Annotated in this window: 94 protein-coding genes, 1 pseudogene and 1 CRISPR repeat array (1 of these 96 cut by a window edge); of the genes and pseudogenes, 49 read left to right on the forward strand and 46 right to left on the reverse strand. The window is 71.8% G+C overall.

Annotation, left to right across the window (positions count from 1 at the left end; translation table 11 throughout):
• Position 1 precedes the first annotated feature (1 nt).
• Positions 2 to 805 carry a hypothetical protein gene (locus HNR16_RS16615; protein WP_158038954.1) on the forward strand — a complete coding sequence of 268 codons (804 nt, stop codon included), beginning with the start codon at positions 2 to 4 and terminating at the stop codon, positions 803 to 805.
• 138 nt (positions 806 to 943) lie between these two features.
• Here the strand turns inward: HNR16_RS16615 and HNR16_RS16620 are convergent, their stop codons facing one another.
• The 4 genes from HNR16_RS16620 to purD are packed head-to-tail and all read right to left on the reverse strand — an operon-like array spanning position 944 to position 4528.
• A complete protein-coding gene (locus HNR16_RS16620) occupies positions 944 to 1300 on the reverse strand; it encodes a DUF2200 domain-containing protein (protein ID WP_158038955.1) in 357 nt (118 codons plus the stop codon).
• Entirely contained in the window at positions 1297 to 2331 is a 1035-nt protein-coding gene (locus tag HNR16_RS16625; protein WP_158038956.1) for a hypothetical protein, read from the reverse strand. The genes HNR16_RS16620 and HNR16_RS16625 overlap by 4 nt, the downstream gene beginning before the upstream one ends.
• A gap of 20 nt (positions 2332 to 2351) precedes the next feature.
• Positions 2352 to 3242 (reverse strand): phosphoribosylaminoimidazolesuccinocarboxamide synthase, encoded by an 891-nt coding sequence (locus HNR16_RS16630; RefSeq protein ID WP_158038957.1) that lies wholly within the window; start codon positions 3240 to 3242, stop codon positions 2352 to 2354.
• Positions 3239 to 4528 (reverse strand): phosphoribosylamine--glycine ligase, encoded by a 1290-nt coding sequence (gene purD / locus HNR16_RS16635; RefSeq protein WP_158038958.1) that lies wholly within the window; start codon positions 4526 to 4528, stop codon positions 3239 to 3241. The genes HNR16_RS16630 and purD overlap by 4 nt, the downstream gene beginning before the upstream one ends.
• Before the next feature lie 60 nt (positions 4529 to 4588).
• On the opposite strand from purD, the gene HNR16_RS16640 reads away from it, so the two are divergent.
• The 4 genes from HNR16_RS16640 to HNR16_RS16655 all read left to right on the forward strand — a co-directional run bounded on the left by HNR16_RS16640 (position 4589) and on the right by HNR16_RS16655 (position 7525).
• A complete protein-coding gene (locus tag HNR16_RS16640) occupies positions 4589 to 4954 on the forward strand; it encodes a sterol carrier family protein (RefSeq protein WP_158038959.1) in 366 nt (121 codons plus the stop codon).
• Between the two features lie 65 nt (positions 4955 to 5019).
• Positions 5020 to 5607, forward strand: coding sequence for a hypothetical protein (locus tag HNR16_RS16645; RefSeq protein ID WP_158038960.1), 588 nt, complete (start codon positions 5020 to 5022; stop codon positions 5605 to 5607).
• 7 nt (positions 5608 to 5614) lie between these two features.
• Positions 5615 to 6796 carry a MalY/PatB family protein gene (locus tag HNR16_RS16650; RefSeq protein ID WP_158038961.1) on the forward strand — a complete coding sequence of 394 codons (1182 nt, stop codon included), beginning with the start codon at positions 5615 to 5617 and terminating at the stop codon, positions 6794 to 6796.
• A 138-nt stretch (positions 6797 to 6934) separates the two neighbouring features.
• A complete protein-coding gene (locus HNR16_RS16655; protein WP_158038962.1) occupies positions 6935 to 7525 on the forward strand; it encodes a peptidase M23 in 591 nt (196 codons plus the stop codon).
• Positions 7526 to 7531: 6 nt separating this feature from the next.
• Here HNR16_RS16655 and HNR16_RS16660 read toward each other — a convergent pair whose 3' ends face one another.
• Complete coding sequence (locus HNR16_RS16660; protein WP_158038963.1) at positions 7532 to 9046, reverse strand: sensor histidine kinase; 1515 nt, start codon at positions 9044 to 9046, stop codon at positions 7532 to 7534.
• Positions 9043 to 9177, reverse strand: coding sequence for a winged helix-turn-helix domain-containing protein (locus HNR16_RS16665; protein ID WP_158038964.1), 135 nt, complete (start codon positions 9175 to 9177; stop codon positions 9043 to 9045). Before HNR16_RS16665 ends, HNR16_RS16660 begins: the two co-directional genes overlap by 4 nt.
• Positions 9178 to 9234: 57 nt before the next feature.
• Between HNR16_RS16665 and HNR16_RS16670 the strand changes: the two genes are divergently transcribed.
• On the forward strand, positions 9235 to 9432 hold the full coding sequence (locus HNR16_RS16670; RefSeq protein WP_218868475.1) for a hypothetical protein: 198 nt from the start codon (positions 9235 to 9237) through the stop codon (positions 9430 to 9432).
• Positions 9433 to 9446: 14 nt separating this feature from the next.
• On the opposite strand, the pseudogene HNR16_RS19075 reads toward HNR16_RS16670, so the two are convergent.
• From HNR16_RS19075 to purF, 4 genes and pseudogenes are all read right to left on the reverse strand, one after another.
• Positions 9447 to 9719 (reverse strand): annotated as a pseudogene (locus HNR16_RS19075) (response regulator); the annotation flags it as partial.
• Between the two features lie 46 nt (positions 9720 to 9765).
• A complete protein-coding gene (locus HNR16_RS16680) occupies positions 9766 to 11190 on the reverse strand; it encodes an aminopeptidase P family protein (protein ID WP_158038965.1) in 1425 nt (474 codons plus the stop codon).
• Positions 11191 to 11222: 32 nt separating this feature from the next.
• Positions 11223 to 12089 carry a Cof-type HAD-IIB family hydrolase gene (locus HNR16_RS16685; protein WP_158038966.1) on the reverse strand — a complete coding sequence of 289 codons (867 nt, stop codon included), beginning with the start codon at positions 12087 to 12089 and terminating at the stop codon, positions 11223 to 11225.
• A 44-nt stretch (positions 12090 to 12133) separates the two neighbouring features.
• Positions 12134 to 13591 carry an amidophosphoribosyltransferase gene (purF, locus tag HNR16_RS16690; protein WP_158038967.1) on the reverse strand — a complete coding sequence of 486 codons (1458 nt, stop codon included), beginning with the start codon at positions 13589 to 13591 and terminating at the stop codon, positions 12134 to 12136.
• 185 nt (positions 13592 to 13776) lie between these two features.
• On the opposite strand from purF, the gene HNR16_RS16695 reads away from it, so the two are divergent.
• The 5 genes from HNR16_RS16695 to HNR16_RS16715 all read left to right on the forward strand — a co-directional run bounded on the left by HNR16_RS16695 (position 13777) and on the right by HNR16_RS16715 (position 18255).
• Positions 13777 to 15312, forward strand: a complete 1536-nt coding sequence (locus HNR16_RS16695) for a serine hydrolase domain-containing protein (RefSeq protein ID WP_158038968.1) — start codon at positions 13777 to 13779, stop codon at positions 15310 to 15312.
• Positions 15309 to 15695 carry a hypothetical protein gene (locus HNR16_RS16700; protein ID WP_158038969.1) on the forward strand — a complete coding sequence of 129 codons (387 nt, stop codon included), beginning with the start codon at positions 15309 to 15311 and terminating at the stop codon, positions 15693 to 15695. Before HNR16_RS16695 ends, HNR16_RS16700 begins: the two co-directional genes overlap by 4 nt.
• Positions 15696 to 15799: 104 nt before the next feature.
• Positions 15800 to 16627, forward strand: coding sequence for a tyrosine-protein phosphatase (locus HNR16_RS16705; RefSeq protein WP_158038970.1), 828 nt, complete (start codon positions 15800 to 15802; stop codon positions 16625 to 16627).
• A gap of 46 nt (positions 16628 to 16673) precedes the next feature.
• Entirely contained in the window at positions 16674 to 17801 is a 1128-nt protein-coding gene (purM, locus tag HNR16_RS16710; protein ID WP_158038971.1) for a phosphoribosylformylglycinamidine cyclo-ligase, read from the forward strand.
• Positions 17802 to 17823: 22 nt separating this feature from the next.
• A complete protein-coding gene (locus HNR16_RS16715; RefSeq protein ID WP_158038972.1) occupies positions 17824 to 18255 on the forward strand; it encodes a VOC family protein in 432 nt (143 codons plus the stop codon).
• Here HNR16_RS16715 and HNR16_RS16720 read toward each other — a convergent pair.
• A complete protein-coding gene (locus HNR16_RS16720; RefSeq protein ID WP_179558318.1) occupies positions 18210 to 20432 on the reverse strand; it encodes a DUF7832 domain-containing protein in 2223 nt (740 codons plus the stop codon). The two genes, HNR16_RS16715 and HNR16_RS16720, sit on opposite strands and share 46 nt — an antisense overlap.
• Before the next feature lie 270 nt (positions 20433 to 20702).
• Between HNR16_RS16720 and HNR16_RS16725 the strand changes: the two genes are divergently transcribed.
• A complete protein-coding gene (locus HNR16_RS16725) occupies positions 20703 to 22082 on the forward strand; it encodes an MFS transporter (protein WP_179558319.1) in 1380 nt (459 codons plus the stop codon).
• 39 nt (positions 22083 to 22121) lie between these two features.
• On the opposite strand, the gene HNR16_RS16730 is transcribed toward HNR16_RS16725, so the two are convergent.
• Both HNR16_RS16730 and xylA read right to left on the reverse strand, forming a co-directional pair.
• The gene (locus tag HNR16_RS16730; protein WP_158038975.1) at positions 22122 to 23573 is read right to left on the reverse strand and encodes an FGGY family carbohydrate kinase; all 1452 of its coding nucleotides are present in this window, start codon (positions 23571 to 23573) and stop codon (positions 22122 to 22124) included.
• Between the two features lie 14 nt (positions 23574 to 23587).
• Positions 23588 to 24778 (reverse strand): xylose isomerase, encoded by a 1191-nt coding sequence (xylA, locus tag HNR16_RS16735; protein ID WP_158038976.1) that lies wholly within the window; start codon positions 24776 to 24778, stop codon positions 23588 to 23590.
• Positions 24779 to 25056: 278 nt separating this feature from the next.
• Here xylA and chvE point away from each other — a divergent pair, with 278 nt between their 5' ends.
• The 4 genes from chvE (at position 25057) to HNR16_RS16755 (ending at position 30342) form a co-directional block, all read left to right on the forward strand.
• On the forward strand, positions 25057 to 26175 hold the full coding sequence (chvE, locus tag HNR16_RS16740) for a multiple monosaccharide ABC transporter substrate-binding protein (RefSeq protein ID WP_158038977.1): 1119 nt from the start codon (positions 25057 to 25059) through the stop codon (positions 26173 to 26175).
• 134 nt (positions 26176 to 26309) lie between these two features.
• Positions 26310 to 27845 carry a multiple monosaccharide ABC transporter ATP-binding protein gene (mmsA, locus tag HNR16_RS16745; protein WP_179558320.1) on the forward strand — a complete coding sequence of 512 codons (1536 nt, stop codon included), beginning with the start codon at positions 26310 to 26312 and terminating at the stop codon, positions 27843 to 27845.
• Positions 27842 to 29071, forward strand: a complete 1230-nt coding sequence (mmsB, locus tag HNR16_RS16750) for a multiple monosaccharide ABC transporter permease (protein WP_158038978.1) — start codon at positions 27842 to 27844, stop codon at positions 29069 to 29071. Before mmsA ends, mmsB begins: the two co-directional genes overlap by 4 nt.
• Before the next feature lie 107 nt (positions 29072 to 29178).
• Positions 29179 to 30342: an ROK family transcriptional regulator gene (locus HNR16_RS16755; protein ID WP_225737712.1), complete on the forward strand. Its 1164-nt coding sequence runs from the start codon at positions 29179 to 29181 to the stop codon at positions 30340 to 30342.
• A gap of 12 nt (positions 30343 to 30354) precedes the next feature.
• Here HNR16_RS16755 and HNR16_RS16760 read toward each other — a convergent pair whose 3' ends face one another.
• Together HNR16_RS16760 and HNR16_RS16765 are read right to left on the reverse strand one after the other, a co-directional pair.
• The gene (locus HNR16_RS16760) at positions 30355 to 30732 is read right to left on the reverse strand and encodes an SdpI family protein (RefSeq protein ID WP_158038980.1); all 378 of its coding nucleotides are present in this window, start codon (positions 30730 to 30732) and stop codon (positions 30355 to 30357) included.
• Positions 30733 to 30738: 6 nt separating this feature from the next.
• Positions 30739 to 30951, reverse strand: a complete 213-nt coding sequence (locus HNR16_RS16765) for a DUF3073 domain-containing protein (protein WP_158038981.1) — start codon at positions 30949 to 30951, stop codon at positions 30739 to 30741.
• Between the two features lie 202 nt (positions 30952 to 31153).
• On the opposite strand from HNR16_RS16765, the gene HNR16_RS16770 reads away from it, so the two are divergent.
• On the forward strand, positions 31154 to 32134 hold the full coding sequence (locus HNR16_RS16770; protein WP_158038982.1) for an NAD(P)/FAD-dependent oxidoreductase: 981 nt from the start codon (positions 31154 to 31156) through the stop codon (positions 32132 to 32134).
• A gap of 29 nt (positions 32135 to 32163) precedes the next feature.
• Here HNR16_RS16770 and HNR16_RS16775 read toward each other — a convergent pair whose 3' ends face one another.
• Together HNR16_RS16775 and HNR16_RS16780 are read right to left on the reverse strand one after the other, a co-directional pair.
• On the reverse strand, positions 32164 to 32535 hold the full coding sequence (locus HNR16_RS16775; protein WP_158038983.1) for a fluoride efflux transporter FluC: 372 nt from the start codon (positions 32533 to 32535) through the stop codon (positions 32164 to 32166).
• Positions 32535 to 33053 carry a CrcB family protein gene (locus HNR16_RS16780; protein ID WP_218868476.1) on the reverse strand — a complete coding sequence of 173 codons (519 nt, stop codon included), beginning with the start codon at positions 33051 to 33053 and terminating at the stop codon, positions 32535 to 32537. Before HNR16_RS16780 ends, HNR16_RS16775 begins: the two co-directional genes overlap by 1 nt.
• Before the next feature lie 92 nt (positions 33054 to 33145).
• On the opposite strand from HNR16_RS16780, the gene HNR16_RS16785 reads away from it, so the two are divergent.
• A complete protein-coding gene (locus HNR16_RS16785; RefSeq protein WP_158038984.1) occupies positions 33146 to 33976 on the forward strand; it encodes an aldo/keto reductase in 831 nt (276 codons plus the stop codon).
• Between the two features lie 12 nt (positions 33977 to 33988).
• A complete protein-coding gene (locus HNR16_RS16790) occupies positions 33989 to 34543 on the forward strand; it encodes a GNAT family N-acetyltransferase (RefSeq protein WP_158038985.1) in 555 nt (184 codons plus the stop codon).
• 112 nt (positions 34544 to 34655) lie between these two features.
• Here HNR16_RS16790 and HNR16_RS19080 read toward each other — a convergent pair whose 3' ends face one another.
• Both HNR16_RS19080 and HNR16_RS16800 read right to left on the reverse strand, forming a co-directional pair.
• Positions 34656 to 35504 (reverse strand): PadR family transcriptional regulator, encoded by an 849-nt coding sequence (locus tag HNR16_RS19080; protein ID WP_179558321.1) that lies wholly within the window; start codon positions 35502 to 35504, stop codon positions 34656 to 34658.
• Complete coding sequence (locus HNR16_RS16800) at positions 35501 to 36505, reverse strand: DUF4097 family beta strand repeat-containing protein (protein WP_158038986.1); 1005 nt, start codon at positions 36503 to 36505, stop codon at positions 35501 to 35503. The genes HNR16_RS19080 and HNR16_RS16800 overlap by 4 nt, the downstream gene beginning before the upstream one ends.
• Positions 36506 to 36695: 190 nt before the next feature.
• Between HNR16_RS16800 and HNR16_RS16805 the strand changes: the two genes are divergently transcribed.
• Positions 36696 to 40664: an efflux RND transporter permease subunit gene (locus HNR16_RS16805; RefSeq protein WP_158038987.1), complete on the forward strand. Its 3969-nt coding sequence runs from the start codon at positions 36696 to 36698 to the stop codon at positions 40662 to 40664.
• Between the two features lie 16 nt (positions 40665 to 40680).
• Here HNR16_RS16805 and HNR16_RS16810 read toward each other — a convergent pair whose 3' ends face one another.
• Complete coding sequence (locus tag HNR16_RS16810) at positions 40681 to 41943, reverse strand: glycosyltransferase family 2 protein (RefSeq protein ID WP_179558322.1); 1263 nt, start codon at positions 41941 to 41943, stop codon at positions 40681 to 40683.
• A gap of 241 nt (positions 41944 to 42184) precedes the next feature.
• Here HNR16_RS16810 and HNR16_RS16815 point away from each other — a divergent pair, with 241 nt between their 5' ends.
• The 5 genes from HNR16_RS16815 to HNR16_RS16835 all read left to right on the forward strand — a co-directional run bounded on the left by HNR16_RS16815 (position 42185) and on the right by HNR16_RS16835 (position 48669).
• Complete coding sequence (locus HNR16_RS16815; RefSeq protein ID WP_158038989.1) at positions 42185 to 43504, forward strand: nucleotide sugar dehydrogenase; 1320 nt, start codon at positions 42185 to 42187, stop codon at positions 43502 to 43504.
• A 32-nt stretch (positions 43505 to 43536) separates the two neighbouring features.
• Entirely contained in the window at positions 43537 to 44535 is a 999-nt protein-coding gene (locus tag HNR16_RS16820) for a GDP-mannose 4,6-dehydratase (protein ID WP_158038990.1), read from the forward strand.
• Positions 44532 to 46190 (forward strand): polysaccharide deacetylase family protein, encoded by a 1659-nt coding sequence (locus tag HNR16_RS16825; protein WP_158038991.1) that lies wholly within the window; start codon positions 44532 to 44534, stop codon positions 46188 to 46190. The genes HNR16_RS16820 and HNR16_RS16825 overlap by 4 nt, the downstream gene beginning before the upstream one ends.
• Positions 46191 to 46371: 181 nt before the next feature.
• The gene (locus HNR16_RS16830) at positions 46372 to 47019 is read left to right on the forward strand and encodes a hypothetical protein (RefSeq protein ID WP_158038992.1); all 648 of its coding nucleotides are present in this window, start codon (positions 46372 to 46374) and stop codon (positions 47017 to 47019) included.
• 102 nt (positions 47020 to 47121) lie between these two features.
• Positions 47122 to 48669 carry a DEAD/DEAH box helicase gene (locus HNR16_RS16835; protein ID WP_158038993.1) on the forward strand — a complete coding sequence of 516 codons (1548 nt, stop codon included), beginning with the start codon at positions 47122 to 47124 and terminating at the stop codon, positions 48667 to 48669.
• A 126-nt stretch (positions 48670 to 48795) separates the two neighbouring features.
• On the opposite strand, the gene HNR16_RS16840 is transcribed toward HNR16_RS16835, so the two are convergent.
• From HNR16_RS16840 to HNR16_RS16855, 4 genes are all read right to left on the reverse strand, one after another.
• The gene (locus HNR16_RS16840; protein ID WP_158038994.1) at positions 48796 to 49446 is read right to left on the reverse strand and encodes a metallophosphoesterase family protein; all 651 of its coding nucleotides are present in this window, start codon (positions 49444 to 49446) and stop codon (positions 48796 to 48798) included.
• A 155-nt stretch (positions 49447 to 49601) separates the two neighbouring features.
• Complete coding sequence (locus HNR16_RS16845; protein ID WP_225737713.1) at positions 49602 to 50513, reverse strand: energy-coupling factor transporter transmembrane component T; 912 nt, start codon at positions 50511 to 50513, stop codon at positions 49602 to 49604.
• On the reverse strand, positions 50510 to 52459 hold the full coding sequence (locus HNR16_RS16850) for an ABC transporter ATP-binding protein (RefSeq protein ID WP_158038995.1): 1950 nt from the start codon (positions 52457 to 52459) through the stop codon (positions 50510 to 50512). The genes HNR16_RS16845 and HNR16_RS16850 overlap by 4 nt, the downstream gene beginning before the upstream one ends.
• Positions 52456 to 53013: an ECF transporter S component gene (locus HNR16_RS16855; protein WP_158038996.1), complete on the reverse strand. Its 558-nt coding sequence runs from the start codon at positions 53011 to 53013 to the stop codon at positions 52456 to 52458. The genes HNR16_RS16850 and HNR16_RS16855 overlap by 4 nt, the downstream gene beginning before the upstream one ends.
• A gap of 220 nt (positions 53014 to 53233) precedes the next feature.
• Between HNR16_RS16855 and HNR16_RS16860 the strand changes: the two genes are divergently transcribed.
• On the forward strand, positions 53234 to 54790 hold the full coding sequence (locus tag HNR16_RS16860; RefSeq protein ID WP_158038997.1) for a sensor histidine kinase: 1557 nt from the start codon (positions 53234 to 53236) through the stop codon (positions 54788 to 54790).
• 33 nt (positions 54791 to 54823) lie between these two features.
• Positions 54824 to 55561, forward strand: coding sequence for a response regulator (locus HNR16_RS16865; protein WP_158038998.1), 738 nt, complete (start codon positions 54824 to 54826; stop codon positions 55559 to 55561).
• 326 nt (positions 55562 to 55887) lie between these two features.
• Here HNR16_RS16865 and HNR16_RS16870 read toward each other — a convergent pair whose 3' ends face one another.
• The 6 genes from HNR16_RS16870 to HNR16_RS16895 all read right to left on the reverse strand — a co-directional run bounded on the left by HNR16_RS16870 (position 55888) and on the right by HNR16_RS16895 (position 61781).
• Positions 55888 to 56754, reverse strand: coding sequence for an MBL fold metallo-hydrolase (locus HNR16_RS16870; protein ID WP_158038999.1), 867 nt, complete (start codon positions 56752 to 56754; stop codon positions 55888 to 55890).
• Positions 56751 to 57785: an ABC transporter ATP-binding protein gene (locus HNR16_RS16875; protein WP_158039000.1), complete on the reverse strand. Its 1035-nt coding sequence runs from the start codon at positions 57783 to 57785 to the stop codon at positions 56751 to 56753. Before HNR16_RS16875 ends, HNR16_RS16870 begins: the two co-directional genes overlap by 4 nt.
• Positions 57782 to 58558: an ABC transporter permease gene (locus HNR16_RS16880; protein WP_158039001.1), complete on the reverse strand. Its 777-nt coding sequence runs from the start codon at positions 58556 to 58558 to the stop codon at positions 57782 to 57784. Before HNR16_RS16880 ends, HNR16_RS16875 begins: the two co-directional genes overlap by 4 nt.
• Complete coding sequence (locus HNR16_RS16885) at positions 58555 to 59517, reverse strand: ABC transporter permease (RefSeq protein ID WP_158039002.1); 963 nt, start codon at positions 59515 to 59517, stop codon at positions 58555 to 58557. Before HNR16_RS16885 ends, HNR16_RS16880 begins: the two co-directional genes overlap by 4 nt.
• Positions 59517 to 60581, reverse strand: a complete 1065-nt coding sequence (locus HNR16_RS16890) for an extracellular solute-binding protein (RefSeq protein WP_158039003.1) — start codon at positions 60579 to 60581, stop codon at positions 59517 to 59519. The genes HNR16_RS16885 and HNR16_RS16890 overlap by 1 nt, the downstream gene beginning before the upstream one ends.
• 177 nt (positions 60582 to 60758) lie before the next feature.
• Positions 60759 to 61781: a LacI family DNA-binding transcriptional regulator gene (locus HNR16_RS16895; protein WP_179558324.1), complete on the reverse strand. Its 1023-nt coding sequence runs from the start codon at positions 61779 to 61781 to the stop codon at positions 60759 to 60761.
• A 234-nt stretch (positions 61782 to 62015) separates the two neighbouring features.
• Between HNR16_RS16895 and HNR16_RS16900 the strand changes: the two genes are divergently transcribed.
• The 11 genes from HNR16_RS16900 (at position 62016) to HNR16_RS16950 (ending at position 83607) form a co-directional block, all read left to right on the forward strand.
• Positions 62016 to 64964 carry a CRISPR-associated endonuclease Cas3'' gene (locus HNR16_RS16900; RefSeq protein ID WP_158039005.1) on the forward strand — a complete coding sequence of 983 codons (2949 nt, stop codon included), beginning with the start codon at positions 62016 to 62018 and terminating at the stop codon, positions 64962 to 64964.
• 475 nt (positions 64965 to 65439) lie between these two features.
• Positions 65440 to 67215 carry a type I-E CRISPR-associated protein Cse1/CasA gene (gene casA / locus HNR16_RS16905; RefSeq protein ID WP_179558325.1) on the forward strand — a complete coding sequence of 592 codons (1776 nt, stop codon included), beginning with the start codon at positions 65440 to 65442 and terminating at the stop codon, positions 67213 to 67215.
• Positions 67212 to 67943: a type I-E CRISPR-associated protein Cse2/CasB gene (gene casB, locus HNR16_RS16910; protein ID WP_179558326.1), complete on the forward strand. Its 732-nt coding sequence runs from the start codon at positions 67212 to 67214 to the stop codon at positions 67941 to 67943. The genes casA and casB overlap by 4 nt, the downstream gene beginning before the upstream one ends.
• A gap of 3 nt (positions 67944 to 67946) precedes the next feature.
• Positions 67947 to 69083, forward strand: a complete 1137-nt coding sequence (gene cas7e, locus HNR16_RS16915; protein ID WP_158039008.1) for a type I-E CRISPR-associated protein Cas7/Cse4/CasC — start codon at positions 67947 to 67949, stop codon at positions 69081 to 69083.
• Entirely contained in the window at positions 69080 to 69898 is an 819-nt protein-coding gene (cas5e, locus tag HNR16_RS16920) for a type I-E CRISPR-associated protein Cas5/CasD (protein ID WP_158039009.1), read from the forward strand. Before cas7e ends, cas5e begins: the two co-directional genes overlap by 4 nt.
• 5 nt (positions 69899 to 69903) lie before the next feature.
• A complete protein-coding gene (gene cas6e / locus HNR16_RS16925; protein WP_218868477.1) occupies positions 69904 to 70608 on the forward strand; it encodes a type I-E CRISPR-associated protein Cas6/Cse3/CasE in 705 nt (234 codons plus the stop codon).
• Positions 70609 to 70662: 54 nt separating this feature from the next.
• Positions 70663 to 71703 (forward strand): type I-E CRISPR-associated endonuclease Cas1e, encoded by a 1041-nt coding sequence (gene cas1e, locus HNR16_RS16930; RefSeq protein ID WP_158039010.1) that lies wholly within the window; start codon positions 70663 to 70665, stop codon positions 71701 to 71703.
• Positions 71704 to 71711: 8 nt separating this feature from the next.
• Entirely contained in the window at positions 71712 to 72146 is a 435-nt protein-coding gene (gene cas2e, locus HNR16_RS16935) for a type I-E CRISPR-associated endoribonuclease Cas2e (RefSeq protein ID WP_225737721.1), read from the forward strand.
• A gap of 71 nt (positions 72147 to 72217) precedes the next feature.
• A CRISPR array of direct repeats spans positions 72218 to 79265; the repeat unit is 28 nt; unit sequence GTGCTCCCCGCCCACGCGGGGATGAGCC.
• A 1537-nt stretch (positions 79266 to 80802) separates the two neighbouring features.
• The gene (locus HNR16_RS16940; RefSeq protein ID WP_158039012.1) at positions 80803 to 81327 is read left to right on the forward strand and encodes a GNAT family N-acetyltransferase; all 525 of its coding nucleotides are present in this window, start codon (positions 80803 to 80805) and stop codon (positions 81325 to 81327) included.
• A gap of 185 nt (positions 81328 to 81512) precedes the next feature.
• On the forward strand, positions 81513 to 82394 hold the full coding sequence (locus tag HNR16_RS16945; RefSeq protein ID WP_158039013.1) for an ABC transporter ATP-binding protein: 882 nt from the start codon (positions 81513 to 81515) through the stop codon (positions 82392 to 82394).
• Between the two features lies 1 nt (position 82395).
• Positions 82396 to 83607, forward strand: coding sequence for an ABC transporter permease (locus HNR16_RS16950; protein WP_225737714.1), 1212 nt, complete (start codon positions 82396 to 82398; stop codon positions 83605 to 83607).
• A gap of 80 nt (positions 83608 to 83687) precedes the next feature.
• On the opposite strand, the gene HNR16_RS16955 is transcribed toward HNR16_RS16950, so the two are convergent.
• On the reverse strand, positions 83688 to 84632 hold the full coding sequence (locus HNR16_RS16955) for an NADP-dependent oxidoreductase (RefSeq protein WP_158039014.1): 945 nt from the start codon (positions 84630 to 84632) through the stop codon (positions 83688 to 83690).
• A 294-nt stretch (positions 84633 to 84926) separates the two neighbouring features.
• On the opposite strand from HNR16_RS16955, the gene HNR16_RS16960 reads away from it, so the two are divergent.
• The 6 genes from HNR16_RS16960 (at position 84927) to HNR16_RS16985 (ending at position 92478) form a co-directional block, all read left to right on the forward strand.
• Entirely contained in the window at positions 84927 to 87215 is a 2289-nt protein-coding gene (locus tag HNR16_RS16960; protein ID WP_179558327.1) for an acyl-CoA dehydrogenase family protein, read from the forward strand.
• 110 nt (positions 87216 to 87325) lie between these two features.
• A complete protein-coding gene (locus HNR16_RS16965) occupies positions 87326 to 88114 on the forward strand; it encodes a GAF domain-containing protein (protein WP_158039016.1) in 789 nt (262 codons plus the stop codon).
• A 251-nt stretch (positions 88115 to 88365) separates the two neighbouring features.
• Complete coding sequence (gene ypfJ / locus HNR16_RS16970; RefSeq protein ID WP_158039017.1) at positions 88366 to 89256, forward strand: KPN_02809 family neutral zinc metallopeptidase; 891 nt, start codon at positions 88366 to 88368, stop codon at positions 89254 to 89256.
• Between the two features lie 189 nt (positions 89257 to 89445).
• The gene (locus HNR16_RS18930) at positions 89446 to 91401 is read left to right on the forward strand and encodes a sensor histidine kinase (RefSeq protein WP_158039018.1); all 1956 of its coding nucleotides are present in this window, start codon (positions 89446 to 89448) and stop codon (positions 91399 to 91401) included.
• Positions 91402 to 91439: 38 nt separating this feature from the next.
• On the forward strand, positions 91440 to 91733 hold the full coding sequence (locus tag HNR16_RS16980; RefSeq protein ID WP_158039019.1) for a hypothetical protein: 294 nt from the start codon (positions 91440 to 91442) through the stop codon (positions 91731 to 91733).
• Between the two features lie 88 nt (positions 91734 to 91821).
• A complete protein-coding gene (locus tag HNR16_RS16985; protein ID WP_158039020.1) occupies positions 91822 to 92478 on the forward strand; it encodes a helix-turn-helix domain-containing protein in 657 nt (218 codons plus the stop codon).
• Positions 92479 to 92544: 66 nt separating this feature from the next.
• Here the strand turns inward: HNR16_RS16985 and HNR16_RS16990 are convergent, their stop codons facing one another.
• Complete coding sequence (locus HNR16_RS16990) at positions 92545 to 94074, reverse strand: VaFE repeat-containing surface-anchored protein (protein WP_179558328.1); 1530 nt, start codon at positions 94072 to 94074, stop codon at positions 92545 to 92547.
• A gap of 274 nt (positions 94075 to 94348) precedes the next feature.
• Complete coding sequence (locus tag HNR16_RS16995; protein WP_158039022.1) at positions 94349 to 94927, reverse strand: TetR/AcrR family transcriptional regulator; 579 nt, start codon at positions 94925 to 94927, stop codon at positions 94349 to 94351.
• Between the two features lie 50 nt (positions 94928 to 94977).
• On the opposite strand from HNR16_RS16995, the gene HNR16_RS17000 reads away from it, so the two are divergent.
• Positions 94978 to 96030 carry an FAD-dependent monooxygenase gene (locus HNR16_RS17000; protein WP_158039023.1) on the forward strand — a complete coding sequence of 351 codons (1053 nt, stop codon included), beginning with the start codon at positions 94978 to 94980 and terminating at the stop codon, positions 96028 to 96030.
• 87 nt (positions 96031 to 96117) lie between these two features.
• On the opposite strand, the gene HNR16_RS17005 is transcribed toward HNR16_RS17000, so the two are convergent.
• The 3 genes from HNR16_RS17005 to HNR16_RS17015 form a co-directional block, all read right to left on the reverse strand.
• Complete coding sequence (locus HNR16_RS17005; RefSeq protein ID WP_179558329.1) at positions 96118 to 96462, reverse strand: hypothetical protein; 345 nt, start codon at positions 96460 to 96462, stop codon at positions 96118 to 96120.
• The gene (locus HNR16_RS17010) at positions 96423 to 98072 is read right to left on the reverse strand and encodes a cation:proton antiporter (RefSeq protein ID WP_179558330.1); all 1650 of its coding nucleotides are present in this window, start codon (positions 98070 to 98072) and stop codon (positions 96423 to 96425) included. Before HNR16_RS17010 ends, HNR16_RS17005 begins: the two co-directional genes overlap by 40 nt.
• Before the next feature lie 137 nt (positions 98073 to 98209).
• A complete protein-coding gene (locus HNR16_RS17015) occupies positions 98210 to 98581 on the reverse strand; it encodes a nuclear transport factor 2 family protein (RefSeq protein ID WP_158039025.1) in 372 nt (123 codons plus the stop codon).
• Between the two features lie 82 nt (positions 98582 to 98663).
• On the opposite strand from HNR16_RS17015, the gene HNR16_RS17020 reads away from it, so the two are divergent.
• Complete coding sequence (locus HNR16_RS17020) at positions 98664 to 99263, forward strand: TetR/AcrR family transcriptional regulator (protein ID WP_158039026.1); 600 nt, start codon at positions 98664 to 98666, stop codon at positions 99261 to 99263.
• A 50-nt stretch (positions 99264 to 99313) separates the two neighbouring features.
• Here HNR16_RS17020 and HNR16_RS17025 read toward each other — a convergent pair whose 3' ends face one another.
• From HNR16_RS17025 to HNR16_RS17045, 5 genes are all read right to left on the reverse strand, one after another.
• Positions 99314 to 101275, reverse strand: a complete 1962-nt coding sequence (locus HNR16_RS17025; RefSeq protein WP_158039027.1) for an ABC1 kinase family protein — start codon at positions 101273 to 101275, stop codon at positions 99314 to 99316.
• A gap of 44 nt (positions 101276 to 101319) precedes the next feature.
• Positions 101320 to 103281, reverse strand: coding sequence for a DNA helicase RecQ (recQ, locus tag HNR16_RS17030; RefSeq protein ID WP_158039028.1), 1962 nt, complete (start codon positions 103279 to 103281; stop codon positions 101320 to 101322).
• Positions 103282 to 103362: 81 nt separating this feature from the next.
• Entirely contained in the window at positions 103363 to 105270 is a 1908-nt protein-coding gene (locus HNR16_RS17035; RefSeq protein WP_158039029.1) for a hypothetical protein, read from the reverse strand.
• Between the two features lie 67 nt (positions 105271 to 105337).
• Entirely contained in the window at positions 105338 to 105985 is a 648-nt protein-coding gene (locus HNR16_RS17040) for a TetR/AcrR family transcriptional regulator (RefSeq protein ID WP_158039030.1), read from the reverse strand.
• 109 nt (positions 105986 to 106094) lie between these two features.
• Positions 106095 to 106400, reverse strand: coding sequence for a rhodanese-like domain-containing protein (locus tag HNR16_RS17045; RefSeq protein ID WP_158039031.1), 306 nt, complete (start codon positions 106398 to 106400; stop codon positions 106095 to 106097).
• A gap of 57 nt (positions 106401 to 106457) precedes the next feature.
• Here HNR16_RS17045 and HNR16_RS17050 point away from each other — a divergent pair, with 57 nt between their 5' ends.
• The gene (locus HNR16_RS17050; protein WP_158039032.1) at positions 106458 to 106733 is read left to right on the forward strand and encodes an acylphosphatase; all 276 of its coding nucleotides are present in this window, start codon (positions 106458 to 106460) and stop codon (positions 106731 to 106733) included.
• A gap of 33 nt (positions 106734 to 106766) precedes the next feature.
• On the opposite strand, the gene efeB is transcribed toward HNR16_RS17050, so the two are convergent.
• The 5 genes from efeB to HNR16_RS17075 form a co-directional block, all read right to left on the reverse strand.
• Positions 106767 to 108191, reverse strand: coding sequence for an iron uptake transporter deferrochelatase/peroxidase subunit (gene efeB, locus HNR16_RS17055; protein ID WP_225737715.1), 1425 nt, complete (start codon positions 108189 to 108191; stop codon positions 106767 to 106769).
• Positions 108192 to 108384: 193 nt separating this feature from the next.
• Positions 108385 to 109605 carry an iron uptake system protein EfeO gene (gene efeO, locus HNR16_RS17060; RefSeq protein WP_158039034.1) on the reverse strand — a complete coding sequence of 407 codons (1221 nt, stop codon included), beginning with the start codon at positions 109603 to 109605 and terminating at the stop codon, positions 108385 to 108387.
• A 43-nt stretch (positions 109606 to 109648) separates the two neighbouring features.
• Positions 109649 to 110560 carry an iron uptake transporter permease EfeU gene (gene efeU, locus HNR16_RS17065; RefSeq protein ID WP_158039035.1) on the reverse strand — a complete coding sequence of 304 codons (912 nt, stop codon included), beginning with the start codon at positions 110558 to 110560 and terminating at the stop codon, positions 109649 to 109651.
• Positions 110561 to 110727: 167 nt separating this feature from the next.
• On the reverse strand, positions 110728 to 112188 hold the full coding sequence (locus HNR16_RS17070; RefSeq protein ID WP_158039036.1) for an MFS transporter: 1461 nt from the start codon (positions 112186 to 112188) through the stop codon (positions 110728 to 110730).
• Positions 112185 to 113567 (reverse strand): M20/M25/M40 family metallo-hydrolase, encoded by a 1383-nt coding sequence (locus HNR16_RS17075; RefSeq protein ID WP_158039037.1) that lies wholly within the window; start codon positions 113565 to 113567, stop codon positions 112185 to 112187. Before HNR16_RS17075 ends, HNR16_RS17070 begins: the two co-directional genes overlap by 4 nt.
• Before the next feature lie 58 nt (positions 113568 to 113625).
• Between HNR16_RS17075 and HNR16_RS17080 the strand changes: the two genes are divergently transcribed.
• Together HNR16_RS17080 and HNR16_RS17085 are read left to right on the forward strand one after the other, a co-directional pair.
• Positions 113626 to 114921: a CynX/NimT family MFS transporter gene (locus HNR16_RS17080; RefSeq protein ID WP_179558331.1), complete on the forward strand. Its 1296-nt coding sequence runs from the start codon at positions 113626 to 113628 to the stop codon at positions 114919 to 114921.
• On the forward strand, positions 114918 to 115343 hold the 5' portion of the coding sequence (locus tag HNR16_RS17085; RefSeq protein ID WP_158039039.1) for a suppressor of fused domain protein. 498 nt of this gene lie beyond the right edge of the window; the window shows 426 of its 924 coding nt (coding positions 1-426); its start codon is at positions 114918 to 114920; the stop codon falls past the right edge of the window. The genes HNR16_RS17080 and HNR16_RS17085 overlap by 4 nt, the downstream gene beginning before the upstream one ends.

Genomic DNA, 115343 nt, shown 5'->3' on the forward strand with positions numbered 1-115343 from the left:
CATGGAAGCCTACGACTTCGTCTTCGACGCCGAAACCGACTCCGACGCCACGAACGCCGCCGCACCGAACGCCCACCGCGGCTGGACGGGGCAGCTCGGCCCGGGCGTCGGCGACGCCCACTGGCCGCGCAGCACGGTGACGGGGCTGCCGATGCTCCACGGCATCACCGTCGAGCTCCCCGAGGCCTACCGCCGTCGTGGTGAGGAGCTCGTCGCGATCTCGTTCTTCCAGGGGGACGGGCAGTTCCGCGACGAGGACGACGCGGCCGTCCCCGACGCCGAGAGCGACGATCCGTTCCTTCGGCAGCTCGCCACGTACGTCCCCCTCGACCGCGAGACGAAGCTCGAGGACATCATCGGCGGCGAGTTCGCGACGCTATGGCTCACACGCGAGGAGTTCGAGCGCGGCCCGAGCGCCCCGCCCGAGGACGTGCGTGAGCCCGACACCCACACGAACGAGGACGACGAGGGCGTCAACGCGTGGGACGTGCCGGAGTGGGCGGACGAGCCCGAGACGCGGGACTTCCATCTCGTCGTGCGCGACGACCCGAACGCGGGGCTCGCGCCCGAGTCGGACGGCTACGTCGAGCCGTTCGACAGCGGGGCACGCGACTGGCACGCGTGGGCGGCACCGCTCGTCGAGCCCATGCACCTCGGCGGCACCGCCTTTCCTGTCCAGGGCCTGCCCGAGGGGCTCTCGGCGTACTACCTCGAGGTCGACGAGCTTCCGGGCATGAACCTCGGTGGCGACGGCCGCGCGCAGATCGACCTCGAGACGGACGAATTCGACTGGGCCTGCGGCTGACCTGCGGGACGAGTCCGGTGCGCTCGACCGTACCGACGGCCGTGCGGTCCACCGGAGCACCGACACGACGACGGATCACGACAGGGAGAGCAGGCCGGTTCGCCTCGTCGCCCCTTCGGGTGGGATCTCGCCGCCCGATCAGGCCGTCGCGCTCGGGGTGCGCAGCACCTTCGCCATCGCCTTGCCGCGCGCGAGTTCGTCGACGAGCTTGTCGAGGTAGCGGATGCGCTGCATGAGCGGGTCCTCGACGTCCTCGACGCGCACGCCGCACACGACTCCGCGGATGAGCGTGGCGTTCTGGTTGAGTCGGGCGTCCGCGAAGAACTCCTCGAACGTCGATTCCGTGTCGAGATGCCGGCGCAGTTCGTCGTCGTCGAAGCCCGTCAGCCACCGGATCACCTCGTCGAGCTCCTCGCGCGTGCGGCCCTTGCGTTCGAGCTTCGCGACGTACAGCGGGTAGACGGCGGCGACGCTCGTCCCGAAGATCCTGGTCATTCCGAGGATGGTAGTGGCTCGATCTCGGCATCGCCCGGCCACCAGCGGGCGCGCAGCACGGCACGTTCGCGGTCCGCGTGCACACCGCCGCGGAGGGCGAGCCGGTAGGACAGGCCGAGTGTCGCGAACCCGAGGGCGACAGCGCACAGGCCGAGCGCCCGGACGAGCGTGTTCGGGGCCACGATCGCCGCCGTCGCCCCGGCGCCGATCAGGGCGACACCGATCGCGGCGACGTGGCGGGCGTTCCGCTCGATCGGGTGGGGCCGCTTGAGCGCCGCATCGAGTGCCTCGTCGCTCGGACGCTCGACTCCGTCCGCATGCTGCACCGAGCGTGCCTGCGCCCGCTCCCGACGGCACGCACGCTCGACATCGGACGGGCCCTGGAGCGACACGAGCAGCGCATGATCGCTCCGGCGCCGCCGCTCGAGCCGCTGCGCCGCGAGAAAACACCACACGCCGAGCGCGATGACGCCGAGCGCGAGGACGACGAGCTCGACGAGCCCGCGCGTGACCTCCTCGCGCGCGAGCTCCTCGAACAGGGCGATGCCCGTCGCCACGAGTGCGATCGCGCCGATCGGCACGACGAGCGCCGCCGCGACGATCATCGGCGTCGCCGCGTCGTCGCGCAGGCGGTGGCGGTCCATCGCACCCGGAACCGCCTCGCGGTCTCGGCGGGCGCTCGCGAGTGCCGCCGTCGTGCGCGCCGGGTTCGCGAACGAACTGCACACGGCCACGAGCAGTGCGGTCACGCCGACGAGACCGACGGCGACGGCGAGCGACACGAGCGCCGGCGTGACGGGGCCACTCGTGTCGGCGCCCGACAGCGCTTGCACGAGAAGGAGAACGGCCGGCGCCACGAACACGAGCACGCCCGCGGCGACGAGGCCCGCGGTCATGACGGTCGCACCCGCTTCGAGGGCGCGCAGCTCCGCCGGCCGACGCAACTGGGCGACGCGTGGCCCCGTGCGCGGGTCGAGGGTGGCCGCGGGCTCCGTCTCGGGGCGCTGCGGGGCCTCGTCGTGTGCGCGCATCCTCGTCGGCGGCCGGGTGGTCAGGCCCGGTCGACGCCGAGCCGGTCGAACAGCTCGCGGTAGCGGGCGACGGTGCGCTCGACGACCTCGGCCGGCAGCTCGGGTGGATCACCCGTACCGTCCCAGTTCACGCTGAGCCAGTCGCGCACGATCTGCTTGTCGAACGACGCGAGTCGCCGGGCGGTCGGGAGCGCTTGGTCGCGGTAGAGCTCGGCGTCCCAGTAGCGCGAGGAGTCGGAGGTGAGCACCTCGTCCGCGATCGTGATGTCGCCCGTCGCCCGGTCGCGGCCGAACTCGAACTTCGTGTCGGCGAGCACGACGCCGCGTTCGTCGGCGATCGCCGACGCGTCGCGGAACACGCGCAGCGACAGCTCGCGCAGGGCCGCCGCGTCGTCCGCACCGACGAGCTCGACCGTGCGCTCGAAGGAGATGTTCTCGTCGTGCTGCCCCTGCGGCGCCTTCCAGGCGGGCGTGTAGATCGGCTCGGGCAGGCGGTCGCCGTCGGCGAGGCCCGCGGGCAGCGGGATACCGCACACGGTGCCGTTCGCGACGTACTCCTTGAGGCCGGACCCCGTGAGGTACCCCCGGACGACGCACTCGATCGGGAACATGTCGAGCGCGGCCACCCGCATCGAACGGGCCGCGAGCTCGGGGTCGAGGTCATCGTCCCAGCCGGCCGGTTCGCGCAGGTGGTTCGGGACGTCGATGCGCTCGAACCACCAGCGGCTGAGGCGCGTGAGCATGGCACCCTTGCCGGGGATCGCGGGGCGCAGCACGTGGTCGAACGCGCTCACGCGATCACTCGCGGCGACGAGGAGGACGTCGGGGTCCGTCTCCGACGCGAAGACCTCGCGCACCTTCCCCGTGTAGACGTGCCGCCAGCCGGGAAGCTCGGGTGCCGCGCCGCTCATCGGCCCGCCTCGGCCTCGGCGGCGGCCCTCGCGATGTCGGTCCGGTAGACGCCACCGGGCAGCTCGATCGCCTCGAGCCCCTCGTACGCGAGCGCCCGCGCGTCGGCGAGCGTGTCGCCCGTCGCGACGACGTTGAGCACGCGCCCGCCCGTCGCGACGAGCGCGTCGCCGTCGCGCGCGGTCGCCGCGTGGAGCACGCGCACGCCGCCGTCGTGCGAGCGGTCAACGGCGGCGGTGCCCGAGATGTGGCGGCCAGTCTGCACCTGCTCCGGGTAGCCCTCGCTCGCGAGCACGAGCGTCACGGCCGCGCGCGGCGAGATGGGCAGCGGGTCGGGCGCATCACCGAGCCGCCCCGTCGCGGCGGCGAACAGCAGCTCCGAGAGCGGCGCGTCGAGCCGCGTGAGCACGGCCTGGGTCTCCGGGTCCCCGAAGCGGGCGTTGAACTCGATGACGCGGATGCCCGCGTCGGTGACGATGAGGCCGCAGTACAGGAGGCCGACGAAGGGGCTGCCGTTCGCGCGCAGCTCGTCGACGACCGGCTGCGCGACCTGCTCCAGAACGGCGCGCGAGAACGCATCCTCCGAGCCGAAGCGGGCCGTGAGGAAGGGGACGGGCGTGTAGGCACCCATGCCACCCGTGTTCGGGCCCGTGTCGCCGTCGCCGAGACGCTTGAAGTCCTGCGCGGGTGGCAGCGCGCGCACGTGTTCGCCGTCGCTCAGCACGAAGACCGACACCTCCTGGCCGTCGAGGAACTCCTCGACGAGCACGGGACCGACGGGCAACCACCGTTCGGCGTGCTGGACGGCCTCGGCGCGGTCGCTCGTGACGAGCACGCCTTTGCCGGCCGCGAGACCGTCGGCCTTCACGACGTAGGGGGTCCCGAACGCGTCGAGCGCGCGCTCGACCTCCTCGACGGTCGAGGCGAGCTGCGCGCCGCCCGTGGGCACCTGGGCGCGGCTCATGACCTCCTTCGCGAAGGTCTTGGAGCCCTCGAGCGCGGCGGCCGCGCGATCGGGACCGAAGACGGGGATACCCGCGGCACGGACGGCGTCCGCGACACCCGCGACGAGCGGCGCCTCGGGGCCGATGACGACGAGCTCGACACCCTCGTCGGCCGCGAACTCGGAGACGAGCTGGGGGTCGGCGACGTCGAGGGAGAGCACCTCGGCCTCCGCACCGATACCGGGATTGCCTGGCGCTGCCGTGATGCGGTGCGCGCCTTCGGCGGCGAGGGCGGTGACGAGTGCGTGCTCACGGGCGCCGGAGCCGAGTACGAGAATTCTCACCCCCCAAGGATACGGGGCACCCTTTCCCACGGCCGCGCGCACCGCTCATACGATGGCGGCATGGCGAAGGCGAAGATCCAGGACGCGGACGGTCTCGCGGCGCTCGACGTGTGGACGGCCGAACGGGCGGCGACGCCCCGCACGCCCCTCGCGACGGCCGTCCGCTACACGGCGCAGGCGCTCGCGGAGCGCGCGCCTGGCGCGAGCGTCGAGATGCGCGTGCCGCCGTTCGCGGCCGTGCAGTGCATCGAGGGGCCGGGGCACACGCGCGGCACGCCGCCGAACGTGATCGAGACGGACGCGCAGACGTGGCTCGAACTCGCGACGGGACGCCTCGATTGGGACGAGGCGATCGCCACCGCACGCGTCCACGCGTCCGGGACGCGCGCACACCTCGACGGGCTGCTGCCGCTCGTGCGGCGCTGAGCGGCCACCACCGCTCCCGGCCCGCGTGGACGGCGGCACCTCGCCGGTGGGGGATGATGGATGCCATGGTGCACCGCGACGACCCCTCGCTCCCGTCCGACGCCGATCCCGAAGCCACGGACGTCGTCGGCGGGACGGGCGACGGCGGCGGGACGGGCGGCACGGAGGAGCCGGGCGAAGCGGCCGAGGCAGACCTCGCGGACGAGACGGAGCCTGTGGACGACACCGACCTTGCCGACGAGACGGACCTCGGGGACGAGTCCCGCACCGCGGACGAGCCGGTGCCGATCGAACAACCCGCGGTGCTGCGCCGGCACGTCAAGATGCGCACGTTCCTGCTGCTCGGCCTGCTCGTCGGGCTCGTGCTCAGCGTCGGCCTCACGTTCGGCATCCCCGACGATCCGGCGTTCAGCCCCGCGAACCCGGAGCTGCAGTTCTCCGACCTCCAGGTGTTCGCATTCCTGCTCGTGTTCATCTGCCCGCTCACGCTCGGGCTCGGTGGGCTCATCGGGTACATCGTCGGGAACGTCGCCGGCCGCCGGAGCCGAGCGGTCGTGCTGCAGCGCGAACACGACGAGCCCGCAATCGATGAGCCCGCGATCGACGAGCCCGCCATCGACGGGCCCGAGGCGCCCGATGAGCCGCGGGCGTGATGCCCGCATGACGGACGGGAACGGCGAGGTCCGCGCGGACCCGATCGACGTGCTGCGCCGTCGGACGAGCGAGAAATGGGCGTTGCACGGCGACGACGTCCTGCCGATGTTCGTCGCCGAGACGGACTTCCCGCTCGCCCCACCGATCCGTCGCGCCCTCGAACGTGCCCTCGCGGACGGGGATACGGGCTACGTCGCCGTCGGTGACGACCGGGCGGCGAGCGCGATCTCGCGGTTCGCGCGCGATCGCTGGGGGTGGGAACCCGACCCCGAGCACATGCTCACGACGACCGACGTGGGCATCGTGATCGTCGAGGCGCTCCGCGCGCTCGTCGAACCCGGCGACGGCGTCATCATCATGCCGCCCGTGTACCCACCGTTCCCCGACTTCGTGAGGGAGGCGGGCGGTGTGCCGGTGTCGGTGCCGCTCGTCGACGACGGCACCGCGTGGTCGATCGACCTCGACGGCGTCGAGACGGCACTCGCGGCCGGCGCGCGCGCCGTGCTGCTGTGCAGCCCGCACAACCCCCTCGGCCTCGTGCACCCGCGCGGCGTGCTCGAGGCGCTCGCGGACCTCGCCGGGCGCCACGGCGCGTTCGTCGTGAGTGACGAGATCCACGCGCCGCTCGCGCACGCGGGTGTCGGGTTCACGCCGTTCCTGTCGGTGTCGGAGGCGGCACGCGAGCACGGCGTCGCGGCCCTGTCCGGCAGCAAGGCGTTCAACCTCGCGGGCCTCAAGTGCGCGTGCATCACGACCGCGTCGGAACGGACCCGGGCGCTCGTCGCGCGCCGACCCACGGAGGAACTCGTCGCACGAGCGGGACTGTTCGGGGTGATCGCGACGCAGGCGGGGTTCGACGAGTCGCGCGACTGGCTCGACGCGTCGCTCGCGACGGTCGAGGCGAACGTCGCGCTCCTCGAACGACTCCTCGCCGAACGACTTCCGGACGTGACGATGCGGCGCCCGCACGCGAGCTATCTCGCCTGGCTCGACTTCCGTCGCGCGGGCTGGGGCGACGACCCCGCCGATGCCGCGCTGCGTCAGGCACGTGTCGCGCTCGCGAACGGTCCGGCCTTCGGGGCCGAGGGGCGCGGGTTCGCGCGCCTCAATCTCGCGTGCGCGCCCGACGTGCTGGCGGCGGCCGTCGATCGACTCGCACGCGTCCGCCCCGCCTCGCCGACGCGCTGAGGCGCCCGCCTCGCCGCACCGTTCGGCAGGATGCCAGGCGCGTGCGACCGTCGTGTGACACTCCCGTGACGGTGGGCGTCGAACCTTGAGGCACGTCGGCGGGATCGGCCCGCCGCAGGTTCTCGGGAGGGTCCCACCGTGCCCAGCAGCAGTCTCGTCTCGAAGAGCGGCCTCGTCGTCGGCGCGCTCGTGCTCCTGATCGCGGGGATCGTTCTCGCGTCGGTGTTCGCGATCGGAGCACTCCGCGACCTCGGCACGAGCACCGGGGCGGGTGACACCCTCGACAACGCGACGCGCGTCGGCGTCCTCGACGGGTACGACGCCGATCAGCTCGAGAACGCCCGCACGATCATGCGCGTCGCGACGGAGTCGGGGCTCGACGAGCGCGCACAGATCGTTGGCGTCATGACGGCGATGGGCGAGAGTTCGCTGCGCAACATCGGCTACGGCGACTGGGAGTCGTCCGGGGTGCGGAATCCGGACGGCTCGGCGACCTCGAGCCTCGGTCTGTTCCAGCAGCAGGACTGGTGGGGGAGCGAGGAGGAGCGGCTCGATCCGGCGACGGCGGCGAAGCGGTTCTTCGAGGTGCTCACGGAGGTCGACGGGTGGGAGGACATGCGCCCGACGCTCGCGGCGAACGCCGTGCAGGGGAACGACGATCCGCACCACTACGAGCCCTACGAGCGAGGCGCGACCGAACTCGTGCAGGCGCTCCGCACGGTGGCCTGACGGGCGTCACGCCCCGCCCGGCGTCGCGCGCTCGCCGTCCTCGGGCCCCGTCGGTGCGGTGAGCGTCACCGGGGCGAGGAGCTCGAACGTGCATCCGGGACCGTCGTCCACGACGCGCAACCGTCCGCCGATGAGACGGGCGCTCTCCTGCGCGATCGCGAGGCCGAGCCCGGTCCCGCCCGTGGCGGAACGTGACCCGTCGACCATCGCGAATCGCTCGAAGACGCGCTCGCGCAGCTCCGGAGGGATGCCGCCGCCCTCGTCGTGCACGCGGACCGCGAACGCGTCGCCGGGTGCTCGCGCGACATCGACGCGAACGGGCGGCGCGCCGTGACGTACGGCGTTGGCCACGAGGTTCGAGACGATCGTGCGCAGGCGCTCCGCGTCCGTCCACGCCCGCAGCCCGGCGTCGCCCGACACCTCGATCGGCGTCGCCGATGCGACGAGCGAGACCGCGTCACCCACGAGCGCGGCGACCGAGACGTCCGACACCGTCACCCCCGTCACACGGGCGTCGAGTCGGGCGAGTTCGAGGAGCGACGCGACGAGGCCGCGCATGCGCTCCGTGCTGCGTCCCAGGACCGCGACGGCCGCGTCGCGTTGCGCGGGCGTCACGGGTGCAGGCGTTCCGGGCGCGCCCGGCGCGTCGGTCGCGGAATCGTCGGGGTCGAGGACGTCGAGGGCGGCCGTCATGGCCGTGAGCGGGGTGCGCAGCTCGTGCGCGGCGTCGCTCACGAAGCGGCGGGCACGCGCCTCGTCCGCCAGGAGCCGCGCGGTCGTGTGCGCCTGCCGGACCGCCCCGTCGTGCAGGGTCCGGCCGATGCCGTCGAGCTCGGCGAAGCCGCTCGGCGGCGGGGCGTCCGGCACCGTGCCGCGGGCGATCGACTGCGCCATGGTCGCGAGCGACTCGACCGGCCGCCCGATCCGGCGTGCGAGCAGGATCCCGGCCGTCCCGAGAACGAGGAGTGCGCCGAGCGTGTCGGCGACGCCCGTCCGGACGAGCGCGAGGACCTTCGCGAGCGGTTCGTCGAGCGGGTGGGCCGTCACGATCGCGATGCGCGAACCGCCGACGTCGGCCGACATGTCGCGCTCGACGGCCATGAAGAAGACCTCGTGTCCGTCGAGGTGGCCGCGTTCGAACGAGATCGCCTCCCCGTCCGCCGTGCCGCCCACGACGGGGCGGAGCGCCCCGGGGACGTCGTCGAGGGTGAGGTCCCCGACGGCGCGCCCCGTCCCCAGGTCGACGAAGGTGGCCGGGCCCGCGAACCAGCCGGTGCGGACCAGCCAGCTGTCGTCGTCCTGCTGCACGGAGAGTTCGTCGAAGGCGATGTCGGTCGTGCGGGCGAAGTCGTCGATGAGCGCGTCCTGCGCGGTCTCGTAGATCGTCGCGCGTGCGGCGAGCACGATGCCCGCGCTCGTCGCGAGCGTGACGACCGTCGCGCCGAGCAGCAACCAGGTGATCACGAACCGTGAGATCGTGCCGCCGCGTCGTCGTGTGTCGGGCGGGGAAGCGTCGGTCATCGGAGCCGGTAGCCGATGCCGCGCATCGTCTCGAGCGTCGGTGTGCCGACGCCGCTCTCGTCGAGCTTCGCGCGGAGCCGCTGGATGGTGGTGTCGACGACCCGCACGGTGTCGGGGCGTGCTCGGCCCACGCGTCGTCGATGAGCTGTCGACGCGTCCGTGGCCTGCCCTCGGCCTCGGCGAGCGCGATGAGCAGGCGGAACTCGGTCGAGCTGAGTGGCATCGTGCCCGTGGGGCCGTCCGCCTCGAACTGTTCGGCGCGGATCGTGAGGTCGCCGATCCGGGTGACGCCGGCGTCGTCGTCGGCCGGGGTGCCGGCCGTCCGCCGGACGAGCGCGCGCAGGCGCGCCTCGAGCACCGCGACGCTCACGGGCTTCACGACGTAGTCGTCGGCACCGGACTCGAGCCCGCCGACGATGTCGGTGTCGTCCTCGCGCGCACTCAGCATGAGGATCGGCATCGAGCGCCGCGATCGGATCGTGCGACACAGCGTGAACCCGTCGCCGTCGGGAAGCATGAGGTCGACGACGGCCGTGTCGAAGCGTTCCCCCTCGACGAGCGCGAGGGCCGTCCGGACGTCGGGTGCCGCGGACACCGAGTGCCCGCGCCGCTCGAGCGCGAGGCTCAGCGAGAGGCGGATCTCGGCGTCGTCGTCCACGAGGAGCACCTGCATGCGCCGGACGCTAGCACGGTGGCGCGGGGCGGGGCCGTCAGCTGGCTCAGGCGCCCTGCACCTCCGCGAGCCACGCCTCGACGCCGGCCGCGTCGATCGGGAGTGCCGACGAGAGCACCTCGTTGCCGGTCGCCGTCACGAGCACGTCGTCCTCGATGCGCACGCCGAAGCCGCGCAGCTCCTCCGGCACCGTGAGGTCGTTCACGTGGAAGTACATGCCCGGCTCGACCGCGAGCACGCAGCCCGGCACGAGCAGGTCGCGCAGGTAGGCGGCGTCGTTCACGCGCGCACAATCGTGCACGTCGAGGCCGATGTGGTGCCCCGTCCCGCTCGGCAGGTAGCGGCGATGCTGTTGGCCGTCGGGTGACATGGCCTCGTCGACCGAGACGCGCAGGATGCCCATGTCGTGCAGGCTCGTCGCGATCGACTCGTACGCCGTCGAGCGCATGTCCTCGAAGGTGCGGCCGGGGCCGACCTGCGCGAGCGCCGCGAGGTGCGCGGCGTGCACGCGGTCGTACACCTCGCGCTGGGCGGGCGTGAAGCGGCCGTCGACGGGGAAGGTGCGCGTGACATCGGCCGTGTAGAGCGTGCGCGCCTCGACGCCCGCGTCGATGAGCACGAGCGAGCCCGCGAGCACGGGGCCGTCGCAGCGCACCCAGTGCAGCGTCGGCGCGTGCGGCCCGGCACCGACGATCGTCGAGTAGCCGACGCCGTTCCCGAGGGTGCGGGCGGTGCGCTCGAACGTCGACTGCAACCAGCGCTCGCCCCCGAAGCCGATCGAGGTCGGGATCTCGGCGGCCGTGGCGCGGAAACCAGCGACGGTCGCGTCGACCGCGAAGCGGAGTTGCTCGATCTCCCACTCGTCCTTGACGCGCTTGCCGAGCGACAGCGCCTCCTCGAGCTCGACGGAGCGGAGGAAGCGGTGCTCGAGCCGTGGATCGTCGGCGCCCGCCGCGCGGGTCGTCTCGTCGAGTGCGTCGAGCGCGTCGGCGAGCTCCCCGACGGGGCGCACCTCGACCTCGAGTGCGGCGGCCCAGTCCCGCAGCGACGGGGTCGGGCCGTTCCACAGCTCGCCGCGCAGCGGATCGGCGTAGAACGCCTCGTCGCCGGGGCCGACGGGCTCGGGCAGGTAGAGCGTCGACTCGTGCACGGGCCCGGCCGCCCGCATGACGAGAACGGCGCCCGGCGCGGTGCAGCCCGTGAGCCACACGAAGTCGCTCGACGCGCGGAAGTCGTACTCCGTGTCGTTGGCGCGCACGACGGGGTGGCCCGAGGCGACGACGATCGAACGGCCGGGCAGCTCGGCACCGAGCGACGCACGGTGCCGCGCGGCGGCCGACCCGGCACCGGGCGCGACGTCCGCCGAGCGGTCGAGCGGCCCCCACCCCGTGCTCATGTACGCGCGGAACGCGTCGGTGTCGGGGAGCGGTTGGGTGCGCGGATCGCGGAAGTCGAAGGCATCGAGCGGCATGACATCCAGTTAGGCACTGCCGCGGCGGCGGGTCAACCCGGCTGGCCGGTGAGGCCGTGGCGCTCGAGCGCGTGCCGCACGCCGTCCTCGTCGATCGAGGTCGTGACCTCGTCGGCGGCCTCGCGCACGTCGAGCGGCGCGTTGCCCATCGCGACGCCGATGCCGCAGGCCGCGAACATGCCGATGTCGTTGCGCCCGTCGCCGATGCCGATCGAGCGCTCGCGGGGGATGCCGAGCCGGTCGAGGAGTTCGCGGATCGTCGTGCCCTTGTCGAGCCCGATCGGGTGCACCTCGCCGCAGTCCGGGCCGTAGCCGGGCACAGTGCCCGTCACGAGGTGGAACGCGTCGCCCAGCTCCGCACGCATGCGTGCGGTGTCGTCGGGGTCGTCGGTGAGATACACGGCCGAGGCGACGCCCTCGTCGGGCGGGCTCCCCCGGTGCACGGCGCCGCGCACCTGCGGGTGCGCCGCCGCCGCGGCGAGCGCGTCGGCGCGGGGCGTGCCGGGGTGCTCGGCGAGGATGCGCCGCACCGTGTTCTCGAGCACGCGCTCGTGGACGCCCGGGCTCGCGTAGACGCCGTCGTAGGACTGCAGCGTGAACGGCAGGCCGCGGCGTTCGAAGGTCGCGACGAGCCGGCGGGTGCGTTCGGGCGGCATCGTGTGCTCGACCACGATCTCGCCGTCGAGCTCCGCGAAACCGCCGCCCGAACTCACGACGCCGTCGAAGCCGATGTCGAGCAGCTCGGCGGGGATGCGCGACGCGGATCGTCCCGTGCACACGAACACGAGGTGCCCCTGGCGTCGGGTCGCGCGGACGGCCTCGACCGCCGAGGGGACGGGGACGCGGTCGTGGCCGACGAGTGTGCCGTCGATGTCGAGGAACACCGCCCAGCGGTCCATCGCGTGCCCCTCCCCGGTGCGGGCCGGTGCGGGCCCGCGTGTGGTCAGCTCGACTGGTTCTGCTCGAGCCAGGCGAGGTACTCGGGGGTCACGGTGCCCGTCACGTACTCGCCCGTGAAGCAGCTCAGGTCGAGCTGCGTCAGCTCGGAGCCGCGCGTGATCGCCTCCTGCAGGTCGGCGACCTCCTGGTACACGAGACGGTCGGCGCCGATGACCGACGTGATCTCCTCGATCGTGCGGCCCGACGCGACGAGCTCACCGCGCGTCGGCATGTTGATGCCGTACACGTGCGGGTACCGGACGGGCGGTGCCGCCGAGGCGAACGTGACGGAGTTCGCGCCCGCGTGACGCGCCATGTCGACGATCTCCTTCGAGGTCGTGCCGCGCACGATCGAGTCGTCGACGAGCAGGACGTTCTTGCCCTGGAACTCGGCCGAGAGCGCATTGAGCTTCTGGCGCACCGACTTCTTGCGCACCTTCTGGCCCGGCATGATGAACGTGCGGCCGACGTAGCGGTTCTTGTAGAACCCCTCGCGGTAGTCGATGCCGAGCTTCTGCGCCATCTGCATCGCCTGCGGACGCGACGAGTCGGGGATGGGCATGACGACGTCGATGTCGCCCGTCGAGACGGTGCGCTCGACCTGCGCGGCGAGCGTCTCGCCCATGCGCAGACGGGCACCGTAGACCGAGACGCCGTTCATGACGGAGTCGGGGCGGGCGAGGTAGACGTACTCGAACGAGCACGGCGAGAGGATCGGGTCGGCCGCGCACTGGCGCGAGAACATCTCGCCACCGTTCGTGACGAACACGGCCTCACCGGGCGCGACGTCGCGGACGAGCTCGTAGCCGCCCGACTCGAGCACGAGCGACTCCGAGGCGACGACCCACTCGGGGCGGCCGTTCTCGTCCTCGCGACGGCCGAGCACGAGCGGCCGGATGCCGAACGGGTCACGGAACGCGAGCAGTCCGTAGCCGGCGACGAGGGCGATCGCGGCGTACGAGCCCTCGACGCGCTCGTGCAGGCGCTCGACGGCACTGAAGAGCTGCTCGGGCGAGAGCTCGTCACCGTCGATCGAGAGCTGCAGCTCGTTCGCGAGCACGTTCAGGAGCAGCTCGGTGTCGCTCGTCGAGTTCAGGTGGCGACGGTCGATGCGGTAGAGCTCGTCGGTCAGCTCGCGCGTGTTGGTGAGGTTGCCGTTGTGCACGAGCGTGAGGCCGTACGGGGCGTTGACGTAGAACGGCTGGATCTCGTCCTCGTTCTTCGCGCTCCCGGCGGTCGCGTAGCGCACGTGACCGAGGCCGACGTTGCCGAGCAGGGAGCGCATGTCGCGCGTCCGATAGCCCTCCCGCACGTGGCCCTTGAGCTTCACGTGGTGGAACGTCTTGCCCTCGGCGGTCGAGATGCCCGTCGAATCCTGTCCGCGGTGCTGCAGGAGCAGGAGCGAGTCGTAGATCTGCTGGTTGACGGGAGTGGTCGAAACATGACCGACGATGCCGCACACGCTGGGGGACGCTCCAAATGTCGCAGGGGCCCGAAGAGGGTCGCGACGATTCTCCCACAGCCGCGGCGGTTCGATTCGCGCGCCCCGGGGCGCCCGCGGGGGACGGGGCGTGCGGGGGACAGCCCCCGCACCTGCCGCCGGGCACCCGTGTGGTGGGGGCGCCCCGTCGTTCCTAGCGTCGGAGTATGCGATCACCGACCGATCCCGTCCCCGCCGCGCTGTCCGTCGTGTTCGCGATCGTCGTGGCGGTGGTCGCGCTCCTTGTCCTCGCGTCGCCCGCGAACGGCGCATCACCCGGCGTCGCGAGCGCGGCGGATTCGGCGACGCGTGCGTCCGCGCTCGCCGACTTCCGCGAGACGCAACCGGTCCACGCGGTCGCGGCGGCCGTGTTGCGCGACGGCGACGTCTCGTTCGTCGCGGCGGGGACGGATGCCGCGGGTGCGCCGGTTTCGGAGCACACGCCGTTCCGCATCGCCTCGATGTCGAAGTCGTTCACCGCCGCGCTCGTGCTGCAACTCGTCGACGAGGGCCGACTCGAGCTCGACGCGCCGCTCACGGCGGCGGTCCCGAGCTTCGCGATGGACGACGAGCGCGCGGCGCGCGTCACGCTCCGACAGCTGCTGAGCCACACGAGCGGCATCGGCGCGGCGGGCTACCGCGAGTTCGAGGTGCCGCCGCCGTCGGGCGCGGGCGAGGTGCTCGACGAGCTGCGCACGGCGCACCTCGTCGCCGAACCGGGCACGCGGTACGAGTACGCGAACACGAACTTCGCGCTCGCGGCGGCCGCGGTCGAGCACGCCACGGGGAAGCCGTTCGCGGACGTCCTCGAGGCGCGCCTCTTCGTGCCCCTCGGCATGCTCGACTCGACGTCGACGACGGCGTGCGAGTCGGCCGTCGACGGGCTCTCGACCGGGCACGGTGTCGTGTTCGACCGGCCCGTCGCGCTCCCCGAGGTGCCGGGGCTGTGCCTCGGCTCGGGTGGCATCGTCTCGACGACGGCCGACCTCGCCCGGTGGCTCGCGTTCCAGGTCGGCGACGGCACGACGCCGGACGGGACGAGGCTGCTGCGAGCCGAATCGCTCGCCGAGATGCACCGCGCACAGTCCGCGACGGCCGACGCGAGTGGGGGCGGCTACGGGCTCGGCTGGCAGCTCGGTGAGGCCGGCGATCGCTCGACGCTCGGGCACGGCGGGGCGCTCGTCACGTGGAGTTCGCACATGACGATGCTCACCGATGCGAGCGGCCGCCCCGACGGGACGGCGGCCGTCGTGCTGACCGACACGGTGAGCGGCGCGAACGTGCTCGCGGACCGGCTCGCGGTCGAGGCGGCGGGCGGCTCCGTCGCGCCGTTCGAGCGCGATCCGCGGCTCGTCGTCGACATCGTCGCGGCGACGCTCGCGGCAGCGGTGCTGGCGATCGGGATCGCGGGCGTGCTGCGCGCCCGGTCGTGGCCGCAGCGACGACGGCACGTGGTGACGAGGACGGTGGGGCTCGTGTGGCCGCTCGCCGCGCTCGCGCTCGGCGTCGCGCTCGCACCGCTGCTGGCCACCGTCTTCTTCGGTGCGGGCATGGGCGTCCTGACGAGCTGGTGCTACACGGCGGGGATGATGCCGCTCGTCGCGATCCTCGGGGTCGCGCTCGTGCTCACGGGTGCGGGTGTCGTCGTCGCCCGCACGGTCGCGCTGCGTCGCGCCGCACGCGCATCCGGGACGATCGCATGATCGAGCAGCGGACGGCGGTGGCGAGCGGCGCCGTCTCGCACGTGATGACGTTCGTGCTGCTCGGCGGCGCGATGGTCGTGGCGGCGATCGCCTCGACGTTCGCGTGGCTCGGCGTCGCGCGGCGGGCCTGGGGCGAGGAGGTCCGGATGCCGGGCGTGGGGCGGGCGGTCGACGACGTCGCGTCACGTTCGGAGTCCGCGGTGGAGTCGTTGCGCTCGTTCTTCCTCGCGCCGCCGTTCGACCTCGTTCCCGGCCTCGTCGGCGGCCTCGCGGCGCTCGCGGTGGTGCTCGCTCTCGTCGTCGTGGGCAGGCTCACCGAGGACGCCTTCGAGGTCGGGCGGCCGACGACGAACGACCCCGTCGGCGCGCCGCGGTCGCCCTGAGCGTTCCCCTTCGGTGCCCGTCGGGGCCGGCCACTCGTCGCGTGCTCGGCCGTCACCGTGCCGCGACTGGCCGGGCGTCGATCCCGTGCGGCAGACTCGTCGGCATGGTGTCGAACCAGGAGACCGAGCGGCCGGACGACGGCGACGACGGGCGCCGTGTCGCCCTGCCGGGACTGCACAACGCCCGTGATCTCGGCGGGCTCCCCACGACGGACGGCGGCGAGACGGCGTTCGGCGGCTACATCCGCTCCGCCGACCTGCGCTTCGTGCCGATGGCGTCGCTCGAGCTGTTGCGCGACGCGGGGTTCCGCACGGTGCTCGATCTGCGCAACGACTTCGAGACGAGGCGGCGGCCGCGGGACCCGGGTGAGGCGGAGGCGAACGCCCACCGGATCCCGCCGTCACCCGAGGCCGAGCTGCCGGAGGGCGTGTTCGGGGTGCGCGAGCCGCTCGACGCGGCGCGTGACGTCGCGTTCTGGGCGCGTATCCGCGAATCGGGCGCCGACGGCTCACCGCTCTTCTTCCGGCCCGTGCTCGACGAGCAGCCCGAGCGGGTAGGCGCCGTGATGCGCGTGCTCGCCGATGCGCCGGGCGGCGTGCTGTTCCACTGCGCCGTGGGTCGCGACCGGACGGGACTCGTGTCGTTGCTGCTGCTCGCGCTCGCGGACGTCGAGCCGGAGGCGATCGCGGACGACTACGGACGGACGGCCGAGGAGCTCGTCGAGTTCACGCGGCTCGTGGGGTACGCGTACCGGGCGCGCGCGGTCGAGGAGCGCATGGAGCGGATGGGGACGTCGATCCGCGCGGGGGTGCTCGACGCCCTCGACGGATTGGACGTTCGCCGGACGCTCGCACGGGCCGGGGTGTCCGAGGCACAGGTCGCTCGACTGCGCGCCCGTCTGCGGCCCGAGGGCGCGGCGGACGCTCGGTAGACTTCCCGTGTGCGCCGCCCCCGGCGCGCGGGGCGGAAGGGCACACGTGGCAGCGAACGACGAGCACGCCGATCTCTATGCGCGGGCGGGGGTCGACACCCGGGCGGGTGATCTGGCCGTCGAGCTCATGAAGCAGCAGGTGCAGGCGACCCACGGGCCCGAGGTGCTCGGTGGTGTGGGTGGCTTCGCGGGCCTCTACGACGTGTCGCGCCTCACGGGGTTCCGGCGGCCGCTGCTCGCGACGTCGACCGACGGGGTCGGCACGAAGGTCGCGATCGCGCAGGCGATCGACAAGCACGACACGATCGGCCAGGACCTCGTGGCGATGGTCGTCGACGACATCGTCGTGGTCGGCGCCGAGCCGCTGTTCATGACGGACTACATCGCGTGCGGCCGGGTCGTGCCCGAGCGCGTCGCGGCGATCGTGTCGGGCATCGCGCGGGCGTGCGAGGCGACGGGCACGGCGCTCACGGGCGGCGAGACGGCCGAGCACCCCGGGCTGCTCGGGCCGGACGACTACGACGTCGCGGGTGCGGCGACGGGCGTCGTCGAAGCGGATCGCGTGCTGGGGCCGGAGCGCGTGCGCGACGGCGACGCGGTGATCGCGATGGCGTCGTCGGGGCTGCACTCGAACGGCTTCTCGCTCGTGCGGCGCATCCTCGCCGACCGCGGGATCGGCTTCACGGATCGCTCCGACGAGTTCGGTGGCCTCGTGGGCGAGGTGTTGCTCGAACCGACGAGGCTCTACACGGGCCCGCTCGTGCGGCTCCTGCAGGACGGGTCGGCGGCATCGGTCGCGGGGGCGATCCACGCGTTCAGCCACGTGACGGGTGGAGGTATCGCGGCCAATCTGGCGCGCGTGCTGCCGAAGGGCTCGTGGGTCGAGCTCGATCGGGGCGTGTGGTCGCCGCCGGACGTGTTCCGCGTGCTCACGTCGCTCGCGTCGTCGTCGCTCGAGGCGACGGAGGCGACCTGGAACCTCGGGATCGGGATGTTCGCGATCGTCGACGGTGCGTCGGCGGACGCGGTCGTGGCGGCGCTCGACGCGGCCGGGCTGCCGTCGTGGGTGGCCGGAACGGTGTCGACGAGCGAGCGCTCGTTCGAGGGCTTCGAGCAGGGCGCGAAGGGCGTCGACGGCGGCGCGGTGCGCCTCGTCGGCTCGTACGCGTCGTAGGGACGACGAACGGGCTGCGCCGATGACGGGCCTGCATCATGTCGAGCTGTGGGTGCCGGAGCTCGCGGCGGTCGAGGCCGAGTGGGCGTGGCTGTTCGAGCGGGTCGGGTTCGCGGACGGACGCGCGTGGCCGGGTGGTCGCACATGGACGGCCGGTGGCGTCGAGATCGTCCTGACCGAGTCCCCGACGATGCACGACGCGGGGCACGACCGGCGGCGGTCGGGTGTGAACCATCTCGCGTTCCGCGCGGGGACGGCCGCGACGGTCGACGCGACCATGGCCGGGGCGGCGTCGGCGGGGTGGCGGCCGCTGTACCAGGATCGCTACCCGTTCGCGGGCGGTCCGCAGCACTATGCGGGGTGGCTCGAGAACGCGTCGGGGTTCAAGGTCGAGCTCGTCGCGGACGATCAGGTGAGGAACTCGGGTCGCCCCGCGGCGACCCACTGCTCGTAGCGTGCGGTGATGCGTGGGGCGACGCGGTCGTAGCTCGCCCACGTGTCGGGCACCCGGTACGGGTTGGTGACGCGTGGCCCTGCGGCGTCGGTGTAGTCGTCGATGTAGGGCAGGCTGTCGTCGTCGCCCTCGTAGTAGGCGTGGGTGAACGCGTTTCCCTCGTCGGTGAGGTCGGAGCCGAGGAACTTCTCGTCCATCATCCTGATGAGGAACCTGCCCGGCGTCATGGCGCGCGTGCGCTTCGAGAGCAGGTGGATGGCGTCCCCCAGATCCGCGACGGCCCGGTCGCTCGCGTGGCCGTTGAGCAGACACCAGGCGACGAACATGCCGATGTGTGTCGAGGCGGCCCGTTTGGGCAGCAACTTGGGGAAGTCGCGCCCGTAGTGCCAGCTCGCATCGTCGTACTTGGCCACCATGGGGCCAATGTAGTCGACCGGCCCCGGGTCAATCGGGGCCCGACGACCACGGTGGTGGGTCGTCCTCGTGCGGTGGAGACGGTGAGCCGCGTCCGGAGGGGCCCGCGCTCTCGTGCGGGCCGTGCCGCGCCGTCGGCCGACTCGTCGACCGCGGCGTGGTGAATCGCTCGCTCGGGATGGCCGTGCGCCACGGTGCAGGTCGGACATGATCGGGAACGGGCCGAGGCCCGTTGGGGGCGGGTTCGGGGATCGGCGTCGCGGCGAAGATCGGGCCCGTGGGGTCGGGGATGTCGGTGTAGCGGCGGCCGTGGGGCGAGGTCCATTCGATGACACCGCCGGGGCGGTGGGTCGCCTGCCACTCCGACCGGTGCTTGAGCACGTGGTGCGCTCGGCAGAGGTGGGCGAGATTGTCGTGTGCGGTGGCGCCGCCGTGCTGCCAGTCGTGGGTGTGGTCGAGGTCGCAGTGGAGTGCCGCCGTGAGACACCCGGGGAACCGGCAGTGTGCTCGCGGGTGCGCAGGTGCTCGCGGAGTGCTGCGCCCGGGTCGTGGCGGTCGCTGCCGACCGGAATGCCCGTCATGGGGTGGGTGAGGATGCGGGTGAACGTCGGAGCGTCGGCGAGCAGCGTCGCGGCCTGCTCGATCGGGATGGGGGAGCGGCCGCCGAGGAGTGCCGGATCGTCGGTACGGCCGAGCAACGTGAGGGCGGGTACGGTGACCGCGACACGGCCCCGGATCGCGTGGATCCCCGAGAGGCCCGAGCCGCGCGTCGCCGTGTGTTCGCCGGGAGGTGCCTCGTCGTCGTGCGTTGCCCCGTTCGGACCAGCGCCGTTCGGACAGGCCCCGCCCGGACCGGCGTCGCTTCCGGTGGCGATGGTGCTCCGAGTGGAGTCGATGCCGTGCCGGGCGTCGGCGTCGGGCGCGACGCCGGTGAGCAGGAGCTCGCTCAGCACGTCGGCGCGAAGGTGGTCCAGTCGACGTGGGTCGGCGGGGTGGCGCAGGAGCTTCGCGTACCGGGTGAGTCGGTCGTGGATACCGGTGCCGAGCACGAGCGGGAGGCGTGCAGAGAGGATGCACATCGCGTCCTCGTCCTCCGTGATCCAGACCCGGCGTGCGTCACGGGCACGACGGTGGCGGTCGGCCAGCGGCTCGCGCAGATACCGCTCCGCCTCGCGACGCGCGGCGCGGTCGAGCCTGCCCGGAGTCGTCTCGCGCGCGATCGGCACGAGCGTGTGTTCGTAGGCCGCGCGGTCGTCGTCGTGGGCGATGCGCTCGCCGCGGTCACGGATGATCGCGGCGTGACGCGCGCTGATGAGGCCATCGCACAGCGCATGCAGCGTAGCGGGGAAGCGGTTGCGCAGCGCGTTCGATTCGGTCATCCGCCCACTCATCGCCTGTGTCGTCGTGCACGTGGCGACGGCCGCTTCGCTCGCGGCCTCGAGCACCGCGATTCTGATGCGCTCGGGATCACCGAGGTCGGGCAGTGTGTCGTCGCTGTCGCTGCGGACACCGACGGCAGCGCCATCGTCGTGGACGCCGACCTCACCTCGGCCACGTGCCACGGCGGTCGCGTAGAGGAACTCTTCGGTGCGGGCGCGGCCCCCTGCGACGGCGGCAGAAAGTGCGTCGAGGGCTCGCAGTAGCTCGACGGCCTCGTGCTGTGCGTCGCGGGGCTCGCCGCCCGCGCGGACGGACGCCTCGGCTGCTGCGAGCGCCGCCGTGCCCGCGCTGGCGACCTGTCCCGTGAGCAGGCGAACGCGCACGACGCCCCGCCCGGCGCACCGTGCGCGGGGCGGTTCGGGCTCGTGGCCAGGGGCCGGAGCGGCGTTCGCGTTCATGGTGCTACTTCATCACCACCCCCGGACATCCCGGCCGTCGGCTGCGTGTGCCGGATGCCGAGCTCCGACGTCGTCCAGGTTTCACCCCGAGACCGTGCGTGACGCCGCGCGGCCCCGCCGCCGGTGCCGCGTCGCACCGAGGAGCACGCTGGGAGCCGTTGCCGGCGGGTCGCCGGCGACGGAGAGGACCACCACGTGCACCCGAGCCGTGCCGCGCTCCTCGCCTGTCTCGGCGCCGGCTTCGCGACCCTCCTCGACGCCTCGGTCATCGCGTTCACGGCGCCCGCCGTGCGCGATTCCCTCGGCCTCGACACGGGGCAGGTGCAGTGGTTCCTCGCCTCGTTCTCGCTCACGTTCGGGCTCGGCCTCGCGCCCGCCGGCCGGCTCGGGGACGCCTACGGTCGCCGCACGCTCTTCACGATCGGTCTGCTCGTCTTCGTCACGGGCGCGATCGTCTCGGGGCTCGCGTTCGACGGTGCCGTCCTCGTCGGTGGCCGCCTGCTGCAGGGCTTCGGGGCGGGCGTCATCAGCGCCCAGGTACTCGGCGTCATGCAGGACGTCTTCACGGGGCAGGACCGCCTGCGCGCCCTCGCCGCCTACACTTCGGCCGGGGCGGCCGCCGGGATCGTCGGCCCGCTGCTCGCGGGTGGCCTGTTCGCGCTCCTCGATCCCGCGCTCGCGTGGCGCCTCGTGCTGCTCGCCCCCGCACCCTTCGCGGTCGTCACGATCGTCCTCGCCCTGCGCGGCCTGCCGCGCGACGGCGGCCGCCGCGCCCGCGTCTCGCTCGACCTGCCCGGCATCGCCCTGCTCGGCGCCCTCGTCGTGGTCGTCACGATCCCCGTCATCGATCCCGGTATCCCGCCCGCCGGGGCCGTCGCGATCGTCGTCGCGAGTGTTCTGCTCCTCGTCGCGCTCGTCGTGTGGGAGCGCGCGACGACCGCGCGCGGCAGGCTCGCGCTGTTCGCGCCAGCGCTCATCCGCTCGCGCGGATTCGTGCTCGGCAACGTCGCGGCGCTCCTCTGGTTCGGGAGCGTCCTCGCGACCGGGACCGTCACCGCCGTCCACTTTCTCGACTCGCACGGGATCGGTGCGCTCACCGTGGCGCTCGCCCTCGTCCCGGCCGCCGCGGGCCGCATCGTCGCCTCGCAGCAGGGCGCGCGGCTCTTCGCGCGTTCCGGCCCGATCGTCGTGCCGATCGGTCTGGCCGTGCACGCGACGTGCATCGCGACGATGTGGCTCGCGACGTTCCTCGTCGACGGCGTCGCGCTGTTCGTCACCGTCTGCCTCGTGCAGATCCCCGCCGGTATGGCGAGCGGCATCGTCGAGCCCGCGCTGCGCGCCGTGACGCTCGGACACGCGCCGCCCGGGTTCAACGGCGTCGCCGCCTCGTTCCTCCAGCTGACCCAGCGATTGTCGGCGACGTTCTTCGTCGCACTCACGACCGGCATCCTGCTGGCGGGCGCGGCGTCACCGACCGCCGCGCTCGGCTGGGCGCTCCTCGTGTGCGCACTCGCGGCCGCGTGCGCGGCGCTCACCGCGACCGACCGCTCCGTCCGCGGGGCACCCGGCCGCTGAGCGCCGCCGGCGGGGAACCGGGCGTCGGACGGGACCGCGTCAGCGGGCCGCGATGCGTGCCGCCTCGGCTCGGTACCGTTCGCGCAGACCGTGATCGTCCGCCGGGTCGAGGTGCGCGACCGTCTCGACGGGCCAGTCGGGCCGCACGCGCGTGAGCGTCCACACGGCCTGCCGCGCCGCACCGTCGGCGACGTACTCGCCCGGTGCGGGCACGTCGACGGGCACGTCGAACACGTGCGGCACGACCGCCTGCACGCCGGGCGAGACCGCGGCCCCGCCGATGAGCAGCACGCGCCGCACGGTCACGCCGAGCGCGCGGTGCGCATCGAGCGCCTCCGCGAGATTGCACAGCACGCCCTCGACGCTCGCCCGAGCGAGCCCGGCACGAGTGAGCGTCGCGCGCGTGATGCCCGCGAGCACGCCCGTCGCCTCAGGCAGGTCCGGCGTCCGCTCCCCGTCGAAGTACGGGACGAGCACGAGCCCGCCGCCCCGCTCGCCCTCGTGCGGTACCGCCGCGCCCTCGGCGACGAGCGCGCCGAACGCGTCGTGGTCGACGCCCAGCAGGGCCGCGGTCGCGTCGAGCACGCGGGCCGCGTTGAGCGTCGCCGAGAGGGGGAGGAACGCCCCCGTCGCGTCGGCGAAGCCCGCGACGAGACCCGTCGCGTCCGCCGTGGGCGCCGCGGCGATCGAGAAGACCGTGCCCGACGTGCCGATCGACACGACGACATCGCCCTCGCGCGCATCGAGCCCCAGCGCCGCACCGGCGTTGTCGCCCGCGCCCGCGCCGACGATGACGCCGCGCGGCACACCGGGCAGCACGCCCTCGACGGTCTCGCCCGCGCGTTCGTTCGGCTGCAGGACGTGCGGCAACACGACCTCGTGGCCGAGCGCGGCGACGAGCAGCTCGCGATCCCAGTCGCCCGTCCGCGGCGACCAGTAGCCCGTCCCCGAGGCATCGGACCGATCGGTCGTGAGCGCCACGAGGTCGGGGCCGAGCGGACTCTCGTCGGCCGGCCCGTAGCCCAGCAGGCGCCAGGTCAGCCAATCGTGCGGCAGCGCGACCGCGGCGACGCGCGCGGCCGACTCGGGTTCGTGGTCACGCAACCAGCGCAGCTTCGTCGACGTGAACGACGCGACCGGCACGGCGCCCACGCGCGCCGCGAGATACGCAGCACCGAACTCCGCGATCAGGTCGCGCGCCGCGCCGGCCGAGCGCGTGTCGTTCCAGAGGAGCGCGTCGCGGATGACGCGCCCCTCGGCGTCGAGCGCGACGAGCCCGTGCTGCTGGCCCGCGATCGACACCGCGGCGACGTCGTCGAGGCCGCCCGCGTCCGCGACCGCCGCGGCGAGCGCCCGCCACCACGCCTCGGGCGGCACCTCGGTGCCCTCGGGGTGCGTGGCGCGACCCGAGCGCACGAGGGCGCCCGTCTCCGCGTCACGCACCACGAGCTTGCAGCTCTGGGTCGACGAATCGAAACCTGCGACGAGCATGGCGGTCCGAGCGGTCAGCGGGCGCCGAGCAGGTGCTCGGTCGCGAGCTGCTGCAGGCGGACGAAGCCGAAGCCGTTGCCGTCGAAGTAGGCGTCGGCGTCGAAGTCCTCGAACGCCGAACGGTCGGCGAGGATGCCCTCGTACCCCTCGCCCTCACCGAGGGTGGGCTGCGCGAGCTCGTTCACGCGCGCCGCCTCGAGGGCCTCCTGCACCTCGGGGTCGGCGCGGAACGCGGCCGCCCGCTCCTTCAGCAACAGGTAGTTGCGCATGTTCGCCGCGGCCGACGCCCACACGCCGTCCTCCGACTCCGTGCGGCTCGGCTTGTAGTCGAAGTGTCGCGGGCCGTCGTACGTGGGGCCGCCCTGCGGGCCGCCGTTCTCGAGCAGGTCGACGAGCGCGAACGCGTTGTAGAGATCACCGTGCCCGAACACGAGGTCCTGGTCGTACTTGATCCCGCGCTGCCCGTTGAGGTCGATGTGGAAGAGCTTGCCCTGGTAGAGCGCCTGCGCGATGCCCGCGGCGAAGTTGAGGCCCGCCATCTGCTCGTGGCCGACCTCGGGGTTGATGCCCACGAGCTCGGGGCGCTCGAGCGTCTCGATGAACGCGAGCGCGTGCCCCGCCGTCGGCAGGAGGATGTCACCGCGCGGTTCGTTCGGCTTCGGCTCGATCGCGAAGCGGATGTCGTACCCCTTGTCGACGACGTAGTCGCCGAGCAGGTTCACGGCCTCGCGGTAGCGCTCGAGCGCCTGGCGGATGTCCTTCGCCGAGTCGTACTCGGCGCCCTCGCGGCCACCCCACATGACGAACGTCGTCGCGCCGAGCTCGGCGGCGAGGTCGATGTTGCGCAGCACCTTGCGCAGCGCGAAGCGGCGCACCGCGCGGTCGTTCGAGGTGAAGCCGCCGTCCTTGAAGACGGGGGCCGAGAAGAGGTTCGTCGTCACCATCGGCACGACGAGGCCCGTCGCGGCCAGCGCGTCGCGCAGCTTCACGATCTGCGCCTCGCGCGTCGCGTCGTCCGAACCGAAGGCGAAGAGGTCGTCGTCGTGGAACGTCAGGCCGTAGGCGCCGAGTTCCGCGAGTTTCTCGACGACGTGGGTGACGTCGAGGGGCGCCCGGGTGGGGCCGCCGAAGGGGTCTGTGCCGTTGTAGCCGACGGTCCAGAGACCGAACGAGAACTTGTCGGCGGGGGTGGGCTCGATGGCCATGGTGCTCCGATCACGCATCAACACTGATAAGTCCAACTATGCAACAAAGGGGGCCCGGAGCACCACCCGTCCCGGCCGGGCGTGCTTCCGCGCGTGTGGGTCGCGCCATCCGACCCACGGTGGTGTCCGGCGTCGTTTGATAACGAAACGGTCGCGCTGGACACGGCGGCCCCGGGACGGTATATGTTTGGCAACGCAACTTAGGGACCCTGATCGAGCCGGCCGAGTCCGCGCCCCGGGATCTTTGAGGCGAACATTTCAGAGAGGAAATGACGTTCATGTCGCTAATGAAGAAGCTGCTCGGGCTCGGCGTCGTCGCTGGCCTGGCGCTCGGACTCACGGCCTGCGATGCGCCGACCGAACCGAACACCGGTGGAGCGGGCGAAGCTCAGGACATCACGAACGTGGGCATCTCCATGCCCACCCGCGAGCTGGAGCGCTGGATCAACGACGGCGCCCAGCTCCAGAAGCTGCTGCAGGACGCCGGCTACACGGCCGAGCTGCAGTACGCCGAGAACGACCCCGACACGCAGATCAGCCAGATCCAGAACCTCATCGCGGGCGGCAGCCAGGTGCTCGTCGTCGCGGCGATCGACGGTTCGGTGCTCGCGCCCGTCCTGCAGGACGCGAAGGACAAGGGCATCACGGTCATCGCCTACGACCGCCTCATCAACGACACCCCGAACGTCGACTACTACGCGACGTTCGACAACCAGAAGGTCGGCACGCTGCAGGGCGAGTACATCGTCGACCAGCTCGACCTCGAGAACCAGGCCGGCCCGTTCTACCTCGAGCCGTTCGCCGGGAGCCCCGACGACAACAACGCGAAGTTCTTCTTCTCCGGCGCGTGGGACGTCCTGAAGCCCTACGTCGACGAGGGCAAGCTCGTCGTCGCATCCGGCAAGGCCCCCAAGAGCAACGACGACTGGGCGTCCATCGGCATCCAGGACTGGGAGTCCTCCGGCGCCCAGTCCGAGATGGAGAACCGCCTCGCGACGTTCTACACCGACAAGAAGGTCGACGTCGTCCTCTCCCCGAACGACAGCCTCGCGCAGGGCATCGCCGAGGCGCTCGCCTCGAGCGGCTACACCCCCGGTCCCGACTACCCGCTCCTGACGGGCCAGGACGCCGACAAGGCGAGCGTCATCAACATCCTCGCGGGCAAGCAGTCCATGACGGTGTGGAAGGACACGCGACTCCTCGGCCAGCAGGTGTTCAACATGATCGAGGCGCTCAAGAGCGGCGCCCAGGTCGAGGTGAACGACACCGAGAGCTACGACAACGGCGTGAAGGTCGTGCCCTCCTACCTCCTCCCGCCCGAGGTCGTCGTGAAGGACACCGTCCAGGAGAAGCTCATCGACTCCGGCTTCCTCAAGGCGAGCGACGTCGGTCTCTGATCCGAACCGACCGAGGGCCCGGGTCGCGTCGCAGCGACGCGGACCGGGCCCTCGGCCGTGCGGCGGGACGCCGTGACGCTCGACGTCCCGCCACACACCGGCACAGGAACGAACTGAGGAACGGGAACGACAACGTGAACGACACCATCCTGACGATGCGCGACATCGTCAAGGAGTTCAGCGGCGTCCGCGCACTGGACGGCGTGAACATCGAGGTCCGCCGCGGCGAGGTGCACGGCATCTGCGGCGAGAACGGCGCCGGAAAATCGACGCTCATGAAGGTGCTCTCGGGCGTGTACCCCTACGGGAGCTACGAGGGCACGATCGAGTTCGACGGACACGAGGTCCGCTACCGCACGATCAACGACAGCGAGGCCGACGGCATCGTCATCATCCACCAGGAGCTCGCGCTCAGCCCATACCTCTCGATCGCCGAGAACATCTTCCTCGGCAACGAGGTGCAGCGCTTCGGGGTCATCGACTGGGACGAGACGAACCGGCGCGCGGCCGAACTGCTCGCGCGCGTCGGGCTCAGCGAGAACCCGGCGACGATCATCCAGCACATCGGGGTCGGCAAGCAGCAGCTCGTCGAGATCGCGAAGGCGCTCTCGAAGGACGTGAAGCTGCTCATCCTCGACGAGCCGACCGCGGCGCTCAACGACGAGGACTCGGCGCACCTCCTCGGCCTCATCGAGCAACTGCGCGAGCAGGGCATCACCTGCATCATCATCTCCCACAAGCTCAAGGAGATCCGTCGCATCGCGGATCGCGTGACCGTCATCCGGGACGGCTCGACGATCGAGACGCTCGACCTCGCGGACGGCGAGGTGGGCGAGGGACGCATCATCCGCGCCATGGTCGGCCGCGAGCTGAGCGCCATGTTCCCCGACCGCACCCCCGACATCGGCGACGTGAAGCTGCGCGTCGAGAACTGGACGGTGCACCACCCCGTCGATCCGGACCGGCTCGTCGTCGACGACGTCACGTTCGAGGTCCGAGCCGGCGAGATCGTCGGGTTCGCGGGCCTCATGGGTGCCGGCCGGACCGAGCTCGCGATGAGCATCTTCGGGCACAGCTACGGCACCGGCATCCGCGGCGAGGTGTACAAGGACGGCGAGCGCATCTCGACGCGCACCATCACGGAGGCGATCGCGAACGGCCTCGCGTACACGACCGAGGACCGCAAGCACTTCGGCCTCAACCTCATCGGCGACATCCAGGTCAACATCTCGGCCGCCGCGGCGCGCCGGCTCGCGCGCCTCGGCATCATCGACGGTCTGCGCGAGAACCAGGTCGCCGAGGGCTACCGCACGTCGATGAACATCAAGACGCCGAGCGTCGCGACGCTCACGGGCAAGCTCTCCGGCGGCAACCAACAGAAGGTCGTGCTCAGCAAATGGCTGCAGACCGGCCCCGACGTGCTCATCCTCGACGAGCCGACGCGCGGGATCGACGTCGGCGCGAAGTTCGAGATCTACGGGCTCATCAACGAACTCGTCGCGCAGGGCAAGGCGGTCATCGTCATCTCGTCCGAGATGCCGGAGCTGCTCGGCCTCGCCGACCGCATCTACACCCTCTCGGAGGGGCGTCTCACGGGTGAGGTCGCCCGCGAGGACGCGAACCAGGAAGTGCTCATGCGTCTCATGACGATGGGGAAGGACGAATCATGACCACCACGACGCCGGCGACCATCGAGAAGGACGGCGGGACGCCGCCATCGGGTGCCCCGAAGCGACGACTGCGGCTCGCCGTCGACGTGCGCCAGTACGGCATCTTCGGCGCGCTCGTCCTCATTGTCGTTCTGTTCCAGATCCTCACGGACGGCAAGCTGCTGCTGCCCGCGAACATCAACAACCTCATCCAGCAGAACGCGTACGTGCTCATCCTCGCGGTGGGCATGATCATCGTCATCATCGCGGGACACATCGACCTGTCGGTCGGTTCCGTCGTCGCCGTCGTCGGCGCGCTGACGGCGATCGCGATCGTGCACTGGGGGCTCCCGTGGTGGGCGGCCGTCTTCATCGGGCTCCTCGCGGGCGCCGTCATCGGCATCTGGCAGGGATTCTGGATCGCGTACGTCGGGATACCCGCGTTCATCGTCACGCTCGCGGGCATGCTCCTGTTCCGCGGTCTCACCCTCGTGCTCCTCACGGGCGGAACGATCAACGCCCTGCCGGGCGAGTTCGTCGCGATCGGCAAGGGGGCGCTGCCGCAGTGGTTCGGGACGGTGCTCGGCGGACACGACCCGATCACGCTGCTCGTCGCACTCGTCGTGGTGGGTGCGACGATCGGATCGACGATCCGCACCCGGAAGCGCCGTCAGACGCTCGGGCTCCCCGTCGAGCCGAGGGGGTCGATGATCGCGAAGCTCGTGATCCTCGCCGTCGGCGTGCTCGGGTTCGCGTGGATCCTGTCGGCCAACTCGGGGCTGCCGATCATCCTCATCATCCTCGCCGTGCTCATCATGCTGTTCACGTTCGTGCTCAAGAAGACCGTCTTCGGCCGCCACGTGTACGCGATCGGCGGCAACCGCTTCGCGGCCGAGATGAGCGGCGTGCCCGTGCAGCGCGTCAACTTCCTCATCTTCGTGAACATGGGGGTGCTCGCGGCACTCGCCGGCATCGTCACGACCGCTCGGGCCGGCGGCGCGGTCGCCTCCGCGGGCAACATGTACGAGCTCGACGCGATCGCCGCGGCCTTCATCGGCGGCGCGGCGGTGACCGGCGGAATCGGTACCGTTGTCGGGGCCGTCGTCGGCGCCATGATCATGGGTGTCCTCAACATGGGGCTCTCGATCCTGTCGGTGGACTCGGCGTGGCAGCAGGTCATCAAGGGTCTCGTGCTGCTGCTCGCCGTCGCGATCGACGTCGTCGGGAAGCGGCGCGGCCGACGCTGATCGGCCGGACCCCGGAGCACATCGACCGTTGACCCGCGGCCGTCCCACGAGGACGGCCGCGGGCTGGACGCCGCACGACACGACGTGCGGCGAGGAGGGGGATCGCCGTGGCGAGCACCCGCGTGGCGCACTCGAACCTCTCGTTTCTCCTCGAACGCCTGCATCGTGAGGGGCGCGCATCGCGCGCGGAACTCACGCGCGCGACGGGCCTCAACCGCTCGACGATCTCGGCGCTCGTCGGTGAACTCGTCGCTCGGGGGCTCGTCGAGGAGGGCGACCCGCTCGCGACGAACCTCGTCGGTCGACCGAGTCCCGTGGTGGGCCCGAGCCGCAGCATCGTCGCGCTGGCCGTCGTCCCCGAGACCGATGCGGTCGAGGTCGGCATCGTGAGCTTCACGGGCGAACTCGTCCGACGGATCCGCTTCGAGACCGACACGCCACCGACGGCCAAGGAGGCCGTGAAGATCGTCGCGGCGCTCGTGGAGGGCATGCGGGACACGTTCGAGACCCTCTACCGCTGTGTCGGTATCGGCATCGCCGTACCGGGCCTCGTCCGCAAGTCCGACGGCTTCGTTCGCTGGGTGCCGCACCTCGGCTGGCGCGAGGTGCCGTTCGCCGAGCAGGTCGCCGAGGTGACGGGATTGCCCGTGCTCGCCGCGAACGACGCGAATCTCGGTGCGCTCGCGGAACACCTCTTCGGGGCCGGGCGGGGCATCGAGAACATGCTCTACATGAACGGCGGCGCGAGCGGTATCGGTGGCGGCATCATCGCGGGCGACCGGCTGCTCGAGGGGGTCGCCGGGTACGCCGGTGAGTTCGGGCACAACCTCGTCGCGACGCCGTCCCGGTACGGCGAGGGCGGCGACGACGAACTCGAGGTCGTCGTGAGCCGACGGCGACTGCTCGACGTGCTCGGCCTCCGCGGTGCGAGCAGGCAAGAGTTCGAGCAGCGCCTGCGCACGAGCGACGATCCCGCGGTGCGGGCCGAGGTGCTGCGGCAACTCGCGGTCCTGAGCGTCGGTGTCCGCAACATGGTCAACATCCTGAACCCCGAGCGCGTCGTCCTCGGTGGCTTCCTCTCGACGATCTTCGATCTCGAGCGGGAGCACTTCCTCGAGCTCCTCCGGGCCCACACGCTCGAGCCGAACTACGAGGAGGTGGAGGTCGTGCGCGCCGAGCTCGGAAGCGACCTGCTGCTCATCGGCGCCGCGGAACTCCAGTTCCAGGCCCTCATCGAGCGCGCGCAGTTCGAGACGCTCGTCGAGGCCTGAGCGGCTCGCCCCTCAGCGGGCGAGTTCGCGGCGTGCCGCGCGGTCGGCGACGATCGCGCCCGTGACGACGCTGCCGAGCGTCAGCACGATCGTGATGCCGAGCGTCACGAGATACGGCACGACCGTCCCGGAGACGACGAGCGTCACCGCACCGGCGACGGCACCGAGGCCCTGACCGATGTCGGCGACGGGCCGCGCGGCACGGTGCCCTGCGATCCACGCGGCGTCCGACGAGCGGGTCGCCGCCGTGCGGATGCCCGCGAGCCCGCCGGGCAGGATGCGCCCTGAGGCGCACAGGCGCACCGTGAGGATCACGATCGCGTTCCCGACGATCAGGAGGATCGCGACGAGGATCGCCGAACCGATCGGCGGCGATTGGAACCCGTCCACCGAGGACTAGGCGCGTCGCTGCTGGAAGTCGCCCTCGACGTCGTCACCCTGCGCGTCGGCGTCGTCGTAGTACTCGGACCACTTCGACAGCTCGTCGTCGTTCGGCTGGCGGGAGCCCGACAGCTCCCGTTCGAGTTCGCTGTAGTTCGTCTCGTGAACGGAGTACTTGAGTTCGCGAGCCACTTTGGTGTGCTTCGCCTTCTGACGGCCACGCCCCATGCGCGTAACCCCCTCATGCTCTCAAGCTGGGGGCACGCCAGTGCACCCAGTCGCCTTCTACGATCGGAAATCTGCTGGCGAGCCTATCACGACGGACACTGCGAACGATCCGGGCGTGGCGACATAGGCTGTCCCGCGAGCAGGGTCGGAGAGGGCGCGCACGGCCACTGCGGCCTCGACCGCGCGCCACCGGAGGCGCCCGGTGCCCGACGTGTTCGACGTGGTCGTCATCGGTGGTGGGCGGACCGGCCTGACCGTCGCCTATGCGCTCGGGGCCTTCGGCAAGCGGGCACTCGACGACTTCGTCGTGTTCGACGCGAGCGCGCGACCGGGTGGTTCGTGGGGCGCGTCCTGGCGCGAGCTCCGCCTCCGTGACGTCGCCGCACTCGTCGCCCCGCCCGGTCTCACGGAACTCGGCCTCGGGCGGTGGGACGAGGCGACCGACCGATCCGTGCGAGAGGTCCGGCGCGACGAGTTCGCACGCTACGAGGACGCGTTCGACCTCGGCGTCACGCGGCGGGCCCGCGCGTTGCGCGTGGAGCGCCGCCAGCGGGCCCCCGAACTCGCGGTGACCGTCGACGTGGCCGGTCGATCGCGCACGGTGCTCGCTCGAGCGGTCGTGTCGGCGACGGGGCACCGCTCGACGCCGTTCGTTCCCGCCATCGCCGGGGCGTCGGGATTCGCCGGTGTCCTCGAACACAGCGCGCACCTCGACTCGGTCGCCCCGTTCGCCGGCCGCCGCGTCCTCCTCGTCGGCGCCGGGGACGAGGCCGACGCGCTCGCGGCGTCGCTCTCGGCGGTGGGGGCCGAGCCGTTCCGCGCCGGGCTCGAGCGCGTCCCGGCCGAGCGGTCGATCGTCGGTGGCGACGCGACGGACACCGCCCACCTGCTCCGACGCCTCGAGCCGTCGGGGGCTCGGTTCGCGGACGGTCTCGTCCGGCCCTTCGACACGGTCCTCCTCGCGACCGGCCGCCGGCGCGCACTCCGCCACCTCGCGCCGCTCCGGCTGCGCGACGTGCACCGGGGCGTCGTCGAACGCGACGGTTGGAGTCGCTCCGATCCCCGCATCGGCTTCGCCGGGGTCGAACCGTCGCTCCCACCCGCGATCGCACTCGACCGCGCGCTCGAGCTCGTCGAACAGCGCGCGGATCCGCCGGTCGAACCCGGACGGCGTTCGCGCTGAGGTGTGCGCCGCGCGTCCCGGGAGGCGGGTCAGCCGATGAGGACGCCGCCGACGAACAGCCCCGCGAACGCGGCGATCACGCCGTACCCGAGGTGCCCCGCGACCGTCCCGATCGCGCGGCCGAGGCGCTTCTCGCCGACCGCCCGCACGGTATCGGTCATGAACGTGCTCCAGGTGCTCAGACCGCCACAGAATCCGGCGATCGCGACCGGCTGCCACTCCGCGGGCAGTGCGACGAACGCGACGCCCGCGATGAAGGACGCGACGACGTTGATCATGAGGATGCGCCACACGGGGGCGAGCAGCCCCTTCGTCGACGGGCCGGCGTTGTGCAGCACGTACCGGAGGAGGGCGCCGAGCCCGCCCACGATGCCCACGAGGACGACGATCACGGGGCTCATCAGGAGTCCTCCTCGCTCTCCGGATCGGTGACGCCGCGCGAGGCCGCGCCCGGGGCGATCGCGGAGCCGATGACCATGCCGATCCAGGCGAGCAGGAGGCCGCCGATCAAGCCGATGACGAGCAGCCCCCACCCCCAGGCGGTCGCGAGACCGGATGCGGCGAGTGCGAGTGCGACGTACGAGAAGGTCGTGAACGCGCCGCAGAACCCCGGCCCGACGGCGGCCTGCAGCCACGCGAGCCGACCGGGGAAGTGGGCGCCGTTCACGAGCCCGAGAACGAGGGACCCGAGCAGGTTCGCGACGAGCGTCGCCTGCAGCGCGGGGTCCGTGAAGTGCCCGGCCGCATCGCCGATCTCGCGAAGGGCGGGATCGGCACCGAGCTGGAACAGATCACCGATGCCGACGCGTGCGAGCGTGCCCACGACGCCGCCCGCGAACACCGCGAGGAGCATGACCGGCGCGAACGCCGGGGGCCTCGATGCCGCGGCCGTTCGCCCGGCGCCTCGCTCGTCGTTCACGCCCCAGATCGTACGCCCGACCCGGCTCGGGCGTGGCTCGTGTCGGGTGAACCTCTCGGGGTGAATTCGGGCGCGCTCGTTAGCGTGAGCGAATGGACCCGTTGACGACCCGGACCGTCCGACTCGAGGACGGCATGCACCTGCCCGCCGTGGGGATCACGGCCGGCGACCCCGAACGCGGCGCGAGCGCGGACGAGATCGTCGCGGCGGTGCGCGCCGGGTACCGTCTTCTCGACTCGGCCGGTGATCCGGCCGCGGAGATCGCCGTCGCCTCCGCCGTCGCGCGGCTCCTCGCCGACGGTGTCGTCCGGCGGCGCGAACTCGCCCTCACGGCCCAGTTGCCCGCGGGCGCGACGGACTACGACGCGGCGCGCGCCGCGATCGACGACTCCCTCGAACGGCTCGACACGGGCCAGATCGAGCTCTACCTCCTGCCGTGCGCGGGCGTGTCCGGCTCGGAACCGCTCGGCTCGTGGCGCGCGCTCATCGAGGCGCGCTCGGAGGGGATCATCGACTCGATCGGCCTCGCGGACGCGGCACCCGAGCTCGTCAACACGCTCATCGACGCGTTCGGCGTCGTGCCGACCGTCAATCGTCTCGCCGTCTCACCCGAGCATCCGCGCACGGCGGAGCGCGCGGGGTACGAGGCGCTCGAGATCGTCGTCGAGGCGCGGGACGCGCTCGGCGGGCCCCGGGGACTCGGGGAGCTCGCCACGCGGATCTTCGACGGGATCGCCGCCGCGCACGCGGTGACGCGCGAGCAAGCCGTCGTCGCCTGGCACCTGCAGGAGGGGCTGCTGCCGCTCGTCGCGCTGCACGGTGGGCAGGTGCCCGACGCGCTGCCCGGATCGCGCCACCCCGTGATCGGCGCAGAGGAACTGGCCGCCGTGCGCGAGGTCGCCGATCGCGGCGCGGCCGGCTGAGCGGCGCGCTCCGTGGCGACCAGGATCGTCCTCGTCGGACACGACGCCCTCACGCCGTCGCGGACGGCGGGCCTGCGGGCGCTCTTCGACGCCGAGTACCTCGACGAGTACGGCGCGTGGGACCCGGACCAGCCGTACGGCTACGCGCCCGCCGAACTGCACGTCATCGCCGTGACCGAGGGACGCATCGTCGGGCACGTCGGGACGCAGCGACGCCTCGTCGGCGTCGGTGATCGCGACGTGCTCGTCGCCGGGACGGGTGGTGTGCTCGTCGACCCCACGAGCCGCGGCGTCGGGCTCGCGACACGCCTCGTCCACGTCGCGCAGGAGGCGATGCGGACGACGGCACCGGCCGACTTCGGGCTGCTCGGCTGCCGCGAGGCGGTCGTGCCGTTCTACCTCCGTGCCGGTTGGACGCGCATCCGCGTCGCCGAACGGGGGCTCTCGCGCCTCGACGGTTCGGCGACGGAGCGGCCGGCCGGTCCGCCCGTGCTCATCGCCGCCGCGCGCTCGCCGCTCGCCGAGTGGCCCGAGGGGGACATCGACCTCCGTGGTCGGCCGTGGTGAGCGTCACGCGCACGCTCAGGGATTCGGGAGCGGCGAGACGTACGCCACGAGGGAGACGGAGCGGCCCGCACATCCGAAGGTGTGCGGGCCGCTCCGTCGGGCGTTCGCCGGCTCAGTCGCGCATCGAGAGCGCGTGGCGCACGAGCTGTCGCACGCGGTCGAGTTCGACGTCGACGAGGGTCACGATGTCGGGCGAGAGCGTGCCCTTCCGCTCGGCCGAGCGGATCTCCTGTCGGATGTCCTGCCGGAAGGTGCCCATGACGAGATCGACGCGTTGCGCGATCGTCGCGTCGGCGCCGGGTGTCGGCTTCTCGTCCGCCGTGCCCTGCGGGGGCTCGGGGGAGGGGCCGGGCTCGGGCCGGGGCTGACCGGCACCGGCCGTCGTGTCGGCGCTCGGCGTCTCGCTCTCCTGTTCCTGGCCGGTCGCGGCGCGGAACCCGGCACTCGCCGAGCCGAAGAAGTCGAAGCCCCCTCGGTGGGCGCCGGTCGCAGCCGCCCACCCGGCTCGGACCCCGTCCGTGGCGCGCTGGCCGTACTCGCTCGCTCGACCGGCGGCGGGCCCGGCGGCCTCCCGCGCGTCGCGGGCGAACTGGTCGAACTCGGCGCGCATCTGATTGCGTGCGTTCGAGAGTCCCTCCCGGACCTGCGCGGCGAGCCGCTGCACGGAGGAGTCGACGTCCCGCTCGATCGCGTCGAGTTCGTCGGCCCGGTCGACCACCTCCTGGTGCCCCGCGGGGGTGATGCGGTAGATGGTCTTCCGACCGTCGGACTCTTTCGTCACGAGCCCTTCGGCCTCGAGCTTGGCGAGACGCGGGTAGATCGTGCCGGCGCTCGGGGCGTACGTCCCGCCGAAGCGGTCCGAGAGGGCCTGGATGAGTTCGTACCCGTGACGCGGCTGCTCGTCGAGCAGGCTCAGCAGGTACAGGCGCAGGTGGCCGTGGGCGAACACGGGCGGGGTCATGCGTTGCTCCCGTCGGTGTCGGGCCGCTCGCTCGAGTCGGGGTCGGCAGCGTCGTCGGCGCCGACACCGAGCGATTCGCTCGCGTCGGCCACGCGCTTGTCGAGGCGCACGTGGAACTCGTCGGGGACGTCGCGCGGCGGCGCCGATCGGGCGGCGACGGGCGGTGAGGTGGGACGGTCGGCGGTGGCGACATCCGACGTGCGGCCGGAGCGGAGCACCGTGATCTGGCCACCGACGGTGTTGAGGTGCACGTCGGTCATGTTGCGCTCGTACTGCTCGGGCGGGGTGACGTAGGTGGAGCCCCGCAGCGGCTGGACGACGAGGTCGTCGAGCTGGGTGAGTGCCGTCACGGACGACACGCGGTAGCTCGGCTGCGCGTCGGCCGGGAGCCGGAGCGTGACGGGGCCGCTGACCGACGCGTTGCGGATGCGGTCGGGGAGCCCGGAGGTGACGTCGACGAGCGTCGACCCCGTGACGGTGTTGCCGGAGAACGAGGTGAGCGCGCCGGACACGGTGACGTCGCCCGACGCGGTCTTCGTCGTGACCGCCCCCCGGTGATCGCGGACGCTCAGCTCGCCGCCGACCGAGGCGAGCGAGACGCGCCCCGTCGTGCGATCGAGGAACTGCTCGCCACCGACCGTCCTGACGTCGATGTCGCCGTCGACACCGACCACGAGCACCTCGGCCGTGATGGCGCGGACCGCGACGTCGACGCGCGTCGGGACGAGCACGCTGATGTCGGCCGAGGGCTTGTTCCACAGCGTCTGCGCGCTGATGGTGATGTCGGTGAGCGACAACTGCGGGTGGTCGATCACGAGCGTGTCGCCGTCGATCGCCACCTTCAGGTCGCGGCCGCTCACGGATGTGACCTCGACGCGGGCCGTCGGGTCGTCGTGGCCGATGATGTTCACGGTGCCGCCCGCGAGGTCGACGCGGACCCGTCGGACGGTCTCGAGGTCGATGGTCTTGGGCCCGTCCACGAGCCACTGTTCGATCGCCATGGCTGCTCCTTCGTGCTTCGACGATTTCGCGATATATCGCGTTGTGGACACCATAGGTTCCGGTCGCGCGCGAATCAAGCTATATCGCGTTTTCCGGGCTCGCTCCGAGGTCTCGCACGGTGCCCGTCCTCCGGCCTCGTCGCCCGTGTGGCTCGACCGTCGCGAGACGCCGTTATGCGAAACTGGGGCCATGCACAGGCTCGCCGAACTCAGCTTGCGGAACCGCGCCCTGATGGCCCTCGTGACCGTGACGATCGCCGTGTTCGGCACGCTCGCGATGAACTCGCTCAAGCAGGAGCTCATCCCGACGGTCTCGCTGCCTGTCGTCTCCGTCATCACGAGCTACCCGGGGGCGTCGCCCGAGATCGTCGACGAGGACGTCTCGCAGCCGATCGAGTCGGCGATGCAGGGCCTCGAGGGGCTCGAGTCCACGACCGCGACGTCGAACGCGAACCTGTCGCAGGTGTCGGTGCAGTTCACGTACGGGACCGACACGGTCTACGCCCAGCAGCGCATCCAGCAGGCCGTCAACCGCATCGAGTCGTCGCTGCCCGAGAGCGCGTCGACGACGATCCTGTCCGGATCCATCGACGACTTCCCCATCATCCAGGTCGCCGTCACGGGCGGTGACATCGAGCAGACGACACAGCTGCTGCGCGAGCAGACGCTCGGCGACCTGACCGACATCGACGGCGTCCGCGACGCGACACTCGAGGGTGCTCCGACGCCGCGCATCGCGATCACGCCGAACCCGACCCTCGCGGCGCAACTCGGCATCACGAGCGAGACGTTCCGTGACGCGCTCAGCGCCTCGGGCGTCCTCATCCCCGTCGGCGAGCTCGCGGAGGGCGACGAGACGCTCACGGTGCAGGCCGGCACCCAGCTCACGTCCGTCGAGGACATCGAAGCGCTCCCGCTCCAGGGCGTGGTCCGCGCCGGGGCGCCCGTCACGATCGGGGAGGTCGCCACGGTCGTCGAGGACGACGAACCCATCACCTCCATCTCGCGCGTGAACGGCGAGGACGCGCTCACGATCTCGATCACGAAGCGGCCCGACGCGAACACCGTCGCCGTCTCGCAGGCCGTGCGCGAGGCCCTGCCCGGCCTCCAGTCCCAACTCGGTGCGGGGGTGACGCTCACGACCGTGTTCGACCAGGCGCCGTTCATCGAGCAGTCCATCGAGACGCTCATCATCGAGGGCCTGCTCGGACTCGCGATGGCCGTGCTCGTGATCTTCGTCTTCCTGCTGTCGTTCCGGGCCACGATCGTCACGGTCATCTCCATCCCCACCTCGCTGCTCGTGACCTTCATCGGCCTGCAGGCCGCCGACTACAGCCTGAACATCCTCACGCTCGGTGCGCTCACGATCGCGATCGGGCGCGTCGTCGACGACTCGATCGTCGTCATCGAGAACATCAAGCGCCACATGGCGCTCCATCCCGCCGCGACGAGGCGACCCGCCGAGCGCGTCGCCGTCATCGCGCGTGCCGTGCGCGAGGTCGCCGGGGCCGTGACCTCGGCCACCATCGCGACCGTCGCCGTGTACCTTCCGATCGCGTTCGTGAGCGACATCTCGGGCGAGCTGTTCCGCCCGTTCGCGCTCACGAGCACGATCGCGTTGCTCGCCTCGCTCGTCGTCTCGCTCACGATCGTGCCCGTGCTCGCGTACTGGCTGCTCCGCGGGGGCAAGCTGCGTGCGCGACGTGACCCGTCGCCCGAGCTGCTGCCCGCGGGGCCGGGGCCCCGCGACGACGCGGACGCGGCGCCGGCCGGTGTGCCCGTTCCCGCGGGGGTCGTCGTGGGCCCGCACGATGCCGCCGGGCGCGAACCCGTCGCCACCGGCACGACGACCGCGGTCGCCACGGACCGGCGTGTGCGGCCCGCGGAGGAGCGTGCGAAGGCCGATCGCGCGGTGTTCGCGCCCCTCTCGCTGCGCGACGACGAGGACACGCTGCGCGCCGCGGCCGAGTCGGCGTCGGCGCGTGAACCGGAGGCGCAGCACACGGGCGCGCACGCCGCGCCGCCCGAGGAGGCGAGCACCGCCGCGAGCGAATCGCGCACCGAGACGTCGCCGACGCCGACGACCGACACGGGGACGCACCCGTGGGTCGGTGGCCCCGTGGTGGACGGCGAACCCATCGTGACGAGCGAGGGGGTGACGCCGCCGTCACGGCGGGAGCTCCGTCGCCGCCGTGAGGCGCGTGAGGCGTCGACGGGCGTCGTGTACGTGCAGACGGGCGCCGCCCTGCCGCGCCCCGAGGTCGCGGACGGGACGGTCGACGGCCGGACCGACGCCGCGCGGGCGAATGCAGCGGAGCCGGACGCCGCGGGGTCGAGCGCCGCGGAGTCGGGCACCGTGGAGTCGAGCGCCGCGGAGTCGGGCACCGTGGAGTCGGACGAGGAGCGCCGGGCCGCGCACGTGTCCGATGCGCCGGCGCCCGTGGCGTCGGCCGCGTCGGCGCCCGCCGCCGAGCCGCCCGTGCCGGGCGCCGCGCCCGCGGCCACGCTCGACGCGACCGCCGAGACCGACGACGTGGCTGAGCCCGCGCCCGAGGACGAGCCGCGCACCTGGGTGCAGCGCGGCTACGAACCCGTCCTGCGCTGGACCGTGCGTCACCCGATCGTGACCCTCGTCGCGGCGCTCCTCGTCCTCGTGCTCACCGGTGCGCTCGCGCCGCTCATGAAGACGAACTTCCTCGGCGCGTCGGGCCAGAACACGTTCACCGTGACGCAGACCCTCGACGCCGGCGCGAGCCTCGACGCACGCGACCGCGCCGCGGGTGCCGTCGAGGACGTGCTCATGGCGACACCCGGCGTCGACATCGTGCAGTTGACGATCTCCTCCGGCGGCCCGAGCGGGAGCGCCGGGCTCGCCGCCGCGTTCACGGGCGGCGGCTCGGGCGGCGCGACCGCCATGTTCTCGATCACGCTCACGAGCGACGCCGACCCCGCCGCCACGCAGGACGCCATCCGCAGCGAACTCGACGGCCGCGACGACGTCGGGGACATCTCCATCAGCGGCGACTCGAGCGGTCTCTCGGGCGACCTCACGGTCGACGTCCGGGCGCCCACGACCGAGACGCTGCGCGACGCGACCGCACTCGTGGCGGACGCGATGCGGTCGACCGCCGGGATCGTCGAGGTCACGAGCAGCGTCGAGCAGTCCCGGCCCTACGTGCAGCTCGAGATCGACCAGGAGGCCGCGGCACGCGCCGGCCTGTCGGAGGTCGCCATCGGCGGGATCGTCGCGCAGCGCATGCAGCCGATCGACGTGGGCGACATCGCGATCGACGGCAGCACGGTCACCGTGTTCGTCCTCGGCGAGGAGCCCCCGCAGAACCTCGACGAGCTGCGCGCGCTGCCCATCCCCACCGCGACGGGAATCCAGCCGCTGTCGAACTTCGCCACGGTGGAGATCACCGACGGTCCCGTCGCGATCACGTCACAGGGCGGCACGCCGACGGCCTCCGTCACGGTCGTGCCCTCCGACGACAACCTCTCGGCGACGAACGAGGCGATCGAGGCGCAACTGGCGGGCCTCGCGCTCCCGGCGGGCGCGAGCGCGGAGCTCGGCGGCCTCAGCGCCGACCAGGCCGACGCGTTCTCGCAACTCGGGCTCGCGCTGCTCGCGGCGATCCTCATCGTCTACATCGTCATGGTCGCGACGTTCAAGAGCCTGTTGCAGCCGCTCCTGCTGCTCGTCTCGGTGCCGTTCGCGGCGACGGGTGGCGTGCTGCTCCAGCTCGCGACCGGCGTGCCGCTCGGCGTCGCGTCGCTCATCGGCGTGCTCATGCTCATCGGTGTGGTCGTGACGAACGCGATCGTGCTCGTCGATCTCGTGAACCAGTTCCGTGCGCGTGGGTACAGCGTCGACGAGGCGCTCCTCCAGGGCGGTTCCCGACGCGTCCGGCCGATCCTCATGACCTCGCTCGCGACGATCCTCGCGCTCACGCCGATGGGACTCGGCGTGACGGGACACTCCGGCTTCATCTCGCAGCCCCTCGCGATCATCGTGATCGGTGGGCTCCTGTCCTCGACGGTCCTGACGCTGCTCGTGCTGCCGGCGCTCTACCGTGCCGTCGAGGGGCCGATCGAGCGCGCCCGGCAGCGGCGCGCGGCGAAGGCCGAGGCGCAGCTGCGGGCGGCGGGCATCGACTGACGCCGTCGCCGCCCGTTCAGCGGCGCGTGGGGCTCTGCCAGCGGCCGTCCGCCCGCCCGCGGAGGCTGAGCACCGCGGCCTGCAGGCACAGGACCGCGTCGAGCCACCGGACGGCGGGCAGCAGGAGCACCCAGCGCAGGAACTGCGGCCGGTGGTCGATCGAGAACGCGACGATCGTCACGAACAGGTCGGCCGCGAAATAGCCGAGCAGCAGGCCGAGCGCGGGCACCGTCGCGGCGAACGACTCGAGCGGTGAGGGGCCGTGCACGGCCTCGAAGCCGACGACGAGCGAGAGCAGGATGAGCGCCGGCATCGCGACGATGACGAGCGACGTGAACGTGAGTTCGACGATATAGAGGGAGAGGAAGGCCCGGAATCGCAGCGGCAGGCTCGCGTGTCGCTTGAGCGTCTGCCAGAAGCCGAGGCTCCAGCGGCGGACCTGCTTCGTGTACGCGGGGAGGGAGTCCGGATCCTGCGTGTAGGCACGTGCCGCCCGAGGATCGAACGCGATCGTGCCGAGTTCCTTCGCCTGCACCTCGAACGTCATGTTGAAGTCCTCGATGACGAGCCCGGGCGCGGCGATGTCGACCTGCGAGAGGATCCGCGTGCGGTACATCGACGCGAACCCAGGCACGATGTTGACGGCGTTCGCGAACCGTGACGCCTGCCCGAACTTCATGAGGAACTGCATCACGAGGTACATGCGCTCGCGGTGCGTGACGAGCAGCTCGCCGAGCCACGACGACGGGCCCGGATCCCACGCCGTGCGCGCGGTGCCCGCGACGGCCACGACCTCGTCGCGGGCGAAGAGCGGCAGCCCCGTGTCGAGGTAGTCGGGGGACAGGACGGTGTCGGCGTCGAGCAGCATGACGACCTCGAAGCGGCTCGCGAGATCGAAGTGATCGATCGCGTACGAGAGCGCCCCCGCCTTCCCGCGGTTCGGCGTCACCTCGAGCACGTTCGCGCCGACCGCCCGGGCGATCGCCGCCGTCGCGTCGGTCGATCCGTCGGACGCGACGAACACGTTGCCGCGCGGAACGTGCTCGTGGGCCGAGCGCACGGTCCGTGCGATCCCGAGCTCCTCGTTGTGGGCGGCGACGAGGACGGCGACGTCCTCGCGCGTCGGGATCCGCGCGCGACGGCGCTCGCCGAGGCCCGAGAGTCGCCGCGGGACGCCCGTCACCCAGCGGACCACGGAACTCGTGACCCACAGGACGGAGTTCGCCGACACGAGGAGGATCAGTCCCCACACGACGAACGGGAGGACGTCGAACTGCACATCCGCAGTGTACTGACGCCCCGTGCGGCCCGTGCCATCGCACGTGCTCGCCGCGGGCCGTCGCCCCCGCTCCGCACTGTCACCCATTCGGGGGACGATCCCCAGACGTACATCTCCGGATGTACAGCACGTTCACAAGACGAACTAGTATTGCGAGCGTCGCTCGATTGCCGTGGGGGAAACGACGGCCGGCGACGTTCGTTGCCGCAGCGCCCAGACGCTGCACACTCAGGGGGGACTCATGTCCAGTACGTACACACTCACACTCGATGATGCGCCGGTCGACGGACCGGCCTGGAAGTACGACATCGCGATCGTCGGCATGGGCTACGTCGGCCTCCCGACGGCACTGGCCTTCAGCGCGGCCGGCGTCCGCGTGCTCGGCATCGACGCGAAGGCCGAGCGGCTCGACGCGATCCGCGCGGGCGACGTCGACCTCGTGCCGAGCGACCGCGCACGCCTCTACGAGACGAACCTCATGACGCCCGAGGAGCGGTGGCGGCTCTCGTCCGACGCCTCCGAGGCGTCGCAGGCCCGTGCCGTCATCGTGTGCGTCCCCACACCGATCGACGAGCACGCCGTGCCCGACCTGCGCGCGCTCCGCGGCGCGTGCGACGCGCTCGTCGACAACGCCCGGCCCGGCCAGGTGCTCATCCTCACCTCCACGTCCTACCCCGGCTGCACGCGCGACTTCCTCGTCGCGCCCCTCGCCGAGCGCGGGCTACGGGCCGGCGTCGACGTGCACGTCGCGTTCAGCCCGGAGCGCATCAACCCCGCCGACGAGACCTTCACCCACGAGGCCGTGCCGCGCGTCGTGGGCGGCAGCTCGGCGCGCTGCGCCGAGGAGGCCGCCGAGGTGCTCCGACAGTACGTCTCGACGACGCACCTCGTCCCGACCCTCGAGGCCGCCGAGATGACGAAGCTGCTCGAGAACACCTTCCGCGCCGTCAACGTCGCGTTCATCAACGAGTTCGCGAACGTCTGCCGCTCGCTCGACATCTCGGTCAACGACGTCATCGACGCGGCCGCGACGAAGCCCTTCGGCTTCATGTCCTTCCGTCCCGGCCCGGGCGTCGGTGGCCACTGCATCCCGTGCGACCCGCACTACCTGCTCTGGCAGCTCCGGTCGGACCACCTGCAGGCGCCGCTCCTCGAACAGGCCATGAACGACCTCGCGGTCCGCCCCCGGCACGTCGCCGAGCGCGTCCGGACCCTGCTCGGCGAGCTCGGTGTCCCGCCGAAGCGTGCCCGCGTCACCGTCGTGGGTGTGTCGTACAAGCCCGACGTCGCCGACGTGCGCGAGTCGACCGCCGTCGAGATCATCGAACTGCTCAACAGGGAGGGCATCGGCGTCGCCTTCGTCGACCCCTACGTGTCGTCGTTGCGACTCGCCGACGGCACCGTGCTCGAGGCCGGCGACGCCGCGACCGACGGGCACGCCGACGTGGTCCTGCTCCACACGCGACACAGCGCGATGGACCTCGGCTGGCTCGCCGGACACCCCGGGGTCCTCGACGCGAGCTTCAGCCTCGGCGCCGACATCGCCCACCAGCAGATCTGACCGCACACCCCCGGATCCAACAGAAAGACACCATGCGCATCCTCATCACCGGTGGCGCCGGATTCATCGGCAGCCACCTCGTCGACCTGCTCGTCGAGCGCGGCGACGACGTCGTCGTGCTCGACGACCTCTCGACGGGCCGGCTCGACAACCTCGCCCGGCACACGTCGGGCGAGTCGGGCCCCGGCACGTTCCGCTTCGAGGAGGGCAACGTCCTCGACCGCGCGCTCGTCGACCGCCTCATCGGCGAGTCGGAGTACGTGCTCCACCTCGCGGCAGCCGTGGGCGTCCACACGATCCTGAACGAGCCGCTGCGGAGCCTCCGCACGAACATCCACGGTACCGAGAACGTGCTCGACGCGGCGGTCGCCCATCACGCGAAGATGCTGCTCGTCTCGACGAGCGAGATCTACGGCAAGAACACCTCGGACAAGCTCGACGAGGGGGCCGACCGCATCCTCGGCTCGCCGCTCACGGCCCGCTGGACGTACGCGGCCGCGAAGGGCATCGACGAGTCGTTCGCGCAGGCCTACGGCAAGGAGCTCGGCCTCGAGGTCGCCATCGCGCGCCCCTTCAACACGGTCGGCCCGCGGCAGACCGGTCGCTACGGCATGGTCGTGCCGAACCTCGTCCGCCAGGCGCTCGCGGGCGAGCCGCTCACCGTCTACGGTGACGGCTCGCAGACCCGCTGCTTCGGCTTCGTCGGCGAGGTCGCGCCCGCCATGGTCGCGCTCGTCGAGACGCCCGCGGCACAGGGCCGCGCGGTGAACCTCGGTGGCGCTCGCGAGGTGTCGATCCTCGAGCTCGCGCGGACCGTCATCGAGGTGACCGGCAGCACGAGCGACATCACGCTCGTGCCGTACAGCGAGGCGTACGGCGAGGGCTACGAGGACATGCAGCGTCGTGTCCCCGACAACACGCTCGCGGGTGAGATCGTCGGCTACGAGCCGAAGATCCCGCTCGAGGAGATCATCGAGACCGTCGCCGAGGACCAGCGCAACCGCTCCACCATCGCCGAGACCGTGGCATGAGCGTCGCGTCCTTGTCCACGCGGGACGCGCGCACCCGACTGATCTCCGCCGGCATCGCCGTGCTCGCGCTCGTCGCGGGCGGCGTTTCCGCCACGGCGACGGCACCGGCCGCCCAGGCCACCCCACCCGCCTCCACGATCGTCTCGCTCACGTTCGACGACGGCAACGTCGACCAGCTCACGGGCGCGAGGATCTTCGACGAGCGCGGGCTCGACGCGACCTACTACGTCAACTCGGGCACGATCGGCACCGACGGCTACATGTCGAAGGCCGACCTCGACGGGCTCGTCGCCGAGGGCAACGAGATCGGCTCGCACACCGTCAACCACGTCGACCTCAGCACCGTGAGCCAGGCCGAGGCCGTCCGCCAGGCCTGCCTCGACCGCAAGAACCTCACCGACCTCGGCTTCGACGTCACGAGCTTCGCGTACCCGTTCGCGGGCTACTCCGCCGAGGCGGCCGCCGCGGTGCAGGAGTGCGGGCTCTCGAGCGCCCGCATGCTCGGTGACGTGAAGTCGAAGAACGGCTGCGATGGTTGCGTGCTCGCCGAGACCGTCCCCGCCGCCGACCCGTACGCGCTCCGCGCACCGGCACAGGTCGAGAGCGACTGGACGCTCGACGACCTCAAGACGCTCGTCACCCAGGCACAGCAGGGTGGCGGCTGGATGCCGATCACGTTCCACCGCGTGTGCGAGAAGGCGGGCTGCTCGTCGATCGGCATCACATCCGAGTTGCTCACGCAGTTCGCCGACTACCTCGCGGCCGAGGTCTCGGCCGGGCGCATCTCCGTGCAGACGGTCGGGCAGGTCGTGGGCGGCACGCCCGCGCCCGTTCGACAGAACGACTGGGACCAGGGCTCCCATGCGGGCCCCGGCAACCGCATCGACAACGCGGGCTTCGAGGACTGGACGGGCGAACAGCCCGCGTGCTGGGAAGTCGACTCGTGGGGATCGAGCACCATCGCGGCCGGCAAGAGCGATCAGGCCCTCGCGGGTGCCGCGTCGGCGAGGATCACGATGAGCGACTACGTCGACGGTTCTGCGGGCTACATGCAGCGCCACGATCTCGGCGAGTGCGCGCCCGCGGCCGAGGAGGGTGCGACGTACGACGTCGCGGCGAGCTACACCTCCGACGTCGTGTCGCAGTTCGTCGTCCACCTTCGTACGGCGACCGGCACGTGGGAGTACTGGGACTCCAGCCCCTGGTTCGACCCGAGCGACGCGGTCGCCCGAGCGGAGTGGACCACGCAGGCCGTCCCGAGCGGCTACACGGGCATCGCCGTGGGACTCAGCATCTTCTCGAACGGGACGCTGACCGTCGACGACCTGTCGCTCGCCACGACCGGCGAGACCACGACGCCCGAGCCCACGGCGACGCCGGAGCCGACGGCGACGCCGGAGCCCACCGCGACGCCGGAGCCGACGGCCACGCCGACGCCGACCGCGACGCCGGAGCCGACGGCCACGCCGACGCCGACCGCGACGCCGGAGCCGACGGCCACGCCGACGCCGACCGCGACGCCGGAGCCGACGGCCACGCCGACGCCGACCGCGACGACGCCGCCGGACCCGGGCACGCCGCCCAAGACGTGCTCCCCGAAGACGATCATCGGGAAGCTCCTCTGGTGGCTCCTCCGGATCTGCCTCCGTGGCTGATCGATCAGTCCGCGGTGAACGGATCGCCGTTCGTGGGGCCCGCGTCGCCGAGCAACTCGGCGACGCGGGCCCTCCGCGTCGAGCGTCGCGTGTCGGCCGCCCCGCCGGGCCGGTGGCACTCGTCGCCGTGGCGGTCTGCGCGGTGCTGTTGACCGGTTGTCAACCGACCGGAGGGGACGACGTGGGCGAGTACCCGTGGCACACCGACATCATCGCGACGACGTTCTGGGTCGGTGAGGTGTTCGATCCCGACGCTCCCGACGGCAGCCAGATGTTCTCCACCTACGACGAGAACTGGTACGAGAACTACGGTGGCTGCGACGGGGTCGTCGTCGACGGGACGTGCGAGACCGAGAAGCGATCGGCCGAGGACGACTACTTCCCCACCTCGATGACGCCGAAGGAGAATCCCTTCTACCTCGACGTGCCGTTCGACGACGTCAACGACCCCGCGGCGGCCGCGATGCGCGCCGACGTCGTGCCGTGGGCCTCCGAGGAGCCGTACGCCTCGATGCTCGACGATCCGAGCACGAGCATCATGAAGAACCGCTGGGTCGAGATGCGGAAGGGCGACGCGACCTGCTACGGCCAGATCCAGGACGCCGGCCCCGGCGAGTACGACGACGCCGAGTACGTGTTCGGTGAGGACGACGCGCGCCCCAAGAACACGCGCTACGGCGGTGCGGGCGCCGACATCTCGCCCGCGCTCAACTCGTGCCTCGGGTTCGAGGACCCGAACGGCTCGACCGAGTCGCTCGACTGGCGATTCGTCGACGAGGCCGACGTGCCGCCCGGCCCGTGGACGAGGATCGTCACGACCTCGCTGTGAGCGGTGCTCGGGCGCCGGGAATCCACGCGGCGCCCGGCCCCGTGAACACGTGTGCCGTAAGGTCTCTTGTGGCCGAGTCGGACGCGAGTGGTGAGGAGTCCCATGCCGAAGCGCAAGGGATCGGGCGGATTCAAGGCGCCGAAGCATTACGTCCCCCGCGACCGCTCCGGGGCACCGCAGCGCGCCGCGCGCGACGGTGGGGCACGGCGCGACGAGGAGCCGCGCGGCGACCGCGCCCGCCGCTCCGCCGCGCGCGACGCCCGCGGCCGACGCACCGGCCAGCGGAGCGACGAGCCGCGTCGGGAGTCCGTCCGTCGCGACACGCGCTCCCCCCGCGACGCCGGTCGCGGCCGCGACGACGAGCGTCGCTCCGGTGACCGGCACGCGAACGATCGCGCTCCGCAGGCGAGCCCGTTCCGGGAGGACGTCGTGCTCGCGAGGCTCGAGTCGACGCCCCTGACGCCCGAGCAGACGGCGGGGGTCACGTTCCCCGACCTCGGTGTCGGTCCGAATCTCGTCGACACGCTCGCCGACCTCGGCGCGGAGACGCCGTTCCCGATCCAGGTCGCCGCGATCCCCGACGCGATCGCGGGTCGCGACGTGCTCGGCCGGGGCCGTACCGGATCCGGCAAGACCATCGCGTTCGCCGTCGCCGTCGTCGAACGCCTCATGACCGTTCGGGCGCCGGGCGCCGAGGGCCGAAAGCGGGCGATCGGCCGCGCACCGCGCGCGCTCATCGTCGCGCCGACCCGCGAGCTCGCGCTCCAGATCGACCGCACGGTGCAGCCCCTCGCGCGCAGCGTCGGGCTCTTCACGACGCAGGTGTACGGCGGCGTCCCGCAGTCGCGGCAGGTGACCGGGCTCAAGCGTGGCGTCGACATCGTGATCGGCACGCCCGGCCGCATCGAGGATCTCGAGCGGCAGGGGCATCTCGACCTCTCGCAGGTCGTCGTGACGGTGCTCGACGAGGCCGATCAGATGACCGATCTCGGGTTCCTCGAGCCGATCCAGCGGATCCTGCGCAAGGTGAAGCCGGGCGGTCAGCGCATGCTGTTCTCGGCGACGCTCGACTCCGCGGTGCTGCGTATCGTCGACGAGTTCCTCGTCGACCCGGCCGTCCACGAGATCGCCGACGACGACGCGGCGCACAGCGGTATCGAACACCGTGTGCTCGTCGTCGACCGCGGCGATCGCGATGCGGTGCTGCAGCAGCTCGCGGGCTCCGGCGGGCGCGTGCTCGTGTTCACGCGGACGCGGCTCGGGGCCGAGAAGGTCGTCGGCGAGCTCGCCGACGGCGGCGTGAAGGCGGTCGCGCTGCACGGCGATCTCAGCCAGATCCGTCGCTCGCGCAACCTCGCGGATCTCGCGCAGGGCAAGGTCGACGTGCTCGTCGCGACCGATGTCGCGGCGCGCGGCATCCACGTCGACGACGTCCGGCTCGTGGTGCAGGCCGACATGCCCGACGAGTACAAGACGTATCTCCACCGCTCGGGCCGCACGGGGCGCGCGGGCCACCGCGGCACGGTCGTCACACTCATCCCGCCGTCGCGCCGCAAGCGCATGTCGGAGCTCCTCGAGCGCGCGGAGATCGACGCTCCCATGCTGCCGGCCCGCCCCGGCGGCCGAGAACTCGACGAGTTCATGTCCTGACCCCCTCCCGCCGCCCTCGCAATTCCGGGCGGAATCTGGGGTTCCGGGTGCCCCGGAACCCCAGATTCCGCCCGGAACTCGGGCCGACACGAGCCGGAGCACGGGTGGGGCGCGCGGGTGCGGCGGTCAGGGGGCGAGGGTCGCGAGCCAGGTGTCGATGACCGCAATCGGTACCGGGGTGAAGTTCGACGCGTCGACGCCGACGTGGAACATCTGCCCCCTCGGCCCGTGGTCCCGGTCGTGCGTGTGACCGTGCAGGAGGGGGAGTCCGTCGTCGTCCGGACGGGCGTCGACGTGACGGTCGAACTCCTGCGAGTCACCCCGATAGGGGTAGTGGCTCGCGAGCATTCGTCTGCCGTTCCGCGTGCCCGTGAGCGTCTCGGGCAGCACCTCCCAGCCGGTCGCGGCGAGCAGCTCGCGGGTGTGCTGACGGTTCGCCGTCGAGGTGCGGTAGACGGAGGAGATCGTGTCGTGGTTGCCCGGCACGAGGAGCTTGCGCCCGTTGAGTGCGGCCGTGAGCCCGATCGAAGCCTCTCGTCTGCCGAGCGCGAGGTCGCCGAGGTGCAGCACGGTGTCGCTGGGGCCGACCACGCGGTTCCAGGCGGCGATGAGGGCCCCGTTCATCTCGTCCAGCGACGCGAACGGGCGCTCCGCGAGCTCGATGATGCGCGCGTGCCCGAAGTGATGATCCGAGGTGACGAAGTCGATCCCGTCGAAGTCGATCTCGCCGGTCGTACCCGCACGAGCGTCCGCGCTCGCGCCCTCGCCGTCTCCCATGCGACTCCCCTCGCCGACAACCGGCGAGTCACGCTACCATCGCCAATTCGCTCCGGCAGCGTTCCGGGCGGAATCTGGGGTTCCGGGTGCCCCGGAACCCCGAAAACCGCCCGGAACTCGGCTTCGGGACTGCGTGTGGCCGGCCGGGGCAGGGGTCAGCCGGCGAGGGCGGCCGTGGTGATCGCGGCCGTCGCCAGTGCGCTCGCGATGACGAAGACCGTGTCGCGGGTGCGCCAGGGGACGGGGTGGCGCTCGGTGCGGGCATCGGCGAAACCGAACGCACGCGCGTCCATCGACAGGGCCACGCGCTCCGCGTGGCGGATCGAACCAGCGATGAGCGGGACGACGCTCGCGAGCCAGCGCCGCACGGCACCGACGGGCCCTCGCCCGAACGAGACGCCGCGCGCGCGGTGTGCTCGCCGTATCGTCGCGAGCTCGGCCCGGAAGCGCGGCACGAACCGGAACGAGGCGAGCGCCGCGTAGCCGATCCGGTACGGCACGCGCAGCTGCGCGATGAGCGAGCGGACGAAGTCGCCGCTCTCGGTCGTCGCACCGCCGAGGTAGGCGAGCACCGCGATCGCGACGAGGCGCAGGGCCGTCGCGAGTCCCTGCCACCAGCCGTCGACGTAGAGCACGATCGGGCCGAGGCGGGCGATCTCGGCCGACCCGGCGGTGACGTGCGATGCGGCCCACACGCCGAGTGTCACCGACAGGATCGCGGCGACGACGGCGGGCACGACGAGGATGCCGATCACGTGCCGCACGCCGCGCGGACCCCCGACGAGCAGGAGCACCTGTGCGAGCACGATCCACGTGATCGGCGCCGAGAGGCTGGTCGTGAAGAAGAGTGCGACGATCGCGATGAGCGTGCCGAGGAGCTTCGCGAGCGGGTTGAGCCGGAACAGGAACGGAGCGCGAATCTCCTCGGCGGTCGCGAGGTCGGGCCGAGCGCGTGTGGAGGCGTCGTCGGTGGCCGTGCGGTCGGGCCTGGAACGCGTGCGTGTGTCGTCGTCGGCGGTCGCGTGGTCGGGTCGGGAACGCGTGGGCGCGCCGTCGTCGGCGCTCACGCGTTCGCCCCGAGGCCCGCGAGGCCCGTCGCGTCGCGGAGCGGATGCGTCGCGGGAAGCGCGCGGAGGGCAGCGGCGAGCGGCGGGAGGCCGAGCCCTGCGCGCTCGAGCGCGTCACCCGCGAACACCTCGTCGGCCGAGGCGTGGGCGACGACGGTCCCGCGGTCGAGCACGAGCACATCGCTCGCATGATCGGCCGCGAGTTGCAGGTCGTGGGTAGCGAGCACGATCGTCGTGCCCGCGTCGGCGAGTTCGTGGAGGAGGGCGAGGAGCTCGTCGGCACGAGCGCGATCCTGCCCGAACGTCGGCTCGTCGAGCACGAGCAGCCCGGCACCGCCGACGAGCGCGGTCCCGACCGACAGCCGCCGCTTCTGGCCGCCCGACAGGAGGAACGGGTGCTGCTCGGCATGCGCGCCGAGCCCGAAGCGCTCGAGGACGCCGTCGACATCGGCCGCGACGGCGTCGATACCGCGCGTGCGCGCCTCGAGTTCGAGCTCCTCGCGCACGGTCGGCGTGAGGAACTGGTGCTCCGGATTCTGGAACACGAACCCCACGCGGCGACGCAGCGCCGACGAGGACAGCCGCGCGACGTCCGTGCCGTCGAGTCGCACGGTGCCGCGCGGCGGCGGTTCGATGCCCGAGATCGCCTCGAGCAGCGTCGACTTGCCCGCGCCGTTCGGACCGACGACCGCCGTGATCCCGCCCCGGGCGAGATCGAGTGCGGGGACGTCGAGCACCGTGCGGCGGCCGCGGCGGATGCGGAGCCCTCGAACCTCGACGAGGGGTGACTCGGCCGGGTCGCCGACAGCACGTGAGCGGGGTGACGTCGAGGCGGCACTCGGTGCGTCGCGGGGTGTCGCGGCGGCAGCGTCAGACGTGGTGGCGCGAGCGGCCTCGTGCATCGTGAGCCCGACTCCGGCTCCGACTCCTGCACCGCTGGCCGGCACCGAGTCGGATTCGGATTCGAGCACGTCGGCCCGCGCAGGCACGGTCGTGTCGGTGTCGGTGTCGGTGTCGGTGTCGGTCCCGGCTCCAGTGCCAGTGCCAGTGCCAGTGCCAGTGCCAGTGCCCGTGCCGGTGCCCGGCCCGTCGAGCGACGCGAGCGCGTCGGCCAATTCGCGGCACGACAGCGGTGCGCCGGGGACGTCCCACCCGAGGGCGCGCAGTCGGCGGGCGGCGCGGGTCGCGACGGGCAGCCAGACGCCGAGCGCGTCGAGCTCGTCCGCCCGCGCGTCGAGCACGTCACGGGGCGGACCGTCGGCGACGACCCGGCCGTCCGCGTCGAGTGCGACGAGCCGCGTCGCGATGCCGAGCGCCTCGTCGAGGTCGTGTTCGACGAGCACGAGCGAGTGCTCGCCCGTCCGGACGAGCGCACCGAGCACCTCGTAGACGCGGCGCGTGGAGGCGGGATCGAGATTCGCGGTCGGCTCGTCGAGGACGAGCAGCGGTGAGCCGAGCGCGAGCGCGGCGGCGAGCACGAGGCGTTGGCGCTCCCCACCGGACAGATGTTCGGGGCGTTCGGCCGTCCGGTCGGCGAGGCCGACCCGCTCGAGCGCCGCGGTTGCGCGGGCGAGCACCTCGTCGACCGGGAGGCCGAGGTTCTCGGGCCCGAACGCGACCTCGTCGAGGCACGTCGAGGTGACGATCTGCGAGTCCGCGTCCTGGAACATCATCGCGACGCGTGTCGCGGCCTGCGCGACGGTGAGCTCTGCGACGTCCTCGTCACCGAGCCGGACCGTGCCGTCGAGTCGCGCGTCGATCGCCTGCGGCACGAGTCCGTTCATCGCGAGCGTGAGTGTCGATTTCCCGCAGCCCGATGGGCCGAGCAAGAGGACGACCTCGCCCGGGCCGATCGACAGCGAGACGTCCGCGGGCGTCGGTGCGCTCGCGTCGCGGTGGCGGATCGAGACCCGGTCGAGGGTGAGGAGCGGCGGTTCGACCGTCACGCCTTCCGGTCCTCGGTGCGGCGCAGGTCGCGCCCGACACCGGCCCGTGCGAGCGAGCGGGAGAGCCACACGGCGAGCATCGTGAACAGGGGCGGCGAGACGGCCGTCGCGCCGATGATGACGATCTGACCGAGCAGGCTCGTCTGTTCCCCGTCGAGCAGGCGGATCGACGCGCCGCACATGATGAGGCCCGAGACGATCGAGCCGACGAGGAAGATCCACGTCCGCCAGTGCCGGTAGCGGCCGATGAGGAAGGGGATCTCCTGCAGCGCACCGATCGCGAGCGAGATGAGGAAGGCGCCGAAGAAGAGGGGCTGGAAGGGGCTCGCCGCGAGGCCCGCGAACGCGGTCGTGAGCAGCCCGACGCCACCGCGCTGGATGAGCGCCTGCGCGAGCGCGCCCGGCACGAAGTACAGCCCGATCGTGAGCCCGTAGAGGAACGGGACGAGGTTCGCGACCGTGCCGCCGACCCAGGCGTTGACGGTGAACAGCACGGCACCCGCGACCCCGATCGCGGCACAGGTCATGAGCAGTCGGGTCGAGTAGTGCTTCACAGGGGCTCCGGTCGCGGAGGCGGACGCGGAGCCGCCTCACGGCATCCATCTTAGGCTCCCCTCAGCACGCGCCGGGGCGCCGCGACGGCACATTGCGTGCCGGAGCGTGGGCGCACCGCGCCGTCGCGGGACCGCCTTCCCCGCGCGGCCCGGTGACGCCCCGGGGGAGCTCGCCCGTGCGGCCGATCCCGCGCGCGGGAGCACCCGTTACCGTGTCGGGATGAGCACGAACGAGACCCGGCCGCAGCGACGGCGCGACGCGTTCTGGAACCGGCTCACGGGCGTGGGCGACGGGGTACCGGACGACTGGGTGCGGCCTCGAGAGTGGCGGCGGCACCTGCCGTTCGACCTCCTGATCGCGGCGCTGCTGACCTCCGGCATGGTCGTCTCGGCCTACACGTACGATCTGCTCTACGTCGCGCTCGATTCGGGGCGCGACGCGTCGCCGCTGTGGGCGTCGATCGTCGTCCCGCTCCTGTTCTTCGCGGGCCTTGCGGGCCGGCACGCCGCACCGATCCTGTCGATGGTGCTCGGCAGCACGGCGTTCACGATCGGTCAGCTCGCGCTGTACAACGACAACCTCTTCACGCAGGTCGCGTGCTTCTTCCTCATCTACTCGGCCGGCGCGTGGAGCGCGCACCGCGTCGCGGTCACGGTCATCCGGCTGATCGCGCTCGTCGCCGGCACCGTGTGGGCACTCGGTTCGTACTCGTACTCGTTCTCGAGCTTCCCCGCGGCGGACCCGAACGCGGACCTCACGCCGCTCATCGTGTCGTTCACCTTCTTCACCGGCATCATCAACGTGCTCTATTTCGGTGCGGCGCTGCTGTTCGGTTCGAACGACTATCGACGCGCCGGACGTGAGGAGGTGTTGCGGCGGCAGAGCATCGCCCTCACGGAGCAGGCGAACGCGCTCCTCGAGGAGCGCCGGACCGTCGCGCAACAGGCCGTCCAGCTCGACCGCGTCGCGATCGCGCGCGAACTCCACGACGTCGTTGCCCACTACGTATCGCTCATGGGGCTGCAGGCGGCGGCGGCGCGGCGGAGCCTCGCCAAATCGCCCGACCGGGCCGAGCGTGCCCTGCTCGAGGTCGAGTCGTCGGCGCGCACCGCGATCGCGGAGCTGCAGGCGATGCTCTCGACCCTGCGGGACGACGAGCGCGATGCGGGCGGGAGCGCGACCGATGCGCCCTCGACGCGAACGATGGATCGGATCCCCGAGCTCGTCGAGGAGCTGCGTTCGGCGGGCATGGTCGTGAACGCCGAGGTCGTCGGGCGAGCCGGTGAGGTCACGCCCGTCGTCGGCACGGCCGCCTACCGCATCGTGCAGGAGGCGCTCACGAACGCCCGCAAGCACGCGGGGGCTGCCACGCTCATCGACGTCCGGCTACGTTACCTGTCGACGAGCGTCGAGGTCGAGATCACCGACACGGGCGCCTCGGGCGGGTCGGCGCCGCAGTCGGTCGGCACCGGTCGCGGCATCACGGGCATGCGCGAGCGCGTGCTCGCCGTGGGCGGGGTGATCGAGGTCGGCCCGCGGGCCGAGGGCGGGTTCCGGGTGCGCGCGCGGCTGCCGCTCGTCACGGCGGTGGGGGCGACGGGCACGGCGCCGGGAGCCGGGGGCACGGCGAAGGTCGTCGACGGGCCGACCGAGCGCGCCGCGGGCTCCGTGGATGCGGGCGACGACGCGAGCAGCGAGCCGCGTGCGACGGATGATGTGCAGGTGACACACGGTGTTCACGCGACGGAAGCCGACCCGTCGTCGACCGGCACCTAGACTGACCGACGACAGCGGGCGAGAGGGCGACACGTGAACGACGACGATCCGATCCGGGTGCTTCTGGTCGACGATCACGGGCTCGTGTTGACGGGCTTCCAGCTCATCCTCGAGGCCGAGGACAACATCGAGGTGGTCGGCCAGGCGTCCTCGGGCAGCGAGGCGATCGTGCTCGCCGACCGCCTTCGCCCGGACGTCGTCTGCATGGACGTGCAGATGCCCGGCATGGACGGCATCGAGGCGACGGCGCACATCATGACCGAGCAGGCGGCCCCGCCGCGCATCCTCATGCTGACGACGTTCCACGACGAGCAGGCGGTCCGCGCCTCGCTGCGGGCGGGTGCGAGCGGGTTCGTGCTCAAGAACTCGCCGCCCGAGACCCTCATCGAGGCGATCAACGTGCTGCACTCGGGCGATGCGCTGCTCGATCCGCAGGTGACGCGCGGCGTGATCGAGGCGATGCGGCTCGCGGGCGACGCCCCGACGGCAAGCGATGCCGTCGACACGGCACCCGCCCGGGCCGACGCCGCGGACGTGACCTCGGGCTCGGACGCCGCGCTCGACGTGCTCACGGAGCGTGAACGCGAGGTGCTGCTGCTGCTCGCCGAGGGGCTGAGCAATGCGGACATCGCGCAGCGTCTGTTCGTGTCGGACGCGACGATCAAGACGCACGTGTCGAACGTGCTCTCGAAGCTCGGGGTGCACGACCGCATCCATGCCGTCATCTACGCGTACGAGCGGGGTGTCGTCGCGCCGTCCGGTCGAGGCTGACGGGCTCGACGCCCGGCGGCGAGGCCCCGGAGGATCGCGCGCGACGACGCTCTCGCGGGTGCCGGCACCCCCGCGGGTGACGGTGCTCTCGCGGGTGCCGGCACCCCCGCGGGTGACGGTGCTCTCGCGGGTGACGTGGCCTCTCGCGGGCGACGTGGCCTCTCGCGGGTGACGGGCCTCTCGCAGGTGACGGGGCGCTCGCGGGTGACGGTGCCCCGTAGGCGACGGCGCAGCGCGGACGATCCGCGAGCGACACGGCCCATTCGGCACGGTCGGCGCGAACACCCCGGCCGCGATGGGGTCTCCCCGTCGAGGCCGAGGCGTGATCAGGCGACGCGGACGCCGGGGGCGGCGAGCACGATCGGGCCGTCGAACCGCTCGCGGGCGCGGCGCACCGACTCGGCACCGTCCTCGGGACGGGACAGGTGCGTGAGCACGAGCGTGCCGACGCCCGACTCGGCCGCGATCGTCCCCGCCTCGGCGGGCGTGAGGTGGCCGTGGCCGCGGTCCTCGGGCGCGGGCTCGTCGAGCCACGTCGCCTCGCACACGAACACGTCGGCTCCGCGTGCGGCGTCGCGGAGCCCCGGGCAATCGCCCGTGTCGGACGAGAACGTGTAGCTGCGATCGCCGACGCGGAACCGCAGTGCGGCGGAGGGCACGGCGTGCCGGGCGGCGAAGGACACGAGCTCGGCGCCCGGCAGTCGGATCGACGTCGTCCCGTCCATCGGCATGGCCTCGAGCACGAACGACTGCGATACGGGCGCGTTCATCGTCGAGAGGGTCGGGATGCCGAACAGCGCGTCGAACGCGGCCACGCTCGCGGTCGCCCCCTCGGGGACGAGCAGCGGGAGGGGCGGGAGCACCTGCGGGAACGTCCACCGGTACGCCCAGGCCATGAGGTCGAGGCTGTGGTCGGCGTGCAGGTGCGTCACGACGAACGCGCGGATCGCGTCGAGCGGATAGCGCGACGTGAAGGCGGCCATCGTGCCGGGGCCGGCGTCGACGAGCACGAGTCCCTCGTCGGTGTGGAGCACGTAGCCCGAGGCGGGGCCCGCGGCGTTCGGTGCGGTGGCGTTCGCGCCGAGCACCTCGAGGATTCCGGTTACTCCGGGCGCCTCGGGCGCCTCGGGACGCGGGGCGACTGCGGCCCGGGTGTCGTCCGGCGTGGGCGTGGCGCTGGTGTCGTCGCTCATACGAGGTGCACCGCCTCGGGGGGGAGTGCGAGGGCGACCGTGCCGCCGACCGTGACGGGCCCCTCGGCGAGCACGTCGCACTCGACGCCGTCGCCGAACGCGACCCGCAGGCGCGTCGTGTCGCCCGCGAACTCGGCCGCCGTCACGGTCGCCGCGACGGTGCCGGGCTCGTCGCCGGGAACGATCGTCAGGCTGTCGGCGCGGACGAGCAAGCGGCCGGGCGCCTGCGGTGCGAGCCGGGCGGACGGGTCGAAGCGCCAACGACCGTCGAGCGCGGTCGGCACGTCACCGTCCCACGTCACGTCGAGCAGGAGTGCACCGGCGAGGAAGTCGGCGACGAACGCGTTCTCGGGTGCGTTCCACAGCTCGGCCGGGACGGCGTGCTGCACGAGTCGACCGCGTTCGAGGGTCGCGATGCGGTCACCGAGCGCGAGGGCCTCGCCCTGGTCGTGCGTGACGATGATCGTCGTGTAGCCCGCGTCGGCGATGAGCGCCGCGAGCTCGCGGCGCAGGCCGCCGCGAAGCTGCGGGTCGAGCGCCGAGAGCGGCTCGTCCATGAGGACGAGATCGGGGTCCACGGCGAGGGCCCGGGCGAGCGCGACGCGCTGCCGCTGGCCGCCCGAGAGCGCGTCGGGCCGTCGCTGCGCGAATTCGGTGAGGCGCGTCAGTTCGAGCATCTCGTCGACGCGCTCGGCGATGTGTGCCTTCGCGGCGTGCCGGGCGCGCAGCCCGTAGGCGATGTTCTCGTTCACCGAGAGGTGGGGGAACATCGCGTAGTTCTGCGGCACGAGACCGATGTTGCGCTGGGCGGGCGAGAGGCGCGTGACGTCCCTGCCGCCGATCGTGACGCTGCCGGTCGCGACGGGCACGAGGCCCGCGATCGCGCGCAGGAGCGTCGACTTGCCGCAGCCGCTCGGGCCGATGAGCGCGAGCACCTCGCCCGCGGGCACCGACAGGGTGATGTCCTGGTTGGCCCGCGTAGAGCCGTAGTCGACCGCGATGTTCTCGATCGCGAGACCTGCTGTGGTCATTGGGATGCTCTCCGTGAGGAGCCGATGGTGCGTGACCAGGTGATGAGCCCGATCACGAGTGCGGCGCAGAGGATGAAGATGATGGTCTCGGCCGAGGCGAGCTCGAGGCGCCTCGTCTGGTAGGCGTCGAAGAGCGCGAACGGCGCCATGGGCGTCGCGGGCGGGTTGACGAAGAACGACACGTTGAACTCGCCGAACGAGAGCGCGAACGCCATGCCGCTCGCCTGGATGATCGCGACCGCGGCGGCCGGGATCGTGACGCTCCAGAGCGTGCGGAACGGGCTCGCGCCGAGGCTGCGGGCCACCTGCTCGGTCTCGAGCAGTTCGCGCGAGCCGAGCACGGGGACGAGCGCGGCGATCGTGAACGGCAGGGTGAACAGGATGTGGCCCGCCACGAGCAGCAGGCCGCTCGGCCGGAGCGCCGCGAACGTGCCGATGAGGGCGATGGAGATCGCGATGCCGGGGACGGCGAGGGGCACGTTCGCGAGGTACACGGCGATCCTGGCGAACGGCGAGGTCGTGCGGGACACCCACCAGGCGAGCGTGCCGCCGAGCACGAGGTTCGCCAGCAGCACGATGATGCCGACGAGCACGCTGCGCATGATGCTCGGCGCGAGCAGCACCCACGCCGCGGCGAGCCAGTCGAGCGTGATGCCGCCACCGTAGGCGCCCTTCGAGAAGTCCACGCTCGTCGCCGCGACGAGCGTCGCGAGGAAGGGCAGGAGGACGATGCCGAGGACGATCCAGGTCCAGATGGGGCGCTGCCGGGTCATGCTCTGCCTCCCGTCGTGACGGCGGGCGCCTCGCCCGCGGTGAGTGTGGTGGGGTCGCCCGTCGCGAGGGCCGCCCCGCCGCCCGCCGCGAGGGACGCCCCGCGGCGGGAGACGGGGGCGGATCCGCCGCGCCGCAGCCAGGCGGAGCCGAGCTGTCCGAGCGCGAGGAACACGATCGAGAGCAGGCCGAGGACGACGGCCGTGGCGGAGGCCGCGGCGACGTTGTAGCCGGCCGTGCTGAGCTGATCGACGACGTCGAGGGGCAGCAGGCGGATGCCCTGCGAGAGCGTCGCGATCGTGCCGTAGCCGCCGAACGCCGTCGCGAGGGCCGTGCCGGAGCTCTCGATGACGGCGGGCAGCAGCAGCGGCCACGTGATCGTCCGGAACACACGCCATCTCGGCGCGCCGAGCGAGCGCGCCGTCTCGGTGAGTGCCGGGTCGAGTGCCTGCGCGGCGCCCCGGAGCGGCCCGATGACGCGGGGTAGCGAGAAGTACACGTAGGCGAGGAGCACGCCGGGCAGGAGGTACGCCATGCCCGCGACCCCCGGGAACACACGGGCGAGGAGCCCGGTGTTCCCGATGAGCACGATCGCGAAGAAGCCGATGACGGTGCCCGGGAGGGCGATCGGCATCGTCACGAGGGCGTCGGCGATCGTCGAGCGCTTCCCGGCCCGCTCACGCTTCGCGAGTTCGAGCACGAACGGCACGGCGATCGCGATCGTGATGAGCACCGACATGACCGACACGAGGATCGAGTTCCCGAGCGATCGCTGCAGGGCGGGCGTCGTGAACACGCTCAGGTAGTAGTCGAACGTGAACCCGGCCTGCTCGGTGAGGCCCGTCTCGCCGATGCCGAGCGAGTTGCGCACGAGCACCGCGAGCGGTGCGACCGCGAAGACGAGCAGGAAGAGGCACGCGGGGAGTGCGGCGATCCAGCCCAGTCTGGCGTCGGGCCGCATCACTGCCCCACGCGGGACGTGAACTGCTCGACGAAGTCGGCCTGGACGGCGCCCTGCTTGAGGTAGTCGATCGTCGCGGCGCGCTCGTAGTCGGCGGCGGGCAGCATCTTGTCGGCCATGGCGGCTGGGATGTCGCCGATGACGGGGCGCATGTAGCCCTCCGCGAAGAGCGATTGCCCCTTCTCGGAGAAGTAGAAGTCGAGGAGCTTGTCGGCGTTGTCGCCGTGGGGCGCACCCGCGACCTTCGCGACGACGTAGGGGATCTGGAGGGAGCCGTCGCTCGGGATGACGACCTCGACGTTCACGCCCTCGTCGCGCAGCTGGTAGCCGTTGAAGTCGGTGTCGACGAGGATCGGGATCTCGCCCTGGCTGACCTTGGCGGTCGCGGTCTGTGCGGGCGTGACGGCGCCGTTGTCCTTGAGCTTGGAGAGGTATTCGAGGCCGTGCTCCCAGTTGTCGAGGTCACCGCCGTGGGCGAGGTTCGCCGCCGTCGCGACGGAGTAGCCGACCGCGGCCTGCGACGGGTCGAGGTAGCCGACCTTGCCCTGGTACTCGGGCTTGAGGAGGTCGTCCCAGCTCTGCGGCACGGGTGCGCCGTCGAGGTAGTCGGTGTTGACGATGAACGCGACCGTGCCGGTGTGCACGGTGTACCAGGAGCCGTCGGCCGCCTTGAGATCGGCGGGGATGTTCTCGACGCCCGCGGGCGTGCTGGGCTGGATGAGTCCGCCCTGCGAGAGCTGGTCGGCGAACGCGATGCCCGTGTAGGCGACGTCCGCGACGGGCGCGGCCTTCTCGGCCTGCAGGGCCGCGAGGGTCTGGCCCGAGTTCTTCGGGTCGTTGGGGGCCTGGATGCCGGTGTCGGCCGTGAACTCGCGCAGCACGTTGCCGAAGTTGCCCCACTGCTCGGGGGAGTTGTACGTGATGACGATGTTGTCGCCCGTGGCGCCGGTCCCGGCGCCTCCGCCCGCGACCTCGTCGGCGGCGTTCGTGTTGCCGCACGCCGCGAGCGAGAGCACGAGCGCCGCACCGAGCGCGATGGCGCCGGCCCGTCGGATTCCTGACATGGCGGTGTCCTTTCTGAGGTTCCAAGATCACCTGCGGGGAACAGACTGACGTTTGCCAAATCGATTTAGCAACGTGTCGGACGCGTCGTCGCCGAGTCTTCAGTGAGCCTCCGTCGACAGGTCGCGAAGGGTTCACGAAAACGTCACCGAAGACGTCCGTGGGGTGGGGCGGAGGGACTACGCGTGCGTGTCGGCGCTGTCGGCGCTGTGGTCGGCGACCGACGAGCCGGCGACGAGTGCGGTGGGCAGCAGGCCGTTCCGCGGTCGTCCGCCGTCGAGCAGCGTGACGAGTGCGCCGGCGGCGGCGCGACCGACCTCGCGCCGGTCGACGCCGATCGTCGTGAGCGGCGGCGCGAGGAGTTGGCTCGTGGGGATCGCGTCGTGCCCGATGACGCTCACGTCGTACCCGATGCGCAGTCCGCGCTCGCGGGCGGCGACGTACACGGCGGATGCGGTGTAGTCGGAGTTCATGAGGAACGCGCGGGGCCCGTCGGGGCGGTCGAGGAGTGCGCCGATCGTGTGTTCGATCGCGTCGAAGGTGAGCCAGCTCTCGACGAGTTCGCCCTGCATGTCCCACGCGTCGCACAGTTCGGTGAAGCGTGCGGCGCGATCGGTGTCGGCCTGCAGCGCGACGGGGGCGCCGACGAAGGCGACGCGGCGGTGCCCCAGGCGACGGAACTCACCGAGTGCCTGCTCGACCGCGAGCGGACCGTCGGGGCCGATCGTCACGAACTCGTCGTGCGGTGCCGAGTTGAGGAGCACGAGGGGTGTGCCGGGGGCGTGCTCCCGCCACCAGTCGAGTGCGGTGCCGCCGCCGATGGGTGCGATCGCGAGGCCAGAAACGCCGGATTTCGCCATGCGCTCGACGGCCGTGTGCTCCTGGGTGTGGTCGTACTCCGACTCCATGATGAGGAGCGTGGCACCGCTCTCGGCGCACACGTCGTCCATGCCGCGGATGACGTCGAGGAAGTAGCTGTTCGGCAGGTTGCGGACGACGAGCCCGAACGTGGCGGTGTTGCCGGTCCGCAGGGCGCGGGCGGTGGGGTTGGGGGAGTAGCCGAGCTCCTGCGCGATCTCCTTGACCCTCGCGGCGGTTGCCGCCGACACGCGGCCCGTGCCGTTGAGCGCCATGCTCGCCTGCGCGCTCGAGATCCCGGCCGCTCGCGCGACGTCGCGCAACGTCGGCCGCCTGTCCCTCATGGCACGCCACCCTAGCGGGCCGGGGTCCGGTGCATCGTGACGTGCCGGAGCAATGGTGACGTGCGCGAGTGCCACGTGGCATCGTCGCGAAAATGTGTGCCGCATCGTGTCGGGCGGTCCGAGTGTCCGGGGGTGGTGTGACACTTCGAGTGATCGCACGGCCGGCTGCGATCACCGCGACGAGCCCCCGCGTCGCGTCCAGGGGTCCGGTCGTGAACAGGAGCCGTTCGCATCATGTCGTCCACCCCCTCGACCACCACCACATCCGCCGCGGTGCGTGCACTCTGGGCCAAGTCACCGACGGGTGACGAGAAGCCGTTGGCGCTTCTCACGCACCTCGCGGACGCGTGTGAAGTGGCCGAGCTGTACTGGCACGAGTTCGCATCACAGCGCCTGCGCGACCGCACCGCCGCCGTGCTCGGTGGCGACGAGCGACTCGCGCTCGTCCTTGTCCGGTGGCTGGCGGCGGCACACGACACGGGCAAGGCGACACCGAGCTTCGCGGGACAGGTGCCGTCGCTGCGCGAGCACGTGGAGCGTGGCGGGTTGCCGCTCCTCGACGACCCCAAGGCGAACAGCGAGCTGAGGCACGAGCTCGCCGGGGCCGAGCTGTGGACGGAGCGTCTCCGGGCACGCGGGTGGAAGCGAGCCACCGCGAGCTCGTACACCTCGATCATCGCGGGCCATCACGGTACGTTCCCGGAGAAGCCGCGGCTCCTTTACGCAGCGAACGACCGGCACTTCACCGGGCGTGGCAAGGGTGAGTGGCGAGCGGTACAGGCGCAGGTGATGGACGCCGTCGAGCGCATCGCCGGCATCGCTGCCCGCGACTTCGAGGCCCTCGCCGGGGTCGAACTGCCGGTGCCACTCCAGCTCCAGCTCACGGGGGTCGTGATCCACGCCGATTGGATCGCGAGCGACGCGAGCAGATTCCCGCTCGGACGTCCCGATGGGCCCGGAGTCCCCGACGGGCGCGATTCGAGAACGCGTGCGGTCGAGGCGTGGCACGATCTGGCGCTGCCGGCCGCATGGCGGCTCAGCGGCACCGACGAGTCGATCGACGAGCGGTATCGTCACCGGTTCGCGTGGTCGGACGATCTCCGACCGCGTCCGGTGCAGCGCGCTGCGCTCGAACTCGCCGAGGAGGTCGCGCCGGGCCTCCTCGTCGTCGAGGCGCCGATGGGGACGGGGAAGACCGAGGCGGCGCTCGCGGTCGCCGAGGAGTGGGCCGCACGCTCCGGTGCGAGTGGCATCTACGTGGCTCTGCCGACGATGGCGACGAGCGACGCGATGCTCGATCGCGTGCTCGAGTGGGTGGGCCGTGTGCCGGGCGCGGAGCGAGCGAGCGTGTTCCTCGCTCACTCGAAACGGGCATTCAACGCGACCTTCTCGGCGTTGCCCCGGACCGCGTGGCAACGGACCCGAGGTGACAGCGACGCGTGCGACGAGCACGCCGCCGTCGCGGAGTGGCTGACGGGGAGGCGTCGCGGGATCGCGGCGAACGTCGTCGTCGGCACCGTCGATCACGTCCTGATGCTCGCGCTACGGTCGCGCTACTCGGTCCTTCGGTACGCGGCGCTCGCGGGCAAAGTCGTCGTGATCGACGAGGTGCACGCCTCCGACACCCGTATGCTCGCGTTCCTCGAACGCGCGCTCGAATGGCTTGCGGCGAGTTCCGTTCCCGTCATCCTGCTCTCGGCCACGCTTCCCGGGGAACTGCGTGAGCGACTCGTCGCCGCATACGAGGAGGGGGTCGGTGCGCGCACCCGCGCTCGTTCCGCGCGGACCGGGGCGCCGACCCGAACGACGGTTGAGCCGCGGGCGGCCATCGGGGGCACGGCAGGGGCGGCCACCACTGGGGTCGGCGGTGTGACTGACGAATGCGGGCACCCCGGCGGCGAATCCCAATCCCCGTATCCGCTCCTGACAGCCGTGGGTGGGAACGGTGGCCGACACGTCGTCGCACCCGGGTCGCGGGGAGTGCCGCGAACCTCGGTCCGGTTGGAGCCGCTCGACGACGACCTCGACCTGCTCGTTCGTGTGCTGCGCGAGCGAACTCGCGACGGCGGTTGCGTCCTCATCGTGCGGAACACCGTCGCTCGTGCGGTCTCCCTGTTCGAGGCGCTGCGGGCGGACCCGGACCTCGGACAGGACGTGACGCTCGCCCACTCACGATTCATCGGGCCGGATCGTGCGGCCAATGATGCCGGGCTCGTCGACCGCTTCGGCCCGCCCGCAGCGGGGCGCGAGCGCCCCGGCGGCGTTCGTCCGGCGATCGTCGTCGCGACACAGGTGGCCGAGATGTCACTCGATGTGGATTTCGACCTGCTCGTGAGCGACCTCGCACCCGTCGACGCGGTCCTCCAACGCATCGGGCGTCTGCACCGCCACGCTCGCGCGCACAGGCCCGCACCGCTCGTGGAAGCCAGCTGCCTCATCACCGGCGTGACCGACTGGCAGGCCTCGCCGCCCGCGCCGGATCGGGGCGGCGTCCGCGTCTACGGTGCATCGGCACAGCTCCGAGCGGTGCGCGCCTTCTCGCCATACCTCGAGCCGACTGGCCCCGCGGTGCGGCTGCCGGACGACATCGCACCGCTCGTGGCGCGCGCGCACGAAGCGGTCGCGGACGACGAGGCGGCGTGGCTGGATGCCGTCTCCGAGGCGGACCGGGAGGCGCACGCCGCTCGCGCGGAATCGCTCGCGGCCGCGGAGGGCTGGCGGATCCCGGCCCTCTCCGAGGCCCGAACGCTGGCCGGATTCAGTGCGCACGCACTCGATGATCGGAACGAGCAGATGGGCTACGCGGCCGTCAGGGACGGGGAGGAGACGTTCGAGGTGTTGCTCCTGTCGCCCGGTGACGACGAGTCGAGCCTTCGAACCCTTCCGCGTGACGGCGAACCGGGTGTGCTGGTCTCGATCACGTCGATGCCCTCCCCGAGTGACGCACTCGCGGCCGCCGCGTGCTCGGTTCGACTGCCGGCATGGGTGTGCGTCGGCGCCGGAGGTGACCGAGTGATCGAGGCGCTCGAACGGAACCACTTCCCGGCGTGGGACCAGAGCCCCCACCTTCGCGGACAACTCGTGATCCGCCTCGACGCACACGGTAGCGCCGAGGTGGCCGACTACACGGTGCGCTACGACGCCGTCCGGGGGCTCGAGGTGACGCGTGCGGAGCGATCGTGAGCAGGCGGCTCGTCCCCTCGGTCGACGCAGGAACGTCGACCGAGGGGTGTGCCCGCGGTGCCACCTGATGCCGACCGGGGTCCCGACGTGGCGGGAGCAGGTCGCAAATGACCACGAGCTACGGCTCATCGCGGCAGCGCCGCGAACACGGATCGACACGCTACCTGTCCAAGTCGAGTCGAGCACTACCGTGAGCCGGAACCCTGACAACTAACTAGCTAGGGGTAATTTGAAAATACAGTTCATGGTTGCGCCGGCGAATGAGATCATGTCAGAATCGTCTTGGCCCCGTCGCGAACCCGTTTCGCCGGGCGATGTTCCGGTGTGCGCGCTTCCCCCGCGTTCCTCTCGCTCGTCGTCTCAAGAAGGAGACCCTCGTGTTCCCAACCGCTCGACATCAGTTCGCGTCGGCTCGCGTGTGTGGCATCCCGCTCACGCGCCCTCGTCTCACGCGCGCCCCCCAGGCGGGGCAGCCGTGAGCCCCGAGGGGGTGGTGGCCGCGCCGTCACCCCGCTTCAACCTCGTCGATGAGCCGTGGATCAGTGTTCGCCTGCTCGACGGGTCTCTCGAGACCGTGTCGCTCGACGGCGTCTTCCGGCGTGCCGGGCAGATCCGCGAACTCGCCGGCGACATCGGCCTGCAGGACTTCGCGCTGTTGCGACTGCTGTTGGCCGTCGCTGAATCCGCACTTCGCGACGACACGCGCGAACCGGTCGAGCTGTGGCAAGCGCTGCGTGCGGAGCCGGGCGCGCTCGCGGCGGCGACGACCGACTATCTGACGAGGTGGCGCGAGCGTTTCGAGCTGTTCGATCCTGCTCGGCCGTTCTTCCAGGTCGCAGGCCTGTCGACGGGCAACGAACAGTTGTTCCCACTCGAACGGCTCGTCGTCGACGTGCCCAACGACGTCGACAAGCAGTTCTTCACGACGCGTGCCGGTGTGGGGCTGCGTCGGCTCGGGTTCGGTGAGGCGGCGCGGTGGCTCGTGGCCGCGCAGCAGTACGATCCATCCGGCATCAAGACCGGGGTACTCGGTGATGCTCGCGTGAAGGGCGGCCGCGGGTATCCTATCGGCACCGCGCCGGCCGCGGCGATCGGCGGGATCGCCCTCAACGGCGAGAACCTCGAGCACACCCTCCTGCTGAACCTCGTGCTCGGTGAGACCGAGAACGGCGTGCGAGTGCGTTCCGACGCCGACATCCCGGCCTGGGAGCTGGGCGTGTCACCCGGTCCGGGCATTCGGCTCGACGAGCACGGCAACCAGGCGGTTCCGGCGGGGACGGTCTCGCTCTACACCTGGACGAGTCGCCGCATGCTGCTGCAGACGGACGGTTCCGAGGTCATCGGGTGTCTCATCGCCAACGGTGACCCGTTCGACCCCACCGGGCGGATCGGTATGGAGCAGATGACCTCATGGCGACAGACCGCGGCGGACCTCAAGTCGAAAGCGCCGCCCGTGCTCCGCGCGCGTCGCCATGACGCGGAGCGGGCACTGTGGCGAGGTCTTCCCGGCGTGACGGCGCGTCCTCACGGGACCGAACTCGTCGGCTCGACGACACGTGCGAGCGTCGCAGCCGGGGTCATCCGCTGGAACGCACTGCTGCAGTACGAGGAGCTCATCGAACCCGACGAGCTCGTCGAAGTCCGCGCGTACGGCCTCAAGCTCGACGCGAACAGCGCGATCGTCCAGGACGTGTTCGAGGACCGGATCTCGCTGCGCTCGGCACTGCTCTCGCAGAAGAATCCAGAGCTCATCGCTGCCGCCGAGCAGGCCGCGCGTGACACGGAATCGGCCGTCTACGCACTCGGGCGACTCGCCCAGCGTATCGCCGACGCCGCCGGGAACCGCGACTCGGAGGTGCGTGGCCGGGCGTCGGCCGCCGGTTTCTTCGCCGTCGACGGTCCGTTCCGACAGTGGATCGTCGAGGTCGGCCCCGAAGCCGACCGCGAGGCGATCGTGCGCGAATGGCACGAGACGGCGCGCGCGATCCTCCTCCGGCTCGCACGGGACCTCGTGGAGCAGTCACCGCCCGCGGCGATCATCGGCCGCGCGACCTCCTTCGGACAAATGAGCACGCCGATCGCGGAACGTCGTTTCCGGTACGACCTCGACGCGGCGTTCCCGCTCAGCGCCGCGGCGAGCGAAGCCCGTGCCCGCCGCGAGGAACGAGCACGAACGACTCCTGCCGGTGCGGGGAAAGCGCGCCGCTCAGGGAACCGGACCACCCCAGAAGACACGGAGGTGTCGTCATGACCATCGCATCCGACAACGCGGCGGCCACGCCGGAGCGACCGGCCGTCGGCCGGTATGCCGAACGCGGCGCCGTCGCGCACGCCGTCACCTCGGCGATCGCCCACATCACGCGCGGCGGCGAGACCGCCCGTTCGCGAGCGGCACTCGCGCGGCTCCGGCAGAGCATCGGGCGCCCGATCGGCTCGGTACCGGAGACGTGGGAGTTCGTGATCGAGTTGCCCGCCGATCTCACGAAGTATCCGACGAGCGACCCGGCCGCGGGGCAGAGCGGCGCGTCAGCCGCGGAACTCGCCGTGAACTCGGCACTCGGTCTGTGGGCGCTCCACCAGCAGAGTACGAGCACACCCGCGCACGAACACGACGCCCGCTTCGGTGCCGCCGTCCGCCGACTGGAGCGAACCCTCGGCGCCGAGACCGACACGACGAGCCCCGTGCAGCGTCGCTTCACCGCACTCGTCCGGTCACGCACCGTTGCCGGCGTGCTCGTGCACGCCCGGGGGCTCGTGAGTCAGATGCGCGACGTACGAAACGGGGGTGTGTCCTTCGACTACGGACTGTTCGCCGAGGACCTGCTGCGACTGCAGAACCCCCGGACGGCGAACCGTGTGCGCCTTGACTGGGGCCGCGCCTTCCAGAACTCCGTCGCCGACTCCGTCGCCGACGAATCCGCATCACCGAACACCCCCACCAGCGACGCGTCCGTGGACGCCACCACCGAGGAGCACTGAGCCATGCCCGAGAAGACCTTCATCGACATCCACCTCATCCAGACCGTCCCATTCTCCAACCTGAACCGCGACGACACGGGGAGCCCCAAGACCGGCACGTTCGGGGGCGTCACACGAGCCCGGGTGTCGAGCCAGGCCCAGAAGCATGCGGTGCGCGACACGTTCGCGGTGCAGCTCCCCGCCGAACAGCTCGGCACCCGCTCGAAGCGGTGGCCGAAGATCGTCAGCGACCGGATCGGCGACCTCGCTCCCGAGATCGACGCGGAGGTTCGTGCCGAACTCGCGAAGGCGGTGCTCGAGGCCGTCGGATTCAAGATCCCCGCCGTGAAGGCGAAGAAGGACGAGGAGGCGCCGGAGCCGCAGACGCAGTACCTCGTGTTCCTCGGGAACCGCCAGCTCGATCGGCTCGCGCAGGCCGCGGTCGAGTCGCACCGAACGGGCGAGAAGCTCGACAAGAAGCAGCTCAAGCCGCTCGCCGACACCGACCAGGCCGTCGATATTGCGCTCTTCGGACGCATGCTCGCCGACGCGGCCGACCTCAACGTCGACGCTGCGGCACAGGTCGCGCACGCCGTGAGCGTGCACGCGGTCGACAACGAGTGGGACTTCTTCACGGCCGTCGACGACGAGGCGCCCGCCGACAACCTCGGTGCCGGCATGATGGGCACGATCGAGTTCAACTCCTCGACGCTCTACCGCTACGCCTCCGTCAACGCACGGGCGCTCGCGTCGAGTCTCGGTGACACCGCGAACGCGGCGCAGGTCGTGGGTGCGTTCGTGCGCGCGTTCGCGACGACCCTGCCCTCGGGGAAGTCGAACACGTTCGCGAACTTCACGCTGCCCGAGGCGATCGTCGTGACGGTGCGTCGCGATCAGCCCGTGAACTTCGTCGGGGCGTTCGAGACCGCGGTGGTCCCCTCCGCCGACGGCCGCTCGCGGGCCGAGGTCACGGCGACGCGGCTCGCGTCCTATGCCGCTGACGTCGAGCAGGCGTATGGAAACCCCGCCGTCGCGAGTTACGTCGTCCGCCTTGGCGAGGCGACGGCGGCGCTCGACGCGATCGGCGAGCGGACGTCGCTGCCAGAACTCGTCGCGAGCCTGGAGCGCGTCGTCGGGGAACGTCTCACGGAGCACGCATGAGCGTCCTGCTGCTGAGGTTGGCCGGTCCGCTCCAGGCATGGGGGGTGTCGAGTCGCTTCGAACGACGCGACACGAGGCACGAGCCCAGCAAGAGTGGCGTGCTCGGCCTCGTCGCGGCCGCTCAGGGGCGCCCGCGTGATGCCGAACTCGACGACCTCGGTCTGCTCCGCTTCGGTGTGCGCGTCGACCAGGAGGGGACCCTCCTGCGCGACTACCAGACCGCCCGCAATCCCGGATGGGCTAACCCGAAACTGTCGTATCGGTACTATCTTTCGGATGCCGTGTTCGTCGCCGGTCTCGAGGGGGAGCGCCAGCTTCTCGACTCGATCGCCGGAGCGATTCGGAGCCCCGAGTTCCCGCTGTATCTCGGTCGCCGCGCGTGTCCGCCGTCGAGGCCGCTCGTGCTCGATCTCGTCGACCAGGACCTCGATGCGGCCCTCTCGGATGCGCCGTGGCAGGCTGCCGATTGGTACTGCGCTCGCAGGCCGGGCACGGTGCGTCTACGTACGGTGCGTGATGCGCGGCCGGGGGAGCGGGGGATCGAATCGGTTCGCGACGTCCCCGTGAGCTTTTCGCCGGAGCGGCGCGAGTACGTGTGGCGGGATGTCGTCGAATCGTGGGTGCAGGTGCCGGGGGCCTCTACGGAGGTACCGGACTCCGACGGCTCCGGTGGCGAGCTCGTCGTCGACTCGGCCACTTCGGACGGTTCGGCCGTTGCGTCCGATCGTCCCGCGGATGTCACCGCCGCGGATATGCGGGCATCGGGTCCCCCGTCACGGCCGAGCCGTGCCGATGCGTTCGACGAGTTGATCTAGGAGGCATGATGTTCTTCACGAGGATGGCGCTCAACGGCGCACGTCGCGGTGCGGGGCGGCTGCTCGCATCCCCGCAGCTCATGCACGCGGCGGTACTGGCATCGTTTCCACCGCGACCGGAGGGCGAGGCGTCTGAGGGGCGCGTGCTCTGGCGGGTCGACGTGGACGGTCCGCACCGCTGGCTCTATGTCCTGAGCCCGGAACGGCCCGACCTGACCGCGGTCGTCGAGCAGGCGGGGTGGCCGCTCGCCGGCACGTGGGAGACGAAACCGTACGATTCGCTGCTGGACCGGGTGCGGCTCGGTGGCGAGTACCGGTTCGCGCTCGTCGCCAATCCTGTGCGGGATGTCCGCGTGGGTCAGCGTCGTTCCAAGCGGTTGCCGCACGTGACGGTCGCGCAGCAGGAACAGTGGCTTCGTGAGAAGTCCGTGCGAGCCGGTTTCGAGCTACTCGCGACCGATCGAGAGGTGCTCGACGCCGCAGGCGCGGTTCGCGTCGACCGGGTCGAGGAACTCGCCGTTTCGGAGCGACGGGATCGGGTGTTCAGGCGCGGCGACGGCAAGGTCACATTGCGGACCGCGCGCTTCGATGGGCTGCTCCGCGTGACGGATGCGGACGCGTTCCGACGGGTGCTGTGCTCGGGCATCGGCCCCGCGAAGGGATACGGATGCGGCCTGCTCACCGTGCAGCGGATCGCGGCTGACGCGTGAGACGCGAGTGGCGCTGTTCGAGGCGGCGGAGCCGACGGTGATGGGAGGACGCTGATGGGGCGTGCGCCGGGGCCTCGGCCACCGGACCTGGCGGAACTGTTGCGGGCGGAGGACCGGCTCTCGTTCCTCTACGTGGAGCACGCGATCATCAGTCGCGACGGGAATGCGGTGACGATCACGGACGCCGACGGAACGATCCATGTGCCGGCGGCCGGGCTGGGGGTGCTCCTGCTCGGTCCAGGGACGAACGTGACACACCAGGCGATGGTGACGATCGCGGAGAGCGGCTCGACCGTCGTCTGGGTGGGGGAGCGGGGCGTGCGCTACTACGCGCACGGCCGTTCGCTCACGCTGGCGTCACGTCTGATCGAGGCGCAGGCGAAGGTGTTCGCGAACCAGCGATCGCGGCTCCGGGTCGCGCGGCGCATGTACGAGATGCGGTTTCCGGGTGAGGACGTCTCCCAGGCGACCATGCAGCAGCTACGCGGACGTGAGGGCGCGCGCGTGCGCCGCATCTACCGAGAGCATTCGGTGCGAACCGGTGTGCCGTGGGTTCGGAGGGACTATCGCGTCGATGATTTCGACGCGTCCGATTCGATCAATCTCGCGCTCTCGGCCGCGAACGTGTGCCTCTACGGGGTCGTGCACGCGATCATCGTGGCGATCGGGTGCAGCCCCTCGCTCGGAATCGTGCACTCGGGTGAGGTGCGCTCGTTCGTGTACGACATCGCGGATCTCTACAAGACGGAGGTGTGCGTGCCGACCGCGTTCGACATCGTGGCGAGAGGCGACTCGGACGACCTCGAACGCGATGTCCGCAAGGCGGTTCGTGATCGCCTCGTCGACGGGGCGCTCATGCGTCGATGTGTTGGGGACATCCGGGCGTTGCTCGCGTTCGGCCTGGACTCCGATGGGTTCGACGGCGACGAGCCGGGGGACGGGGCCGATGCCGGCCTGTGGGACGGTCGCGACGGTGTCGTTTCCGGCGGAGTCAACTACTCGAGCGGTGCGTCGGCGACGTGGCCGGGCTCGCGTGCCGCAGATGACGAGCTCGAGCTGCCGGAGGCTGATGTGATCGATGGGGAGGCGACGTGATCGTTCTCGTGCTCGCCGCGTGCCCCGCCGGTCTCCGCGGACAGTTGACCAGGTGGTTGATGGAGATCGCGCCGGGTGTGTTCGTCGGCCGCGTCTCACGCCGAGTGCGCGAGCTGCTGTGGGCGCGGGTGGTGGAGCTGAGTCGTGACGGGAGGGCCATCATGGTGTTCTCCGCTCGCAATGAACAGCGTCTCGACTTTCTCGTCCATCGCAGCGAGTGGGTCCCCGTGGAACGCGACGGGTTGCAGCTCATTCTTCGTCCGTCGCTGGACGGGCCGAAGCGTGCCGTGGGCAGGGGCGTGGTCGCCGGTGGGGTGGAGGGGGATGCCGCTGCGTCGTCCGCGAACTCCGTCGACGAGAATCCTCGTCGTGGTTGGAGCAGGGCGTCTCAACGGCGCATCGCGGCGCGGCGCCGAGGCGGCCGACGAGCGGAGGATTCGTGAGCCGCCTGCGGGGCCCGCGGAAAGTGATGCTGGAACCAGGATTCGGTACGATAAACACCTGATCAAGAAGTGTGCTCCCCGCCCACGCGGGGATGAGCCCTCTCTGGAGGAGCTATGACCATCAACATTCGCGTGCTCCCCGCCCACGCGGGGATGAGCCCCTCACGCTCCGGGCGTGGACGTCGGGGTCGGCGTGCTCCCCGCCCACGCGGGGATGAGCCCCGGCCGAGACCGCTATCGATCCCGGACCCGACGTGCTCCCCGCCCACGCGGGGATGAGCCCCCGTACTCGTCCGACGAGAACGTCGCGGCCGAGTGCTCCCCGCCCACGCGGGGATGAGCCGCTCTCCTACCGACACGCCCGAGATCGAGGGGTGTGCTCCCCGCCCACGCGGGGATGAGCCCCCCGCCGGCACGACGCAGTGCCGGCAGATCCAGTGCTCCCCGCCCACGCGGGGATGAGCCGCCGGCCACTCGTGATCTCAGACGCTTCGTGCGGTGCTCCCCGCCCACGCGGGGATGAGCCGTCCTGATCCGTGCTCCCGGCTGTGACACCAGCGTGCTCCCCGCCCACGCGGGGATGAGCCGAGGCGATGCAGGAGGTCGCCGAGGGCGCTCTCGTGCTCCCCGCCCACGCGGGGATGAGCCCGCTCACCTCACTAGCACCAGCCGCGAGAGCAAGTGCTCCCCGCCCACGCGGGGATGAGCCGAACGCTCCCGCGGCCATGAGCACGACGGCGGCGTGCTCCCCGCCCACGCGGGGATGAGCCCCGGACGCGCTCGCCCCGCTTATGCGCATCGTGGTGCTCCCCGCCCACGCGGGGATGAGCCCCGGACGCGCTCGCCCCGCTTATGCGCATCGTGGTGCTCCCCGCCCACGCGGGGATGAGCCTCAAGACCGAGTTCCCGGCCCACTGCAGGACCGGTGCTCCCCGCCCACGCGGGGATGAGCCCCTGAGCATTTCGTCTTCCTCCTGTGTGCTGTCGTGCTCCCCGCCCACGCGGGGATGAGCCGCGGCTGGAGACGGCTCGTGACTCGGCCGCTGAGTGCTCCCCGCCCACGCGGGGATGAGCCGTTCATGACGCTCGAGGCCCGGAGCCGCCCGTTGTGCTCCCCGCCCACGCGGGGATGAGCCGTAACGGCGTGACGTACGGGATCGCGGCCGCGGGTGCTCCCCGCCCACGCGGGGATGAGCCGCCCGACCAGATCGCCGAGTACCGCGCGTTGCGGTGCTCCCCGCCCACGCGGGGATGAGCCCCCGTCGGCCCGACATACACGGGCTCAGCACCGGTGCTCCCCGCCCACGCGGGGATGAGCCGCAGGCCGCGGTCGCGCCCGTTAACTTCGTGATGTGCTCCCCGCCCACGCGGGGATGAGCCTCTGTGCCCGGATCGAGTCGAACGTCGTCGCAGGTGCTCCCCGCCCACGCGGGGATGAGCCCAGCTACGGCTACATGGCGCCGTCCGTCACGCTGTGCTCCCCGCCCACGCGGGGATGAGCCCTACGAGTTCAAGATGCTCGAGTCGATCCTGGGGTGCTCCCCGCCCACGCGGGGATGAGCCGTACTACCCAATGAAGTACTACCCATTGAAGAAGTGCTCCCCGCCCACGCGGGGATGAGCCCCGGATATCGCGCCCGACGATGACCTGCTCGGCGTGCTCCCCGCCCACGCGGGGATGAGCCCCGGATATCGCGCCCGACGATGACCTGCTCGGCGTGCTCCCCGCCCACGCGGGGATGAGCCCGGCGACGACGACGGGATCAGGTCGACCGTGAAGTGCTCCCCGCCCACGCGGGGATGAGCCCGCGTCGCGCACCTCCGCGGTCTCGGGTGTCTCGTGCTCCCCGCCCACGCGGGGATGAGCCCCCTACCCTAGCGAGCATCGCCAACGCCATGGGGTGCTCCCCGCCCACGCGGGGATGAGCCCCTCACGCTCCGGGCGTGGACGTCGGGGTCGGCGTGCTCCCCGCCCACGCGGGGATGAGCCCGAGCCGGTGGAGTCCGCGAAGCCCGCGTCCGCGTGCTCCCCGCCCACGCGGGGATGAGCCGCCGATGATCACCGACGTCGGGTCGGCGTTCTCGTGCTCCCCGCCCACGCGGGGATGAGCCCCACCGCGAGATGCAGAAGTGGCGTCGGCTCATGTGCTCCCCGCCCACGCGGGGATGAGCCCCCTGCTCGCGCAGCACCCGGAACAGCCGGTTCGTGCTCCCCGCCCACGCGGGGATGAGCCCACGGTCAACAGCGCGGGCGGGTCGTACGTGACGTGCTCCCCGCCCACGCGGGGATGAGCCCATCGAGCGGGGCACAGATTGCCACCGCAATTCGTGCTCCCCGCCCACGCGGGGATGAGCCCCAGCACAAGAACGTGCTCGGCCTGATCCGCGAGTGCTCCCCGCCCACGCGGGGATGAGCCGTGGACTGACCTCGCGGGCAGTGGCCTCGCGGAGTGCTCCCCGCCCACGCGGGGATGAGCCCCCGCCCACCGCCGACGTCACCGGCGACAGGAAGTGCTCCCCGCCCACGCGGGGATGAGCCGCGGGTGCTCTCGTCGATGCCCCGGCCGGTGACGTGCTCCCCGCCCACGCGGGGATGAGCCCTCCGCCGCGACGACCTCGACCCTCGGCGACGCGTGCTCCCCGCCCACGCGGGGATGAGCCGTACATGGACACGCTTGGGCTGACCCCGTCTATGTGCTCCCCGCCCACGCGGGGATGAGCCGGTGGCGGCGTGATGCACGAGACGCAGGAGGCCGTGCTCCCCGCCCACGCGGGGATGAGCCCGAGGGTGCGTGGTTGTACCCGTCCGGCGTGAAGTGCTCCCCGCCCACGCGGGGATGAGCCCCGCCGCGCGAGGATCGTGCGGAACGACTCCCCGTGCTCCCCGCCCACGCGGGGATGAGCCCAAGGCCCGGCCCGGCGTGTACCCGGGCAGGACGTGCTCCCCGCCCACGCGGGGATGAGCCCCGGGGTTCCATCGGAAGGCGAGGTGGTCGCACGTGCTCCCCGCCCACGCGGGGATGAGCCCGCGGTGCTGGTCGAGTGGGACAAGGCCGCGGAGGTGCTCCCCGCCCACGCGGGGATGAGCCCGGTCGAGATCTTGGGGATGTGGAAGTGTGCGCCGTGCTCCCCGCCCACGCGGGGATGAGCCCGTGTCGAGGTCGTCGGTGGTGAGCGTGTCGGTGTGCTCCCCGCCCACGCGGGGATGAGCCGCGACATGAGCGGCGCCGACGCATTGAACTGGTGTGCTCCCCGCCCACGCGGGGATGAGCCCACCGCCTCACCACCGAGACGAGCCCAGATCCCGTGCTCCCCGCCCACGCGGGGATGAGCCGTCGGACGTGTCGGCGAACATGGTCGTCGGCCGGTGCTCCCCGCCCACGCGGGGATGAGCCTCGGTTCGGCTTGATGTGGCGGCGGCCCCATCCGTGCTCCCCGCCCACGCGGGGATGAGCCTCCACGGGAGGTGTCATGTCCGGAGCGGGATCGGTGCTCCCCGCCCACGCGGGGATGAGCCCCCGTCAGCCCGTCCCCCTCGATCCCGAACCCGGTGCTCCCCGCCCACGCGGGGATGAGCCCCTGTTCGTCCCGGGGTCGACCCGCGACGCGATGTGCTCCCCGCCCACGCGGGGATGAGCCCTCGAAGGCACCACTCGACACGACGAGCGTGTTGTGCTCCCCGCCCACGCGGGGATGAGCCCCAGGACCCGCGGTTCCCCCGACTTCACGTCGCGTGCTCCCCGCCCACGCGGGGATGAGCCCTCGGCCGGATGCTCTCGGTAGACCTGGACGGCGTGCTCCCCGCCCACGCGGGGATGAGCCCACCAGCAGCTCGAACGCGCTCAGATCACTGTCGTGCTCCCCGCCCACGCGGGGATGAGCCCCCGACCTCATCGAACACGGCGTCGCCGTAGTCGTGCTCCCCGCCCACGCGGGGATGAGCCCCTGCCCACCCTCTGAAAGGTAGTGGAGCATGAGTGCTCCCCGCCCACGCGGGGATGAGCCGTACTACCCAATGAAGTACTACCCATAGAAGAAGTGCTCCCCGCCCACGCGGGGATGAGCCCGACACGCTGTAGGTGCGCCCCTCAGACCAACGGTGCTCCCCGCCCACGCGGGGATGAGCCCGCGGAGATCGGCGCGTACGAGAGCACGGACGGTGCTCCCCGCCCACGCGGGGATGAGCCGCCGATCCGCGACGGCGAGACGAAGGCGGTCGCGTGCTCCCCGCCCACGCGGGGATGAGCCCCCGCGCAGCGAGTCCGCGCCGATCCCGGCCGAGTGCTCCCCGCCCACGCGGGGATGAGCCCGGACGGTGCTCACCCCACTTCGCGAGGCAGTAGTGCTCCCCGCCCACGCGGGGATGAGCCCGCGTAGAACCGGTCTCGGTCTTGCGCGTGTCCGTGCTCCCCGCCCACGCGGGGATGAGCCCTGGAGGGCGATGGCGACGGGTTCTTGGTCGCCGTGCTCCCCGCCCACGCGGGGATGAGCCGGCGCGCGCCGCGACGGGACCGTCGAGCGATTTGTGCTCCCCGCCCACGCGGGGATGAGCCCCTCACGCTCCGGGCGTGGACGTCGGGCAGCGCGTGCTCCCCGCCCACGCGGGGATGAGCCCTCCGCCCGCAACCCCGACAACTCGCTCGCCATGTGCTCCCCGCCCACGCGGGGATGAGCCACGCCAGCGAGATTCCCGCCATGAGCGCCGGGGTGTGCTCCCCGCCCACGCGGGGATGAGCCCGCCGCCGCGGCGCCGGGGGCGTCATACTCGCCGTGCTCCCCGCCCACGCGGGGATGAGCCTGCGGCCCTGCTCGAGCTCGGTAGCGAACCGATGTGCTCCCCGCCCACGCGGGGATGAGCCGCGGGCGGACGCGATCGTGCGAGCGATGGGCTTGGTGCTCCCCGCCCACGCGGGGATGAGCCCGCATACACGGCGACGCCGACGAGGCAGAACACGTGCTCCCCGCCCACGCGGGGATGAGCCCACGAGCGCCGCCCGCTCCAGCGCCCACACGGGGTGCTCCCCGCCCACGCGGGGATGAGCCCAAGGGCATCTACAACGAGACGCGCGAGGAGACGTGCTCCCCGCCCACGCGGGGATGAGCCTCTCGCGCAGCTCGACGGGGCGACGATCAACGCGTGCTCCCCGCCCACGCGGGGATGAGCCCGACGGCACGGGGTGGGTGCGGGAATCGTCGGGATGCTCCCCGCCCACGCGGGGATGAGCCGGACGCGATCACGCAGGCCTGGGAACTCATCAAGTGCTCCCCGCCCACGCGGGGATGAGCCCATCAGCGGCCGCTACACGATCGCCAACGTCATGTGCTCCCCGCCCACGCGGGGATGAGCCTGAGTGAGCAAGCCCCGAGAATGGTGGGCTGGAGTGCTCCCCGCCCACGCGGGGATGAGCCTGCGATCGGGGCGCTTCGGAACGTCACGCACGCGTGCTCCCCGCCCACGCGGGGATGAGCCGTGCATCACCGGAGCGTCCGGGGTACCCGACAGGTGCTCCCCGCCCACGCGGGGATGAGCCCAGATAGACGAACACAGATCGGGGAGGTAGGACGTGCTCCCCGCCCACGCGGGGATGAGCCCGCGTCGTGGTGGCCGTCGACGATGCGCGCGCAGTGCTCCCCGCCCACGCGGGGATGAGCCCACGGTCAACACGGCGGGCGGGTCGTACGTGGTGTGCTCCCCGCCCACGCGGGGATGAGCCCAAGGTCGTGGGGCGATGGAAGGGGCGCGGATGGTGCTCCCCGCCCACGCGGGGATGAGCCGGGACGAGCGTCGTGTCGGGGTCGAACGGCCAAGTGCTCCCCGCCCACGCGGGGATGAGCCGTTCTTCGTCGCCTCGCACACCGGCCTGCCGTCGTGCTCCCCGCCCACGCGGGGATGAGCCCCCGACTCGCACGGTCTTCGTCTGCATCGCGTTGTGCTCCCCGCCCACGCGGGGATGAGCCGACAGGACTCAAGGGCAAGGTCGACGGCGTCTAGTGCTCCCCGCCCACGCGGGGATGAGCCCGGCAAGAACTGCACCGGGCGACGCCGATTCTGGTGCTCCCCGCCCACGCGGGGATGAGCCGACAGGACTCAAGGGCAAGGTCGACGGCGTCTAGTGCTCCCCGCCCACGCGGGGATGAGCCCGGCAAGAACTGCACCGGGCGACGCCGATTCTGGTGCTCCCCGCCCACGCGGGGATGAGCCGCCCGAGGCTCGCGCGTTCAAGCGGTGGATTACGTGCTCCCCGCCCACGCGGGGATGAGCCCCACGGCTCGCCGCCGATCGTGACGGTGCGGACGTGCTCCCCGCCCACGCGGGGATGAGCCCTAGTCCCGGCATCATCCCGCGCCGTCCCACGAGGTGCTCCCCGCCCACGCGGGGATGAGCCCACCGCCAGGCCGACGCGGGGCGAGAGCACGCCGTGCTCCCCGCCCACGCGGGGATGAGCCGCACAAATGCGGCCCCTCGGCGGCGCCAGTTGCGTGCTCCCCGCCCACGCGGGGATGAGCCCGACACCGAGCCTGATTCAGACAGAAACGCCCCGTGCTCCCCGCCCACGCGGGGATGAGCCCGCGCCGTCACCGAGCCATCGCTTAGTGACGAGGTGCTCCCCGCCCACGCGGGGATGAGCCCATGCTCAGCATCCCTGACGGGTCGCTCTCCAAGTGCTCCCCGCCCACGCGGGGATGAGCCGTACAGCATCACGGCGAAGACGATCGGCGTGATGTGCTCCCCGCCCACGCGGGGATGAGCCCATCGCCGTGTTCAACCTCCGTGCAGTCACCCCGTGCTCCCCGCCCACGCGGGGATGAGCCGACCCTCTTCCTCTTCTCAGCCCCGGCAGTCGGGTGCTCCCCGCCCACGCGGGGATGAGCCCCAGGTCGGCGCGATCGACGTCGGCCAGCTCACGTGCTCCCCGCCCACGCGGGGATGAGCCGGAGGCGACCGATGCCTGACCGTCTGTCCGATGGTGCTCCCCGCCCACGCGGGGATGAGCCCGGCACCTCGTCCGTGCTCTCGTACGCGCCGATGTGCTCCCCGCCCACGCGGGGATGAGCCGACGACCATGCTCGCCGCTGCACGGGCACGACCGTGCTCCCCGCCCACGCGGGGATGAGCCCGAGCCGGCGGCGCTGGTTGCGGCGTGCTGGGCGTGCTCCCCGCCCACGCGGGATGAGCCCACCAGGTCCTCCGCGACCCCCTCCGAGGCGCGGCGCTCCCCGCCCACGCGGGGATGAGCCTCCGAGGTCTTTGACGATTGCGCGCGTCTCGTCGTGCTCCCCGCCCACGCGGGGATGAGCCGCTCGGGACGTTCCTCGTCGGCCTCATTACGGGCGTGTTCCCCGCCCACGCGGGGATGAGCCCATCATCTAGCGCATCGAGAACGGCGCCCTGTAGTGCTCCCCGCCCACGCGGGCATGAGCCCGCGAAGTCGCGCTCGGGTGGGAGTACGGCTGGGGGCTCCCCGCCCACGCGGGAACGCCGATCTCGCTGCGCGCTCAACCCATCGCGCTCGGACACACCCCCGCCCGCGCCGGGACGAACCACGATCCGGTAGCGGGCCGGACCGCTCGCAACCGAGCGCTCGGTATCACGCGCCGGTCCGTCACCGGTGGAGTGCGACGGGACCACCTCGCGGAGGCTACTCGGCGATCACTACCGGCTCGGACTGCAGCCGACCGGGCATCCTTCGCGAGCTCCTGGGCGCGGGAGCGGGCGATGCCGAGGGCGGCGGCGAGCCTGGCGTCGCGCTCGAAGCGGTCGAGTGCTTCCCGCGACTCCGTCCACTGGCGTGTGGCCTCGTCCGGGATCCGCACGCGCATGTGGGGGACGAGCTCGCCGTCGTCGACGTCGAGGAACGCGGCCATGCACTCGCGCGCCATCGGCTCTACGACGTCCCAGCGGCGCGCCCGGGTGGTCTGTCGAATGCCGGGATCTCGATGGTCCGCCATCGCCCCTCCCGGGAGGTGATGACGCCAAACTCGACGGGCGCATGTCCTTCACGTCCGCCACTCCTTCTTGGCCTCGTCCCGGAGCCGCCCGGACCGGCGCGGCGGTTGTGCGCATCACCCGGTGGGATCGTGCCGGGTCGTTCCGGGACACTCTCGGCGTGGGAGTCGCCGGTCCGGGCTCGCTGACTTGCCACCGGGCGGACGAATCGCCGATCGAGTGCCCAGGACCGTTGCACCCCTGCGCTGTTCCGATCACCGTTGCCTCGATTCTCGTGCGGACCCGCCACGCGAGCAACGTCAACTGCGAAGAGAGGCATGAGGGGCATCCTGCTTGATGCGGTTCAAGACCTTCAGGGCGTGACGGAGAACTCCCTGTGGACGCAGAATCGAGCCCCCGGAGCGGAGCGGACGTCGATCGCGACGAACGGCGCAACCGAGAGCCCAGCCGTGCCGGTGCGCGTCCGGGGGAGCGACGTCGACGACAGCGCTGACGCTGGCGACGACGATGGCGACCCGACTGCACGGGCGGCAATGCCATGCACGCCTGGTATCGCGGATTCACGTCGCCGACACGGCGGTAGCGTTCCCCGCGCACCTCCCATGACCCTCTGTTGCCCGCCGTGACGATCGCCGCACGCCGCGTCGCGGCGGGGGCGTAGCGTGTCGCTGCGCGGAGATTCCGGGCGACAGGCGGAAGCGAGGACCCATGTCGACGACGGCACCCACGGGCACGGTCCCACTGGCAGAGCCCGGCGACGGCATCACGATCGTGCCGATCCACGACAACCCCGAGGCGACGCGCATCGTGTTCGAGGACCTCGGGCGGGAATACGCCGAACGGTACCCCGGCTCGGACCACAACGAGATCGCCGCCCACCCAATCGACGAGTTCCTGCCGCCCGAGGGCGCGTTCCTCGGCCTCTACGAGGACGGGCGCCTGCTCGCGGCCGGTGCCCTGCGCCTCGACGAGAATGGGCTGCCCGAGGTGAAGCGCATGTGGACGCACTCGGCCGCCCGCCGCCGCGGCCTCGCGGGGCGCATCCTGCGCGCGCTCGAAGCGGTCGCCGCCGAGCGCGGACACTCCCGCATCGTGCTCACGACCGGCCCGAACCAGCCCGAGGCCGTGCGCCTCTACACGTCCGGTGGCTACGAGGGCGGCTTCGTCGAGCCCACCGACGCCGAGCCCATGCCGCACTACCGGTTCTCGAAGGCCCTCCCGCCTCGCGCCTGACCCGGACGCGCCCCTCACCCGTCCGGCGGAGCACGACCGAAGTCCGCACGCGCCGGACGCACCCCTCACCCGTACGGGTGAGCCGCCGCCCGCCCCGATCTCCCCCGTGCCACCGATCCGCCTCGATCACGCCGTCCGTAGCGTGGACACCGTCCTCGCAACACCTCGACGAACGGAGCGATCGGATGCTCGACGTCCAACACCTCACGAAACGGTTCGGCGACCGCACCGTCCTCGATGACGTCACCTTCACCGTCCGCGACGGCGTGCTCACCGGCTTCGTCGGCGCGAACGGCGCCGGCAAGACGACGACGATGCGCTGCATCCTCGGCGTCGTCCGCCCCGACGCCGGCGAAGCCCTGCTCGGCGGCCACCCCATCGGCATCAGCGACCGGGCCCGCTTCGGCTACATGCCCGAGGAGCGCGGCCTCTACCCGAAGATGAAGGTGCACGAGCAGCTCGTGTACTTCGCCGAGCTCCACGGTCTCGACCGCGCCACCGCGACGCGCAACACCGACGCGCTCCTCGAGGAGCTCGGGCTCGCCGAACGCCGGGGCGACCTCGTCGAGGCGCTTTCGCTCGGCAACCAGCAGCGCGCCCAGATCGCCGCCGCGCTCGTCCACGACCCCGAGGTGCTCATCCTCGACGAACCCTTCTCGGGCCTCGACCCCATCGCGGTCGAGACGGTGCTCGGCGTCCTCCAGCGCTACGCCGCCCGCGGTATCCCCGTGCTGTACTCCTCGCACCAGCTCGACGTCGTCGAACGCCTCAGCGACGAACTCGTCATCATCTCGGGCGGCGTCGTCAAGATCGCGGGCAACCGACGCGCCCTGCAGGAGGAGCACTCGCGCGGCCTGCACCGCATCGTCGTCGCCGACGACGCGGGCTGGCTGCGCGACGAGCCCGGCGTCGAGGTACTCGACTTCGACCGCGGCACCGCCCTGTTCCGCACCACCGACGAACAGGCCGCACAGCGCGTCCTCCACAACGCACTCGCACGCGGCCCCGTCGAGGCGTTCGGCCCCAACCTCGTGAAGCTCTCCGAGATCTACCGGGAAGTGATCTGACATGACCACCATCGACTCCACCCCGACGACCGGCACCCCCGGGGGCGCAGACCGGCCGGCCGCGCCGCACGGCGTGAGCACCATGACCGGCATCGGCCTCATCGCGCGCCGCGAGATCCTCGTCGCGCTGCGCTCCAAGGCGTTCCTCATCTCCTACTTCATCGTGCTCGTGTTCGTCGCGGGCGGCATCGTCGCCCTCTCGATCATCGGCGGCAACCAGAGCGACGCGGCACCGCCGAGCGTCGCCGCGACGAGCGAGACGGCGACCGCCGCGAGCGACGCCGGGCTCGACGTCGTCTCCACCGGTACCGTCGAACAGGCGATCGATTCGGTCCGCGATGGCACCGTCGAGTCCGCCGTGCTCCCCGCCTCCGCGCTCGGCCAGATCCAGGTCTACTCGAACGACGGCACCCCCGTCACCGCCACGTCCGCGGGCGACGGCGACGCGCTCGTCGTCATCGGCCTCGACGAGCCCTCGGACGCCGTCGTGTCGGCACTCACCGTCGTCCCCGACGGCTACTCGCTCGTGCAGCCCACCGTCGCCCCCTGGCTCGGCTACCTGCTGTCGATCGCGTTCGGCGTCATGTTCATGATGTCCGCCATCACCTACTGCTCCACGATCGCGCAGAGCGTCGTCGAGGAGAAGCAGACGCGCATCGTCGAGATCCTGCTCGCCACGGTCACGCCGCGCACGATCATGGCCGGCAAGATCATCGGCAACAGCGCACTCGCGCTCGGCCAGGTCGCGTCGATCGTGGTCGTCGCGCTCATCACGCTCTCCCTCACGGGACAGGGCATGCTGTTCGGCCTCATGGGGCCCGCGTTCATCTGGTTCGGCGTGCTGTTCATCGTCGGCTTCGTGCTGCTCGCGAGCCTCTACGCCGGAGTCGCCGCGACCGTGTCGCGACAGGAGGACGTCGCCGCGGCGACGATGCCGCTCATGTTCGTCATCATGATCCCCTACATGCTCGCGATCTTCGCGAACGACAACCCCGTCGTCATGTCGATCATGAGCTACGTGCCGTTCTCGGCACCGATCGCGATGCCCGCCCGCGTCGCGACGGGCGCGGCCGAGTGGTGGGAGCCGTTCATCGCCCTCGTCGTGCTCGTCGTGTCCGCCGTCATCGGCATCCTCGTCGGCGCACGGCTCTACGAGAACTCCGTGCTGCGCACCGGCAAGCGCGTGAAGCTGAGCGAGGCGCTCAAGGGCTGACGCCCGGAGACGGCGGCGGGCCGGCGCCCTCGGGTGCCGGCCCGCCGCCGTCTCGTCGCGCCGCCCGTCGGCTGCACGTGTCAGGGATGCAGCACGAGCTTGCCGCCCGCGTGACCGCTCGCGACGAGATCGAGCGCTTCACGCGCGTCGGCGAGCGGGAACGTGCGCGCGATCGGCACGACGAGCTCCCGCTTCGCCGCGAGGGCGATGAGCTCGGGGCGCACCCGGTCGCGGTACGCGGCGCTCGCCGGATTCGCGCCGCCGATCGCGACGAGGCCGTCCTGCCCCGCCAGATCGTGCCGCACGATCGTCAGCACGCGCCCCGGCGTCGAGACGAGCTCGCGCGACACCTCGAGCGCCTCGTCGGTGCCGACCGCGTCGATCGCCGCGGCGATGCCCTCGGGCGCCGCCTCGCGGACGCGCTCGGCGAGCCCGGGGCCGTACGCGACGGGAACGCCACCGAACCGGCGCACCGTCTCGGCACCCCGCTCCGAGGTCGTCCCGATCACGCGCACGCCGAGCAGCTTCGCCTGCTGCAGGACGCTCGCCCCGACCGCGCCGGACGCGCCGTGCAGGAGGATCGTCTCGCCGGATCGCACATCGAGGGTGTGCAGCGCATCGGACGCCGTCGTCCCGACGAGCAGCAACCCGGCCGCCTCATCGAACGGCACGTCGGCGGGCTTCGCGAACACGTCGACCGCGGGCACGTTCACGCGCGTCGCGTACGCCCCCTGCACGCGGAACGCGAGCACCTCGTCGCCGACGGCACCGCCGCCCGACGCGAGCTGCGTGTCGGGGCCGAGTGCCGCGACGACGCCCGAGAGTTCGTTGCCGAGCGGGAACGGCAGGAGTGCGGGGTCATCGAGCCGCGAGAGGATCTTCACGTCGATCGGGTTCACACCGATCGCGCGCACATCGATCGCCACCTCGCCCGGCCCCGGCGCGGGCACCTCGTGCTCGCGGAACTCGATGCCCTCCGGGCCGCCGAAGGACGTCGCCACCCATTGCTTCGCCTGTGTCGTCATGCCGGGAGTCTGCGCCCGCTGCGGAGCGCGGTCAACGCTGCGGTGACGCGTGGGGTCACGGGCCGTCACGACGGACGCCGAGCAATCGTCGGCTGTGCGCGTCCGACAGGTTCGAACATGCCGGATTGTGCGGAACGTCAACGGCGCACGGGCGTCGCTCCCATGCGAGTTGTGGCACCTCACGGGCGAACACCGGCGTGCGAGGGCCCTGTCCTACCGTGAAGTCGACTCGCCGTCGAGCGTCGGACGCTCCCGCGGGCAGGCCAGATCACATCGACGAGATTCGGAGAAACCGTGAGCGATCGCGCACTGAACGACCACGAACTCGACAGCCCCGCAGCCGCCGACCAGGCACGCATCGACACCGACCTGCTCGGCCGCCGCCTGCTCGGCCGCTGGGCCGACGAGCGACTCGAGGGCCGCCGGAAGGCCGCGGACCCGGAGTACTGGCGAGACGACACGCTCGCGATGCCCGAGCACCGGGCCCGCACGCTGCAGCAGCTCGAACGGCTCGCGAACGACGGCGCCGTCAACATCGCGTTCCCGAAGGCGCAGGGCGGCGACGAGAACCACGGCGGCAACATCGCCGGATTCGAGGAGCTCGTCCTCGCCGACCCGAGCCTGCAGATCAAGGCCGGCGTGCAGTGGGGCCTCTTCGGTGCCGCCGTCATGCACCTCGGCACCGCCTACCACCACGAGACGTTCCTGCCCGGCATCATGGACTTCTCGGTGCCCGGCATCTACGCGATGACCGAGACGGGCCACGGGTCCGACGTCGCGGCGATCGGCACGACCGCGACCTACGACGAGGCGACGCAGGAGTGGGTCGTCAACACGCCCTTCCGCGGCGCGTGGAAGGACTACCTCGGCAACGCCGCGCTGCACGGGCGCGCCGCGGTCGTGTTCGCGAAGCTCATCACGAAGGGCGTCGACCACGGCGTGCACGCGTTCTACGTGCCCGTTCGCGGCGACGACGGCGAGTTCCTGTCCGGCATCGGCGGCGAGGACGACGGTGTGAAGGGCGGCCTCAACGGCATCGACAACGGTCGACTGCACTTCACGCAGGTGCGAGTGCCGCGCCGCAACCTCCTCAACCGCTACGGCGACGTCGCCGAGGACGGCACGTACTCGAGCCCCATCGAGAGCCCGGGACGTCGCTTCTTCACGATGCTCGGCACGCTCGTGCAGGGGCGCGTGTCGCTCGACGGCGCCTCGAACGCGGCCGCGAAGGCGGGCCTCGCGATCGGCGTCACCTACGCGAACCAGCGCCGACAGTTCACGGCGGGCGACCCGAACGAGGAGGTCGTGCTGCTCGACTACCAGGTGCACCAGCGCCGCCTGCTCACGCGCCTCGCGACGACGTACGCCGTCGCGTTCGCGCACGAGCAGCTCCTGCAGCACTTCCACGGCGTCTTCTCCGGCGAGCACGACACCCCGGAGAACCGCGAGGACCTCGAGACGCTCGCCGCGGCGCTCAAGCCGCTCTCGACGTGGCACGGCCTGTCGACGCTGCAGGAGATGCGGGAGGCGTGCGGCGGTGCCGGGTTCCTCGCCGAGAACCGCGTCGCGCTGCTGCACCACGACCTCGACATCTACACGACGTTCGAGGGCGACAACCACGTGCTGCTGCAGCTCGTCGGCAAGCGACTGCTGAGCGACTACGCCGAGCAGTTCAAGGGTGCCGATCCGAAGCGCGTCGCGCAGATCGTCGCCGGCCAGGCGGCCGAGCGCGTGTTCTCGGGCTCGGGCCTGCGCTCCGCCGCGCAACTCGTCGTCGACCGCGGTTCGACCGCACGCTCGGTCGGCGTGCTGCGGACGCCCGACGAGCAGCGGCGCCTGCTGACCGATCGCGTCGAGACGATGGTCGCCGACGTCGCGGTGCGGCTCGGGCGCGCGAAGAAGCTCTCGAAGGCCGAGGGCGCGGCCGTCTTCAACGAGAACCAGCACGCACTCATCGAGGCGTCGATCGCGCACGGCGAGCTGCTGCAGTGGGAGGCGTTCACGACCGCCCTCGACGAGCTGCCAGCGGGCTCGACGAAGCAGGTGCTCACGTGGGTGCGCGACCTGTTCGGCCTCGGCCTCATCGAGCGACACCTCGCCTGGTACCTGCTCAACGGGCGCCTCTCGACGCAGCGCGGCGCATCGGTCACGCGCTACATCGACCGGCTGCTCACGCGCATCCGCCCGCACGCGCAGGACCTCGTGGACGCGTTCGGCTACGGCCCCGACCACCTGCGCGCGAAGATCGCCTCGGGCGCCGAGGCGGAGCGGCAGCGGGAGGCGCGCGAGTACCTGCAGGCCGAGCGCGCGGCCGGCCGGGCGCCGATCACCGAGAAGGCGCTCAAGGCACGCGGCTCGAACGCGAAGCTCCCGACCGAGTCGTCCTCGACGATCGACGTCGACGCGACGGGCGCGAAGCCGTCGCCCGCATCGGCGGCGGCGGACGCGGCGGAAGCCGCCGAGGCCGAGACCGAGCCGGCCACCGACACGAGCCCGGCCGAGGAGGCCGTCGCTGCGACGGCGGCGACGGACGACGCCGACGAGCGCACCGCGGAGAAGCGCGAGTCCGTCTCGGAATCGTGATTCCGAGTGGGGCGGCAGTGATCGGCCGCCCCATGCCGGTGTGGGCGGTTGCCTCTCCACAGTTGAGCATCGCTCCGAACGTGGCGGTCGAGCGACACTAGGCTCGGCGTGTGATTCGACTCCTGCGCTCGTTCGTGGAGACGTTGCCCTGGCTCCTTCCGACAATCGGGAGTCTCCTCGTTGCGTGGGCGAACGGGAATCCGTGGGGCATCACGTGCGGAATCGTCCTCGTCATCGCAGCGGCTGTTCCGGTCGCGGTGGCAGCCAATCGGCGCCAGGCCCGCGAAGCGCTCGACCTCACCGAAGACGCACGAGAGCGGATGATCGGCGAGTATGGTGCTGAAGTCCTCCGCGAAGCAGCGATGCTCGAAGGCCAGAAGAGATCGGACCGACAGAAGCGAGCGGATGCCGCGATCCCGCAGCTCTTGGGACGGGTCATCGACAAGGTCTACGGGGATCGAGACGACTTGCGGCTCGTGTTCTTTCGCGTCGGCACGGAGGGACTCTCCTTCACCGTGGACGCATCGTGGGGTCGGCGTGACTCGAGCCGAGAGTTCGAAGCCGGTGCCGCCCGGACCGAGGCGCAAATCCAACGCCTACATGACGACTCGGGGTTCTTCCTCTGTCGGGACACTTCGGAGCTCCCATCCGAGCTCGACGCCGCGGGTCGAAGCTATAGATCGTTCGTCAGCGTGCCGATCAGATCCGACCGGTACGGGTTCGGCATGATCTCGCTCGATTCGACGAGAGTCGGTGGGCTCACAGCGCGAGATGGTGAGATGATGGAACTCGTAGCAGCGATGCTGTCGTTCTATCTTTCACTCGCGCAGCGAGGAAAACAGGAGCGCCGCGGACGTGACGCCACAGGGAGGTCGGAAGATGACATCGGTTCGTCTTGATCCGGAAGTGCAGAAGCGTCTTCAGGAGGCGCGTGAACGTCGGGAGTCGCGTTCCGTCGAGGACGTCAAGCGGATCATTCGCGACGAGCGCCGGATCGAGCAGCGACGCTCGGGGTGGCGGTCGATCCTCCGTCGCGCCTCGTCGGCCCACTGACGCCGTACGCGCGCGCTCGCGAGTCCGTCTCGGAATCGTGATGCGGCGTGCGGGCGGCGGCATGGGCGTCGTCGCCCGCGCACGGTAGGTTCGTGCCATGACGTTCAACGAGAACTCCCGCCTCGACACCTCGGGCGTGCAGAAGCGTGGCGGTGGACGCACGGGTGTCGCCGTGGGCGGCGGTTCGCTCGTCGTCGTCATCGTCGGCTTCCTCATCTCGCAGTTCCTCGGCGTCGACGTGACGGGCCTCCTCGGCGGCGGACAGACGCAGGACCAGGGCACCTACGACACGCACGACCTCGCAGCCGAGTGCAAGACCGGTGCCGACGCGAACACGAACGTCGACTGCCGCATGGTCGGCGCCGCGAACTCGCTCGACGCGTTCTGGTCCGGGCAGGCGTCCGCCATGAACATCACGTACCAGTCGCCCGGCTTCGTGCTCTACACCGGCCAGACGCAGTCCGCGTGCGGCACCGCGAGCAACGCCGTCGGCCCGTTCTACTGCCCCGGTGACGAAACGATGTACATCGACACCGACTTCTTCACCCTCATGGAGCAGCAGCTCGGCGCGAGCGACGGGCCGCTCGCGCAGATGTACATCGTGTCGCACGAGTGGGGCCACCACATCCAGTACCTGCTCGGCATCCTGCAGCAGATCGACAACTCGCAGACCGGACCGACCTCCGACGGCGTGCGTCTCGAATTGCAGGCCGATTGCTTCGCGGGCGCCTGGGTCGGCGCGGCGGCGGGAACCCGTGACGCCGAGGGCAACACCCTGCTCCAGGAACCGACGCAGGACCAGATCGCGAACGCGCTCCAGGCCGCGGAGGCCGTCGGTGACGACCACATCCAGGAACAGTCCGGCCAGGTGCATCCCGAGACGTTCACGCACGGCACCTCCGAGCAGCGCATGCAGTGGTTCACGACCGGCTACAAGAGCGGCTGGCAGGCCTGCGACACCTTCAGCATCGACGGCACGCAGCTCTGACCAGCTGACCTCGGCCTCGCCGTGAGGGGCACCGGCTCGCGCGGACGACCGCCGTGCGTCGAAGCCGGTGGTTCTCCGTCCTGGCGTATGGCGGCCATTCGTTGGGCAATGCCCCAGTGATTTGGCGTGTGCGGCACGGGACGAAGTCGAGTCACGGACTCGGCAGGCCCGACGGGAAGATGGAGCGACGTGTCCCGACGGTTCGGCGACCTGTGGGCGCTCGCGTTCTCGGACCTCCGTCGCGGACGTGGCGATAGCCCGGAGGTCGGTCCGGGTTCGGAACTCGGCTCGCTCATCGCGACGATCGGGATCGTCGCACTCCTCTTCGCCGCCGCATGGCAGGTCGCCGTCGCCTTCGTCTCCTTCTCGGTAGCGGGAGGCGACGGCCCACGTCTCGCGGTCGCGGCGACGGCGATCGGCGTCGTCGCCCTCCTCGCGATCGAACACCACGGCCTCGCTCCGGTCGTCCCCGCCGCCATGGCGTCGACCGGCCTCTGGATGTACGTGCTCGGCGGAGACACCAACTCGGTCGTCGCGTTTGCCGGGAGCTGGCAGATCAACTTCGCGAGCTTCGTCGCCGGCCTCGTCGTGCTCGGAGCGGCGGCCGTCCCGATCGTGGCGGTCGGGGCCGCGATCGTCTCGGCTGGAATCCTCTGGTCGCTCCCGACCTGGGGTGCGGGTTTCGCGCTCCTCGTCCTGATCACCCAGCTCTCGATCATCGTGGCCCTTCGATGGGGGATGCTCACGTTGACGCGTGCCGCATCGGCAACCGATGAGCTGGAAGCGGCGGTCGCACGGTCGACGTCGCGTCGACGGGTCACGGAACATGTCAGCGCGCAGGTCGCGGAGGAATCCCGCGTCCTTCACGACACCGCGATCAACACGCTGGGCGCGATCGCACACGGTGGTGCGGGGACCGCCGATACGGAGCGTGTGCGCGCGCAGTGTCGACGTGACGTAGCGTTCCTCACAGGACTTCGCGGAGGCCCGCTCCCGCCGATGTCGTCCTCGCTCCTCGACGTCTTCCAGCAGCCCGGCCTGCCGATCCGACGGCTCGGCGCGCCGGACGGTGAGCTGCGCCGCTGGGACGCTGCGCTGCAGGGGAGCGTGCGCGACGCGATCGTCGCGTGTGTGCGGGAAGCCGTGACCAATGCCACGAAGCACTCGGGTGCGGACCACGTCGAGGTCGACGTCCGCGCCTCTGACGTTCTGCTCACCGTCGAGGTTCGCGATTCGGGAGTCGGGTTCCGGGCGGGGTCCACGAACGGGTTCGGGATCTCGCGGTCCATCCTCGGACGAGCGACACAGCAGGGGTTCCGGGCGTCCGTCGAGTCCGATCCCGGGAGCGGCACGGTCGTGACCCTGGAGGTCCCGGCCGCGCCACCTCGACAGGTGCCCACGAACGGCGACGAGTCGGTCACGGTGGATCTGCTCGGTACGCGCGCGGCACGACTCTGGGGACTCGGTGTGGCGCTCGTCAGCATCGCGTTGTTCTGTGCGGGGAGCGTCAACGAGCACGCGGCCCTGTATCCGATGATCGGATTGATGCTGTGCGTCCGGGCACTGAACGTGGGCGTCCCCGGCTTCGGCTCGAGTCGGGTCAACCTGGTGGTGCTCGCCGTCGTACCGAGCGCGGTCTACGCCCTGGCTGCCGCGGCCACCGGCTTCGGGAGCGTCAGTGCCAATCATTGGCATGCGCTCGCTCCCACCGGCCCGTTCGTGCTCTTGTTGGCCGTCACCACGAGCGTCGTCAGGCGTTCCGTGGCGGCGGGGGCGTGGATCGTGACGTCGCTCGTTCTCGCGGCGAGGGCCGGTGCGACATCGGCGGGTTCCGCCCACGTCGTCCTGGTGGCGGCGGGGGTCGGCCTCGCGTTCACGGGCGTCTGGGTCGTCTTCCAGCGGCTGCTTCGCCACCTCGGTCGACAATCCTTCGAGGCGCGGAAGGAGCTCGCCGCGCTCGACCGGCGGGCGCAACTCGACGCCGCGAACCAGGGGGGAGCGTGCGGAAGTGGCTGGCCGCGGGCCTGGACTCGGCCATCGAGTTGCTGGACGAGATCGCCGCCGGTGTCCGGCCCGTGGGGGCCGCGGCGACGCGGGATGCGTGCACGGCGGAGGAGCGGTACCTCCGGCAGATCGTGCAGGTGAGCCCGTCGCTCGTGCACATCGGACGATCCGTGCCGCGGATGCTCAATTTCTCCCGCGCGAGGGGGATCACGTACGTCCTCCACATCGGCGAGGTGGATGCGCCCGGCCCGGACATGGCGGACGAGGTCGAGGAGACGATCGTCCGGACGCTGGCGGCGCTCGATACCGGGGCCGAGCTCCGCGCCTCGTTCTACCCCGTGCAGGGCGACTTGCGGCTCACCCTGATCGGAGCGTCGGTACCGTTCCCGGAACAGACGCGTGCCGCCGTCGAGACGAGACGATTGGGCGAGATCGAACTCATCGAGATCACCTATCGGGTCGAGGACCACTGACCGTGGGAACGGGAGGAACATGATGCGCGCGGACACGCCCCGTCGACAGGGCCACGACCAGGATCGGACGCGGTGTCGCGTCGCGGTGGTGGAGGACCACACGCTGCAGCGCACACGCACCGAGGAATTGCTGCTGGCTGCCGGAGAATTCGACCTGGTGTTCAGTGGCGAGACGGCACCGGAGTTCATGACCTGGTTGCGGAGTGCGGATCGTTCGGAGCGGCCGCACCTGCTCGTGCTCGACCTCATGGTGGAGCGGCAGCCGAGCGTCGACGTGGACCTCATCGGCGCGCTCATCGATGCGGGGCTGAAGATCGTCGTCCTTTCGGCGTTGGCCTCGCCCCATCTGGTGCGACAGATCGTTCAGGTCGGTGTGCCCGCCATCGTCGGCAAGCGCGACGACGAGCGCGCCGTCCTCGACGCGATCAGGGCGGTTCTCCGGGGCGAGGAATGGATGACCGAAGAACTGGCGACGGTCATCGCCGGTGATCCGGGGCGGCCGGCGCTGAGCATCCAGGAGGAACGCGCGCTCGTGCTGTACGCATCGGGCCTGACGATGCAACAGGTTGCGGACGCCATGAACATCGGCCGCGAGACGGCCAAGCAGTACCTGGACCGCGTGAAGCGCAAGTACGCCGCGGCAGGCGTGAGCGTGAAGTCGAAGCTCGATTACGGGCGAGTCGCCTGGACGGCGGGGTACGTCGACCCCACGCGACCGTCCGATGCCGCGGGATCCCGATCGTAGGGTTCCGCACGACGACGAGGGCGGTGGATGCGAGACAACGCAACCACCGCCCTCGTGGACGAGTTCCTACGCGCGACGCCTGGCGGCGAGCACGGCACCTCCCGCGACCAGCGCGAGCAGCGCGACGGTCAGGAGCCCACCGGCAAGGTCCGAACCGGTGTGAGCGAGCTGTTCGCCGGTGGAGTTCGGGGCCGTCGGGCTCGAGGCCGTCGGGGTCGAAGCCGTCGGCGTCGAGGCGGTCGGGGTCGGCGTGGCCGGGGCGTCCTCGACGGTGACGGTCTGCGCGAGGTCGTTGATGTCCTCGTGCGTCGCGACGGGCGCGATCGTCGTGTCGGTTCCCTCGAAGAGCCGCTCGAACGCGACGAGGGTGGTGCCGGCGTAGCCGTCGGGGACGGTGAAGGTGACCTGCACGGATCCGTTCGGTTCGGTGGGGGTGAAGGTCGTCCGGCCGGTGATCCCGGTGGGCGTGGAGTCGGCCCTGTCGATCAGTTCGCCGGTGACCGTGTACTCGGTGCCCGGGGTGAGGTTCTCGTAGGCGACGGTATCGACGACGGTGCCGCCGTTCCACGGAAGGACCTGGTCCCCGTCGGCCGAATCGACCACCGACGTGCGGATCGCGGGTTCGCTCCGGGTACCCGACCACGTCACACCCGACTCGGCCGGGGGCGACGCCGTGTCCGCCGCGACGAGGATGAGGCTCTGCGCGTGGTTCGCCTCACCGGCGGCCGGGGTCTCACCGGTCCGCTTCGGAACCGAGAGTACGAGGCCGCTCCCGCTGGCACCGGATGCGCTCGCTCGCACCGTCGCGGAACCGGCCGCGTCCGATCCCCGGAGATCCAGGAAGACCTCGTCGCCGTCGTGCACGTTCGAGGCGTCGATCGGTGAGCCCGACGCGTCGGTGATCGCCGTGGACGGATCGCTGGCGACGGAGACGCGCTCCTGGTTCGTGCTGATCAGGAACGGCCCGACAAGGCTTCCCGCCGACTGCTCGGCCGTCGGCCCCGTGACCGAGACCGTGACCTGCAGATCATCCGGCGTGAGGCCGTCGGACGCGTTCGCCCCGTTCACCAGGTACCAGTAGGCGGTCTCCGAGTCCTCGGACTCGAACGGCCAGTCGGCGTCCCACGCGAGATCCGTGTATCGCCAGATCGCGTACTGCGTCGCCTCGATCGCATCGTTCTGCGAGATGCCGGGAACCCCCGCCGCCGCCCCGAATGCCTCGAGGCTCAGTGCCGGATAGCTGTGCGCCAGCACCCACAGGACCTTGCCCTGGATCGTCGGGTCCGAGAAGTGGTTCTCGCCGAGGTAGCCGTCCAGGTCGCCGACGACACCTTCGGCGTCGCTGCGGGCGGGAACATCGTGTTCGATGCAGTACGCGAGGAAGTCCGGGTCCCCTGTCGCGGGGGTTTCCGTCCAGACCGGGTGCAGTGCGGTCCCGCCGTAGCCGATCGAGTTTCCGATATAGACCGTGTCGCCTGTCGTGACCGGCTCGGCGGCGGCCGCCGCCGCGGGGGCGACGACGGCGCAGGTCGCGGCCAGCAGCCCGCCCAACCAGCGGGCCAGTTGGCGAGGGTGTCGGCGGGAGTCAGTACTCATCGTGGGAAATCGCCCTTCTCTGTCCCCGTCCGCGCTCCTGGGGTGGCGCATGGGGGTCGAGTCGCAACGGTAGGAGTATTCACAGCTTCGAGGAACGGCGGAGCGGGAAATGACCCCCGGGCTGGGGTCACCGTCGGGGAGCCGGAACGATGGCGTGTCGACGCGGGTCGGCTCTGCCGCCCCCTGGACCGTCGGCGCACGTATCGCGGGTGCGGGTCGAGGTCCGACCGGTTCCGGCTTCGGCTCGCGGGGACGGCGTGCCGCGGCGTGGGCGCTATCGTCCGGACGCCGAGGGGGCGTCGTCGGGTGACCCGAGCAGCAGCGCGACGATCGCGTCCGCGAGCGCGTCGAGCTCGTCGTCGCCCGCATCGGCACGGATCGTCACGCGGTGCAGGATCGCGCCGTCGACGAGATCGGCGGCGCGACGGGCCGCGCTCGGCTCGACCGCGACGCCGATGCTCCCGGCGAGCCCCGCGAACGTCGCGAGCAGCCGCTCGTGTGCGGGCGCGACGAGGTCCGGCCGTTCGAGCATGAGCGCATAGCGTGCCCGGGCCCTGACGGCGCCCTCGCCCGAGAGGTGTCCCTCGAGGAATGCGCGGACGAGCCGCACGAGGCCCGCGCGGTCGTGCGGCGCGCCGGCCTCGAACAGGGTGCGTCCCGCCTCGAGGTCGCGCCGTTCGAGCTCGTCCACCGCGGCCGCGACGAGCGCGTTGCGCGTTCGGAACCAGTTGCCCGTCGTGCCGAGTGGGACCCCCGCGCGCCGGTCGACGGCTCGGTGCGTGAGCCCTCGGCTGCCTCCGTCGGCGATCACGTCGAGCGTCGCCCCGATGACCTGTGTGCGCCGCTCCGACATGGCTCGAAGCGTATCGTCCAGGACTACAACATCTGTTGTACGCTCGCCGTATGAGTCGCATCCGCATCGTCGGCGCGGGTGTCGCGGGGCTCGCGCTCGCGGCGTTCCTCGCCCCGGCCCGCCACGACGTCGAACTCGTCGACGAACGTTTCGCGGTCCCCGAAGTGAGCACGGCGTTCTGCATCTGGCCGCGCACGCGCCGACTGCTCGCGGCACGGGGGCTCGAGGCACCGCTCGTCGCGCGCGGCGTGGAGGTCCGCGGCGGCGCACTCCGGGTGGCGGACGGCCGCGGCCTGCCGGTGAGCGCGCGTTCACCCGCGCTGTTCGTGCCGCGCTCCGCACTCGTCGAGGTGCTGGCCCGCGCGATCCCCGAGACGGTCCTGCGCCGCACGGAACGCATCGACGCACCGGCGCCGGAGGCGGGCATCGACGTGCTCGTCGGAGCGGACGGCGTCGGCAGCCGCACACGAACCACGGCGTGGGGCCCGGCGCACGACGCCCGCTCGCACGGACGCACGGTGCTGCGCGGCATCGTCGACCTCCCCGCCCCGGCGGGCGCGATCGAGACGTGGGGGCGCGGCTGGCTCATGGGCGTCACACCGCTCGACGGGCGCCGCACGAACTGGTTCGCGTGCTTCGACGAGCGCCGCTTCCCCGACGCGGATGCCGCACTCGCCCATCTCCGCGAGCTCGTCGGCGGACGCCTCGACGATCTCGATCGGGTGCTCGCCGCAGCCGACCCGGCGGCGACGCTCGTGCACGGCATCCGGAGCGTCGCGCGGCCCGTGCTGCCCGTGCGCGGGAACACCGTCCTCATCGGCGACGCCGCGCACGCCATGACACCGAACCTCGGCCGCGGTGCGTGCACGGCGATCGACGACGCGGCCGTCCTCGCCCGTGAGCTCGACTCCCGTGCGCCGCAGGCCGCGCTCCGGCGCTACGCGCGGCGCCGCACCGTCGTCCCGCACGCGATCCGCATCGCATCCGCCGCGATGCTCGGGATCGCGACGACGACGCGCGGGGCCGGGGTCCGCGATGCACTCGTCGGCGCTCGTGGTCGTGCGCAGGTCCGCTCGGCCGGGGCGGTTCGCGGCGCACGCTGACCCGGGCCGGTGCGCACGAGGGCGCTCGATGTGGTCCGACCGTGTGATGCGCGAGTCGCGCGGCCGGTCCCACCACCGCGCCTCACCTCAGGGTGCGCCGTCCGGCTCGCGTTCGTCGGATTCCATCGATGCGAGCTGTGCGTCGAGCTCGGCGTCGAGTTCGGCGCCGGCATCGGAGGCGGAGGCGGCGTCGGCGTCGAGGCCGGGTGCGTCCGCGTCGGGCGAGGACAGTATCCCGTCGAACGGGTCGGCGTCGTCGCGGCTCCGGGTCGTGGGTTCGCCCGGCCGCGCCGGGTCGGGACGCCCGTGCTCGAGATCGGCCGTCTGCTCGAGCTGGAGGCGGAGCCCGAGCTCGAGCGCGTCCATGGCCGCGAGGACCGAGCGCGTGCACTTCACGTCGTAGTACCCGCCCTCCTGCAGGTCGAGGAGCACGTCGCGCCGCGCCGCGATGGTGCGCAGCTTCCGGCCGAGGTGCCCCTCTCCCTCGCGAGGCTCGACCTCGACCTCGGCGAGCGCGTCCGACACGGCCTGACGCTGTCGGCGCAGGTCCTCGGGATCGGGGCGGGAGGGCTTGATCCAACGGACGAGCGGCGCGAGCGTGCTGCCCTGGACGAGGAGCGACAGGACGGCGACCGCGAACGCGACGAGGACGAGCGACGAGCGGTAGGGGTCGTGAGCGGGAGGGTCTGTGCCGCGGCGAGCGTCACGGCGCCGCGCATGCCGGCGCCGACCATGACGATCCCGTCCCGCATCGTGAGCGGCTGGCGCGTGTAGTAGTCGATGTCGCTCAGGATGCGTCGCACGGAGCGATCGAGCTGCTGCCAGCGCGACTCCAGCGCAGCGGGATCCGCTGTCCGGCCGTCGTCGCGGCGCCGAAGCCGATGCCGGAGCGTGCCGACCGTCCGCTTGACGCGGTGGTGGAACGTCTCGGACTCCGCCACGGGGTCGGGTGTCTTCAACTGCTTGGCGCGGTGGAGGTCGCGGTCCATGATGGCCGACTCCATGGCCTCCATCCTCGGCTGCATCGACTGCGCGCGTCGGGCGTTGCGGCCCATCGCCCCGATGAGCGGCAACATGTACGCGGCGCGGACGAGCATCATGACGACGAGCGCGAACGCGGCGAGCACGACGATGAACGCGAGCGAACCGATCGTGTCGGCCTCGTCGGTGTGCTGGGTCACGAGGCTGCGGATCTCGAGCCCCATGACGAGGAACACCGCCCCCTCGAGGACGAGCGTCACGGCGTTCCACATGGTCATCGCGGTGAGCCGTTGCGCGGGATCGGACGCGCGGTCCTTCGCCCGGCCCGTGACGATCCCCGCGACGACGGCCGCGACGAGGCCCGACCCCTGCAGCAGGTCGGTGGGCACCGACGCGACGAACGGGACGGCGAAGGACAGCACCGCGGCGATCGTCGCGTCGCCGGCGGTCCTCCTCGCGTACACGCCGAGCTTGCCCGCGAGGAAGCCGATGACGAGTGCGATCGCGACCGAGTAGGCGAACTGCCCGATCGCCTCCCAGAGCGAGAACGAGGCGGCGGCCGCCGCGATCGCGGTCCGGAGCGTCACGAGCGCCGTGGCGTCGTTGAGCAGCGACTCGCCCTCGAGGATCGTCGTGACCCGCGACGAGATGCCGACGCCGCGCGCGATCGTCGTGGCCACCGCGTCGGTGGGCGAGAGGATCGCGCCGAGCGCGATGCACCAGGCGAGGTCGAGCGACGGGATGATGAGGTGGAACACGAATCCCAGCAGTACCGAGCTCACGATGACGAGTGCGACGGCGAGCCCGCTGATCGCGGTGAACTCGCGTCGGAAGTTCATCGCCGGCATCGAGACCGCGCTGCCGAACAGGAGCGGTGGGAGGACGACCGCGAGGATGAGGTCGGGCTCGACCTCGATCTCGGGCACGAACGGGAGGAACGAGACACCGATCCCGACGAGCACGAGGACGAGCGGTGCGGCGACGTGCCACTTCGGGGCGATGCGCGCCGTGACGGCGATCACCACGGCGGCGGCGACCGCCACGAGGATAGCGATGTCCATGGCTCCGACCCCCTGCTCCGCGACCGTCGGGCGGCTCGGTCGCACGCGACGATTCTGCACCCCCGGGCCCGTGATCGGAACGGCCTCGTCGCTCGTGACCGACGAGGCCGTCCCGTCATCGACGTCCGCTCGGTGCGTCAGTCGACCCCCATGAACATGTGCACGCTCGCGAATCGCCCCGCCTCGATGCGGGCGATGTCGACGCCCCGGGCCGCGGTCGATCCGTCGGGTGCGAGCATCGACCATCGCAGCAGGAGGAGGTCGCCGCCGTCGATGCGCTGGTCGTACACGAAGCGCATGCCCTGGCCGGCGATCCGTTCGTCGTGCACGCGGGTCGTGTGGGCGACGATCGCGTCGACGCCGGTGAGGGTGCGTCCCGCCGGGGCGATCGAGAGTCGTCCGTCGGGTGCCCAGATGCGCTCGACGATCTCGCGACGCCGGGCGGGGTCGGGGTCGATCCAGGTGGCGAGGTGATCGCGCTCGAGGGCGTCGAGGTCGGTCGTGTTCATGGTGTCCTCCCGAAGGTTTGTTGACGACGTCAGCGTACGTCTGTGAGTGGACGATGTCAACAAACCTGGATAGGCTCGTCGCATGAGCCCGAGAGACCCCGGCCCCACCCGCGCGGCCGTGCTCGCCGCGGCCGCCCAACTGCTCGAGCGCGGTGGCCCCGAGGCCGTGACGCTGCGCGGCGTCGGTGAGGCGGCCGGTGTCTCGCGCTCCGCGCCGTACCGCCACTTCGACGACAAGACGGCGCTGCTCACCGAACTCGCGACACAGACGCTCTCGGAACTCGCCGACCGCATCCGCACCGCCGCCGCGGAGATCGACGACCCCGCCCGATCCCTCCGCGCCGGGTGCGCCGCGTACATCGCGCACGCGCTCGAACACCCGCAGCACTATCAGCTCGTGTTCGGGAGCGAACCGATCGGTCATCCGACGCCGGAGCTCGAACGCGCGGCCGATGCGGGCATGGACGCGATCACCGAGATCGTCGAGCGCGCGCAGGGCACCGGGTGGCGTCAGGGGCTCCCGACGCGCGAGCTCGCGACCGTCGTCTGGGTCGCCCTCCACGGCATCGCGCAGCTCGACATCACGGGCCACCTCCACGAACCGCGCACCCTCGACGGCAGCACTCGCGTCGGCGAGCTCGTCGACCTCGCGCTCACGGCCCTCGGGGTCGACGCGGCCTGAGCCCGCGCGGCCCGGCGAACATGCGGCGGGGCGATCCCGGGCGGTGGCGATCAGCGGTCGCGGCGGTAACGGAACAGCCGGATCACGAGTCGGAACGCGAGCGCGAACGCACCGATCGCCGCCATCGCACCGAGCAGGGGATAGAGGGCGAGCCCCGTCGCGAGTTCGGGCCCTCCGGGCGTCGTGCCGAGCCAGACGGCCCCGACGAACAGGATCGTGGCGAAGACGGCGGACGCCACGTCGTCGACCACCGCGCGGACGAAGTCACGATCACGCTGATCGGCGAACGTGCGCGTCCGGACGGCGAACGATCCGTCCGCGAGCTGCGCGGACACGCGTTCGAGCCGACCGGGCACCCGGTCGGCGAGCGCGAGCGCGAGGCTCGAGCGCGTCACCACCCGCTCTGCGAGCCGGGCCGGGTCGACCGCCCGCGTGACGAGGTCGGGCAGGGCGCCGCGCACGAACGAGTCCTGGTCGAGCTCCGGCGCGAGCGCCCGGAGCACGCCGAGCAGCGCGACGACCGTCCGGAACGCGCCCGCCACATCGCCCGGTACGACGATGCCGAAGCGCGTGAGGAACGCGAACAGCTCGCCGACGAGCGTCCCGACGGGGTCGGGGCTGTACCGGCTGAGGGTGACGAGGCGGCCGAGCTCGCGCCGCATCGCCGCGCGATCCGTGTCCGCACCGACCTCGAACGCCATCTCGAGCGCCGTCACGGCCCCGACCGTGTCGTCCTGCAGCACCGCGAGCAGCAGCGTCCCGAGGAGCGCACGCGTCTCGGCGTCGATGACACCGATCGCCCCGAAGTCGAGCAGCCCGATGCGGCCGTCGTCGAGGACGAGCACGTTGCCGGGGTGCAGATCGGCGTGGAACACGCCCTGCACGAGCACGCCCGTGAGCACGGCGCCCGCGAGCTCCCGCGCGAGTCGCTCGCGATCGGCGGTGGGCAGCGCATCAGCGGCGGTCGCGACCGGGCCGCCGTCGAGCCTCGTCATGACGAGCACCCGCTCGCCCGAGAGCTCGGGCACGATGCGTGGCGTCGCGATGAGCGGGCGATCCGCGAGGGCACGCGCGAGCGCCTGCGTGTTGCGCGCCTCGATGCGGTAGTCGAGCTCCTCGAGCAGCGACCCGCGCAGGCCCGTCGCGATCGCGCGGAGCCCCATGCCGCGCGCCCAGTTCCAACGCCGCTCGGCATCCGTGGCGAAGCGGACGAGGATGTCGGCGTCCACGCGCACGCGCGGTGCCGCGCCCGGCCGCTGCACCTTCACGACGACCCGCGTGCCGTCGTGCAGCGTCGCCGCGTGCACCTGCGCGATCGACGCCGCCGCGAACGGGACGGGATCGAACGAGGCCAGACGCGTCGATGGTGCCTCGCCCCACTCGTCGCGCAGGAGCGCCTCGACGTCGACGCTCGGCGCGGGTTCCGCCGCGGACTGCAACCTGGCCAGCGCCGCCGTGAGGGCGGGCGGCAGATTCTGCACGCGCGTCGAGAGGATCTGCCCGACCTTGACGAACGTCGGGCCCGAGCGCTCGAGCGTGCGCACGACCGCGGCGGAGAACGCCGGGTCGGACGGCCCGAGCCGCAATCGCCGCCACAGGCCGGACGACGCGACGACCCAGCTCAGCTCGAGGTATCGCAGGGCGCGCCGAGCGCCGTCCCGGACGCCGACGGCCGCCTCGAGCGGCCCCGGCAGACGACCGGTCGGGACCACGAGCTCCCACACGACGAGGACGCCGAGCGCGACGACGAGCGAGCCGACGAACAGCAGGCCGAGCACGAGCGACGAGACGAGCAGCGTTCCGGCGCCCGACGATGCGCTCGGCGTGAGGCCGACGGCCGTGAGCACCGGCACGGCCGACTCGCTCAGGAGGGCGAGCGAGGCGATCGCGACGAGGAACGCGCGCAGCCGACCCGGCTGATCGCCGAGGAGGCGCCGCAGGACCGTCCCGACGGCGATCCCGTACACGATCACGACGAGGGCGCCGAGCATCGATCCGAAGAGGTACTCCACGCGACTCCCTCCCGTCCTCGACCCGGCCGCCCCTCTCTCGGAGGCTAGTAGCCCTCGTCCGGGGGCGGCTCGAAGTCGAACGGATCCGCCGGTGGCGGGACGTCCTCGAACGACACCGCGGGCTCCCTCGCGGGGGCGGTCACCGGCCGCGACGCGGAACGCGCGCTCGGCGGCGGCCCGGCGGCGGGGGCGTCGCCCGACACGATCGCCAGCACCTCGTCGCCGTACCGGTCGAGCTTGGCCTGCCCGACGCCCGAGACGTCCGCGAGGGCCGAGCGGTCGGCGGGCGCGGCGGCCGCGATCGCGGCGAGCGTCGCGTTCGAGAACACGACGTACGCGGGCACCTCCTGCACCTTCGCCGTCGCGAGCCGCCACGTGCGGAGCCGCTCGAACAGGTCCTGCCCGTCGCCCGCGAGCTCGGGCGGTGCCGTGCGCGCGCGTCGCGAGACGCCTGCCGCACCGGCCCGGCGCTCGGGCTCGCGGCGCAGGAGCACCGTCCGCTCACCACGCAACACCTCGCGTGAGCCGTCCGTCAGGCCCAGGACGCCGTACTCACCCACCGATTCGAGCAACCGTTGGGCGAGCATCTGGCGCACGATGCCCCGCCACTCGGTGTCGCCGAGGTCCGTCCCGATCCCGAACGTCGACAGCTCGTCGTGCCCGCGCTGCTGCATGCGCGGGGTCTCCTTGCCGCGGAGGATGTCGATGATGTGGCCGGCCCCGAACGACTGGCGGCGCTGCCCGAGCCGCACGATCGTCGAGAGGAGCTTCTGGGCGGGCACCGTCCCGTCCCACGACTCGGGCGGTTCGAGGCACGTGTCGCAATTGCCGCACGGCTCCGACTCCTGGCCGAAGTAGCGCAGCAACTGTTGGCGACGGCACGTGATCGTCTCGCACAGGGCGAGCATCGCGTCGAGGTGCATCGACTGGGCACGCTTGCGTTGCGCGTCGCCCTCGCCGTCCTCGATCATGCGTCGCTGCTGCACGACGTCCTGCAGGCCGTACGCGAGCCACGCGGTCGACGGCAGCCCGTCGCGCCCCGCACGACCCGTCTCCTGGTAGTACCCCTCGATCGACTTCGGCAGGTCGAGGTGCGCGACGAAGCGGACGTCCGGTTTATCGATGCCCATGCCGAACGCGATCGTCGCCGTCATGACGATGCCGTCCTCGCGAAGGAAGCGCGCCTGGTTCGTGGCGCGCGTCGCCGCATCGAGGCCCGCGTGGTAGGGGAGCGCGGCGATGCCCTGGGCGGTGAGCCACTCGGCGGTCCGCTCGACGGAGTTCCGCGACAGGCAGTACACGATCCCGGCCTCGCCCGGGTGCTCCTGCGTGATGAGCCGGAGCAGCTGTGCCTTCGCGTCCTGCTTCGGGGCGATCCGGTACTGGATGTTGGGGCGATCGAAGCTCGAGACGAACATCGGTGCCTCGGTGAGCCCGAGCCGTTCGGCGATCTCGACGCGCGTCTGCGACGTCGCGGTCGCCGTCAGTGCGATGCGGGGGACGTCCGGCCAGCGCTCGTGCAGGAGGCCGAGCTGCAGGTAGTCGGGGCGGAAGTCGTGGCCCCACTGCGCGACGCAGTGCGCCTCGTCGATCGCGAACAGTGCGATCTCGGCCCGATCGAGCAGGCCCGCGGCGACCGGCAGCCGCTCGGGCGCGAGGTAGAGCAGATCGAGCTCGCCCGCGAGGAGCGCCCCCTCGACGGCTCGTCGCTCGTCGGGCGACTGGGTCGAGTTGAGGAACGCGGCACGGACGCCGAGCTGTTCGAGGGCCTCGACCTGGTCCTGCATGAGCGCGATGAGGGGTGAGACGACGACGCCCGTTCCCGGTCGCACGATCGAGGGGATCTGGTAGCAGAGGCTCTTGCCGCCGCCCGTCGGCATGAGGACGAGCGCGTCGCCGCCGTCGCACACCTGCCGGATGATGTCCGCCTGGTCCCCACGGAACGCGTCGTAGCCGAAGACCCTGCCGAGGACCTCGAGAACACGGGAATCCGTCGCAGTCGCCATCACCCCAGCCTACGTCGCGCGGGCCGCTCCTTCCCGTCGGCGAGCCGGTCGGTGGGACGCGACACGCGGCGACGTGGCGGCTCAGTGTCGCGGCGCGTGGAGCAGCCAGTCGCCGGCCTCGGCGAACCCGGGTACCTGCACGAGGGCCAGGTCGATCGCCGCCGCGACGGCGATCACCGCGAGCACCGTCCACACGACCGGTCGCCGCGCGGTCGCGAGCGTCGCACCGACGAGCACGGCGACGCAGGGGCCCATGAGCGACCACAGTCCGAGCGCCTCCTCGAGCGGTGCGGGATACACGATCGCACCGATCGAGAGGGCGCACAGCCAGAGCGCGCCGAGCCAGAGGGCGCCCGTCCCTGCCGTGCGCACCGTCCGGCGCAGTCCCGTCGCGACGACGGCCACGCCGACGCCGATGACGACGGCCAGGAGCGCACCGGACACCGTGGCGGTCGGCGACAGGGAGACGAAGAACAGGTCGGTCGGGGAGACGACCGCCCGCGTCGCGCGCGCCTCGCTCGTCGAGGCGCCGATGGCGATCGACACGAGGAGCGGGGTGACGAGTGCGGCCGCGACCGCGAGCGCCCCGCCGAGCGTCCGAAGCGTCCGCGCGTTCGTGTCGCCGAGCAGCCTCGCGAGGGGCAGTACGACGAGCAGCACGATCATCGGTGCGCACGCGTAGACGGCCAGGACCAGGAGGAGGACGAAGGTCGACCAGCGCAGCAGGTTCCGCGCGCACGCCGCGTATCGATGCCGCCGCGTCGCGGGTGCGACGAGTCGGAGCTCGAGCCCCGAGCCCGGGAGGGCCTCCCGGTACTCCACGGCCCACGTGAGCGCGACGACCGACCAGATGCCGAACGCGAGGCCGAACCCGGCCCCCGACACGGTGGCACCGTCGAAGAGCGCGCGGGGGAGCAGGGCGAAGACGATCCCCGCGAACACCGCCGCGCGAGCGCCCGCGATCTGCAGGCAACAGGTCGAGATACCGGCCGCGACCACGCCGATCGTGACCGCGGCGAGCACCCGGAACGAGAACTCGGACGCACCCGTGATCCCGAACCAGTGGTGCACGAGCGCGAGCCACAGGGCGTCGTCGGCGTGGCCCGCCTGCGTGAGCGCCCAGAAGTCGTCGCTGCTGCGTGCCGTGACGGCGAGCAGATTGAGCTCGTTCGGCGTCAGGCTCGGGAGCCAGTCCCCGGCGAGGCAGAGGAGCGCGGCGCCGAGACCGATCCAGAGCGGCACGAGTCGCTCCCAGCGCGTGTGGCGCTGCCGCACGCGGCGCGACGGACGACCATCCGCCCAGTTCGCCCAATCGACGTCGTGTGGCGGAGCGCCCCCGTCGCCCGCCGCCTCGCGGCGGCCCGGGGCACCCCGCGGCGGGACGGGCGCGGCCACGGTCGCCGACGTGGGCGCCGGTGTGGTCGTGGCGATCGTGGGGACACCGTTCGCGGGCGTGGTGGTCGCCGGAGCGCCCGGCGCCTGGCGGTACACGTCGGGGACGCCCGCGACGGGCCTCGGCGTCGGCACCGTCGTCGTCGCGGACGGCCGACGCCTGACGGGCGCGACGACGACGCTCTCGTTCGCGGGCGCGGGCGGTGGCGGCGGAAGCATGGAACGGCGCGGGGTCGTCGCCTCGTCGATGTCGTTCGGTTGCGGGAGCGGCACGGCGGCGGATGCGGGCGACGTGCCACTCGTCCGAGGAATCGGAGCGGCGACGATCGGGATCTGTCCCGTCGACGGGTAATACCGCACGGCGGGTTGGACGGTGGGTTGCTCGACCGTGTCGAGCACGTGCAGCGAACGCGCGGCCGGCCCGGAGCGTGAGCGGCGACGGCCACCGTAGACGGGCATTCCGCTGCCGTCGTCGTCGCTGCCGTCCATGATCACCTCGAGTCGCCTGCCTCGCCTCGTCCGCTGCTTCGCGTGCCTGTCCTCCGCGAGCGTGGAATCCGTGCGGGCGGGGTCCAGGCGTCCTCCGACGGTAGTCAATCGACCCGCATGGACGTCGCCGGATCGGGGCGGTACCCGTCCCCATTGACGGACGATATGACCTGTGTCAGACGTTGCCCGGACGGTGTTCCGGACGGCCGGCGCCGTACCAGTCGTCGTCGGCGGGTGGCGTGAGCCGGACCCCCGATTCGCGGGCGACGATCGACCGCAGCTGACGGATCGCCTCGCGCGTGCGACGCTGATCGGAGTCCGTCACCTCCTTGAACACCATGCCCTCGAAGGCGAACAACACCATGTCGAGCAGGGCCTCGTCCTCGACGCCGAGCGCCCTGAGCGGCGCCGAGAGCGCCTCGCGATACTCGCGGTAGTACCGCTTGACCTGCGGGACGAGTTCGGGCCGTCGGCGCGATTCGAGGATCGCCTCGTAGAGGAACGCGTGCGTGTCGCGACTGTCGGTCACCGAGCGCGCGAGGTTCCGGGTGAACTCCGTGAGGCTCGGGACCTCGGCGAGTGCGCGAGCGTTCTCGATGCCCTCGTCGATGGCGAGGCTGAGGGCCTCGGTGATGAGCGCGTCGACCGACCCGAAGTGATAGCGCACGAGGCTGTGGGCGACGCCCGCCGCCTCCGCGACCGAGCGCGAGGTGATGCCGCTGAGGCCGAGTGCGAGCCCGACGTCGATCGTCGCCCGAAGGAGTGCCGCCCGGCCGAGTGCGTTCTGCGGAGGGTCTACGGGGGTCTGGGACGAGACCGTCATCACGGTGCCTCCGGCCGGTCGGTGGAACGTCGTCGATGGGGTGGAACGGTATGGAACAGCGCGGCCCTCTCGGGCCGCGCGGGTGTTTCGGGTGGTGCGTCGCGGCGGATCAGCTCCCCGGTCGGACCTCTCGACCCTCGGCGATCCAGGTGGACGTGCCACCGTCGACGTTGACGGTCTCGAAGCCGCGTTCGTCGAGGAACTCCGCGGCGCGGGCGCTGCGTCCACCGGCCTGGCAGATGAGGTGGACGGTACCGTCGGCGGGGATCTCGTCGAATCGACCGGCGAGTTCGCTGAGCGGGATGTTGACGGCCCACGGCACGTGCCCCTGGGTGAACTCGTCGACCTCACGAACGTCGATGAGGGTGGCCGACGGGCCGAGGTCCGCGAGGTCCGAGGTGGTGGCGTGCTCCATGCTCGTCAGCCTAGCCCGCGAGGGCCGTCGTCCAGCGTGTTGATGCAGGCTCGAGACATGGTGGATCGACGGATACACGGAACGGTCTCCGGGATCGTGCAGGGTGTGGGGTTCCGGTACTCGGCTCGCGTCGAGGCGGAGCGCCTCGGGGTGACCGGTTGGGTGCGCAACCTGCCCGACGGGAGGGTCGAGTTCGAGGCGGAGGGCGAGGAGCAGGCCCTCGAGCGCTTCGAGTCGTGGCTCGGTCGCGGCCCGGCGGGGTCGGTCGTCGAGGACGTCGAGAGCACTCCTGCGCCGGTCACCGGCGGACGGGGCTTCCGAGTCCTCGCGTGAGGCCGATCGGGCCGTGTCCGGCCCGCGCGGGCCTCACACGCCGAAGAGCGTCTGCCCGACGTAGCCGCCCTCGGCGGCTCCGGGCGGGATCGCCCAGATCCCCGTGCCCACGTGGCGGATGTACTCGTTGAGCAGGTCGGTCGCGAGGGCGTGCTGCACGGCGATGAACTGATCGGGATCGCGCACGTAGGCGAGGAAGAAGAGGCCCGCGTCGAGGCGTCCGAGATCGTCGTTCCCCTCGACGTAGTTGTAGCCGCGGCGGAGCATGCGCGAGCCCGCGTTGTTGTCGGGGTGCGCGAGCCGCACGTGGGCCTTCATGTCGATGACGGGTTCGTCGCCGCCCTCGGCCCCGGGCGCCGTGAAGTTCGGCTCCGTGAACTCGGTCCCGCCCGAGAGCGGTGCCCCCTCGCCCTTGTTCCGACCGAAGATGTTCTGCTGCTCGCCCAGCGAGACGCGGTCCCAGCTCTCGATGAGCATACGGATGCGGCGCGCCGCGAGATACGAGCCGCCCGCCATCCACGCGGGACCGTCGGCCGCCTGCACCCAGACCTGTTCGTCGGCGACACCGGCCTCCTCGGCCTTGATGTTCGCCGTGCCGTCCTTGAAGCCGAACAGGTTGCGCGGTGTCTGCTGGGTCGTCGACGTGGACGAGGTGCGACCGAAGCCGAGCTGCGACCAGCGGAGGACGATGCGGCCGAAGCCGAGTCGCGTGAGGTTGCGGATCGCGTGCACGGCCACCTGCGGATCGTCGGCGCAGGCCTGCACGCACAGATCGCCGCCGGAGCGCGCGGCCTCGATCGCGTCACCGCTGAAGCGCGGCAGCGGTTCGAGCAGCGGCGGCTTCTGCGCCGCGATGCCGAATCGATCGGTGCCCGAATCGTCGGTGAACAGGCTCGGCCCGAATCCGAACGTGATCGTGAGCCCCGAGGGCGGCAGACCGAGCGCCTCACCCGTGTCGTCGGGCGGCGCGAACGGCGAACCGCCGACGGCGCCCGAGGCGGACACGTCGAGCCCCTGCGTCATGCGCGACGCCGCGTAGCTCCACTTCGTGAGGAGGTCGACGAGTTCGTCCCGTGTCGTCTCGGGGGAGACGTCGAACGAGGCGAAGTGCAGGCGGTCCTGCGCCGGCGTCACGATGCCCGCCTGGTGCGCGCCGAAGAACGGGTAGGTCGTCGTCGTGCCGCCACCGGCCGACGACGCGACGCCCGTCGCCACGGCGGCGCCGCCCGCTCCGCCGACCGCGAGCCCGGCCGCGCCCGCGGCGAGCGCGCCGAACAGGCCACGTCGGGTGAACCGGTGCGGGTGCGCGGCGGGCTCGCCGCCGTCGAGCTCGGCATCGTCCGCGGTGCGCGCGGCCGGACCCGCATCGGCGCGCGGGGACGGGGCTCCGGCGTCGTCGTCGCTCGTCGCCTCGATCGCGGCGTCGTCGGGCTCGCGTTCGCTCTCGGTGTTCGGCACGTGGTCCATTCTCTCTCGCGTCTCGCGTCTCGCCGATTCCGGTGCCCGGGTCACCGGCCCTCGAAGTGCCCGGCGGGTGCCGCTCGCGGCACGGTCCGGTCGCCCGGTCGATGCGAACGGCCCCGCGGAGGAAGGATCCACGGGGCCGTTCGTGTGTCGCGGTGGGTCGTCCGGGGACGGCCCACCGGCGTGATCAGGACGAGGGGATCCCGAGCACCGTGGACGTGAGCTGCGAGAGCGGCTCGGCGAGCGCGTCGACGCGTGTCGACAGGCCCTTGACCTGCTCGGCCGTGAGCGACTTGTAGTCGACGAAGCCGTCGGTCGTGTTGCCGTACTTCGCGAGCTCCTCGTTGAGTGCCCCGAACTCCTGGTCGATCGTGTCGCTGAGCTTCACGCCCTCGTCGCCCTTCGAACGTGCAAGGTCCTCGACGATCCCGAACGCGACCTGCGCGCCCTCGACGTTGCCCTGGAAGTCGCTGAGGTCGGTGCCCGACCACCAGTCCTCTTCACCCGTTACCTTGCCGGTCGCCACCTCGTCGAGGAGGCCGATCGCGCCGTTCGTGATGTCGTCGATCGTGAGCGTGAAGTCGTCGGCGTTCACGAGCGACTGGAGCTCGGCGACGTCGGCGACGAGCTTGTCACCGAACTCCTTGCGCTGCTCGGGCGTGGAGGCCGTCCACCCCTCGTTCGCGTCGGTGTCGTCGGAGTTCTTCGCGCCCGGGGCGGGCGGCCAGAGGTCCTTCTCGATGCGGTGGAAGCCGGTCCAGTCGAGCCCCTCGGCGAGCGCGTCGACCTCGCGGTAGTCGATGCGAGGGTCGAGGTCACCGAACGACTCGGCGGTCGGCTCGATGCGCTCGTAGAACAGGCGCGTCGAGGCGAACAGGCTCTTCGCCGTCTCGTCGTCGCCCGCGACGTAGGCCGCGACGAACGCGTCGACCGCGGGGACGAGCTCGCCGACCTGGTTGCGGACGTAGGCCTTGTAGTTCGCGACGGCCTCGTCGTGCGCGGCCTGGTCGTCCTCGGAAACCGCGACCTCGTCGCCCGTGACCGTGAACGCCGCCTGACCGATGCCGGCACCGATCATGCCCGGCTTGCAGACCGTGAAGTACGAGCCCGGCTGCGCGACGATCGCGAGCTGTCGGCTCGTGCCCGGCGCGATGTTCTCGACCTCGCCCACGATGCGCAGGCCGTCCTCGGCGAGCACGTAGAACTCCGTGACGCGGCTGCCCGAGTTCGTCACGTCGAAGGTGATGTTGCCCGAGGTCGTCTCGGCGGTCGAGACGTCGCACGTGTCCTCGGTGCTCGTGACCGTGATGGTCCCGGCACCGTCGGGCGCGGCGTTCGGGACGCAGCCCGCGAGCATGGCGATCGTTGCGGCGCCGCCGAGGGCGGCCGCGAGCGGTCTCATTGACATTGGTGGTTCTCCTGGTCGTTCGGTGGAGGGATCGTGGGGCGGCTCAGGCCGCGGCCGGCGCCGTCTCGCTCGCCTCGCGCGCAGCCCGCGAACGCTTGCGGTTCGCGCGGTCGAGGCGGATGAAGCACGTCATGGTGGGGATGAGATAGGCGGCCCAGGCGATGAGTTCGAGCTTCGTCATCTCTGGCGTGAAGCCGATCGTGCCCTTGAGGAGCGCGGCGAGGAAGCCGTCCGGCGGGATGGTCTCGCCGACGCGGAACGCCCAGGCGTTGTCGCCGAACCAGGACTGCACGAAGGGGCCGGCGCCGTCGGGAGCGGCCATGAACGGGCCGGGGATGATGCCGCCCTCCATGAGGTCGTGGACGGCGTAGGCGACGACTCCCGCCGCGACGACGATGAGCACGTAGCCGGTCCAGCGGAAGAACGTGGGGAGGTCGAGACGCATGAGTCCCCGTGTGATGCCCCAGGCGAGGCCCGCCGCGACGACGATGCCGATGACGGCGCCCGAGAAGCCGAGGAACCAGTTCGCGTCCCCCCGCGTCGTCGACCACACGAACAGCGCGGTCTCGAGCCCCTCGCGTCCGACGGCGAGGAACGCGACGAGCACGACGCCCCAGCCGGCACCGTCGAGGTGCGCGTCGACCTCACCCTCGAGCTGGTGGCTGAGCGTCTGGGAGACGCGCAGCATCCAGAACACCATCCACGTGACCATCGCGACCGCGACGAGCGAGAGCGAGCCGCCGATGATCTCCTGTGCCTGTGTCGAGAGGCCGTACGCGCCGAACGTCAGGATCGCGCCGACGCCGAGCGACACGGCGATCGCGATCGCGACGCCGAGCCAGATCATGCGCGCGACGTCGCGTCGTCCGATGCGGTGCACGTAGGTGAGGAGGATCGCGACGACGAGGGACGCTTCGAGTCCTTCGCGCAGCCCGATGAGCAGGGTGCCGAGCATGAGTTCCTTCGACCGAGACCCGCGTCGGCCCTCCGGAGCGATGCTCCTCGGAGTCGGCGCCGACGAGACGGCGTGAGTGAGGTGAGGCTTACCTGCAGGATGCTACGCCCGCGGCGAACACCTGAGCAAGCCGCGCCCCGAACTTCGGCGGGATCACGGGGCGCGGCTCAGACGGTCGGGAGCGCCGCCGGTGCAGCCGGATCGGTGAACGCGTGCTTCGGCACGAACAGCAGGCACGTCGCCGCGACGAGGGCGGTGCCGCCGCACACGATCCACACGGTGTAGTAGCCCGTGAGGGTCCCGGCCGTGGTGGCCGTCCCGACCGCGGTGCCGCCCGCGCCGTGGAGGAGCGCGAGACCGAACACGCACGAGGCGATGGCCCCGCCGACCGTCTTCACCGAGTTCGTGAGGCCCGTCGCGACGCCCGTCTGCTCGGGCGGTGCGGCCGCGGCCGCCGCGGCGGGGAGGGCCGCCACGAGCGCGCCCGAACCGATGCCCGCGACGACCATGCACGTGAGGACCTGGCCGTACGTGTCGTGGAAGGGGACGAGCAGGAGATAGCCGCCGGCGACGAGGAGGCAGGCGCCGAAGAGCGCGATCCGTGGCGCGACGAACCGGGTCGCGAGGGGCAACAGCATCGCGCCGACCGCGAGCGAGAGGACGTACGCGCCGATCAGCAGCGAGGTCGTGAATCCGGCCGTCCCGAGGCCGTAGCCGACCGTCGCGGGGTCGGTGCGCGCGAACGTCGAGAGCGGTGCCTGGGCGCCGAGCACGCTCACGCCGAAGAGGCCCGCGGTCAGGAAGACGGGCCACAGCGCGGGGTCGCGGAACATGCGCACGTCGATGAGTGGCGACGCCTGGCGCAGTTCCCAGCGCGCGAACGGGACGAGCAGCGCGAGGCCCGCGACGACCACGAGCCACGGCAGCGGTGCCGTCGGTCCCTGCAGACGCAGCAGGCTGAGGCCCCCCGTGAACCCGACGAGCGCGAGCGACACGAGCACCACACCGACGGTGTCGAAGGTGTCCGCCGCGCGCACGGGAGCCTCCCGGACGCCGATGCCGATCGCGACGAAGCAGAGCGTGACGGTGATCGCGGGGAGCGCGAGGACGGTGCCGAGCGGGAGTACGTCGACGAGCGCACCGCCGAGGAGTGCCCCCGCGATCGCCCCGGTCTCGAGGGCCGCGACGAGCGTCCCGGCGGCGCGACGCGTGATCCGGGCGGGCTCGACGACGCCGTCCTGCACGCTCGCGCGCGACCAGATGAGCGCGATCTCGAGCGGCAGCCACACGGCGTACGCTCCCTGGAGGGCCCACGCGACGAGGAAGACGGGGAACGAGTCGGTCATCGCGAGCGCGAACGAGGCGAGGCCCGTGATCGCGGTCGACACGAGCAGGATCCGCTTGTGGCCGACGAGGTCGCCGAGTTTCGCGAGTGTCGGCACGACGAGAGCAGAGAACATCAGCTGCGAGCCCTCGAGCCAGTTGACGTCGGCGTCGGTGATCGACAGGTGTCGTGCGATGTCCGTCAGCATCGGGGTGTAGTAGCCCTGCAGGATGCCGCTCGTGAACTCGACGACGGCGAGCACGGCCACGATCCCGCCGAGTCCGCCGAGGGAGCGCGCGCTCATCGAAGATCCTCGAGCAGCGCACGGAAGAAGCGGACGCCGCGGGCGAGCGCGTCGACCTCGACGCGCTCGTCGACCCCGTGGATCGTCGCCCGCTGCGCCGTCGACATGCGCAGTGGCGCAAAGCGGTACGTCTCGAGGGCGTCCCGCTGCAGGTGGCGCGCGTCCGTCGCCGCGAGCGCGATGTAGGGGACGACGACCGCGCCCGGATAGGCCTGCGCCACCGCGTCCCGGATCGCCGCGAACTGCGCGTTGTCGCTCGGGGCGGCGGGCGTCGCCTCCTCCCGCTCCATCACGACGACGCGCACCGAGCGGTCGCCGACGACGCGCGCGATGCGGCGCGCTGCGCTCGCGGTCGAGGTGCCGAGCGCGAGGCGCAGGTTGAGGGTCGCGCTCGCCGTGGAGGGGAGCACGTTGACGGCCGTCCCACCGCGCAGCATCGTCGGCGCGACGGTCGTGCGCACGAGCGCGGCGGCGTCACCGCCGAGTCGAGCGAAGAGGAACGCCGTGAGTGCCGGTACGGCGACGAGCAGGCGGAGGAGCTGGCGCGAGGGCCCGGTGGCGTGCGGGACGAACGCGCGCAGCATCGCCCTCGCAGGTTCGGGCAATCGGGCGGGGAACGGTCGCGCGCGCAGGCGGAGCACGGCACGCGCGATGCGCTCCGTCGCGGAGCGGCCGGCCGGTGCCGACGCGTGCCCGGGGTCACCCGTCGCCTCGAGCCGCACGGCCATGACGCCCTTCTCACCGACACCGACCATCGCGGCCTCGACGTCGATGAAGGGGAGTGGGGCGTCCACGACGGCACCACCCTCGTCGAGCACGAGCCACGGGCGGACGTCCTGCTCACGGAGCCAGGCGGCGAACTCGCGTGCGTCGCTTCCGAACACCTCCTCGTCGCCGCCGACCCACACGAGCACGTCGCGCGGCGGCGTCCAGGCCTCGGTGAGCAGACCCTCGAACGCCTCGAGCGCGACGACGAGCGCGCCCTTGTCGTCGAGCGTGCCGCGACCGAAGACCGTGCCGTCGCGCACGACTCCCGCGAACGGCGGGTGCGTCCAACCGTCCGCCTCGTCCGCGGGCACGACATCCGCGTGCGCCATGAGCACGAGCGGCGCTGTCGGGCGCGCCCCGGCCGCCGTACCGCCGCCCGGCAGGTGCCACAGCCGCCCGGTGCGACCGATCGTCCGCACGGTGGTGGCGGCGTGGAGTCGTGGATACATCTCGGACAGCACGGCGTGCAGTTCGGCGATGTGCGCGGCATGGGCGCGGGCGTGCGTCGTGGCATCGACGCCCGTGGGGGAGGCGGAAACGGTGGGGATGCGGATCAGTGCGGCGAGGTGCTCGGCGGCGAGCGGGCCGGCGTCGACATCGGAGCTCGACATGGACCGAGCCTAGGGGCAACCAGGGACCTGGCCTACGCTGGTCGCGGAGAGGATGCGGATGTCGAAGCTGTCCCCGGCGACGACACACGATCCGGCGCGTGCGGCCGTCCCCCTCGGCCCCTTCGCCGTCGTCGTGTCGACCCTTGCGCTGCTCGCGGTCGCGGCGTGTCTTCGGCCTCCGATCACGTCGTTCGGCCCCGTCGTCTCGCGCGTCGCGAGCGAGACGGGCCTCGGGGCCGCGGAGCTGGGACTGCTCGGCGCGCTGCCCGTGATCGGCTTCGCGCTCGTCTCCCCCGTCGTCGCCCCCATCGCGCGGCGCTTCGGCGACGGGCGCACCGTGCTGGTCGCCATCGTCGTGCTCGTCGTCGGGCTCGGCCTGCGGTTCCTGCCCTCGCTCGCGTCGCTGTGGGTGGGTACCGCACTCGTCGGTGTCGGCATCGCGGTCGGGAACGTCCTGCTCCCCGCGCTCGTGAAGCGCGGCTTCCCCGCGCACCTCGCCCTCGTGACGGGGCTCTACACCGCCGTCATGGGGACGTTCGCGGCACTCGGTTCCGGTCTCTCGGTCCCCATCGCCGAGGCCACCGGCTCGTGGCGCCTCGCGATCGGCTGCTGGATCGCGCTCGCCGTCGTCGCGCTCGTGGCCTGGAGCGCGAGGCTCCGGAACGATGCGCGCAGCGGTGCGGTGGCACATCGGACGCGTGTCGCGGGAGCGGGTCGCGACGCCGCGACGGACGCGATGGTGGAGCGCGGCGCCCGGCCGCCCTCGGTGTGGGCTTCGCCCACGGCCTGGTGCGTCACCGCGTTCATGGGCCTGCAGTCGACCGGGTTCTACGTCACCGTGACGTGGCTCCCGTCCATCGAGATCGCGTCGGGCGTCTCCGAGCGGGCCGCGGGGTGGCACCTGTTCCTGTGCCAGGTGGTCGGCATCTTCGCGGGGCTGCTCGTCTCGACGCGGCTCGGGCGGACGACCGATCAGCGGGCGATCGCGGCGCTCGCGGGCGTGCCGCTCGTCGTCGCGTGCATCGGGCTCGTGTTCGCACCGGGCGCCGTCGTCCTGTGGGCCGTGCTCATCGGCATCACGCAGGGGGCGACGCTCACGATCGCGCTCGCGCTCATCGGCCTGCGCTCGGCGTCGGCGGCCGACACGGCTCGGCTCTCGGGGATGGCCCAGGGGGTCGGATACGGCCTCGCCGCCCTCGGGCCCGTCGTGGCGGGCATCCTCCACGACGTGTTCGGCTCGTGGCACCCCGTCCTCTGGTTCGTCGTCGGCGCGACGGCCGTGCAGTCCCTCGCCGCGCTCGGCGCGGGCCGCCCCCTCACCGTCGGTCACGAACGGACGGAGGTCCGCGCATGACGAGATCGGAGGCGATGCTGCCCGCGGGCGATCAGGGGCTCCGGCGTCGACGACACACGTCCCGGCCGCACACCGCGACGGGCGTCGAACGCTACGCCGAGCACTTCGCGCGGCTCTTCCGGGCCGAACCGGTCGTCCTCGGTGCGCCCTACGACGGAACGATCGGCGTGCTCTCCTACGTGCACGGCGGTGTCGCGTCGGTCGTCTCGCTCGGGCTGTCCGACCGTGAACTCCCGGGCGGTGCGCGCGTCGAGCTCCTGTGCGAGGTGCTCGAGGACCACGCGCCCGCGGCGGAGGTCGCGATCCGCATCGCGATCCGGCGCGTGCTCGGCGAGCTCGGTGCGAGGCCGGGTCCGCTCGGTTCGGGCGACGTGTGGATCAACGCCGTCCCGATCATCAGCGGCACGAACATGCAGGGGATG

The sequence above is a fragment of the Pseudoclavibacter chungangensis genome, from assembly GCF_013410545.1.
Lineage (GTDB): Bacteria > Actinomycetota > Actinomycetes > Actinomycetales > Microbacteriaceae > Pseudoclavibacter > Pseudoclavibacter chungangensis.

What these genes read in the sequence shown, in the direction of transcription:
- HNR16_RS16615 (WP_158038954.1), top strand. Translation starts at nt 2, where the DNA reads ATGGAAGCCTACGACTTCGTCTTCGACGCCGAAACCGACTCCGACGCC.
- HNR16_RS16620 (WP_158038955.1), bottom strand. Translation starts at nt 1,300, where the DNA reads ATGACCAGGATCTTCGGGACGAGCGTCGCCGCCGTCTACCCGCTGTAC.
- HNR16_RS16625 (WP_158038956.1), bottom strand. Translation starts at nt 2,331, where the DNA reads ATGCGCGCACACGACGAGGCCCCGCAGCGCCCCGAGACGGAGCCCGCG.
- HNR16_RS16630 (WP_158038957.1), bottom strand. Translation starts at nt 3,242, where the DNA reads ATGAGCGGCGCGGCACCCGAGCTTCCCGGCTGGCGGCACGTCTACACG.
- HNR16_RS16640 (WP_158038959.1), top strand. Translation starts at nt 4,589, where the DNA reads ATGGCGAAGGCGAAGATCCAGGACGCGGACGGTCTCGCGGCGCTCGAC.
- HNR16_RS16645 (WP_158038960.1), top strand. Translation starts at nt 5,020, where the DNA reads ATGGTGCACCGCGACGACCCCTCGCTCCCGTCCGACGCCGATCCCGAA.
- HNR16_RS16650 (WP_158038961.1), top strand. Translation starts at nt 5,615, where the DNA reads ATGACGGACGGGAACGGCGAGGTCCGCGCGGACCCGATCGACGTGCTG.
- HNR16_RS16660 (WP_158038963.1), bottom strand. Translation starts at nt 9,046, where the DNA reads ATGACCGACGCTTCCCCGCCCGACACACGACGACGCGGCGGCACGATC.
- HNR16_RS16670 (WP_218868475.1), top strand. Translation starts at nt 9,235, where the DNA reads ATGAGCAGGCGGAACTCGGTCGAGCTGAGTGGCATCGTGCCCGTGGGG.
- HNR16_RS16680 (WP_158038965.1), bottom strand. Translation starts at nt 11,190, where the DNA reads ATGCCGCTCGATGCCTTCGACTTCCGCGATCCGCGCACCCAACCGCTC.
- HNR16_RS16685 (WP_158038966.1), bottom strand. Translation starts at nt 12,089, where the DNA reads ATGGACCGCTGGGCGGTGTTCCTCGACATCGACGGCACACTCGTCGGC.
- HNR16_RS16695 (WP_158038968.1), top strand. Translation starts at nt 13,777, where the DNA reads ATGCGATCACCGACCGATCCCGTCCCCGCCGCGCTGTCCGTCGTGTTC.
- HNR16_RS16700 (WP_158038969.1), top strand. Translation starts at nt 15,309, where the DNA reads ATGATCGAGCAGCGGACGGCGGTGGCGAGCGGCGCCGTCTCGCACGTG.
- HNR16_RS16705 (WP_158038970.1), top strand. Translation starts at nt 15,800, where the DNA reads ATGGTGTCGAACCAGGAGACCGAGCGGCCGGACGACGGCGACGACGGG.
- HNR16_RS16715 (WP_158038972.1), top strand. Translation starts at nt 17,824, where the DNA reads ATGACGGGCCTGCATCATGTCGAGCTGTGGGTGCCGGAGCTCGCGGCG.
- HNR16_RS16730 (WP_158038975.1), bottom strand. Translation starts at nt 23,573, where the DNA reads ATGCTCGTCGCAGGTTTCGATTCGTCGACCCAGAGCTGCAAGCTCGTG.
- xylA (WP_158038976.1), bottom strand. Translation starts at nt 24,778, where the DNA reads ATGGCCATCGAGCCCACCCCCGCCGACAAGTTCTCGTTCGGTCTCTGG.
- chvE (WP_158038977.1), top strand. Translation starts at nt 25,057, where the DNA reads ATGTCGCTAATGAAGAAGCTGCTCGGGCTCGGCGTCGTCGCTGGCCTG.
- mmsB (WP_158038978.1), top strand. Translation starts at nt 27,842, where the DNA reads ATGACCACCACGACGCCGGCGACCATCGAGAAGGACGGCGGGACGCCG.
- HNR16_RS16765 (WP_158038981.1), bottom strand. Translation starts at nt 30,951, where the DNA reads ATGGGGCGTGGCCGTCAGAAGGCGAAGCACACCAAAGTGGCTCGCGAA.
- HNR16_RS16775 (WP_158038983.1), bottom strand. Translation starts at nt 32,535, where the DNA reads ATGAGCCCCGTGATCGTCGTCCTCGTGGGCATCGTGGGCGGGCTCGGC.
- HNR16_RS16785 (WP_158038984.1), top strand. Translation starts at nt 33,146, where the DNA reads ATGGACCCGTTGACGACCCGGACCGTCCGACTCGAGGACGGCATGCAC.
- HNR16_RS19080 (WP_179558321.1), bottom strand. Translation starts at nt 35,504, where the DNA reads ATGACCCCGCCCGTGTTCGCCCACGGCCACCTGCGCCTGTACCTGCTG.
- HNR16_RS16800 (WP_158038986.1), bottom strand. Translation starts at nt 36,505, where the DNA reads ATGGCGATCGAACAGTGGCTCGTGGACGGGCCCAAGACCATCGACCTC.
- HNR16_RS16805 (WP_158038987.1), top strand. Translation starts at nt 36,696, where the DNA reads ATGCACAGGCTCGCCGAACTCAGCTTGCGGAACCGCGCCCTGATGGCC.
- HNR16_RS16815 (WP_158038989.1), top strand. Translation starts at nt 42,185, where the DNA reads ATGTCCAGTACGTACACACTCACACTCGATGATGCGCCGGTCGACGGA.
- HNR16_RS16820 (WP_158038990.1), top strand. Translation starts at nt 43,537, where the DNA reads ATGCGCATCCTCATCACCGGTGGCGCCGGATTCATCGGCAGCCACCTC.
- HNR16_RS16825 (WP_158038991.1), top strand. Translation starts at nt 44,532, where the DNA reads ATGAGCGTCGCGTCCTTGTCCACGCGGGACGCGCGCACCCGACTGATC.
- HNR16_RS16835 (WP_158038993.1), top strand. Translation starts at nt 47,122, where the DNA reads ATGCCGAAGCGCAAGGGATCGGGCGGATTCAAGGCGCCGAAGCATTAC.
- HNR16_RS16840 (WP_158038994.1), bottom strand. Translation starts at nt 49,446, where the DNA reads ATGGGAGACGGCGAGGGCGCGAGCGCGGACGCTCGTGCGGGTACGACC.
- HNR16_RS16860 (WP_158038997.1), top strand. Translation starts at nt 53,234, where the DNA reads ATGAGCACGAACGAGACCCGGCCGCAGCGACGGCGCGACGCGTTCTGG.
- HNR16_RS16870 (WP_158038999.1), bottom strand. Translation starts at nt 56,754, where the DNA reads ATGAGCGACGACACCAGCGCCACGCCCACGCCGGACGACACCCGGGCC.
- HNR16_RS16875 (WP_158039000.1), bottom strand. Translation starts at nt 57,785, where the DNA reads ATGACCACAGCAGGTCTCGCGATCGAGAACATCGCGGTCGACTACGGC.
- HNR16_RS16880 (WP_158039001.1), bottom strand. Translation starts at nt 58,558, where the DNA reads ATGACCCGGCAGCGCCCCATCTGGACCTGGATCGTCCTCGGCATCGTC.
- HNR16_RS16885 (WP_158039002.1), bottom strand. Translation starts at nt 59,517, where the DNA reads ATGCGGCCCGACGCCAGACTGGGCTGGATCGCCGCACTCCCCGCGTGC.
- HNR16_RS16890 (WP_158039003.1), bottom strand. Translation starts at nt 60,581, where the DNA reads ATGTCAGGAATCCGACGGGCCGGCGCCATCGCGCTCGGTGCGGCGCTC.
- HNR16_RS16895 (WP_179558324.1), bottom strand. Translation starts at nt 61,781, where the DNA reads ATGAGGGACAGGCGGCCGACGTTGCGCGACGTCGCGCGAGCGGCCGGG.
- HNR16_RS16900 (WP_158039005.1), top strand. Translation starts at nt 62,016, where the DNA reads ATGTCGTCCACCCCCTCGACCACCACCACATCCGCCGCGGTGCGTGCA.
- casB (WP_179558326.1), top strand. Translation starts at nt 67,212, where the DNA reads ATGACCATCGCATCCGACAACGCGGCGGCCACGCCGGAGCGACCGGCC.
- cas7e (WP_158039008.1), top strand. Translation starts at nt 67,947, where the DNA reads ATGCCCGAGAAGACCTTCATCGACATCCACCTCATCCAGACCGTCCCA.
- cas5e (WP_158039009.1), top strand. Translation starts at nt 69,080, where the DNA reads ATGAGCGTCCTGCTGCTGAGGTTGGCCGGTCCGCTCCAGGCATGGGGG.
- cas6e (WP_218868477.1), top strand. Translation starts at nt 69,904, where the DNA reads ATGATGTTCTTCACGAGGATGGCGCTCAACGGCGCACGTCGCGGTGCG.
- cas1e (WP_158039010.1), top strand. Translation starts at nt 70,663, where the DNA reads ATGGGGCGTGCGCCGGGGCCTCGGCCACCGGACCTGGCGGAACTGTTG.
- HNR16_RS16940 (WP_158039012.1), top strand. Translation starts at nt 80,803, where the DNA reads ATGTCGACGACGGCACCCACGGGCACGGTCCCACTGGCAGAGCCCGGC.
- HNR16_RS16945 (WP_158039013.1), top strand. Translation starts at nt 81,513, where the DNA reads ATGCTCGACGTCCAACACCTCACGAAACGGTTCGGCGACCGCACCGTC.
- HNR16_RS16950 (WP_225737714.1), top strand. Translation starts at nt 82,396, where the DNA reads ATGACCACCATCGACTCCACCCCGACGACCGGCACCCCCGGGGGCGCA.
- HNR16_RS16955 (WP_158039014.1), bottom strand. Translation starts at nt 84,632, where the DNA reads ATGACGACACAGGCGAAGCAATGGGTGGCGACGTCCTTCGGCGGCCCG.
- ypfJ (WP_158039017.1), top strand. Translation starts at nt 88,366, where the DNA reads ATGACGTTCAACGAGAACTCCCGCCTCGACACCTCGGGCGTGCAGAAG.
- HNR16_RS16980 (WP_158039019.1), top strand. Translation starts at nt 91,440, where the DNA reads ATGCTCAATTTCTCCCGCGCGAGGGGGATCACGTACGTCCTCCACATC.
- HNR16_RS16990 (WP_179558328.1), bottom strand. Translation starts at nt 94,074, where the DNA reads ATGAGTACTGACTCCCGCCGACACCCTCGCCAACTGGCCCGCTGGTTG.
- HNR16_RS16995 (WP_158039022.1), bottom strand. Translation starts at nt 94,927, where the DNA reads ATGTCGGAGCGGCGCACACAGGTCATCGGGGCGACGCTCGACGTGATC.
- HNR16_RS17000 (WP_158039023.1), top strand. Translation starts at nt 94,978, where the DNA reads ATGAGTCGCATCCGCATCGTCGGCGCGGGTGTCGCGGGGCTCGCGCTC.
- HNR16_RS17010 (WP_179558330.1), bottom strand. Translation starts at nt 98,072, where the DNA reads ATGGACATCGCTATCCTCGTGGCGGTCGCCGCCGCCGTGGTGATCGCC.
- HNR16_RS17015 (WP_158039025.1), bottom strand. Translation starts at nt 98,581, where the DNA reads ATGAACACGACCGACCTCGACGCCCTCGAGCGCGATCACCTCGCCACC.
- HNR16_RS17020 (WP_158039026.1), top strand. Translation starts at nt 98,664, where the DNA reads ATGAGCCCGAGAGACCCCGGCCCCACCCGCGCGGCCGTGCTCGCCGCG.
- recQ (WP_158039028.1), bottom strand. Translation starts at nt 103,281, where the DNA reads ATGGCGACTGCGACGGATTCCCGTGTTCTCGAGGTCCTCGGCAGGGTC.
- HNR16_RS17040 (WP_158039030.1), bottom strand. Translation starts at nt 105,985, where the DNA reads ATGACGGTCTCGTCCCAGACCCCCGTAGACCCTCCGCAGAACGCACTC.
- HNR16_RS17045 (WP_158039031.1), bottom strand. Translation starts at nt 106,400, where the DNA reads ATGGAGCACGCCACCACCTCGGACCTCGCGGACCTCGGCCCGTCGGCC.
- HNR16_RS17050 (WP_158039032.1), top strand. Translation starts at nt 106,458, where the DNA reads ATGGTGGATCGACGGATACACGGAACGGTCTCCGGGATCGTGCAGGGT.
- efeO (WP_158039034.1), bottom strand. Translation starts at nt 109,605, where the DNA reads ATGTCAATGAGACCGCTCGCGGCCGCCCTCGGCGGCGCCGCAACGATC.
- efeU (WP_158039035.1), bottom strand. Translation starts at nt 110,560, where the DNA reads ATGCTCGGCACCCTGCTCATCGGGCTGCGCGAAGGACTCGAAGCGTCC.
- HNR16_RS17070 (WP_158039036.1), bottom strand. Translation starts at nt 112,188, where the DNA reads ATGAGCGCGCGCTCCCTCGGCGGACTCGGCGGGATCGTGGCCGTGCTC.
- HNR16_RS17075 (WP_158039037.1), bottom strand. Translation starts at nt 113,567, where the DNA reads ATGTCGAGCTCCGATGTCGACGCCGGCCCGCTCGCCGCCGAGCACCTC.
- HNR16_RS17080 (WP_179558331.1), top strand. Translation starts at nt 113,626, where the DNA reads ATGTCGAAGCTGTCCCCGGCGACGACACACGATCCGGCGCGTGCGGCC.